Source organism: Marinobacter maroccanus, assembly GCF_002933275.1.
GTDB classification, from domain to species: domain Bacteria; phylum Pseudomonadota; class Gammaproteobacteria; order Pseudomonadales; family Oleiphilaceae; genus Marinobacter; species Marinobacter maroccanus.
Map to the genome: position 1 here is coordinate 453,953 of NZ_PSSX01000001.1, position 95,042 is coordinate 548,994.

Sequence of the window (95,042 nt, forward strand, 5' to 3'; positions counted from 1 at the left end):
GAGTTCCACGGCCAGTGTCTCATCGGCGAAATGATCGACAACGTCAGATGCAGAACGGAAGCCGTGGCCGGGCGAGTGCAGATTTGCCCACTCCACCACAAGTTCCGGTGTCACTGCTGTGCCGTCCCTCGCGGCCTTGATCAGACGGTCGAACGCGGCATCTTCATCCCGGCTGTCAGTCTGTGCCGGAGTGGCTTTCCGGCCTTTGCCTGACCACCACCATGCCACTAACGTCCCGGCCCAGAGAATTCCCAGTGCCAGGGCGAGCCACTGCCAGGGTCCGGTTTCGTCCGATGCCGGGTTAACCGGGGGTTCAGTGGTAGCGGCATCCGGTTCCGGGCCTGACTTGCCCTGGTCGCTTTGCGAAGACGTATTAGCGGCAACGGCATTCGGGTCTTTCACCGTCAGTGTTTGCTCCGGGATCACCGCAACCCGTTCCCGGTCCGCTTCCGTATCCCACCAGGCGATGCGAATGGCGGGCAGGGTCATCTGGCCAGCCTTAACAGGCACCAGAGCCACGGACTGGTTCAGTGAGGATGTGAGGCCAGCGGGCGTGGTTTCGGTCTGGCGCTCAGGCTCTTCCGGATAACTTCTTAATCCGTCCGGTACGGTATCAGGCAACGGTGGCAGGGCCTCTGCGGGCAGGCCCGCCGCCGTCAGCTTGATTTCCCGGGTAATGTTTTCACCGGTGGCGACCTCCAGAGACGGTGGAAGCCCGGACTCGTCAAGCGCTACGCCAGTTGCCGGCAGCCAGGTTTCACCAGAGAATTGTGCAGGTACATCCTTGACCGGAACTTCAAACAACTCCTTGCTGTCCCGCAGAAAGCGGAGGCTGCCGGAAGCGTCTCTGGCCTGGCCCTCGAACCGGATCGGAGGCAGTTTCAGGGTCCCCGGACGCTGGGGGAATAGCGCGTACCGGCGTTCCACAACGCGATAGCGAACACCGTCGCGATAGCGTGAAAATTCCTGCTGCCTGCCCAAAGACTCGATAATGACATGGGGATGGGTAGGCTCGGATAGCTCTCCACGAATAAGGTTGCCCCGGAAAAAAAGCCGAACGGTCAGTATCAACTGTTCCTGCACATACACTTCATCTTTGTCGGCAGACAGCTCGATAAAGCTGTCCCGGCCAGGAGCGGTCTGATCCGGTGGTGAGCCATCCACCACCTCTACGGTAACCGGCTCTGAGACTGCCCCTTTAAAGGTGAGTGCCGGGATGGTCAGCTCGCCGGTGGTTTTCGGTGCAAGCTGGTAGGTCCAGGTAATCTCGCCCATCATCTGGCTGTTAACGGTGCGGATACTGTATTGCTGGTTCTGGGCCAGAATTTCAAAATCCGGTTCCACTTTCTCGATATCCGGCTTGGGCAGGCTGGACATGTCGAAGTCAAACAGGTTGCCCAGGTTGATATCGATCTCCATGCTGCCCTTCACGGTCAGTGTGAGGACCTCACCCTCGTAGAGGCGGGTCCGGTCCGGCTCGACCGTCAGTTGCTGTGACTGTGCCTGGGCCGGCAGCCAGATTACTGTTAAGAGTACCGTCAACAGAAACAGAGAGACGGCGGGTGTAATCAGCCGTTTTACCATGGTGTATCGCCCTCATCGGATGGAGTCTGGCGTTGTTGATACTGCTGCAGGAACTTGCGCTGAAGTAAGCCGCCCGGGTTATCCGGGACTCGTCTGAGCCATTGTTCCTGGCTCTGGGTCAGCGGCGTTTCAGAAATAGGGGCGGGTGCCTGCGCCTGGCCTGACGGTGAGTCCCTCTCGCCGGATGCCTGCTCGGGATTGCCTTCCTCGCCGGGCTCCTGCTGGTTCTGCTCATCGCCTTGATTGTTCTGCTGATCTTGTTTGCCGGTCGAGGACTGGCTGTTTTCAGGGTTTTGCTGTTGATTATTCCCTGAGTTGCCGGAATTCTCGCTCTCACTGTTTCCATCCTGATTCTGACGGTTTTGTTGCTGATCGCCTTCGCCTCCCTCGTTGCTGGAGGAGTCCGACGAATCCTGCTGGCTGCCTTCCTGGCTCTGGTTCTGCTGATTCAGAAGTTCCTCGACAATCTTCCGGTTGTGTCGGGCATCCGCCATGTCAGGCGCTTTTTCCAGGGCCGCATCGTAGGCGGCCAGAGCCTCTTCCAGTTTGCCGGCACGGGCCAGTGCGTTGCCCCGGTTATAACTGGCACGCGGGCCCTGTGACCGGGCAAACGCCTGGGCCGCGCTATCGAACTGGCCGGAACGATACAGTGCGGAACCCCGCCATTCCGGGTCGTCCAGCTGCCGGGCGGCTGTTTCCGGGCTCTTCTCAATCAGCTCAGGGGCTCTCTGATCCTGCCGTTGCCAGAGTTCATCCCAGCTTATGGCGGCAGCCGGCTGTGGCCAGATCGGCAACAGGATCAGGGCGAAGGCACTGAAGGCACCGCGGCGCCAGCCAAGCAAAACCAGGGGAAGGGCGAGCCAGAGCAGCCAGTAGCCGTCATCCTGCCAGCGACTGACCGTTAGGCCGTCTTCTGATGCCTGCCAGTCGTCACCGTCCTTCGGGCTCAGGTTCAGGGATTGAACATCGGTATCATCCAGGGTCAGCTCATGGCTCTGGCCGCCGGTGCTGCGAGCGAGGTCCGCCAGCGCCTCCGGGTTGGCCCGACTGATAACAATATCGCCGTTCTCGCGGATAAATCCGCGCCGGGCCAGTGGGATGGGGCCACCTCCCTCGGTCCCGACAACGAGAGTATTAAGCGCGTAACCGGTGCCAGAAAGGGTGTCCCGGATGGTCCCGGCGTAACGATCGTTGATGTCGTCAGTGATCAGCAGAATGCGGCCTTCCCCCGGGGCCCCCTGCTGAAGTAACTCCTTTGCCCGGGCAATTGCGAGATCCGCCCGGTTCCCTGTGGCTGGCATGATGACCGGATCCAGTACATTGAGCATACCTTCAATGGTGCGGCCATCATCCGTTAATGGTGTCACCACGTGGGCGTCGCCGGAAAAGACAAGCAGGCCGGTCAGGCTGCCTTCCCGAAGCTCAAGAATGTCCCGGATTTTCCGTTTGGCCCGGGTCAGGCGATCCGGCTCTACGTCTGTGGCCAACATGGACAGGGAGAGATCCAGTGCAATCACAAGACTGTCGCCCGGTTGTTTCAGGGGGGTGGGTGCTTCCCGCCAGGCAGGGCCGGCCAGCGCCAGGGACAGAATGATCAGGGCAGCGGAGGCCGTGGCCAGAGGCGAGTTTGTCGCTTTTCCCGAGCGGCCGTCATGACGAATCAGCGGCGCCAGCAAACGGGCCGGAATAAGCCGGGACCAGCCGCTGTCGCCCAGACGCATTTGCCGGAATGCCAGATACAGGATCGGTAACAGCAGGAGCAGCAAGAGCCAGAACGGCCGCAAAAAATGAAAGTCAGCCCACATTTGGTTCCTCCTCCTTCCTGCCCCGCCGGGAGTCAGCAACAAGCTCCCGGCCGTGGCGAACCAGGAACAAAGTCAGCCACAGGAGCACTGCCAGGCCGGCGGGCCAGACATAGAGTTCGGTCACTGGCCGATAGAACTTGCCCTCCAGCTCGATAGGTTCGAGTTGATCAATGCTCTCATAGATGAGCTCCAGCTCTGGCAGGCTGCGTGCGCGGAAATACTCTCCGCCGGTTTGCTGGGCCATCCGGGTCAGCAGGCTCTCGTCCAGATCTCTGGAGGGGTTAACCCGGCGCGAGCCCAGCAGACCGCGCTGAACCATGGATTCGGCGCCAATGCCGATGGTGTACAGTCGAATGCTGGCGGCGGCGGCGATTTCGGTGGCCTTGTCGGGGGTAATTTCGCCGGCGGTATTGGCGCCATCGGTCAGCAGGACCACAACGCGCTGGTCCTGGGGCCGGTTTCTCAGCCGCTTGGTTGCCAGACCCACCGCGTCGCCAATGGCGGTGGCGCGCCCGGCCATTCCCAGACCTGCCTCCCGCATCAGGGTTCTGACGGTTTCAAGATCAAAGGTGAGGGGAGCCTGAACGTAGGGCTCGGTACCGAACAGGATCAGACCGAGCCGGTCACCCTGGCGGCGAGAGATGAAGTCATCAAGCACCCGTTTGACCGCCTGCAGGCGATTAATGCTCCGGCCCTGAAGGACCATGTCCTGCTCATCCATGCTGGGAGAAATGTCGACAACCAGCATCAGATCGCGGCCGGAAACCGGCATCTGTACCTGCTCGCCGACATGCTGTGGCCGTGCCAATGCAATCACCAGAAGCGTCCACATGACAAACAGCAACAGTTGTTGCCAGAGTGGAACAGCATTGCCCCGACGACTCACGCCGGGCAGGTCCGACAGCCAGTGGCCAACCGGCAGCACCGGCGCGTCGACCGGTTGCCCTCCGGGCTTGCGCCATTTCAGGATCAGCGGTAACAGCACCAGAACCAGTACCCAGGGCCAGGCAAGATTCAGCATTTCTGCCCTCCCAGCCACAACCGGGCGAACGCCAGTGCCTCGGTGGGCTCAGCGGAAACTTTGGGACGCCAGGCACTGGAGACCAGTGCCTCGGCAACCGGTCGGGAGGCAATCCGGTCCCTGGGGGCGGTGGCCAGCAGAAATTCCACCCAGGCATCGCCAGACAGTGCTTCCGGGTGTTGGTCCGGGTAGCGCTCACGGGCGGCCTGCTTGAGCAGCATGTTCAGTTGTACGAACCACCAGGGCTCGGACGCCGCAATTCGCTCCAGCCTGGCAAGTTCGGTCCGTGCGGTCCGGAACCAGCGATTCCTTCTCCGTCGCCTGATCAGCAGGCAGATGAGCGCCGCGAGGCCGGTGACGATCAGGATCGCCAGAACCCACCAACCCGGCGCCGGCGGCCAGAAACCACCGGTTTCGGGCAGGTGAATATCCCTGAGCTGGCTGAGCGGATCCTGCGGGTTCATCCGATCCGCCCTCCCGGCCCCAGCAGTGACTTCAGCGTCACCGCGGGATCTTCCGCAGTGGATACCTCTGCCATGGTAACCCCGGAGGTACGAAAACATTCCTCCAATCGATGTTCATGGTTGGCGACTTTCTCATGCCAGGCCCTCTGGAAACGGGGGTTTCCGGCGTCAAACCACACAGGGCCGTCCGGACCGGCCACCGCGAAGCGTCCGCTTTTCGGCAGCTGTTTTTCTAATGGGTCCACGATTCTCAAGGCGCTGACGGCATTATGGCGGGCCAGGGCACCGAGCAGGGTGCCCGTCTCCGGCGAGATATCCAGAAAATCGCTGATTACGAAAATTCGGCTGCCGGTATGGGCGACCCGGCGGGCCTCGGTGAGGGCCGTGTCCAGCCGGCACTGGCGGGGCTGTTCGTCCTGTGCCAGCGTGGGGTTATCCCTACGTTGCTGCACGCCCAGAGTGTCCAGGAACCGCAGCACCGACTTCTTGCGACGGGCAGGGCGGAGGACGCTCAGGGCCTCGCCATTGAAAACAATGCCGCCCACCTGGTCCCCGGACCATAACGCCAGCCAGGCCAGAATGGCGGCGATCTGGGCACAGCGAACCTGTTTGAAGGCACCGGTGCTGGCAAAGAACAGGCTGGGGCCAAGATCGCACAGGAGCAGCACGGGCCGCTCGCGCTCTTCCTCGTAGAGCTTGGTGTGTGGCGCCTGGCGCCTGGCCGTTACCCGCCAGTCGATGCTGCGAATGTCATCTCCGGGCTGGTACAGCCGGACTTCGGCAAACGCCATACCTCGGCCGCGCTGGGGCGAGCGCTGCAAGCCCGCCTGCCGCGAACGCACCGGGCGGGCAGAGGGCAGTTTTAGTGCCCGGGCGTCTGCCTGCAGGCGGATCAGATCCGGTAGGCCGATGTGGGTTAATGCTTCGGTGTTGCCCATGCCTGACGGCTCCCGTGTCTTGCTTCCGTCGATGGCTTCAGGCGCTCACCGGCACACGTTCGATCAGCCGCTCGATGACGGTATCGGCGGTCATGCCTTCGGCTTCTGCTTCAAACGTGAGCAGGATACGGTGGCGGAGCACGTCGAAGGCCATGGCGCGTACATCGTCCGGCGTTACGTAGTCACGGCCGTCGAGCCAGGCCAGTGCCCGTGCACAGCGGTCCAGGGCGATGGTGCCACGGGGGCTGGCGCCGAAGGCGGTCCAGCGGGCGAGTTCCGGATCCAGTGCCGCCGGATCCCGGGTTGCCAGTACCAGGGCCAGCAGGTATTGCTCAACCGGTTCTGCCATATAGATGTTCGCGACTTCCGCCCGGGCGTCGAACACCTGGTCTGCGGTCAGGCGAAGGTCTGTTTTCGGCAGGCCATGGCGATAATCGTTCCTGGCCAGTTGCAAGATGGCCTTCTCCGCCTCCGCCGATGGGTAGTGGATGACCACGTGCATCAGAAAGCGGTCCAGCTGGGCTTCAGGTAATGGGTAGGTGCCTTCCTGCTCGATCGGGTTCTGGGTCGCCATAACCAGGAACAGCCGGTCCAGGGGGAAGGTGCGCATACCTACGCTGATCTGTCGTTCGCCCATGGCTTCCAGAAGGGCGGACTGTACCTTGGCGGGTGCGCGGTTGATCTCATCCGCAAGCACAAGATTATGGAAGATCGGGCCGCGCTGGAACTCGAACTGCCCCGTTTCCGGCCGGTAGATTTCACTGCCGGTAACGTCGGAAGGCAGCAGGTCCGGGGTGAACTGGATTCTGTGAAAATCACCTTCGAGATGGTCGGCAAGCGCTTTTATGGCGGTGGTTTTTGCCAGTCCCGGCGCACCTTCCACCAGAAGGTGGCCGTCGGCAAGTAGCGCGATCAGCAGACGATCCACCAGCTTTTCCTGCCCGATTATCCGTTTGGCTAACTGTTCCCGTAACTCACCGAACGTATGCTGTAGCGACATTGGAAATGACTGCTCTCTGTATCTGAGGATTTTCCGGAGAAACCCGTATCGTGCGTAGGTAGTTGCCGAAGTTTTGGCGTCTGGCCGGCAAAAATCAAGGGTTTGACTATGCTTATGTGACGATACGCCGATTACGTTTATTTCACACTAACTGAGGTCGACCATGAATGCGCTGACAGTGGCCAGCAAGGATCAATTCTTTGAACAGTTGGCTGACGCTTTCGCAAAGAAGATTTCTAAAACCGAAGCCAAGAAAATCAGCGAATTTGCCAAGCAGCATTATGCCCATATTCCTCTTGAGGAGCTGGTCAGTCGACGATTTGCAGATACCTACGGTGCCGTCCTTGCGGCGTGGCAGTTTCTGCAGAAGCGGTCTGCCGAAGAAACGCCCGTTGCCGTATTCAATCCTGACCTGGAGAGCGACGGCTGGCAGTCGACCCACACCGTGGTGTTTATCCTGCACCCGAATATTCCGTTTCTGATCGATTCCCTGCGCATTGCCATTAACCAGCGCGAGATCGGGACCCATTCCATCCAGCACTCGATCCTGCAGGTGGAGCGGGCCGAGGACGGCAAGCTCAAGAAACTGCACACCACGAAAAAGAAAGCCTCTGGCTCGGCCTACGAGGCCTTCATTGTCCTCGAGATTGATCGACACAGTAATCCCGAGGATCTCCGGGATCTGGAAGATGCGCTCCAGAATGTGCTGCATGAGGTGCGGATCGCAGTCAGCGATTTCCCGATCGTCACCGAGAAGGTGAATGAGATTCTGGGCGAGCTCGACAGCACCACCGCGGGCATCAGTGAGGAGCAGAAAGAAGAGGCGCGGGAATTTCTTGAATGGCTGGCCCGGGATCATTTCACCTTTCTTGGCTATGACGAGTACGACTTTGCCAAGGATAAAAGCGGCATGGTGGTCCGACGGGTTGAGAACTCGGAACTGGGTATCCTCCGGGTCAATAACGAACGCCCGGACCGGGTTCGCCTGAATGAACTGCCGCAACGTACCCGCCATGAAATGACCCGGAGCGATGATATTTTTATCTTCGCCAAGTCGGCCCAGCGTTCGCGGGTACACCGCCCTGCATACCCGGACTACATTGCCGTCAAGAAATTCAACAGCAAGGGTGAGGTGGTCGGTGAACGCCGTTTTCTCGGCCTTTACACTGCCCGGGTCTACAACGAGCGGCCCGACGAGATTCCCCTGCTGCGTCGCAAGTTCCAGAGCGTAATGAAGCGGTCCGGGTTTCTCCGTGATGATTACGCCGGCAAGGAACTGGAGCAGATCCTGACGGTGTATCCGAGGGACGAGCTGTTCCAGATTGAGCCGGACGAATTGCTCAAGGTGGCGAAAAGCATCCTGTATATCCAGGAGCGCCGCCGCATCGAGTTGTTCATGCGGGAAGATGTCTACGGCCAGTTCGTTACCTGCCTGGCGTTCTTCCCGAGGGACATCTACAACACCGAATTGCGGCTGAAGGTAGAGCAGGTGTTGGTAGACCGGCTGGAAGCCGAGGACGTTGAGTTCGTAACGCACTTTTCCGAGTCGGTGCTGGCGCGGGTTCAGTTCACCATCCGGGTACCCCAGGTTGAAAACCGCCAACTGCCCACGGCGGAGATCCGTGAAAAAGTCATTGAGCTTGCCCAGTCCTGGCGTGACGGTCTTTCCGAAGCCCTGAGCGAGGCTTATGGTGAAGAGCAGGGCAATGAACTTTACCGGCTGTGGGCGGGCGGTTTTCCGGCCAGTTATACCGACATGTTCTCGCCCAGGCGGGCGGCCATTGATCTGGAGCACATCGCGGCATCGGCTAACAACCATGATCTCGCCATGAGCTTCTACCGGGCTCTGGAAGAGGACGAGAGCACGCTGCATTTCAAACTCTTCTATCCGGACGAGCCGTTGCCCCTGTCGGATGTTATGCCAATCTTCGATAATCTTGGCTTCCGGGTTATTGGTGAGCACCCCTTCGAGGTGACCGACCGCCACAACAAGACGGTCTGGATCCACGATTTTACCCTCCAGGCCCACACCGGTAATGTCGTGGACATTCACCGCATCCGGCCAATCTTCGAGGAGCTGTTCCGCCGGGTATGGTACGGTGAGGCGGAAAACGATGCCTTCAACCGGATGCTCCTGTCGTCTTACATGAGCTGGCGGGAAATCGCGCTGCTTCGGACCTATGCCCGTTACATGCGTCAGATCCGGTTCTCCAACAGTCAGACTTTTATTTCCAACACTCTGGTCAATCATGTTGAGCTGACACGGCTGCTGCTGGAGTTTTTCGAGATTCGCTTTAACCCGGAGCGCTATCAGAGCCCGGGTAAAAGCCAGGCGGCCCAGCAGAAACTGGAAATCGAATTCAATGCCGGTCTTGAGGATGTTGAGAATCTCAGTGAGGACCGGGTACTTCGGCTGTATCTTGAGCTGATCCAGGCAACCTTGCGCACCAACTACTACCAGCTCGACGAGGCTGGTGGTCCCAAGCCCTATATCAGTGTCAAGTTCGATCCATCCCGGATTCCGGACGTCCCTCTGCCTCTTCCGATGTTCGAGATTTTCGTGTATTCACCCCGCGTTGAGGGCGTGCATCTCCGGGGTGGCAAGGTCGCCCGCGGTGGCTTGCGCTGGTCTGACCGGTTCGAAGATTACCGCACGGAGATTCTGGGTCTGGTCAAGGCCCAACAGGTCAAGAACGCGGTCATCGTGCCGGTGGGCGCGAAAGGTGGTTTTGTGGCCAAGCGCCTCCCGGATCCGTCAGACCGGGAGGCTTTTCAGGCCGAAGGCATAGCAGCCTACAAGACGTTCATCCGGGGGTTGCTGGATATTACCGACAACCTGGTGGATTCGGGAATTGCGCCGCCTGAACGGGTTATTCGCCACGACGAAGATGACCATTACCTGGTGGTCGCAGCTGACAAAGGTACGGCAACCTTCTCGGATATTGCCAACGGACTGGCCGCGGAATACGGCTTCTGGATGGGAGATGCCTTCGCCTCTGGTGGCAGTAATGGTTATGACCACAAGAAAATGGGCATTACTGCGCGGGGCGCCTGGGTATCGGTAGAGCGTCACTTTCGGGAGATGGGCATCAACCCGGCACTGGATGAATTCACCGCCATCGGCATTGGTGACATGGGAGGCGACGTCTTCGGCAACGGCATGCTGTGCTCGGAGAAGACCAAACTGGTTGCGGCCTTCAACCACGTGCATATCTTTATTGACCCCTCGCCGGATCCGGAGAAAAGCTACAAGGAGCGCAAGCGCCTGTTTGGTCTTGCCCGCTCCGCCTGGACCGATTACGACAGCAAACTCATTTCTAAAGGGGGCGGCGTATTCAGCCGGAATGCCAAGTCTATCCCGGTCAGCCCGGAAATGAAGAAGCTGTTGGGTATCAAATCGGACCGGGTACCGCCAAACATGCTGATTTCCCATATCCTCAAGGCCCAGGTAGATCTGCTCTGGGTCGGCGGTATTGGCACCTATGTGAAAGGTGCCAGCGAATCCCATAGCGACGTGGGTGACAAGGCCAATGACGGTTTGCGGATCAATGGTTCGGAACTGCGCTGCAAGGTGGTCGGTGAGGGCGGCAACCTTGGCCTGACGCAGCTCGGTCGGATTGAATTCGCCCTCCGTGGCGGCCGTCTGAATACCGATTTCATCGATAATTCCGGTGGCGTGGACTGTTCCGACCATGAGGTCAACATGAAGATCCTGCTCAACCGGGCTGTGGCCATGGGCGACCTCACCAACAAGCAGCGGAACATCATGCTTGAGGAGATGACTGACGACGTTGCCGATCTGGTGCTCAAAAACAACTACCGCCAGACCCAGGCTATCAGCATCGCCAGCGAGGATGCGGCCACCCGGCTGGAGGAATACCGCCGGCTGATGAATACCTTTGAGAGCGAGGGCAAGTTGAACCGGGCCCTGGAGTTCCTGCCGGATGATGAAACCCTGTCCGAGCGCAAGCTCGACAAGAAGGGGCTGACCCGGCCGGAATTGTCGGTTCTGATTTCCTACGTGAAGGGCGATCTGAAGCAGACGCTGAACAACAGCACTCTGCCTGACGATCCCATGCTGGCCGGTGAGATGTACAAGGTCTTTCCAAGGGACCTGACCCAGAAATTCTCGAAGGAGTTGGGCGAACACCAGCTGCGTCGTGAAATCATCGCGACTCAGATTGCCAATGACATGGTCAACCACATGGGGATTACCTTTGTGGAGCGCCTGAATCAGTCTACCGGCGCCGATGCGGCCTCTATTGCACTGGCCTGGATCATTGCCCGGGATGTGTTCCGCATTGATAACTGGTGGGACAGGATTGAGGCCCTTGATTTCCATGTGCCAGCCCAACTACAGATGGAACTGATGCAGGACCTCATGCGCCTCATGCGCCGGTCGGTGCGCTGGTTGTTGCGTAACCGCCGTGCAGAGCTCAGCATTCAACACCATATGGAGCGCTTTGCCGACAGCGTCTGGGCGATTACTGCCGGCTTGCCCGAGTATCTTGGTGACCAGGCCAAAACTACCTGGGAAAAACGACATCAGGCCCTGGTGGATGCAGGCCTGCCTTCAGAGTTGGCATCCGTGGTGTCGGGCACAGGCCACCTGTATTCGTCGCTCGGCATAATAGAAGCCCATGAAGCCTCAGGCATGCCACTGAAAACGGTTGCCAATCTGTATTATGAGCTGGGTGATCGTCTGGATCTGAACTGGTTTGCCAGCGCCATTGCCGCTCTCACACCCGCGTCCCATTGGCAGGCACTGGCCAGGGAGAGTTTCCGTGAGGACCTGGACTGGCAGCAGCGGGCGCTGACCACCGGCGTTCTGAAGCTGGCGGAAAAACCGGAAGACGTTCCTGCCTGCGTGGAGAGCTGGCTGTCGCGCCATCAGCAGATGATTGATCGCTGGAAATCCATGCTGTCGGAGCTCAAGGGTGTACGGGAGCCGGAATACGCCATGTTCTCGGTGGCCCTGCGCGAACTGCTGGATCTGGCCCAGAGCACAATGCATCAGCCGCATGCTGAGGCAGAGGTTGAGACCAACTGAGTATTGCTTTGAAGTCCGCATTCCCGTTCAATCGATGATCGGGAATCATCAAACGGAGTGGGATAATGGGTCAGCTTGACCATCTTCTGGAAAAAAACCGGGCCTGGGCGGATGGCATCAAGGCCCAGGATCCGCAGTTTTTTCACCGCCTGTCGAATCAGCAGGCACCGGAATACCTGTGGATCGGCTGTGCGGACAGTCGTGTACCGGCTAACCAGATTGTTGATCTTCTGCCAGGGGAACTGTTTGTTCACCGGAACGTGGCCAACGTGGTCGTCCACACGGATTTCAACTGTCTGTCGGTACTGCAGTTCGCCATTGAAGTGCTGAAGGTGAAGCACGTCCTGGTGGTTGGTCACTATGGCTGTGGTGGTGTGAGAGCAGCATTGCTCAATGAGGGATTTGGACTGATCAGTAACTGGCTCCGCCATGTTCAGGATGTCCGTGATCGGCACCAGCGGGTGCTGGATGACCTGCCAAACGTCCAGGACCGGGTCGATCGTCTGTGTGAGCTCAATGTCGTTGAGCAGGTAGGGCATGTCTGCCAGAACAACATTGTTCAGGAAGCCTGGAAGCGGGGCCAGCCACTCACGGTGCATGGTTTTGTCTACGATGTGGCTGACGGGGTTCTCCGGGATATGGGGCTGTCGGTCGCCAGCGAAGAAGATCGTGAGCAGGTCAGGCAGAACAGTATCGACGAGTTGGTACAAAGGCCGGTACGCTCGGGGCGTCAGAAAAGCGTCCAGTGAAGAATGTAAAATTGCGTCAAAAAATCGTGATGGGCGTCACTTCCTGACCCTCGGCGTCATCACAGTTGGTCACCTCCTGCTTTGCTAGAGTAGATCCTGCAGTAAGCGAGGAGGTAGACCATGAAAGAACTGATGCAAAAAGCCCTGACAGCCCTGAACCAGCGTAAAGACGTTACTGCCGGCCCGGAGCATCGTAGTCGGGGGCGGAAACCCTCTGACGCCAGTCAGCCGGAAGATTGGGGTATGTCCCCCGAGGATGCCTTGCGGGTTGGTACGGTTGCCCGCTACAAGTGACTGAGTTTGTCATGGTATTTACCCTCTGAAAGCCCTCCGGTCTCCGCCTGGCAGGGGAGACGCGAGGGCTCATTCCGGTTAGAGTATCCCGTTTCCAGACCATCCACGCGGGATCAGCCAATCAATGTCATTGCCCAACTCCCATGAAGTCCTGTTGCGAAACCGCCACCTTTTGCAGGGCCGGGTGGCTTTGTTGGGCGTAGCCGCCAGCGGGCTGCTTGCTGATCTGCCTGCCGGCGGTATGGCCATGAGTGAGCATGTCGGTGTCTGTGCCGCGCTTGCCGGGAACGAGGGTTGGCAGATCTGTTTCGGCTACGACGATCCGGCACTGGCAGCCGGCACCTTTGACACCCTGGTTGTGTTTCTGCCCAAGGCCCGGGCGGAGCTGGATCTGCGCCTCGCCCTGGCGCGCTGGCTGGCAATGCGGGGCGCCCGGCTGGTGCTTGTCGGAGAGAAAAAAGAAGGCATTGCCGGAGCCGTCAAACAGCTAAAGGCCGTGGCGCCGCAAGCGACCAAGATCGACAGTGCCAGGCATTGCCAGGTCTGGTGTGCCGAGCCTATCGAGCCGCTGCCCGAATTTTCGCTTCAGCAATGGATGACCTGGACAGGCATTGACTGCAAGACAGTGCATCTGGAGGTCGCCGGGTTGCCGGGCATTTTCAGCCTCGGCGAGCTGGATGAGGGCACTCGCATGCTGCTGGAGACGCTGGACGAGAATCCATTGCGTTCCGGCTCTGTTCTGGATTTCGCCTGTGGCGCCGGTGTCCTTGGTACCTGGCTGCATCATTGGCATGAGCAGCATAATCAACCTCGGGTAACGGTTGACGGAATCGACGTTCAGTCCCAGGCGGTTGTTTGTGCCCGGTCCAGCTATGAGCGTAACGGCGTTTCCGGGCGCATCCTGGCCTCGGACGGCCTTTCCGGGGTTGAGGGCACCTGGCCCGTTATTCTCAGCAATCCCCCCTTCCACAGTGGCGTTAGAACCGACCTGTCAATGACCGAGCGCTTTCTGCGGGAAGTGGTGCGTCATCTTGAGCCGGGTGGAGAAGTGCGCCTGGTCGCAAACAGCTTTTTGCCATACGAGCCCATAATGAAGCGCTGTATCGGCCCGGTTGAGCGTCTGCGGGAAGATCGGCGGTTTACGGTCTATCGCGCTTTTCGCCGTCCCTGAACGAAAAAAGCCCCTGGGGTGAGGGGCAAGAGGTTCGCGTCCAGAACAACGGAGCCAACCGGAAAAGGGATGTTCAGCGTGAACACTCTCCACGTTAGGGTTAATTTCTAGAATAAACAGCCTAGAATGGCGCTTCTGTGACAAAAAGCCTCCAGGATGCCCGAAATGACAACTGCCGAACTGGTTTTCTCTCAGGGCAGGCTGACCCTCAGCCGCCCGGGTACCGCTGATCCGACTCTGAGGGCGTGGGATGCAGCGGACGAGCTTCTGCTGGAGGCTGCTCTTGATGCCGCGGCCGGCTTTGATGAACCCCGGGTCCTGATCGTGGATGACCAGTTCGGGGCACTTGCGTTGGGGCTTTCGCGGTTTTCTCCCACCATCGTTGCCGACAGCGCTGTGTTGCCCGTCGCGTTGGCAAAAAATGTTTCATTCAATCCCGCTTTTCCTGTCGCAGAGCCGGTTTATAGCTGGATCAATCCGCCAGCGGGCCTATTCGATCTGGTGGTGTTGAGAATACCGCGCCAGGCTGACTATCTGGCCTGGTTGCTACGTTGGCTCAACGGCGTAATATCTGATTCCGGTGTGTTGCTGGCAGGGGGAATGATCAAGCATCTGCCGGCGAAAAGTGTCGAGGTTTTTGCCGAGGCGGTGCAGACGGAGCAGGTTTTGCCCGCGAGAAAAAAGGCGCGGGCAATTCGTTGCCGGAAAGGTGCTGCGAGTCTGGCGGGCTGGCCAGGTGCCTGGAAGGGGTATGCAGTAACCGGACGGAACGGCGACGTGGAAGTGGAGGCATTGCCCGCGGTATTCGCCAGGGAAAAGCTGGATATCGGCAGCCGCTTGCTTGTGCCTCATGTGGCGAAAGTGGCGTCGACTTTAAAGGCCGGCGACTCGGTGCTGGATCTGGCCTGTGGCAACGGTGTGCTGGGTCTGACGGCGCTGGCGGAAAGAGACGACTTACAGTTGGGTTTCAGCGACGTTTCAAGCCAGGCTGTGCTCAGCGCCCGCCATAATGTTGAACAGGCTTTCCCGGGGGCAAACGCTATTTTCTCGCACTGCGACGGCATTGATGCCGGCACGAACGCTTGCGACCTGATCCTTCTGAACCCACCTTTTCACGAGGGCGGTGTGGTCGGTGACCATATTGCCCTGCGGTTGTTTGAGCAGGCTTCGCAACACCTCAGGCCAGGTGGTCGTTTGCTCATGGTGGGAAATCGCCACCTGGGCTATCACCGAAGCCTGCGGCGCTATTTTTCTTCAGTGGAACAGCTGGATGCCAGCCCCAAGTTCGTGGTGTTCCGGGCTGGCAACCGCTGAAAGGTCCCATAAGTTAAAGCGTCGGTGCCGGGCGGTCGTAACCCATACGGGCCAGCGTGTCCACGATGGTCTGGGTCTGGCTGTCTATTTCGATGTTCACCCTTTGACCTTCTTCACAGGTGCCAAAGGTTGTCGCCCTCAGGGTCTCCGGAATCAGATGGATATTGAACCGATTGCCTCGAACTTCGCCGATGGTCAGGCTGGCGCCGTTGATGGCGATGTAGCCTTTGGGAAAAATGTAGCGTGTCCATTCGTCGGGCACTTCAAACCACAGGGTGACGTTGTTCTCTGGTCTTAGGATTTCGACAATCCGGGCAGTCGTATGAATATGCCCTGACAGCAGATGGCCGCCAATTTCATCTCCGATCCGGGCGGCCCGTTCGAAATTGACCTGGTCTCCGGTTTTCAGATCCCCCAGCGTGGTCAGTCTCAGGGTTTCCTGCATGGCATCGAAATAAAGCACGCTGTCTTCCTGGCGGGTAACGGTCAGGCAGGTGCCGTTAATTGCCACCGATGCGCCAATGGACACGCCGCCTGCTTTATCTGATGGCAGCCGGATAGCAAAAGTGCTCAGTCCGGGCTCGGCAGTGATGTCTTCGATGGCTGCAATGCCCTGGACAATGCCTGTGAACATAATCCTGACCTCGTTTGATGTGGTATGCGGTTGCCTTTCCGGCAGGACCGCCAAGGATAGCGAGCGGACTCATCAATGCCAAGGTGGAGGAGGGGAGAATTCAAGTATCCGATGAGACGGTCGATACCTGTTTAAACCCCTGATTCCGGACAATCTGCCATGGCTGAAAATCAGAGTAAGGCTGCTACCCAGGAGAATGCGCCGACGCAGGCCCCGGTACTGAGGCCGGGCCGGGCGGCCGATCCTGTGCCAGCGCCCGTTATGACGGATGCCCAGGCTCCTGCACCGGTATCAACCAGCCAGGCTACAGAAACTGCACCATCCGGTCAGGCGCCAGGCACCGGTCAAGAGCCTGATAAATCGTCGGACGGTGATGAGTCCCGAAATGCAGGTAGTCGCGGTACCGAGAGGGTGTTGGCCGAGTCCCGGCAACGCAAACTCCGGTTGATGCTGCGACAGTGCGACCGGGTGCTGTTGATGGACTTCGACCTGTTGGCCATGAACGGTTGGCCGGACAACTTTACAATGGCCGAGGCGCGTCGGGGGCGGGACCTCTGGTTGTTCAGTGCCTTGATTGCCGCAGTCATCTTTCTGAGCGGTCTGACCGGATTTGTGCCGGCATGGATTGCAGGCGGCGGCTTTGGTGCCTTCGTGATCATTCTGTTACTCGGGGTACCGGCGGTACGCAGAATCTACACCAGCAAGCCCTCGTATCTTGATCTGATCATGACCCGCCAGCGGATGCTCCGGGAGGCAAGGCAGCACGTTGCCCATCTGGAGGGCTCGGATGGCCTGATCTGGCAATGTGTCAGGATGGCCGATTTCAACCCTGCGCTGAAAAATACCCGGTTCAGTCACCTTCTGAGGTTGTCAGAGAACCGCAGCCTGTCCCGGCAGTTGACGCGTCGGGAGCATGTGCGTCTTTACCTGATCTATCTGCTGGAAGCAGAGAAAGCGTACAGCCGAGTTCAGAAAGCCTTTTTCGAGGGCAATCAGGAAGCGATTGATCAGGGATGGGAAGAGGTGGCTGCAGAGCCTGAGCCCAGAACTTGACACGGATGCGCTTCAAACGTATGTTTCAAACAGACGTTTGCTAGAGGCATTGATAACAAAATGGCGCAGTCTGATACCGTTGACAGGATTCTCGATGCAGCCGAAGAGCTGTTCGCCGACCGGGGTTTTTCGGAAACCTCGCTCCGAATGATTACCAGTAAGGCTAAAGTAAATCTGGCCGCTGTCAATTACCACTTTGGTTCAAAGAACGCCCTGATTCACGCCGTTTTCGCGCGCTTTCTGACGCCGTTTTCAGCAACGCTGGAGAACGCCTTTGATGAGCTTGAAGAGCGGTGTGATGGTAAACCGCCGACACTGAACCAGACACTCTGGGCGCTGACGGAAAGTGCGGTACGAATGCCCCAACGCAACGAGAAGGGGATCTCCATCTTCATGCGCCTGCTCGGGCTTGCCTACACCCAGTCCCAGGGGCATTTGCGCAAGTTTCTGGAACAGGAATACAGCGAGCCCTTCAGCCGTTTCATGCGGCTACTCAAGGAAGCGACCCCTCAACTGTCCTCTGTGGATCGATACTGGCGCATTCAGTTCATGTTGGGGGCAACGGCGTTTACCATGTCGAGCAGTGATGCGTTAAGGGATATCCTTCAGAACAAGTTGGGTGTGGAAACCACCGTCCAGGAAATTGCTGCCCGACTGGTCCCCTTCCTGGCCGCCGGCATGCAGGCAGAAGACGCCATGCTGATTCCGCCGGCCGGCAGCAAGGTCTCGGTTGCCTGAGTTCCTCTCTCTCGGTTAGGCTTTCTCTTTAACTCCAAGGGAGCCTGGCCGGTTTTGACGCATCCTGCATCACTCCGCATTGACATCGATCTGGACCTCCAGCGCCTGAGGCTTGAAGCCGAAGGCGGAGAGCTTGTTGCCTCCTATCCGGTTTCCACCGGGCTCAACGGGCCGGGTGAGAATGATGGCAGTGGCTGCACCCCTCGAGGCGAGCACTATATTCGCGCGAGTATTGGCGCCGGACTTCCAGTGGGAACGGTATTTCGTGCCCGGCGCCCGACAGGCGAAACCTATAGCTCCGAACTTGCCCGGCAACATCCTGAGCGTGACTGGATCCTGAGCCGGATTCTCTGGTTATGCGGCCGCGAGTGGGGCAAAAACAGGGGCCCGGGTGTCGATACTTTCCGCCGCTTCATATACATTCACGGCACACCGGACAGCGAGCCTATGGGAATGCCTCTGTCCCACGGCTGTGTGCGAATGCGTAATGAAGACATTATTGATCTGTTTGATCGCGTTGGTCCGGGAACCGCCGTTTCCATTCGATAAACCTACAAATACCAGAGGGATCCGATGATCGGGGATGTTATGGCCGTGGTGAATGGCTGGATCGAGAATTTCGGGCTTCTGTCTGAAGCCTGGCGCGTCGGAATTGTCGTTTTTGCGCTGGTTTTCGGAACGGCCACGGTGGCGTATATCGCCAGCCACATCATCGGCGCTCTGGAGCGTAAGTTCAGTCAGACCAAAAACCTCTGGGACGATGCACTATTGCATGCCGCCCGCAAGCCGGTGGTGGCGTTTGTCTGGCTGCAAGGGGTGTACTGGGCTGCAGAGGTGGCTCATCGCTACTCGGACGCAGAGGTCTTCAAGGTCAACGATTCGCTCCTGCAGCTCGGATTTGTGTTTGTGCTGGTGTGGGTTGTCCTGAGACTGATCAAGGAAGCAGAGGGGATTCTTGTTTCTCCTCTGAAAATGAAGCAGCCGATGGACTACACCACCGTTAACGCGGTGAGCAAGTTGTCGCGGGCAGTAGTCATCATTACTGCAGTGCTGATTGCTATGCAGTCCCTGGGCTACAGTATATCCGGGGTCCTGGCGTTCGGTGGCGTGGGTGGTATTGCCGTCGGCTTTGCCGCCAAGGACCTTCTGGCCAACTTTTTCGGTGGCTTTATCATCCACCTGGATCGGCCGTTCAAGGTCGGGGACTGGGTTCGGTCACCGGACCGGAACATTGAGGGCACGGTTGAGCATATCGGCTGGCGCCTGACCACCATCCGCACCTTCGACAAGCGTCCGCTTTATGTGCCGAATGCAGCGTTCACCACCATCGCAGTGGAGAACCCCTCCCGCATGACCAATCGCCGGATCTATGAAACGATTGGCATCCGGTATGCCGATGTCGGGCAGATGGCATGCATTGTTGACGACATCAAGACCATGCTGAAGCAGCATGAGGAGATCGACAGCGACCAGACCCTGATCGTGAACTTCCTGGCGTTCAACGCGTCTTCTCTGGATATCATGGTGTACACCTTCACCAAGACCACCCAATGGGTGCCGTTCCATGAGGTTAAGCAGGACGTGCTGCTGAAAATCAGCGACATTATTGAGGGTTATGGTGCCGAAGTGGCCTTCCCGACCCGCACCCTGCACCTTCCGGGCGGCGTGCGCCTGTCCGGATCGCAGTCCGATGAATCCTCGGATAAGCACGCGGAAGCTTCTTCCGGCAAGAATGCCGAGAAGTCGCAGAATCGTCAGACAACCGGAGATGTGGAAGACTCAGGAGATTCAGAATGACGTCACCGGAGAAAATGCACCCGGTTGGCATTATCGGCGGCACCGGCTTGACCACGCTGTCCGGCCTGGAAATCACCGGTGAAAAACAGGTTGGAACGCCGTGGGGAAATCCATCTGCGCCACTGATAGAGGGGCTGCTTGGCGATCAGCCGGTTACCTTCCTGTCGCGCCATGGTAATCCGCACCGTATTCCACCCCATCAGGTGAACTACCGGGCGAATCTCAAGGCTCTCTACGATGCCGGTGTCAGAACGGTGGTCGGTGTCAACGCCGTGGGTGGTATCCACCCGGATATGGGGCCTGCCCATGTCGTTGTTCCCGATCAGATTATTGATTACACCTGGGGTCGTGCCAGCACCTTCTTTGAAGGTGACCTGGACTCGGTGACCCACATTGATTTCACCTGGCCTTACGATGAGAGTGCGCGCCAGATTCTTATTGATGCTGCCGGCGCTGAAGGCGTGCCGTTTTCTGGTTTCGGAGTGTATGGCGCAACTCAGGGACCGAGGCTGGAAACCGCGGCGGAGATCATCCGGATGGAGCGTGACGGCTGTGATCTTGTGGGCATGACCGGCATGCCGGAAGCGGCTCTCGCAGCGGAACTGGGAATTCGCTATGTCTGTCTCGGGCTGGTAGTAAACTGGGCGGCCGGCAAATCCGACCACATTATTACCATGGAGGAGATTGAGGCGGCCATCGAGCAGGGAATGTCCGGTGTCAAACGGATTCTTGAGGTCTCAATGGCCGGCCTTGGGGTGCTTACTCCGTTGCCTCAATCTTCTTGAAGAACACCAGCACGCCGACAGTGGGGGAGTCCAGGAAATGGATTTCCTCGCTGCGCATCCGGCGGGTTTCCCGAATCCACGTCAATAGCTCCAGCGGGGCGGGCTCAGCCAGAACCGTAAGTTGCTGAGCTGCAGATTCACCGTCGGTGGCTGCGGCGGTTGTGTCCTGAGTGCCAGATGCCTCTGCGGGTGAGGGCGTTTCCTGGGACATGTCAGCCGCAGCGTCTTCAGGCAGCGCTGGAGCTTCTTCCGACAACTGCCAGTGGTTGAGATGAACATTGACGTGCAGGTAGCGTTGCCGGTCGATGGTAATGTGGCCTTCCACCTCCCGGGTGCGAGCTCCTTCGATCCAGTTTCCCGCTTCGACCCGTAAAGGCGTGCCCTCGTAATCCGGCGGAAATGCCTCGTACCAGCCCGCAGCCACGAGCACCCGGTACCGGCCGCTGCGCTCAAGTCGCGCCGCGGCGCTGGCAAGGCGGAGATCCTGCCGGGGCGCCAGTTCCAGGGTGGTTTGCGTGGTGCCATTCTCAAGTGCTGACCAGAGAACCTCTTCCGTATCCGTCGGCTCCTCTACCGTACGGCCAGACATCCGCTCATTCACGGCCTCGGGCTCTATGATCCGCTCAAGAATCACGATCTCGGCCCGGTAGTAGTCGCCGGGAATGGGGGTGCCGGGCTCAAGGGGTAAGGTTGCCCGGTCAGGCTGCTGGGCAACGCCCTGGACGGCATAGCTCAGCAGGAGGGCTGCCAGGATGGCCCGGGTCGGGTATCGGCACCAGCGAATTCCATCAATTTGCAAGGGTCGTACTCCACATGTTGGTCGGCCGTTCAAGAGCCGGATGCGTGACTCTTGGCAGGCTCCAACTCGCCAAGCATCCGGGAAATGCCGTCGAGTTTACCACCGGTTGTGGCATCCTTCAGCCGAAAACGGAAGCTGTTGGCACCTTCGAGCCGGTACTGGTCCGGTGCGGATTGCACTTTTTTAACCAGAACCAGCGGATCCACCGGAGTCGAGCTGCCAAACTCGAGCCTCGCCCATTCCTTGCCAGCATCCACTTTCACGATGCCCAGGGCGTCCGCCCGGAGCCGAAGTTCGGTCTGGCGGATCAGATTTTTGGCCGGATCCGGTAACAATCCGAACCGATCAATCATTTCAACCTGAAGTTCTTTTAATGCTTCCGGGCTGTCCACGCTGGCGATGCGCTTGTAAAGCATCAGGCGGTTATGGACATCCGGCAGGTAATCCTCAGGAATCAGTGCAGGAATTCTCAGGTTCATTTCCGTGCCGTGGCTCAGAGGCAGGTCGGCATTGGGTGTTCGGCCTTCCCGGATAGCCTTGACGGCTTCGTCCAGCAGCTGCATGTAGAGGGTGAAGCCGATGCTCTCGATCTGGCCGCTCTGTTCTTCACCCAGCAACTCGCCTGCGCCCCGGATTTCCAGATCGTGGGTAGCCAGCATGAAGCCGGCACCAAGGTCCTGCGCCTCCGAGATGGCGTCCAGCCGCTTTTTGGCGTCCGCCGTAATCGATTTAGGCGGCGGCGTCAGCAGATACGCATAGGCCTGGTGGTGAGACCGGCCCACCCGGCCGCGGAGTTGATGCAGCTGCGCCAGGCCGAATTTGTCCGCCCGCTCGATAATGATGGTATTGGCGCTGGGAACGTCGATACCGGTTTCGATGATGGTTGAGCACACCAGCACGTTGAAACGCTTGTGGTAGAAGTCCGACATGATCTTTTCCAGATCCCGCTCCCGCATCTGGCCGTGGGCTACGCCCACCCGGGCTTCGGGAATCAGCGTCCGGAGATCCTCGGCGGCTTTTTCAATGGTCGCCACATCGTTATGGAGGAAGTAGACCTGACCGCCACGGAGAATTTCCCGCAAAATGGCTTCCTTGACCATGGCGTTGTCTTTCTGGCGCACGAAAGTTTTCACGGAGAGTCGGCGTGCCGGGGGCGTTGCGATAATCGAGAGATCCCTCAGGTGCCCCATGGCCATGTTCAGGGTGCGCGGAATCGGAGTTGCGGTCAGATTGAGCATGTCCACTTCTGCCCGAAGCGCTTTCAGCCTTTCCTTCTGCTGAACGCCAAAGCGGTGCTCTTCATCGATGATGACCAGGCCAAGATTCTTGAACTTGATGTCGCCCTGCAGCAGTTTGTGGGTGCCGATGACGATGTCCGCCTTGCCATTCTCCACCGCCTCCAGAGCTTTGCTGGTCTGGCCAGCGGTGCGGAACCGGCTGAGTAGCTCGACCTGAACCGCGGTGTCCGAGAAACGGTCCCGGAAGGATTCGTAATGCTGTTGGGCAAGCAGGGTAGTAGGAACCAGAACCGCCACCTGTTTGCCAGACCATGTCGCCAGGAACGCCGCACGCATGGCGACCTCGGTTTTTCCGAAACCGACATCACCACACACCAGGCGGTCCATCGGTCGCTCACTGGTCATGTCCTCGAACACTGACTGGATGGCGACCTGCTGGTCCGGCGTTTCTTCGAACGGGAAGCCGGCGGCAAAAGCACGGTAGGCCTCCTTCGGATCCTCGAAGCTGAACCCCTTGCGCGCTTCCCGGCGGGCGTAGACGTCCAGCAGTTCGGCAGCGGTATCGCGGATTTTCTCAAGGGCCTTCTGCTTGGCTGTGCTCCAGCGATCCGTTCCCAGTTTGTGCAGCGGCGCATGCTCGGTGTCATTGCCTGCATAGCGGGAAATCAAATGCAGGCTGGATACCGGCACGTAGAGCTTGGAGCCGCCGGCGTACTCAAGCATCAGAAATTCGCTGGCTTCACCTTCAACAGTAATGGTCTCCAGGCCCCGATAGCGGCCCACGCCGTGGTCGATGTGAACCACCGGCGCACCAATCCGCAATTCCGACAGATCCCGGAAACCGGCATCGTCGGTTTCAGTGGGTTTTTCACGGCGGCGGCGCTGCAGTACCCGCTCTCCGAACAGGGCCGTTTCGGTAATCAGGGCGACGGAATGCTCGGGTAGCACCAGGCCTTGCTCCATTGGAGCAATGGTGATGGCCAGCGGGCTCTCTTTATCTTCAAGGAAGGCCTGCCAGCCAGAGAGGGTTTTCATCTCAACGCCCTGCTCGCTGAGGTTCTCCATCAGGGCTTCTCGCCGACCGGATGACTCGGCGCAGATCAGTACGTGGCCGTCGAACTCGCCGAGAAACCGCTTGAGACGGCCGGCAGGGTCTGCGGCTCGACCATCCATTGCGATATCCGGCAGGTTTCTGGTCGGGCAATTCACCGACCCGGCCGATTCGTGGATCTCTGAGGAGACCGTCACTCTCGGGAAGGCTTTCAGGTGTCTGAACAGCTCTTCCTGCTGCAGAAACAGGCGGGTGGGCGGAAGAATAGGCCGCAGGCGATCGTGGCGCCGGTCTTCGTACCGATTGCGGGTTTCGCTGTCAAAATGGCTGACCGCATCGTTCAGTCCGTCGGCGGTGAACACATGGGTCGCCCCGGGCAGGTAGTCAAACAGGGTTGCCGTCTCGTCGAAAAACAGTGGCAGGTAGTACTCGATGCCAGGCGGCGTGATGCCATGTGTGACGTCCTGGTAAATGGGGGTGTCCTTGTCGGCATCCGGGAACTGTTCGAACCAGCGGCTGCGGAAGCCGGAACGCGCCTCTTTATGCCAGGGGAATTCGAAAGCGGGCAGCAGCTCGATACGGTCAATGCGGTCGATCGAACGCTGGGTTTCGGGATCAAAGGTCCGGAGCGTTTCGATCTCATCATCGAACAGGTCAATCCGGTAGGGCTGGCTTGCGCCCATGGGAAAGATGTCCAGAATGGCGCCGCGGACCGCATATTCGCCGTGCTCGTAGACATTCTCGGCGTGCCGGTAACCCGCGGCCTCCAGCTGCATGCGCCAGTTCTCTATATCCAGGGACTGTCCCACTTCCAGGAGCAGAGTGTTGCCCTGCAGATAGTTAACCGGCGGCAGCCTGTGCATCAGCGTCCTTGCCGGAACCACCAATACGCCGTGGCTGGTTGACGGCAACCGGTGGAGTGTCCGGATTCGACGGGAAATAATGTCCTGATGGGGCGAAAACAGATCGTAGGGCAGGGTTTCCCAGTCGGGCAGTGAGAGCAGCTCCAATCCGTCATCGCTGACGGCCGGGCCATCCTCTTCCGGCGGCAGCCCGAGGAAGAAGCGCATGGCCTGTTCAAGGCGGATGGCATCGGCAGTGCTGCGGGTAATCACCAGAGTAAGGCCCTTGTGGGCGCGCGCACTTTCACAGATTGCCAGCGCGTCACTGCTGCCGTGCAATTGGCCCCATGTCCTGTGATCGGCCGGCCGTGACGGGAATTCCGGGGCAATCATAGATCGGGATGACGGGCGTGTGCTGGCACCTTGGCTCATGGGCGGTCGGGTTCTCCTGCTGTGGGTGTCCGGGCGGCGGTGTGGCGCGTATTCTAACGCTCGCGCTTGACACTGTCATGGCGCCGATGTTCGGGGCGACGTTTGCGTTACATTCAGAGGCGGGAGCTATACGAAGGTCATGGGCTGGCGTATTTGCGGTCGGCCGGATTAAATTGGATAATGTGCGCCCCAATTTCCAAGTGCCAACTGCAGAGGTCAAAGCGTGAGTCACGAACAGATCAATCAGCACCTGTCCAACTGGACAGAAAGAGAATCCACCGCGGAAGCCATGATTCCGCTGATCGGCCGCCTCTACCGCAAGAACAATGTGGTTACTTCTGTATACGGCCGCGCCATCATCAACCAGTCGGTTATCGATATTATCCGTGCCCACCGTTTTGTGCGCCAGGTTGAAGACAGCGAGCTCTCTGTTCACGACACCCTGCCGATTCTCCAGGCCATGGACAAGCTTGACCTGGGCCGCGCCCATGTGGATATCGGCAAGCTGGCGGTCAAGTTCAAAGAGGAAGGCGGCGATCTGACCGAATTCCTGAAGCGTGAAATTGGCCCGGTTGTGGGGCAGTACGCTGCCCAGTCCGAGGAGGATGCTAACAACGACACCAAAGACGTGGTTCTGTACGGCTTTGGCCGTATTGGTCGTCTGCTGGCGCGTATTCTGATCGAGAAGGCCGGTGGTGGTAACAACCTTCGCCTGCGCGCGATTGTGGTTCGCCAGGGCGGCGCGGAAAACGACCTTGAGAAGCGTGCCAGCCTGCTGCGCCGTGACTCCGTGCACGGACCGTTCGATGGCACCATCACCGTTGATGAGAAAGAATCCGCCCTGATTGCCAACGGCAACTACATCAAGGTGATCTATTCCGATGGTCCGGACAAGGTGGATTACACCGACTACGGCATCAATAATGCCATCGTTATCGACAACACCGGTAAGTGGCGCGATGAGGCAGGTCTTGGTCTGCACCTGAAATCCAAGGGTGTCAGCCGCGTTATCCTGACCGCGCCGGGCAAGGGCGATATCAAGAATATCGTTTATGGCATCAACAACGACTGGATCACCGACGAAGACAAGATCCTGTCAGCAGCCTCCTGTACCACCAATGCCATCACGCCGGTACTGAAGGCGATCGAAGACGAGTATGGCATCGAAGATGGTCATGTTGAGACTGTCCACTCCTACACCAACGACCAGAACCTTATCGACAATTACCACAAGGGAAGTCGTCGCGGACGCAGTGCCGCCCTGAACATGGTAATTACCGAGACAGGTGCCGCCAAGGCCGTTGCCAAGGCGCTGCCGGTTCTGAAAGGCAAGCTGACAGGCAATGCGATTCGGGTGCCGACGCCGAACGTCTCCATGGCGATTCTGAACCTCAACCTCAAGAAAGACGTTGATGTGGAAGGCGTGAACGACTATCTGCGGGATATGGCGCTGCATTCCGAGCTGCAGAAGCAGATCGACTTCGTGAATTCCCCGGAAGTGGTTTCCACCGACTTTGTCGGTTCCCGCCATGCCGGCATCGTTGATGCCCAGGCCACCATCGCCAGCGGCAAGCGCCTGATCCTGTACGTATGGTATGACAATGAGTTTGGCTACAGCGCTCAAGTAATCCGCGTGGTCAATCAGATGGCCGGCGTAAGTTACCCGATCTTCCCCAAACGTGCGAGAGACTGAGCAGATCGTACCGATCCGGTGAAGTAACGGTTCTCAAAACCCCGACAGCGATTGCTGTCGGGGTTTTTGTTTTTACGGCCAGCAAGCCGGGTCGTTTGGTTGTCGACGCGTAACCGGTTCTGGTTTCTGGTGGAAATAGGATTCCTTAATCTCTATAATTGGCGCGATTTTGGGTACGTCTGGCACTCCGTTTCTCATGGTTTTTCTGGGCCGCAGGTGTCGGACGTTACGAATCCATTGAAAAGTTTCTGATGATTGGATGAGGCTAATGATCAAGATCAAAAAAGGCCTGGATCTTCCCATCAGCGGCGCTCCCGAACAGACCATTACAGACGGCAAACCCGTTCGCCACGTGGCGTTGATCGGTTTTGACTACATCGGCATGAAGCCGACGATGGCTGTGAAAGAGGGGGACCGTGTCAAGCGCGGTACGCTGCTGTTCACGGACAAGAAGACCGAAGGCGTTCGTTATACGTCACCCGCCGCGGGCGTGGTGAAAGAGATTAACCGTGGTGAGCGTCGGGTATTCCAGTCGATCGTTATCGAAATCGATGGCGATGAGGCTGAGACCTTTGCGCGCTACAGCGAAGCGGATCTTGCCGGCCTGGAACGCCAGCAGGTAGTCGACAATCTGGTGGAGTCCGGGCTTTGGACGGCGTTCAAGACGCGGCCTTACAGCAAGGTTCCCGAGATTGATTCCGCTCCCCATTCCATTTTTGTGTCGGTCATGGACACCAATCCGCTGGCAGCGGATCCGACGGTCATCATTGGCGAGAACAGCCAGGCGTTCGAGAAAGGTCTTGAGATCCTTACCAAACTGACCACCGGCAAGGTGTTTGTCACTGGCAAGCCAGGATCCAACGTCGCGGTTCCCAAGACGGACGCGGTTGAGGTGCACCAGTTTGATGGCAAGCATCCGGCGGGTAATGTTGGTACCCACATCCATCATCTGGATCCGGTATCTGGCAGCAAGACGGTCTGGAGTATCAATTATCAGGACGTCATCGATATCGCCAAACTGTTTGAATCCGGGGAAGTGCCGGTCGAGCGTATTGTCGCGATTGGTGGCCCCAAGGCTCTGAAGCCTCGTCTGGTGCGCACCCGTCTGGGTGCCAGTCTTGAGGAACTTCTAGACGGAGAGGTTGCCACAGACTGCGAGATCCGGGCGATTTCGGGCTCTGTTTTCGGTGGTCGTCGCGGCGATGGCCCCTGTGCCTACCTTGGCCGGTTTGCCAATCAGGTATCGGTCCTTGAAGAGGGCAACAAGCGCGAGTTCATGGGTTGGCTGTCTCCGGGCCCCAACCGATTCTCGGTGCTGAATATCTATCTGTCGAAGTTGACCAGTGGCAAGCTTTTCAACTTCACCACCACTACCAACGGTAGTGAGCGGGCAATGGTTCCGGTGGGAGCCTACGAACAGATCATGCCTCTGGATATTCTCCCGACCCAGCTGCTGCGTTCGCTGATCGTTGGCGACACAGAGATGGCGCAGAAGCTTGGCGCCTTGGAGTTGGATGAAGAAGATCTGGCGCTGTGCACGTTTGTGTGCCCCGGCAAATATGAATACGGTCCGATTCTCCGCGAGAACCTGACCCGAATCGAGATCGAGGGCTAAAACGATGGCTATCAGACAGTTTCTCGATGGAATCGAGCATCACTTTGAAAAGGGTGGCAAGTACGAGCGCTGGTATGCGCTGTATGAGGCCGTGGATACCATTTTCTACACTCCCGGCAAGGTAACCTCAACCACTGCCCATGTGCGTGACGGCGTTGACCTCAAGCGCATCATGATCACGGTGTGGCTATGTACTTTCCCGGCGATGTTCTTCGGTATGTGGAACATCGGCTACCAGGCCAACAGTTTCCTGGCTTCCAATCCGGATGCCATGGTCGCTGACGGCGGCCTGCGGACTGCCTTTATTCAGGCACTTGCCATCACTGGTGCCGGTGCTGGTGTATGGGATAATTTCGTTTACGGTATGGCCTACTTCGTGCCCATTTACTTCGTGACCTTCGTGGTCGGTGGTTTCTGGGAAGTGCTGTTTGCCACCGTGCGTCGTCACGAAGTGAACGAAGGCTTCTTCGTTACCTCGGTGCTCTTTGCGCTGATCTGCCCGCCCACCATCCCGCTCTGGCAGGTGGCCCTGGGTATCACCTTCGGTGTCGTAATCGGCAAGGAAGTGTTTGGAGGTACCGGCAAGAACTTCCTGAACCCGGCCCTGACCGGTCGTGCGTTCCTCTACTTTGCCTATCCGGCGCAGATTTCCGGTGACACAGTGTGGACCGCGGTTGATGGTTTCAGTGGCGCCACGGCGCTGAGCTGGGCTGCAAGCGGTGGTCTGGAGGCCCTGGAAGCCCAGATTGGCTGGATGAGCGCTTTTATGGGCACCATTCAGGGTTCCATGGGTGAAACCTCAACCCTGGCGGTGCTGATCGGCGGTCTGATCCTGCTGGTCATGAAGATTGCCAGCTACCGGATTGTCGGTGGTGTACTGATCGGCATGATCGGCATGTCCCTGCTGCTGAACATTATCGGGTCAGAAACCAATCCGATGTTTGCCATTCCGGCGCACTGGCACCTGGTCATGGGCGGGTTCGCCTTCGGTATGATGTTCATGGCAACCGATCCTGTCTCCGCGGCGATGACCAATACCGGTCGCTGGTGCTTCGGCATACTGGTGGGCGTGATGACAATCCTGATCCGCGTGATCAACCCGGCCTTCCCGGAAGGCATCATGCTGGCCATCCTGTTCGCTAACCTGTTCGCGCCGCTGATGGACCATTACGTGGTTCAGGCCAACATCAAACGGAGGCTTGCACGTGGCTAAAGCTAAAGAAACTGTCTCCCGCACGCTGGTCGTTGCGCTGGTGCTGAGTATCGTGTTCTCTGTCGTGGTATCCACGGCAGCAGTTCTGCTTCGCCCGGCCCAGATCCAGAACCAGAACCTGGACATCAAGACCAATATTCTGTCTGCGGCCGGCATGCTGGAGTCTGGCTCCAGCGCCGAGCAGATCGAAGAGGCGTTCGCGCGCTTTGATGTCCGGCTGGTCGATCTGGACACCGGTGAATTCGTCGAGCCTTCCGCTGTGGGTGTCCAGGACCCCATGAAGTACGACATGTACAGGGCTGCTTCGGACCCCCAGATGTCCACCAACATTCCGTCTTCTGAAGACAAGGCCGGTATCAAGCGCCGACCGAATGTTGCCAAGGTCTACACCATGAGTGAGGGCGACCAGCTTACCCGCGTGGTTCTTCCGATCCACGGTTATGGACTCTGGTCCACGCTTTATGGCTTCATTTCCCTCGAGGGGGATCTGAACACCATTGAAGGTCTCGGCTTCTATGCGCATGCAGAAACTCCGGGTCTTGGTGGTGAAGTGGATAACCCGCGCTGGAAGCGCCAGTGGGTTGGCAAGGAGGTCTACAATGAAGACCGTTCCGAGCCTCAGGTGCGACTGGTCAAGGGCGGCGTCAGTGCCGATGCGCAGGGCAAGGAGCATAAGGTTGATGCTCTCTCCGGCGCGACACTGACAAGCCGCGGCGTTGAGCAACTGGTCAACTACTGGATGGGCGACCGCGGGTACGCGCCGTTCCTGCAAAAACTTCGTGAAGGGGAGGTCTGATCATGGCAGATGCATCAGCCAAACAGGTTCTCTTCGAACCGATCTTCAGCAATAACCCGATTGCCCTGCAGATCCTGGGCATTTGTTCAGCGCTGGCGGTTACCACCAGCATGAACGTAACACTTGTTATGTGTGCGGCGGTTATTGCCGTTACCGCATTTTCCAACCTGGCGGTATCCCTGGTGCGCACCCAGATTCCGGGCAGCATCCGGATCATCGTGCAGATGACCATTATCGCCTCTCTGGTAATCGTGGTTGACCAGGTGCTCAAGGCTTATGCTTACGAGATTTCCAAGCAGCTCTCGGTGTTCGTTGGTCTGATTATCACCAACTGCATCGTTATGGGTCGCGCGGAAGGCTTCGCCATGAAGAACGGCCCCTGGCTGAGCTTCCTGGACGGCGTTGGTAACGGTCTGGGCTACTCCGTACTCCTGATCTTCGTTGCCTTCTTCCGCGAGCTTCTGGGTGCCGGCTCCCTGTTCGGTGTTTCCCTGATGCCGGTGGTCAACGAAGGTGGCTGGTACATTCCGAACGGTCTGTTGCTGCTGCCGCCGAGTGCGTTCTTCATTATCGGCCTGGCAATCTGGGGTCTGCGGACCTGGAAGCCGGAGCAGGTTGAAGAGCCGGACTATAAAATGTCCCGCCATGTTGCCAAGGAGGCCTTCTGATGGAACATTATATCAGCCTGATTCTGAAGGCTATTTTCGTTGAAAACATGGCGCTGGCCTTCTTCCTGGGGATGTGTACTTTCCTGGCAATCTCCAAGAAGATCGAAGCCGCAACCGGTCTTGGCATCGCCGTCGTGGTCGTGCTGACTGTCACCGTTCCGGTGAACAACCTTCTGTATAACAGCATTCTGCGGGAGGGTGCCCTGGACTGGGCTGGCCTGCCGAATGTAGACCTGAGCTTTCTTGGATTGCTGACGTATATCGGTGTAATCGCGGCGATTGTCCAGATTATGGAAATGGTACTGGACAAGTATATCCCAGCGCTCTACGCCGCTCTGGGTGTGTTCCTGCCACTGATCACGGTGAACTGCGCCATTCTGGGTGCCTCGCTGTTCATGGTGGAGCGTGACTACACCTTTGGCGAGAGTGTGGTGTATGGCTTCGGCGCCGGCCTCGGCTGGGCCCTGGCAATCATTGCCCTGGCGGGTATCCGTGAGAAGCTGAAGTACAGTGACGTTCCGGAAGGCCTCCGCGGCCTGGGTATCACCTTCATTACTGTTGGTCTGATGTCCCTGGGCTTCATGTCCTTCTCCGGCATCTCACTGTAATTCACCCGGTGATTCGGTTTAACGAAAAGGCGAGACCATGAATACAGAAATTATTCTCGGCGTGGTCATGTTCACCGTTATCGTACTGGCCCTGGTCGCAGTGATTCTTGCGGCCCGATCCAGGCTGGTAAGCACCGGTGATGTGACCATTGAGATCAACGATGATCCCGAACATACGCTGAAGACCGAAGCCGGCGGAAAGCTGCTCGGTACTCTGGCGAACAGTGGTATTTTCCTGTCCTCTGCCTGTGGCGGCGGCGGTACCTGTGCGCAGTGCAAGTGCAAGGTTCTGGAAGGCGGCGGTGCCATGCTGCCAACGGAAAAGACCCACTTCACCAACCGTGAAGAGAAAGAAGGCTGGCGCCTGTCCTGTCAGGTTCCTGTAAAACAGGACATGAAGGTGGAAGTGCCGGAAGAGTTCTTCGGCGTCAAGAAGTGGGAGTGCGAGGTTGTCTCCAACCACAACGTGGCCACCTTCATCAAAGAGCTGGTGCTCAAGCTGCCGGAAGGCGAGGAAGTTGACTTCCGGGCCGGCGGTTACGTTCAGCTCGAGTGTCCTCCCTACGAGATCGACTTCAAGGATTTCGATATTGAGGAAGAGTTCCACGAAGACTGGGACAAGCACAACATCTGGCGCTACAAGGCGGTAAACAAGGAGGAGACCATCCGGGCCTATTCCATGGCGAACTACCCGGAAGAGAAAGGTGTTCTCAAGTTCAACATCCGTATCGCCACGCCGCCTCCAGGCACTGACCACAATCCGGGCATCATGTCGAGCTATGTGTTCAACCTGAAGCCGGGCGATAAGGTCACCGTTATGGGGCCGTTCGGTGAGTTCTTCGCTAAGAAGACCGACGCCGAAATGGTCTTCATCGGTGGTGGTGCCGGTATGGCGCCCATGCGTTCCCACATCTTCGATCAGCTCAAGCGTTTGAACTCCAAGCGCAAGATCAGCTTCTGGTATGGCGCGCGAAGTGTTCGCGAGATGTTTTACGTGGAAGATTTCGACGGGCTGCAGGAAGAGAACGACAACTTCGAGTGGCACGTTGCGCTTTCCGACGCGCTGCCCGAGGATAACTGGGAAGGACCTACCGGCTTTATCCACAATGTGTTGTACGAAAACTATCTGAAGGACCACCCGGCTCCGGAAGACTGTGAATACTATATGTGTGGGCCCCCCATCATGAACGCGTCCTGCATCAAGATGCTCAAGGATCTGGGTGTTGAGGACGAAAACATCATGCTGGATGACTTTGGAGGCTAAGCAGTCCTGATGACATTCCGCATGGTACGACCCGCCAGGGTGGCCCTGGCCAGCGCTTTTATAGCGCTGGCCTTTGCCGTTCTGGCGGGTTGTTCGTTTCAGCCAGAAGAAAAAATCTGGGAAATCTCCGGCCCTGTTTTCGGAACCAGTTACCACATTAATGTCGTATTGACCGGGGATCAGGAGAAGCTTGAAACTCTGGCCAGTGGCATTGACGAGGTGTTAGAAAGCGTTGACGCGTCTATGTCGACCTGGCGTGAGGATTCAGAGCTGTCCGTTTTCAATCAGCGAACCGACCAATCCGAATGGATTTCGGTCTCAGCCGGCTTGTTTGAGGTTCTCAAAAAAGCCAATGAGATTTCCAGGCTGACCGATGGCGCCTTCGATGTAACGATCGGGCCGGTTGTGAATCTATGGGGGTTCGGGCCCCAGGCGCGGCCGGAGCAGATTCCGTCGGAAGAATCGCTCGCCAGGGCGCTTGCCGCCACTGGCTTCGAAAAGCTCGAACTGCGGGCAGATCCGCCCGCCGTGCGTGCGACACCACCGCAATATGTGGATCTGTCGGCCATTGCCAAAGGCTATGGTGTGGACGCGGTGGCCCGCTTCCTGGAAAGTGAAGGCGTAGAGGCTTACCTGGTGGAGATCGGTGGAGAGGTTCGGGTCAATGGCCGTAAACCGGACGGCAGCACCTGGCGCCTGGCAATTGAACAGCCGGTGTCCGAGAGGCGCGAGGTAAACCGGGTGGTGGCACTGGATTCACGCGCTATGGCGACATCCGGCGATTATCGTAACTATTACGAATCGGAAGGGCGTCGCTATTCCCATACAATAGACCCTGCCACTGGTGAGCCAATTGCACACAAGCTGGCATCGGTCACCGTTATCGCCGACGACTGCATGACAGCAGACGCCCTGGCGACCGGCTTTAATGTGATGGGCTACGAGCGAGCCAATGAGGTCGCGGTGAGGGAAAATATCCCGGCCTATTTTATTGTCAGGACGGAAGAAGGCTTCGAGACGCACCAGACGCCGGCTTTTTCGTCCTACGTGACTCAATGAGGGGAGGGCAACATGGGTACCTTTCTTTTGGTTTTGTTTATTGTAGTGCTGCTGGTTGCAGCCATGTCCATCGGCGTAATTCTGGGGCGCAAGCCCATTAGTGGAACCTGCGGCGGGATTGGCGCGCTCGGTATCAGCCAGTCCTGTGATATCTGCGGTGGTAATACCCAGAAGTGCGAAGAGGAAAATGAGCGGTTGGCCAGCGAAGGTAAAGAGCCCGACGCTCTGGCTTACGACGCGAGCAAGACCAGCAAGCACTGATCTGTTTCTGACAATTACAATCATCTTTTCACGACGTAGATAAGGAGTCACTGCGCGCATGGCAGAACATCATTACGACGTCGTCGTTATCGGCGCCGGTCCGTCTGGCGAAGGCGCGGCGATGAATGCGACGAAACACGGCAAGCGTGTCGCGATCATCGAGGATAAGCCTACCGTTGGCGGGAACTGCACTCACTGGGGCACCATCCCGTCCAAGGCACTGCGTCATTCTGTCAAACAGATCATTACCTTCAACACCAACCAGATGTTCCGGGATATCGGCGAGCCTCGCTGGTTTTCGTTCCCCCGTGTGCTTCAGAACGCCCAGAAGGTCATTGGCAAACAGGTCAAGCTCCGGACCCAGTTCTATTCGCGAAACCGGGTTGATCTGATCAACGGTCGGGCCTTTTTTATCGATCAGAACCGCATAGAGGTCCGTGGTAGCAAGTCCTCGGAGACCCTGCATTTCAAACAGGCGATCATTGCCACCGGTTCCAGGCCCTATCTGCCGCCGGACGTGGATTTCCGTCACCACCGAATTTACAACTCAGACACCATTCTGAACCTGTCCCATACCCCCAGAACCCTGATTATCTATGGCGCTGGCGTTATCGGTTCAGAATATGCCTCGATTTTTGCCGGGTTGGGCGTGAAGGTAGATTTGATCAACCCGGGTAGCCGTCTGTTGTCCTTCCTGGATGACGAGATCTCCGATGCCCTGAGTTATCACTTGCGCAATAACGGTGTTCTCGTGCGTCACAATGAGCAGTATGAGACGGTTGTGGGCGATGACCATGGTGTGGTGCTGTCGCTGCAGTCCGGCAAGAAAATCCGCGCAGATGCATTCCTGTGGTGCAACGGGCGCAGTGGCAACACCGAGAAACTGGGTCTGGAGAACATTGGCCTGGTGCCCAACGGCCGCGGCCAACTGGCCGTCGACGAGCATTACCGCACTGAGGTGGAAAACATCTACGCCGCGGGCGATGTGATCGGCTGGCCGAGTCTGGCAAGCGCTGCCTACGACCAGGGCCGCTCGGCGTCGTCGGATATTGTTGACGATGAGTACTTCCGCTTCGTTTCAGATGTGCCTACCGGGATCTACACCATTCCGGAAATCAGTTCCGTTGGCAAAACCGAGCGTGAATTGACTGAAGCCAAAGTGCCCTATGAGGTTGGACAGGCGTTCTTCAAGGATCTCGCCCGGGCCCAGATCACCGGAGAAGCCGTGGGCATGCTGAAAATCCTGTTCCACCGGGAGACCCGCGAGATTCTGGGTATCCACTGTTTTGGTGACCAGGCAGCAGAAATCGTCCACATCGGTCAGGCGATCATGAATCAGGAAGGGGAGGCCAACTCTCTGAACTACTTCATCAATACCACGTTCAACTACCCGACCATGGCCGAAGCCTACCGGGTTGCGGCATTGAATGGCCTGAACAGAATTTTCTGATAGATACTGAAGACGGGGTCAGATGAAAGCTCTCATCTGACCCCAAATTCAAAAACGCTCATCTGACTTCGGCTTCTTCTTTTCTAATCTCTCGATTTCAACCCGCTGACACGGCCTCTTGATTGGCCGATACACCTTCGTGACTGTGCGGTAACGACAGCGCCGATCTGGCCCGATTATCAAAAAACATGCGGGTGCTTGTGGGGTAATCGGTGATGATGCTGTCCACCCCCATCTCTTCCAGTTGCAGCATGTCGTGAATCCGGTTCACCGTCCAGGTAGACACATGCATTCCCCGGTGATGGGCCTGTTCAACCAGCGTTTTCGTGCACAGCTTCCAGTTGATGCAGAGGTACTCGCAGCCGAGTCGGTTTGCCATGCTCAGCGGTCGGGGAAACTTCCGCTCGGTGACCAGGCCAATGCGGATGTTCTTGTTCCGCCTGCGGATCTGTTTCAGAAACCAGGTGTCGGAAGAGGTTATGGCCACCGTCTGATACAGGTTGCGGCGCTGTATGACCTCCGTCAGGCGATTGCTGAGAATATTCAGCCGCTGGCGCGTGTCCTTTTTGACTTCCAGTTGCAGGTGTTCGATATCGTCGAACTGGTCCAACAGGTCCTCCAGCGAGGGAATTCCGGTGGGTGTCGGCCAGGAACTGGTGTTTCTGCGCGCATCCATGGCTGCCAGCTCGGCAGCGGTGTACTGGCTGATGCTGCCTTTCTGGCTGGTGGTACGGTCTACTGAAAGGTCATGCACCAGAACGGGCTTGCCGTCCTTCGAAAGCACCAGATCCAGCTCGAAATTCCGGATGCCATGCCGATAAGCATGAATAAAACCGGGAAGAGTGTTTTCCGGTGCCTCTCCCTTTGCGCCTCTGTGTCCGTAGACAATCATTCCGCTGTGTCATCCTTCAGCCGTTGGTAAATGGCCTGGCGCTTCTTCCAGGTGTCGTGGCAAAGGCGAATGTCTTCCAGATACGCCGGCAGTTCGTGCATGAGCAGGGCCTGGGGCCCATCCACAAGCGCTTTTTCCGGTTTGGGGTGGAAATCCACCAGCACCATGTTGGCACCGGCTATCACGCCCTGTGCCGTTGCGTGCATCACATCCAGAATGCCATCGGGAGACTGTTCGCGGCTGCCAACGGAGTGGGAAGGGTCTACACACACGGGCATACGGGTGAGGCGTTTGACTGCCGGCACATGGGCGAAATCCACCATGTTCCGGTGGGGTTGGCCGGCCTCGGTTTTCATGCCCCTCAGGCAGAAGATCACGTTGGCGTTGCCTTCGCTGGCCAGATACTCGGCAGCGTTGAGGGATTCATTCAGGGTAATCCCGAACCCACGCTTGAGCAGTACCGGGTAGGTGCTCTGGCGGCCTATGGCCTTCAGCAGTTCAAAGTTCTGGGTGTTACGGGTGCCGACCTGCAGCATCACACCGGTAGGCCGGCCGAGCTTTTCGAGGCAGGTGTCGATTTCCTCGATATGGCTCTCGTGGGTGATTTCCATGGCGATCACCTTGATGCCATGCTTGCCCGCCTTCTCGAACACCCAAGGCAGGCAGCCCTTGCCGTGGCCCTGGAATGAGTAGGGATTGGTGCGGGGCTTGTAAGCGCCCATTCGGGTGCAGACTTCGCCGTTGTCCTCAAGAGCCTGCATCATCATGTCAACATGCTCGGGCACGTCGACGGCGCACAGGCCGGCAAATATGTTCAGATTGGACTGATTGAACTCCACACCGTTGTAGTTGAAGCCACTTTGCCGGCGATCATCCCGGTGGCGACCGAGAATGCGGTAGTCGTCCGAGATGCGAATGGCCCGTTCAACCGCAGGCAAGGCCTCGATTTCTTCCTTGTTCAGGGGCTTGGTGTCCCCGAGAAGATAAATTTCGGTGAGCCTCTGGGTAGCACCCTGAACCTCATGAACCCGAACCGAGACGTTCGGAAGATTCTCGAGGTAGTGCATGGTCTGTCGGTATTCTTCGCTGTCCAGAGCGGTATTCGGATGAAGAATGGCTAACATACGGTCTCCTTTTAAGAACCGGCGTCCTCTGCCCGGTGCCGCGCCTGCATGAACTCCCGGTGATTAAGGTGCAGCAGGTCTGCCATGCGGCGAATAAGGTGTTCTTCGTACTTGTCGATCCGACCGTCTGCAAAGGCCACCCGCCAAATACTCTCAAGCAGTGCCTGTTTGCCTTCCTGATCCAGATGGTCGTTGATCTGGCCGGTAAATTCGTAGAGCGATGTGGCGTCGTCTGCGTGGCTCAGGGCATCCTGAAGAATCTCTTCTGCTTCGGCACGGGTAACCTGGTGCGCTTTCACCGCGCCATCGACAATGGCCTGCAGCTCGCGCTCATCTTCATGCTGGTCGATCCGTGAAACCTGAACCATCAAGGCAGTTGCAGCCACGGCCAATTGATGAGAATCCGGTTTCTCGCTCTCAGCTTCCGGTGCCGCAAACAGTTTTTTCAGGCTTTCGATCATGATCGGACAGTCCTACTTCTGTATTTGGTTTGAAGCGTGGTGTCAGGCGGCCTTGGCCAGCTGCCGGACCCGGTTTTCCAGTTCTATCTGGTCGGCTGTGAACCGGCGAATGCCATCGGCCAGCTTTTCTGTGGCCATGGCGTCTTCATTGGATTCCCAGCGGAACAGCTTCTCGTCGATGGTGCCAAACTGATCCGTTGAGCTAGCATTATGTGCGTCCAGTCGACGGGGCAGCTCGCCCTGGTCGTCCTGCAACTCCTGCAGCAGGGCAGGGCTGATGGTCAGGCGGTCGCAGCCTGCCAGCATTTCGATTTCGCCGGTATTCCTGAAGCTGGCTCCCATTACCACCGTGTTAAAGCCGTTGGCCTTGTAGTAATTGTAGATGCGGGAGACCGAAATCACCCCGGGATCTTCTGCCGCCGGGTAGCTGTCGCGGCCAGTGCTGGCCAGATGCCAGTCCAGAATCCGCCCCACAAAGGGCGAAATCAGGAAGGCGCCGGCCTGGGCGCAGGCGGCAGCCTGGATGAAAGAAAACAGCAGCGTAAGGTTGCAGCGAATCCCTTCCTTCTCCAGTTGCTCGGCGGCACGGATGCCCTCCCAGGTGGAAGCAATCTTGATCAGCACCCGGCTTGTGTCGACACCTTGCTTGTCATACAGCTCAACCAGACGGCGGGCGCGCTCAAGCGTACCTGCGGTATCAAAGGACAACCGGGCATCCACCTCGGTGGAAACCACCCCGGGAATCAGGTTCAGGATTTCACGGCCGGCAAGCACGGCCAGCATATCGGTGGCCATGGTCAGCTGCTCGGCGTCTGAGCCGCCATGCCTGTGTGCCTCGGCCACAGCCTTGTCCAGCATGGGTCGATACGCGTCAGAGGCGGCAGCCTTGAGCAGCAGGGATGGATTGGTGGTGGCATCTTCCGGCCGCCACTTCCCAATGGCTTCGATATCGCCGGTATCGGCCACTACTGTGGTCATGGTCTTCAGTTGGTCGAGCTTGCTGGTCATTCGTCCTGTCGTCCCGGTTGATCTGTTATTGGTGCGCCCGAATCCCGGGCGCTGGCTATATGCCTACAATAACGGGCCGCTCTGACAGGAACAAGACAACAAAAGGTATGGTAGCCATTGCCTGCGATTAAGCTTCGGCAATCTCCGGCGCCGCCGGTTCACGCACCTTTTCCAGAGCCGTCTCGATAACTTCCAGACCAGCGCCGGATTTATGGGCGTTTTCGCTGATATAGCGGCGGAACTGGCGACCGCCAGGCTGGCCATGGAACAGGCCCAGAAGGTGTCTGGACATGTGGGTCAGGAATACGCCCCGCTCAAGTTCGCTCTGGATAAACGGAAGCATGGCCCGAAGCGCCTGATGCCGGCTCTGCACCGGCGCAGCCTGCCCGAAAAACTCCGGGTCAACGCCCGCCAGCAGCCAGGGGTTGTGGTACGCCTCCCGGCCCAGCATCACGCCGTCGGTGTGCCTGAGGTGCTCGTGACACTCCTCGAAGGTCTTGATTCCGCCGTTGATGATGATCTCCAGGTGCGGGTATTTCGCTTTCAGCCGGTAAACCCAGTCGTATTTCAACGGTGGGACCTCCCGGTTTTCCTTGGGGCTCAGGCCCTCAAGAATCGCGATCCGGGCGTGCACGATAAATGTCCGGCAGCCAGCTTCCGACACTTTTTCAACGAATTCGCAGAGATCGTCCCAGGACTCACGCCCATCAATGCCGATCCGGTGCTTCACCGTGACCGGTAGATCGGTTGCCTCAATCATGGCGTGTACGCCCTCCGCCACCTTGTCCGGGTGGCCCATCAGGCAAGCGCCAATCATGTTGTTCTGAACCCGATCGCTCGGGCAACCGACATTCAGGTTGACCTCGTCGAAACCGAACTTCTCAGCCAGCTTCGCACAGTGGGCAAGTTCGGCGGGGTCGCTGCCGCCAAGCTGAAGGGACAGGGGATACTCGGCCTCGTCATGGCGCAGAAAACGTGCGGTATCGCCATGAATCAACGCGCCAGTGGTAACCATCTCGGTGTAGAGCAGGGTATGCCTGCTGAGCTGGCGCGCCAGATAACGGTAATGACTGGTGGTCCAATCCATCATTGGTGCAACGCAAAACCTCCGAGACGGCCCACCGCTAGTGTTACCGCTGCTTGCCACTGAATTGCCTGCCTTTTCTGCGTCACTAATATAGACCATTTATTGCCCGTTTTTCACCATTTTTGTAGTATCGGTGCTCCAGAAGTGCTCCAGAAATCTGTTTGGAGCACCGCAACAAGGAGCGTGGAGCACCGTGCCTACCATTACTGTCAGAACTCGTGCCGATGGTACCAAATCATACCGGGCGGCAATCCGCTTGAAGCGAAAAGGAAAGGTAGTATATCGCGAAAGCCGCACCTTTGACCGTAAGGCTTTGGCGAAAGATTGGGCAACCCGCCGTGAGTTGGAGCTTCAGGAGCCAGGTGCCATTGATAAGGTTCGTCATCGTGGTGTCACCATCGGCGATCTGATCGTGCGGTACCAGAAAGAGTTTGGCGCGGGTTTTGGGCGTAGCAAGGCCATGGATATGGAACGACTCCAGACCTATGACCTGGCAAAGCTGGATGCCCTGGAGATCCGAAGTCAGGATTTTGTTGCGCATGTTGCGGAACGGGTGAAGACAGTGAAGCCGCAGACGGCTGCGAATGATCTGATCTGGCTGCGGGGAGTATTCAAGACTGCCCGGAGTGCATGGGGTATACCTGTTGCACTGGACGCGCTGAATGACGCGGCTGAAACCTGCCGGCGTGAGCGGCTGGTGGCAAAGCCCGCAAAACGGGATCGAAGGCCTACGCTCGGCGAGCTGGAAAAAATACTCGAGTACGGAAAGAGCACGGAGTCCCGGCGTACCGTTCGCACCGGTGATGTCATTCTATTCGCTCTATTCTCAGCTCGCCGCCAGGAGGAGATCACTCGGATCCGATGGGTTGATCTGGATAAGCGGACTCAGAGCGTTATTGTCCCCGACATGAAACACCCCAATCAGAAGAGCGGCAATCATCGCAGGGTCTACCTCACCGACGAGGCCTGGTCCATCATTCACCAGCAACCAGAAATCGATGAACGGATCTTCCCCTTCAACTCAAAATCCATCAGCGCCCGTTTCACCGAGTGGTGCAAGCTCCTTGGCATTTCTGACCTGCACTTCCATGACCTTCGGCACGAGTGCATCAGCTGGCTGTTTGAGCGTGGGTGGGATATTCCGCGCGTGGCTGGCGTTAGCGGTCACACTACTTGGTCGTCTTTGCAGAGGTACACGCACCTGAGCCAACACGAGCCTCACGACAAATATCTCAATTGGCATTGGAGGCCGCTAGTTGGTACTTTCTCGTGACAGTTCTCGAATTTGTTCGGTAGCTATCGGGTTTTACTCATGTCTGCGACTAAAATTTAGTTGCATATTTGCTGTCAGGAACTAGAATTGTGAGCGCAAAGGATAAGCTGAAATCAAAGTTGCGTAGCAAGCCGACTCCCAAGGATGTGAAATGGTCGGAGCTAAGAAACTTGCTGGTTTCTCTGGGTTTCGAAGAAAAGCAATGCTCAGGATCTAGGGTGCGCTTTTATAAGCCTGAGACTGACGGCGCTCCTCGGAGAATTATACGTCTCCATCGACCCCACCCTGAGCCGATCTGTGGGCCTAAATTGGTCCAAAGCGTTGCAAACTCTCTTATTGAATGGGATCTGATATGACTATGAGCCTTTTAAAGCATCGAGGGCAACTAGGGTCAGTTGATTTTGATTTAGATACCAAGCGCCTGTTCGGTAAGTTGATGTTTATTGACGACCTGGTCACGTATGAGGCTTCAGATCTTGAAGGCTTGGAACGCGAGTTTAGAATTTCTGTCGATGAGTATCTTGCTGATTGTGAGGAGCTCGGGGTCGCCCCGAATAAGCCCTTCAAGGGCAGCTTTAACGTCAGAGTCGGAAGTGAGCTGCATAAAAAAGTGGCTCATCGGGCAGCTGAAACCGGCGTAGGCCTAAACGATTACGTTATCAAAGCTCTTGAGGATTCGCTTAATGGCGGATCTGTCGTTCATCATGAGCACAAGCATACTCATGTGATTAAAGGAAGCGCTATTGTAGATTACGACTCTCCTCAACCATCTACTGGAGAATGGAAGATCTCGTCTGGAAGTGATTGGTCTTCGCGGAAAAGAGAGATTGGCTCATGTCATTGAAACTCTTTGAGAAAGCTTATCTTTACCACATAACTTACTCAAAGTTGTATGCCGAGATTCACGATCCGAATGAGGCTGACCGTGGAGGTAGAGTTTTAGTTGAGGGAGACGCTACGCCTTCTATTGAAGATAATAAACTAGTATTTGATGTCGTCCTGTCGGCAGCTTTCTATCCCAAAGATGCCGATGTTGAGGATGAGGATTCAGTGGTAGCTGAGGCAGAGATCTGCGCCAAAGCAATTTTTCATGCTGACCGCGAATTTGGAGACGAGGAATCAGCTGCAATAGATGGCTTTAGCGCTCAGCAACGGCATAAGTTTTCGGATCGTCACTTTGCGGTCGTAGAAACAGTTCTGATGAGCAAGCTAAAGGCGCTTATGTCGGATCTGCAAATGCCTCTCGGAATACCTTTTCAGCTTACAAGATCGTGACCTCACGTTGACACTGCTGAGCAGGCACTTTGAAGTGTAAAAAAGGCGGCTTTTGCCGTCTTTTTTTGTGCCATTACCATCCCAGAGTGTAAAAGATTGCAAAATATAAAGTTGTCAAATTGACAATATTGATTTATTTAAATGCTTATTATGTTGTTAATGTCATTTTAACTATTTTTACAGATCTTTGTATTTTCTGACTTTTGTTCTGACAGCCCATTCTTGACTGTTTAATAAAGTAATTGTCTTTTCGTGCTCACACATAATATGTCAAAAAAATAACTGTCAAAACAGCGTGTTGCGTTTGCATTTGGTTCGTGTAGATTTCTCTCCAGTGGCCACGCAAACGAATATCAACACAAGGAGTAAGTCATGAGTAAAGAGGATTACCTGGCAGTTATCGGAGACATTGCTGATGGGGGAGCAATGCTTCAAAAGCCTGCAAGCTCCGGCATTGTTTCCGAGCGGATGGTCAACATTGCTGATTTGCTGTTTCAAGAGATTGGCGAGCTCGCCGATGCTGCCGTCCGACCCAAGCCTGATAATGACGAGTGATATATCGAAACATGGTGGCGGCCTCCGGGTTGTGATCTAGCTCCGCCCTGGACTCGATAGCGCACGCTGCTAATACAAAATCCCTGGCGTCATCCTCCGTGTGGGTGCCGTCAGGGACTTCCAGGCTAAACTTCGCTGACCTACGCCTATCCAGATAAAGCCGGAACTGGGCATCTTGGCAGAGCATTGCAGCCTTCCTGGCCAGATATCCGCCTTTGGGTTTCTCGTCGCTCATATCCGTTTCTGCTTCTGGTGATACTGAATGACCAGGGACAGCTCCCGCAGGCTGATGGTGTCAATGGACTTTCCGCGCTCATCGAGTAATTCCAGAACCTCGCCCTGTTCCTCAAGGTCCATATGTTTCAGTTCCAGTGCCGGTTCCAGCATGTCCATCGCTTGGAGCGTTTGTCGGATTTGAGAAGCTTTCACGGTGTGGCCTCCTTGGTCAGGTGTTCTCGGCGGGGTGTTTGCCTCTTTGAGCAATGCCCGGATGCGGGCTGTAAAAGCCGGTAGGGCCGAATCACCGCCTCAACCACCAGCATCTCCGCCTTGATCGCCTGCCGGATCCGGTGGCACCAGCGCAGTGCTACTCCGGTTATTGCCTGGCCACGGTTGGCATCGCCTACCAGTTTCTTTGCCTGGCGGTATGCCGCCCGAAGCCTGTTTAACCTCGCGGTGATCATGCTGCTAACTCACTAGACTGAGTTACTGGTTGCCCGGCTCTGATTATCCTGTTCAGAGTTCGTGTATACCGGCCGATCTCGACCATCCGACTATCGAAAGCCTTTCGCGCATCGAGCTGGTTCATGTGCTCGAAAAAGTCGAGCCTCACCTCAAGCCGTGCGACGGGAATCGTCGGATCATGGGCGCCGGTGTAAGTAGCGTCTATAGGGTTGATAACGCAATCGATAGTCTTCACGTGGCCTGACAAACGACAGAACGCATGGGCTAGATCCAGCGTGCAGATCTTGCTAGATAGGCTGAAAATCTTTCTAGCGCGTTCCTGGAGCTTTTTTTCCATGTCCTCTTTGGTTAGCTCTTTCTTGTTCATGCTCTTCCTCGCTGTAAGTTTGATCGGATTCATGCTCGACGGCCCGTTCAAGGTATCGAGCTGCTTTTTCAGCCGTAGCGGCGGCAACTGGATGAGTTTCCTCGACAAAAGCCGCGCGAATGTAAGTTGCAGCCTGGTGCCAGGGATGGTTTCGTTTCACTTTCACTTGGTTCTCCGCTTCTCGTTTGTGATATCGGGCTTACGGCAGCCAGAAATTTAGGAGCAAGTGACCTTGCTCTTACCCAATACACAGAACGATATGAGAAAAAACGGAGCACTTGGGGCGGAAAAACGGTCTTTTTCTGCATGTTTCTCGCCCCCTTTTTGATCTCAAATATGTTAGGGACTGAAATTGCCAACGAAGGTCTGCACCAGGTTGCCGTCGAGCGCGTGGATCAGGTGCTCTCGGAACTCCTTGGCCATTTCTTCCTGATGGTGCTCCAGGCGGACAATGCGCATGATCAGCTTTGGCGTCTCGCCGGTGATCAGGCTTACTCGCAGGCGGAAAGTGCGCTCGTCGAGGCCGTGATAAGGCTCGCAGGTGAATTCGATGAACGCGGGCAGGGTGTCTTTGTTCTGGGCTTCCACTTCGCTCATGGCGCTTCGGCGGCCTCCGAAGGTGCGTTCTTCGCTGGTGCTTTCGGACTTGGCGCCAATGGTGATTCGGCGCACAGCAGCAACAGCGGCGGGCAGGTTCAGGGGTTCGCCGTTCTCGGCGGTGACTTTCAGCTGTGGTGCCCAGTCTTCCAGCCACTCGGCGAGTTCCTTCTGGTCCATCGGGCGACCGTTCTTGCCCAGCAGTTCCTCGAAAGCAGCAGTTTTTGGCAGGTCCAGCCGGGCGGTAAAGTCTGCGTGCCCTGGGTGTTCCAGGGTGCCCAGATCAAAGAGCACCTTGGCGGTCATGTTCTCCGGGTTTACGAAGCAGGGAACGGTTGTACCCGGCTCGGCACCATTCTCTTGAACCTCGCCTGCAGTGAGGTTGGTGTACTCCGCAAACTCGTCAATCTGGGTGGTGGTCATTTTGCCGCGGTACCGGCGGCGGGTGGGCATGAAACGTTCCAGATCTTCCACCTTCACGCTCTCGGGCAGAGAGACCGCAGAGCCGTCTGTCTGTTCGTTGACGTGCTTGGCCGCCATGCCGGAAATAATCATGCTGATGGCGTGTTCCAGGGCTTGCTTGTCCATGTAATCAATCCTCGCTTTTTGGGCTGGTTTCAGGCTCACCTCTGCGGGTGAACAGCTGGTTCTGGTTCTCCGAAAAGATGCTCAGCCGGCCGCCTGTGTTCACATGCATCGGGGTTTCGGTGGTGTCTTCCTCGGAGATCTTTCCGCGCAGGGTTGGCACGGTGTATTTCAGGGTATGGCCAATGTTCACCTGGTAGCTCTGGCCGATCCGCTTCAGGTTCAGCTTGATATCGATGCTGCCCTTGTCGTTGTTGTCGACAACGCCGCCGGCTACCTCGCTGAGCGCGCGGGCCAGCTTCTGGATGAACACGCCGCCATCCAAATCCTCAAAAAACTGGGTAACGTCGGTGTCTCTGTGCGTGGGTGCGGGTGCACTCATGGTGATACTCCTGTTGCGTCTGTTATTGGTGAGTTCAGGGCAGCGTTTGCGCTGCGGGTCTGACGATGGTTTCAGATGAGCCGTTGCCGTAATCCCAGCCGGTGTAGCTCTGGCAATTCAGCCTGCTGAGGTTGTCCGCCACCTGGTCGATCGCATCGGCACTCATGAACTTCTTCAGGCTGGTGCCGGTAGTCATCAGGAACGTGAACAGCTGCAGTGCCTGGCGCATGTGGTTAGGGTCCAGGTACTGGAATTCGCTCACGTTCAGCGGGTTGAGTTCGCCATCCCACAGCGCCAGCAGGAAGTTTCCGGCGTGGCGGGCGTCGCTTCCGGTACCGGAGCTGGCAAGCTCGTGGAGCTCATGCAGTGCGCGCTCGATGTCGTTGGCGCTGGCTTTCAGCGTGATCATGATGTGGTCCTCACTTTTTCTGGCTATCCACCACACGCAGGCGAGGGCGGAGACGAGTAACAACAGGTGGCTGGTCATTGGCGGCTTCCTCCAGGTGAGCTCGGTACCGGAATCCTTCCTGCTTCCACACCAGGCGTTTGCCCTGGGCATTGGCGAAGCGGATCAGATCGATAACGCGGGTGTTCTCCGGCAGATCAAGATGCATGGGATTCCTCCTGGCGGGTGGCGTTGAAGTTGCCGTTCTGAAGCGTTCGGATGGTGCGTGACACTCGTTGAATTCGGCTCTTAACCTCGTGGGGCTGGCGCTGGATGTCGCGCACGATGTGAATGGTGCGCAGCCGTACCAGATCCTGCTCTGAAGTCGGGAAGCGTTCGACGTGTTCGTCGATGGCTCTCTGTACCTGGCGGTGCTTGCCGTTTTGCACGGCTAGCCAGATGGCTTTCCAGCTCAGCAGCTCGATTTCCTCAATGGTTTTCATCGTGACTCCTTGTGTCAGGCCGCGTTGACCTGGTCCCACTCCCGGCGGGCTTTGGTGCGTTGTTCGTCGATGTAGTTGGCCAGATCCTGCGCGCTGACAAGCCAGGGGCTTTTCTGCGTACCGCCCCGGTAGGCCGTAACCGGCAGCTGCTGGCGAGCCGCTCGCTTCTTTGCCATGTCAGGCTTCAGCCCGAAAAACTTCTCGCACACCTCCTCAAGCGGAATCTCGGCGGTACCGAACTCAGCCATCAGTGCGAAAAACGTGGAAATCTGCTTCACGAGGCCTCCTGAATGTCGATCTGCTCTGCGAACTCTTTGCGCAGGAATTCCAGGCCGGCAGGACTCACGAGCGTTTTGGCGCTGTGTTGCAGGCCGCGAACCGGGTGATGAAAGGATTTGGTTTCCACCTTGAACAGGCCGCGTTTGGTGTAGCGCCAGCTCGGCAGGCGCTGGTTGTCCAGGATGCCGCGGCTTTTGAGCGTGCGGATCATCTTGCGTGGGCCAAGGTTCAGCGTTTTCGCGGCTTCGGCGAGGGTGATGTACTCGGGGATCATGCGGCCTCCCTGTCTCCGGCGTGGAGATCGTCAAGGTTGGTTGGCATAACGATGAGGTAATCGTCGGCATCCCGACGGTTGCTGATTCGCACCCGGGCAATGCGTGAGGTGCGAACCGTGGCAGGCTGGTCGCTAACGCCTGGCAAAGCGTTACCGAGAATCAAAACGCCGATGGCCAGCTGCCTGGCTTTGACTAGTCCAGCTTTCCAGGCACGGCTGATCAGCAGCTGCCGGTTGGGTGCTTCGAAGTGGCGCAGGAGGCTGATTATGTGGAACTTCACCGTGCCCAGCGTGATGCCGAGGATCATGCTGATAGATTCGTTCTCTTTGCCTTCCGTTACCCAGACCAGCACTTCCCGCTGACGCGGTGTGAGGGTGCCCTGAGGGTCTTGGATTTCGAATTCTGAGCCGATAGAAGTAGTCATACGCATATCGCCAATAAGCATCAGTGATGTTGCGAAAGGTAGCGTTATACTAATCGGCAGTCAAGAAAAGTGGTGTTATTTTTTACCTTTTAGGGAGGATTTATTTTTAGAAGTGCAGAGATGGCGCGAATTTTAGGCATGAAAAAAGCCCCGGAGGCTTTGGCCTGCGGGGCTTTCGTATCATTCAGTGTTTAAAGTTGTTCGATCAGCTTTCTTGCTTCTTCTGCTTTCTTCTTGAGCTTTTTCGCCTGCTTGCTGGGCAGCGACAGATGTAATTTGTAGTCGCACAGGTTGCGTTGTTTGCACAAGTCATCGAGATCGGTTGCCAACTTCTTTTGGCCGCGCTCTGCTAAAGAGTTGATCACAGCCTGATGTGTCCCTCCGCCACGATTAACTCCCGCCATTCCAAGTGCTTTAGCGGCCATCAGGTGGCATCCATAATAATACCGACTGATAGCTGAGCGTCTATGGGGCTCATCGGGGTCGCCCTGGAAAAGCGTGTTCCCTACATCAAAAAGGTTTTCGGGCTCAATCATCGCTGTCCGTGTCGAATGAGAGAAGAATTCGGAAATTTACTTTATTGAAATGAGGTTCCAGAACTTCACTGAATACCTGATTTTCCAAAGCATAAGCCTCTTCATAAGACTCCACAGCGAAATCAGCGTTGATATACACGCAATAATCACTATCGGCGGGCTCTGAAAAAACGGAAATCTCACCACCCGCATAGTGGGGAAGGGCGGCGGTGCGACGTGCAGCCTGTTCGAGCAATTCCGCAATATCGCCATTACGAGCTATGAATCTCGCGAGCGCGCTTGGATTTTCCACTGATATGTAATTTCCGATTCTGGTAAGTACTTCTCGCGGCGCAGCTGTGTTCTCCCGCTCTGGAAAAGCAAACGTGGGCGTTTCTCTCAAAAAGCCACCCACGAGCTCAAACATGCCTGAGTGTTGGAGTAGCGTGGAGGACCGCTCAGTCAGGATCCTGACCGTGTTAAAGTTCCTTTGAATCGCATCCTCGACTGGGAACTCCAAATACTTTCCTGTGTTTTCAGAAAGTGATTCTTCCTTGTCCTCAGCGAATGCAAAGACGTCCCGCCCTGTAAATGCGGATGCAGATAAGGCTTGTTCAAACGTTGCACTGTGGGTCATTTTTTATTTCCTCAGATCAATACGTTCGATAGCTTGTTCTGACAGGATGTCTTCTAAAAGTTGCTTATTCAGGCGGTGAGCGTGATTGCTCAGGTTTCTGACTACTTCTGGATCAAATCGGTCACCTTCCCCCTCAAGCCCTTTAATGCATCGGACAATATGCACTATTTCCGTTCGGTGGTTGGTTTCCGGAGGATGGTTAGTGGAGAGGTTAACATTCTCAATGAATTCTCTGCCTTCAACTTGCTCCTTCCAACCCTGGAAGATGTGCCACAACGGCCCGTTTCGCTTACGGATGCTTTCCGAGAACACATCGCTTTCCGGCTTGAAGAACTTGCTCAGACTGTAATCTTCATCTGAGAGGTTCCAGTAAAAGCGATCAACGAACTGGACTCCGAGTTCGTCGAACGCCACGTTCTGGATATCCGCGCGCTCAAAAAGAGCGGACAGGTATTGAAGCGCTTTTTCAATGAAATCACTCCAGCCCGTGTATGCCAGAGTTCGAATGCCGCATTTGCCTGGCTCGATGTCAAGTTGCCAGTCAATCAAGCTGGGCTCATCCGGTGAGGGAAGATCCAGCGTCCAGCCTGCAAACTTAGGCGAGGCGGTCGGCGGGCTGCTCTCATTGATACTGAAGTTAAAGGATTCTTTTTTGTGGGCTTTGGGAAAAAGATCCTTCATGACTTCGTTGAGGTTCTGAAGCCGTTTCAGCTCTTCCTTGCCCAATTCCTCCCTGAAAACCAGTGCAACGGCCACAACTGAAAGCGAATGGCTTGCGTTGCGATCGAAATGAACGTTTTCCATGGAGCTTCCTTCGTTCAGATAGGTTCGAGGCGGCAGTGTAATCGGTGACTCGGACCCTGTCAGTCAGTGTAGAGTATTTTTTATTATTTATACGTAATTATTGCTCATTCTGATTTTTTGAGCGCTGCGACAGCATTCAAGCTTATAGTGATTCCTTCCGCAAGGGCCGGTGTAAGTACTCTTGCTGCTGTCAGATGAGAGATGCATTCAACAAGTCTGGCGTGCTCAGTCGAAAACTTCGCTATTTCCATTAGCGGGTTCTCTAGTTCCGCTTCGGGCTCATCATATTTTTTGGGCCCCTCCCCAAAGGCTAGCCACCAGAATCGATAGCCAGTGAGCTGGGCAAACCCCTTGAGGTTGTCGAGGTTGATGTTGCCTTTACGCTTCCAGTTCAAGACTGATGTTCTGGCAACGCCCATCGTGTCTGCAATTTCACTCATAGCGAGAGGGCCACTCTCAATGGCTTCTCTGATGCGGGCGGCTCTGGCGTTGAAATCTCTCTCGTTCATGTTGCGCATATTAGCCTTTAACTACTTATCAAGTAAGAAATTAAACTTGATCGGGAATTAGTGTGACGCTACTCTTCTAAAGCTAATTGGGAGGTTGTGTATGACTGATTCTGTTCTTGAGCAGTTGGTGGAATGTCTTGGCACGAAGGTAGAGGTGGCACGGATTTGCAGTGTGCGCCCGCCGACGCTTCACAACTGGACGCGGATCCCTGCTCATCATGTTTTGACGCTTGAGGCTGCGGTAAAGGCACAGGGCGGTGACATTGATCGTTACTCCATGCGTCCGGACATTTTCGGCGAGTCTCCTGAGGCTACCAAGCAACAGTCTGTTGCGTAACTGACCAGGTGGATGGGAGGCGACCAATGAGCAAAGAAAAACCGATCTTGTTCAAAGACGACATGGTCAGGGCGATTCTGGAGGGCCGGAAGACGCAGACTCGAAGGGTAATGAAGCCGCAGCCAAGAATTGAAAGCAATGGCTGGTTTCATTGGGATGGCCACCGGCCAAACTCCGAATATGGAGCCTTCGCGACCAGTAGCCCAGAAAAGGAAACGATTAATCTTTTTGTTGGATCTGCATGCCCATACGGCCAGCCCGGTGACCGGCTGTGGGTGCGGGAGACTCATCATGTGCCAGGTGGCTATCTGGAAGCCGAGCTAATTGAAGAGATTCGCAATGGTGTCAGCTCTCCCGAAAGCCTGGGTGTCACATATCGCGCCGATGCGCCTAGCTTGAAGCCATGCGATGGCGGGTGGACGCCATCGATCCACATGCCCCGTTGGGCCAGCCGGATCACTCTGGAGATTATCGATGTGCGGGTTGAGCGGTTGCAGGATATCAGCGGAGAGGACAGCGCTTCAGAGGGCGCAACCGGTCCGATCGGTTCGCCGAGAGCCTACGGCGTGGTTACGAAGCAATTCGCCCGGGACCAGTTCATGAGGCTTTGGGAGTCGATCAACGGGCCAGACTCATGGCAGGTCAATCCCTGGGTCTGGGTGATCGAGTTTGAGCGCATTGATCGAGAGGGCGAGCATGCGATCGCAGTGGAATGATGCGGAAGACGAGGCCCTGCAGGGTCTGACGCCTGAGGCTCAGGTTGTCTACCTGCGGGGCTTTCGGCGCTACATGGACTACCGAACGGGTGTGGCTGGTGGTCCTGCCCGCAAGCTCTCTTATCGTGCCCTGGCGGAGCTGATCGCCGTGGACCCGGATTGGGGCAGCCAGCGAAAGCGGGCAGAGACGCCAACCCTTGGCCGTGTGCGCGCCCGGGTGGCGGAGCTGGAGCGGGCCGGCCTGGTGGTGAACCATGAATCCAGTCGCAGCCGGGGCCTTGTTTTTAAACTGCCGTTAGCTGACGTGGGGTCAGTCCGTCCAGAAAAGGAACAACACAAGGAACAACACAGGGAGCAACACAAGGAACCGCACAGCGGGAAAGTGGTTAACCTCCCGAAAACAAGAAAAATAGTGCCAGCAGAGCAGGGGAGGAACAACACAGGGAGCAGCACAGGGAACGACACAAGGAACAACACACATCTGTATAACTCTACTGTACTTAACTCTACTAACGCGGGTGCGCGCGAAAATGAGGCGTGGCCTGACACCTTCCAGCCCCAACAGCCAGACGAATGGGGCTCCTTCCTTGGCCGTGAAAGGCAGTGGGCCTACCACCGGGTAGCTCGCCCGAAGCTGATTGCGCTTTACCAACACTGGACGCGGCTGGGGCTCACCATTGGTGACATGCGCCAGATCATGGCCGTTGCAGAGGCCAACCTCGGTCGCATTCCGGATGGCCCGGAGTACTACAAACCTTTCTCGGAAAGCTATGCCCGTGAGCGGGACAGGCTCAATCAGGATCTTCAAAACAACCAGCAGCGAGGTGCCAATGACACAGGTGCGCCAGATCCACAGCATCGTTCAAGACGTGACGAACGATCTGCAGTCCAGCGACAACTCTCCGATCCAGACTACGCACTCGAGCACTGGTGACGGGTTTACTCAGGAGCAAAAGCGCAAAACGGTTCTGTTCTTCAACCGGCTGCAGTTGATCTACGGGCACAGGTTCACCGTGCAGTGGCCGGATGAGAAAACCATCAGGCTGGCCCGCAGGGAGTGGGCTGGCGAAGTGGATGCATTAAGCTGGGAGCAGCTTGAAACGGCTTTGCAGCGGGCCAAGGGGAAGCTGATCGAGGGAGATGGTGATTTCTACTGGCCGGATGTGGGCCGGATTCTGGGGCTGGCTCGGGACCGGAAAAGCGCTGCTCACCAGGCCTTCCAGCCAGCATTGCCTGAAGGCGACACTGTGAAACAGTCCAGGCGCAAGGCTGCACGCAAGGGCATGGCGCGGGTGTGGTCGATCCTCGGAGGTGGTCATGCTGAGTGATACCCAGCAACGGTTGACCGAGTGGGCTCGCTGGGTGCGTACCAGCGACAGTGGTTTGCGGATGGGCTACAACCGGGTGAGCCTGGTACCGGCTGGGTCTGTTGCGATGCCGGTGTGTACCGATGAGGAGGCTTTGGCCGTGGACCGGGCCATTGCCCGCCTGAGGCGGCGCGACAAGGACATGGCCGATATTCTGGTGATGGTGTACTCCTACGGGTTCAGCATGGCGCGTGTTGCCAGGGAGTCTGGTGTTGGAAGCCGGGAACGGGTGCGCTATCTGCTGGGTGCTGCTGAAGCGTGGGTAGATGCCGTGCTTCATGCAGCCTAACGCATATTGCTGATTAGTATTGTTGACATCCTGCATGCAGAAAACTACTCTCTTTCCGTAAGGTGCAGGAAGTGCATCTGAGGACTCGCAGCAAACACTCTTGATACTCCTTCAACCCGGCCTGGTGCCGGGTTTTTTTTATGGGTGCGGTATGAGTATTCCGAGCATTAAACGAATCGATGAGGCTTACAGTCGGGTCGACCTTCGGAAGGTGTTTCTCAAGATCGATGGGAGAGGATGTCCTCGAATTCCTCAAGAATCTCGCGGTCCTGAACGTCAGGTGGGATCTGCTCAAGTATCAGTGTCAGGTATTGGCCATAAGTGCGGTGCAGAGCCTGCTTCTGATCGTCGGGCAGGTGGTTCAGTAGGGAATGCATCATCCCCCTCAGAACCACTTCACGGTTCACCAGCTGCAGGTTCAAGTGGCTCAGAGAGGCCAATTCTTTTTCCAGTTTCAGTACGCGGGCTTCGAGATCGCCTGTGTTCATGGTTTCGGTCCCTTGTTGGGTGATTGTCCTGGCAGATGCGAGCTTAGCAAGTGGGCCGGTTTTATTCGAGGTAGCGGGATGATCAAGCAAGTACTTCTGGAACAGCTCCAGCGTCATGAGGGTCTCAGGCTAAAGCCATACCGTGACACGGTTGGAAAACTCACCGTTGGCTATGGCCGCAACCTGGACGATCGCGGGATCAGTGAGGACGAAGCCGGCTTCATGCTGGATAACGACATCGACCAGGTGGAACAGGAGCTGGAGCGCATGCCCCTGTACCTGAGCCTGGATCCGATCCGGCAGGTGGTTCTGGCCAATATGGCGTTCAACATGGGCGTGCCGACGTTGCTGGAGTTCCGGCGCATGTTGGGTGCCCTGGCTGAGAAGGACTGGGACAGGGCAGCTGCCGAGATGATGGACAGCAAGTGGGCCCGGCAGGTAGGTAGTCGCGCGGTGGAGCTTTCTGAACTGATGAGGCGGGGTGAGGCCCCGCAATGAGTGAGGAGATGAGCGATCGTAGAGGCTGGCACGTCGATAAGGGCATCCCCATCGCCGTGATCATTACAGTCGTCATGTTGGCTGTTTCCATTTCCCGGGATCAGTCCAAACAGGATGAACGCATTTCCCTGGTTGAAACCTCTGTTCACATGCTGCAGCAGGCCAGGCTGAACGACCAGGAGCGTGCCGAGAAGAACTTTGACGAGCTCAAGGCTGATCTCAGGGCCATGAATGCCAAGCTGGACCGGCTGATTGAGAATGAGTATGGCCGATAACCAGCATCCGAACCCGAACCAGTGGTGGTTCCATCGCAGGCTGATGGCTTACATGAGCATCATGGGCCTGTACCTGGTTGCAGGTTCCATGCTGCTGGGATCTATTCAGGCGCCCATGGTGCCGCTGGCACAGACGCTGTGTTACGTGTTCAGTGCCAATCTTCTGTACTACTACGGTGGCAACGCCGTTGAATACCTGAAGGGCAAGTCATGACGTTCAAGGTGAAGCTGCTGGTCATTGCTGTTGTGCTGGCTGGTGTTGGCCTTGGTGGCTGGACTGCACGTGGCTGGTTCGAGGATGCCAAGCGCCTGGCCATAGTTGAGGACAGGCAGGAGCTGGCCGAGCAGATCCGGGGCGATATCTCTGGCATAGCCCAGACCGTAGAGGCTCGGCTGGGTGAGCTTCGGGCCAATGAGCGCATTATCGATCGGGGAATCATTCGTGAGATCCAGAAGCCTATCTACCAGCGTGTTTGTGCTGAGCCTGATGTTGTCCGCCTGCTCAACGCAGCCCTCCGGGGTGAGTCTGTCCCCGGACCAGCAGAACCTTCTGTTGAAGTGCCCGGCGGTACCAGCCCAGCTGGGGAACGGTAAGGGGCAGGAGATGGTGCTGGTGATCAAGGAGGTTGCATCCATCTATCACAGTTGCGCTACCAGGCATAACGGCTTGGTGGATGCACTCGAGGAGTAGTTCAGTGCCACAAGCGATACCAAGGCCATGCCGTACCGGTACCTGTTCCAACGTGACTACCAACCGGAATGGTTACTGTGAAGAGCACCAGGCCAAGGCTAGTGGCTGGCTGAATCAGGATCGTGGCAGCAGTTCCCAGCGTGGCTATGGTGGCAGGTGGAAGCGTATACGTGTGCGCATCATGCGCAGGGATAAGGCCCTGTGCCAGCCCTGCAAGGCAGAGGGTAAGGTGATGCCTGCCGTGGCAGTTGACCACATCGTACCGAAGGCTGAGGGCGGTACCGATGCTGATGAAAACCTTCAGGCAATTTGCAAGCTTTGTCACAAACTGAAAACCGAGGAAGAGTCCCGGCGGGCCCGGGGGCGGGGTCAAAACTTTCAGGCGTGAGTACCGTCGACCGCTCACCGTCCGTGATTTTTTTCGATGGCAAAATTGAGGTAGGGGGGGTATCCGAAAGGGTGCCCCTTTTTTTATGACTGCAGGACGTAGACCAAAGCCAGCACAGCTCAAAGTCCTGGAAGGGAACTTCAGAAAAGACAGGGACAATCACGGCTCGAACGAGCAACGGCCGATCGGTCTGCCGGATTGCCCGACTTGGTTGCCGCGTTCTGCGAAGAAGTACTGGAACCAGGTGGGGCCACAGCTGGAGAAGGCTGGCCTGATCTCCCTGCTGGACCAGGCGGCGTTCGCCGCTCACTGCGATTCCTACGGCAAGTTCGAAGAGATCACCAAGAAGCTGAAGCGCCTGGAAGACATGATCGACTACACGCCGCAGAACTATGCGGTGCAGTCGGTGTACTTCCAGATCCGGAACAAGCTTTGGGATCAGGTGATGAAGAGCGCGAACGAGTTCGGGCTCACGCCGGCGGGTGCTGGCAAGGTCAAGGCGCCGCCACAGGGGCAGCTGGATCTCGGCGGCTTTGAGGATATCTGATGGCGAGGGATTACGTCGCCATTGCTCTGGAGTATGCCAACGCGGTGGTGAGTGGTGAGCTCCCGGCCTGTAAGTGGGTGCAGCTTGCGTGCCATCGCCAGCTGCGAGATCTGGACCGGGAAGGGACGGCGGATTTTCCTTACTGGTGGGAGCCGGCGCTGGCGAACCGGGTTTGCCAGTTCATCGAGCTGCTGCCACACGTCAAAGGGGAGTGGGCCCGAGAGCGTAAACGGCTGGAGCTTCAGCCCTGGCAGATCTTCCGCCTGACCACCGTGTTTGGCTGGATCAACGAGGACGGGTACCGGCGATTCAAGACGGCCTACAACGAGATGCCTCGAAAGCAGGGCAAGTCATCCGAGACTTCAGGCGTTGGCCTGTATCTGCTTACCGCTGACGGTGAGCCGGGCGCCGAGGTCTACAGCGCTGCCACCACGCGGGACCAGGCACAGATCACCTGGAAAGACGCCAAGCAGATGGTCGATCGCACGCCGGGACTGCAGGCTCGGTTCGGTGTGGCGACCAGCTCGCACACGGTTTTCGTTGAACACACCAACAGCGTGTTCCGGTCACTTAGTCGGGACCAGGGCGGCAACCACGACGGTTTGAACGTCCACGGCGGCCTGATCGATGAGCTCCACGCTCACAAGACGCGGGAGATCTTCGACGTTATCGAGACCGGTACCGGCGCCCGGAAGCAGCCGCTGCTGTGGTTGATCACCACGGCTGGCTTCAACCGGGCCGGGATCTGCTATGAGCAACGCGCATATGTGACCAAGATCCTGGAGGGCGTCGTCCAGGATGAGAGTTACTTCGGGATCATCTACACGATCGACGATGACGACGACTGGACAGATCCGTCGAGCTGGGCCAAGGCGAACCCGAACTGGAATGTTTCGGTGAACCCTGAGGACATCGAGCGGAAGGCGCGCAAGGCCATGACCATGGCGGCGGCCACTAACAACTTTCTGACCAAGCATCTGAACGTTTGGGTGAACGCTGACACGGCCTGGATGGATCTGCAGGCGTGGGACAAGTGCGGCAACCCGGAGAGGACGCTCGACCAGTATCAGGGCCGCAAGTGCTGGATCGGGCTGGACCTGGCCAGCAAGATCGATGTCGCAGCGCTGGTTCTGCTGTTTGAGGACGATGATGGCTGGTCTGTTTTCGGGCGCTATTACATCCCGGAGGACGCGGCGGACGAAGGCCGCAATCAGCACTATGCCGGCTGGGCCCGACAAGGTCTGGTTACGCTGACGCCGGGGTGTGTCACTGATTTCGCGTTCATTGAAGAGGATCTACGGGAGTTCGCCAGCCGCTTCGACATTCAGGATGTTGCCTTCGATCCCTGGCAGGCGACCTACCTGGCAACGCGAATGCAGGAGGAAGGGTTGCCCATGGTGGAGTACCGGCAAACGGTGGCCAACATGAGCGAACCGATGAAGACCTTGGAGGCGCTGACGCTAGACGGCAAGCTCCGCCACAACGGCGATCCGGTGCTGACCTGGATGATGTCCAACGTGGTGGCACACCTGGATGCCAAGGACAACATCTATCCACGCAAAGAGTTTCCTGAAAACAAGATTGATGCGGTTGTGGCTCTGATCATGGCTCTCGGGCGGGCGATCCGCGCGGAGGGCGATCAGATGCAGCCGTCCATTTACGACACTTCGGACGTGACATGCTGATATCTATCCTGACGTTTCTCGTTGGCCTGGCGGGTGCTCTGCTGTTGGCCTTTGGTTCCTGGCTGGTGTTCCCGCCGGCCGGCTACATCGTTGGCGGGTTGCTTTGCCTGGTCTGGTCGTTCATGAGCGCGCGGGCCCTGGCTGTTCGCGATTTCCAGGCTAATCGCCAGCAGCGAGGTGACAGCTGATGTTTCTCTCCAGCTTCTTTCAATCCAGCTCGACCAGTAGCCGGAGTCCGGGCGGTGACTGGAGCAATTGGGTCAGCTCCATGTCTGGCCGCAACAGCGCTGCCGGCGCGATGGTCAACAAGGATACGGCGCTGGCTCTGACGGCTTTGCGTGGCTGCGTGACCCTGCTGGCAGAGTCTGTCGCACAACTTCCGTGCGAGCTGTACCGACGCACTGGCGACGGTAATCGGGAGCGGGCGACAGATCATCCGCTCTACGATGTCATCCACTCACAGCCGAATCGAAAGGACACCGCTTTCGAGTATTACGAACAGGCACAGGGTGCACTGGGTCTGGATGGCAACCACATCGCCCTGATTGATCGTGATGGTGCGGGCTATGTGCGGGAGCTGATCCCGATCAGTAATACCAAAGTGCGAGTGCTCAAAGGCAACGATGGCATGCCGTACTACCACCTGATCGACCAGAACGAAATCCTGCCATCCCGGATGGTGCACCACGTAAAGGGGTTCTCCCTGGATGGTTTCGTTGGTGTGTCTCCGATCGAGACCAATGCAGACGCCATCGGACTGGCGATCGCCACGGAAGAGCATGCCTCTGCCGTTTTCTCTCGCGGTACCACGATGTCAGGGGTGATTGAGCGGCCACGGGAAGCGGCGCCGATTACGGACCAGGCGAAGCTGGACCGGCTGCTGGGCAAGTTCGCGGAGCGCCACAGCGGCATTCGCAATATGTTCAGCGTGGCGATGCTTCAGGAGGGGATGACTTATAAACAGCTGGCCATGGACAACGAGAAGGCCCAGCTGCTGGAGAGCCGGAAGCATTCCTCTGTGACCATCTGCCAGATGTATAAAGTTCCGCCGCACATGATCCAGATGATGGACCGGGCGACGTTCAACAACATCGAGCACATGGGGCTGCAGTTCGTGATCTATACGTTGCTGCCCTGGATCAAGCGGCACGAGGCCGCGATGATGCGGGATCTGCTTCTGCCCTCTGAGCGCGCCAACCTCTACATCGAGTTCAACGTGAGCGGGCTGCTGCGTGGGGATCAGAAGTCTCGCTATGAAGCCTACGCGATCGGCCGGAACTGGGGCTGGCTCTCTGCCAACGACGTGCGCCGGCTTGAGAACATGCCGCCGATTCAGGGCGGTGATCGCTATCTCTCTCCGCTGAATATGGCTGAGCCTGGCAATTCTGCCAGCGCGCTGAACGCCACTCCCGACCAAATGAAAGAGATTGAGGACATTCTATGCCGCGCCTGATCAATTATCCGCATGTAGCGTCCATGGTATTTGGCGTGCCGCTGTTCGCCACGCCGGCACTGGTAACCGCTGTGAAATCCGTTCTTGAGCCTCGTCTCCTTGGTAAGGACACCGGCTCCGTTGAGTCCATGGCACCGCTGGCGCTGATGGATGAGGAGCAGCGGGCAGCTCAGCCGGAGCGATCCGCGAACCAGTTGGCTGTGATTCCGGTTCACGGAATTCTGGTACCGCGCCGGGGTGAGATCACCGAAAGCTGTGAAGAGCTGGTTTCCTATGAGCTTTTGCGATCGCAGATTGAATCGGTGCGGCATAACGACCAGGTGGCGGAAATTATCCTGGATTTCCACACCGGCGGTGGCTCCGCGCTCGGATGCAAGGAAGCGGCTGATTACATCCGCATGGTGTCTGCTGAAAAGCCAATCACAGCGCTGATCAACTTCGCGGCCTGCTCGGCAGGGTATTTCCTGGCCTCTGCTTGCTCACGGATCGTCGCCAGCCCTACGTCAATGGTTGGGTCCATCGGCGTAATTATCGAAACCTACGATGTGAGCCGTGCCGAAGAAGCTGCCGGCATCAAGTTCAACACCTTCTTTCGGGGAGGGCACAAGAACGATGCCTCACCCCATGAGCCCATTACAGACCAGGCCACCCTGGAGATCGGGCGTCGGCTGGACGCGGCCTACGAAATGTTTACCACGTCGGTTGCGGAGTATCGCGGCCTGGACGTGGAAGCGGTGGTGGCTACCGAGGCAAAGGTCTTTTCCGCGAAAGAGGCGCTCAGCCTGAAATTGATCGACGAGATCGCGCCCGCTCAGGACGCGGTGAATGCCATTGCAGCAAGCTACCGGCAAACCGAACAGGGCGGGAGCCGGCGAATCTCCGCGCAAGCTCATGCCCTGAATACCCAATGCCAGCTCTAGCCACGCGGCGGAGCAGCTAACCGGGCGGCCAATTGGCCGCCTTTTTTATACCTGAAAGAAAGAGGAAAGCGACATGGATCCGATCGAAGAACTCCGCCGCAAGAGAGCGGAAGTAAACCAGAAAGTCCAGGCTCTGGCAGCTGCTGAACAGGAAAGCGGGGAGCTGACTGCTGAGCAGCTGGCAGAATTCGACTCACTGAAGGCAGAGTTTGATCAGCTGTCCCAGCGGATGGAGCGCGCTGAACAGGTCGAGCGCATGCAGGCCGCTGCAGCCCAGCCGGTTCGTCCTTCTGCCAACAACGCCCCTGCAGTTCACATCAAGCCTGAGCTCAAGCAGTACCCGGGCGCCAGCGCTGCACGGATGGTGATGTCGATCGCAGCCGGTGGCGGCAACCTCACGGATGCGGTGAAGTTCGCCCGTAACGAGATCGGTGATATGGACGTTGCCATGGCCATGGAAACCGGTGGTGGATCCGGTGGCGCCCTGGTGCCCGACAACATGCACGATGAGGTTATCGAACTGTTGCGTCCACGTACTGTGGTTCGCCAGCTGGGTGCCCGGAATGTACCGCTGCCGAATGGCAACCTGTCCATGCCGCGCATGAGCTCTGGCGCTACCGCCGGCTATGTGGGTGAGGGCAATGATGTTCTGGCAAGCGAGGGCAGCACCGATGACGTGAACCTGTCTGCAAAGACCATGATCACGCTGGTGCCGATGTCCAACCAGCTGATCGGTCGAGCGGGCTTCCGGATCGAGCAGATCGTCCTGAACGACATGATCAACGCCATGGCGGTTCGTGAAGACAAGGCCTTCCTCCGGGATGACGGCACCAGCAACACGCCTAAAGGCTTTAAAGCTACTGCCACTGATGCCAGCCGAACCGTTCCCTGGTCTGGTACCGCTGATCTGGCCACGATCGATGCCTACCTCGACAGCCTGATCCTGCAGCTGATGAACAGTGACAGCCTGCTTATTCAGCCCGGCTGGGCTCTGTCTCCGCGCAGCTATATGAAGCTGTTTGGCCTGCGGGATGGCAATGGCAACAAGGTCTATCCGGAGCTTGCCCAGGGCATGCTGAAGGGCTACCCGATTCAGCACACCACCACCATCCCGACCAACCTTGGCGCCGGTACCAATGAGTCCGAGATTTATTTCGCGGACTGGAACGACGTGGTGATCGGTGAGCAGGAGAACATGAAGGTCGATTTCTCCCGCGAGGCTACCTACAAGGACTCCGGCGGCAACCTGGTGTCTGCGTTTTCCCGTAACCAGTCCGTGGTTCGTGTGGTGGCTGAGCACGATATCGGCTTCCGCCACCTGGAAGGTCTGGTTCTGGGTACCGCAGTTACCTGGTAATCCCATGGCGGCGTACTGCCGCCATTCATTTTTTCTCATCAGGAGTATGAGTCATGGCTGAACCAACGAAGAAAGACGAGGCCGCAAAGGATCAGGCTGCACCAAAAGCCGACAAGGTTGTTATTACCTTCACCAAGCCGTGGAGCCGCTACAGCCGGGGCGATGTGGCCGGCTTCAGTGCGGATGAGGCGGAGCGCCTGGTCAAGGGCAAGGTGGCTGTGAAGGGCACCAAGCTGCCGGCAAGCAAAGCCGATCAGGAACCTGAACCGAAAGCCTAACGGAATGCCGGCTACGGCCGGCTGAGGAACTGTCCGCATGATCACTGTTGAAGAGGCCAAGGCGCACTGCCGGATCGAGCACGATGCCGAGGACGGTCTGGTTTCGTCCCTGATCGCTGCTGCCTTCCGGCAGATCGAAAACCGGACTGGCCAAGCCTTCGAAAAGGTTGACGGTGCAGAGATGGTTCTCGATGCGCTGCCCTCAGGCACTGGCGGAATTGAGTTGAAGTGGACTCCCGTTCGCGCTGTGAACCAGGTGGTGTATCTGGATCCGCTGGGTGGGGAGCAGACCCTGTCGGCTGGCGATCTTTCTCTGGATGGGCGCGGGGTGTACCCCGTGCTCTATCCAGCGGCTGAATGGCCCGCGAGTAAATCGCAACGGGCCTCCGTGAAGGTAACCGCCGATATCGGGCACGCAGAGCTGCCTGCTGATGTGCGGGCAGCTGCTTTGCTGATCGTTGGGCACCTGTATGAGAACCGGGAAGCCGTTGTGATCGGCACGATCGCTACGGATCTGCCCATGGGAGTTGAGCTTCTGCTCGCTCCCTACGTCATCCACAGGATGGGTTGATATGCAGGCTGGGAAACTGAAAGACCGCGTAACGCTTTACGGGGCCCGGACAGGAGAAAATGAGCCTTCCTGGCCTGTTGTCGGCACTGCATGGGCAGGGTTCCAGGAGCCTCGCAGTGTTGGCCGTGCCGAACCGAGTGGCATTCGCGCGGTAGACAGCACCTTCGTTCGCATGCGCTACCGCCCGGATGTAGAGCAGGGACAGCTGATTCAGCGTGGTGCCGACTGGTACATCATCGAATCTGTTGAGCCTGGCCAGAGCCGCAGTGAGCTTGCGATTTCTGCCAGGAGGATCATTGGCCACGCCGCACAGTATCGCCAGAAGAGTGAGGTTGTGGATGTTCCGGTGCTGGCGTTTCTCACGCGCGAAAACATATACGTTGGGCCGATGAATGAGCCCCGGTACCAGATCGAGCTTTTCCAGCCTCAGTTGCCCTACCCATGGGGCCGGCGTGGCGATCAGATCACAACCAGAGGCGTGACCTACGTTGTTGACGGTGTTGTCGAGGGAAGCGACGACGGTGTGACTTTGCGGGTTATGGGAACAGTCTGATGGCTCGTCGGCAGCCCGCCATCCAGTTGGACGGTCTGGAGTCGGTACTGGAGAGCCTGGAGGATCAGCCCCAGGCAATCCGGAGGGCGTCACGCGCTGCAATCAACGATCAGGGGCGGGAGAGCAAGCGCGAACTTGCGGAGATCATCTCGCGGGACGGCATCTCCAGAGCAAAGGCAGGTGGCCAGATTGGTCTCCGTCGGGCGACGAATAAACAGCCTATCGCAGTATTGGCTCCAACCAGTCGTCGAATCCCTTTCAGATATTGGAAAACGACCACGCGAACGACTGACAGCACCGGCACCCGGGCCAGTGTCTGGATTCGCAAGGGCGGTCAGCTCATGCGGGTATGGGGCTTTGTAAACCCGAAGGCAAAGAAGCGCACCATCCTGACTCGCCATCGGAAGGCTGGAGAGGATCGGATCCAGCCAGCAGCTGGCCACAGCATCAAGTTGCACTTCCAGGCTGCAGCCGATGACCGGTTCCGGAAATCTGTGGGCGAGAGCCTGAGCGACAAATTCATCCGACGTTACAACGAGCAGCTGAAAAAATGAGCGCGAAAGCAACGCAAGTGGTGGACGTGCTGATCGCACGCCTCAACGAAATCAGCACCGAGAAAGGCTTTTTCACGGACGTTCCGGGGGACGTTATGGATGATGACCCGGCCTTGTATTTCGATGAGCACACGGCTTTGCCCTGCATCGGTATCCGGAATCTCACCGACCGCCTGGCAACCCAGTCCCGTGGCGCGACCAACCAGACCCGCACGGTAGAAATTGTGGCTTATTTGGAGCGGAGCCCTGGTGTCAGGGGCCGTCAGGATGAGTTGCTGCAAGACATCTACCGAACCCTGTTCAGGCCAGAGAGCATCAAGTTCAACGGCCTGGCTGTCGAGATCGAAGCCGGCGAGGCTCAGCTCGACGATGTTGAACTCGGCACAAAGATCATCCCGATCTACCTGCCGATCACCCTGACGTACAACACCCTGAACTGGAGATAACCCATGGACTACAAAGACACAGGCCTGATATTCGCCGGCAATATCTATATGGCTCCCATTGTGGATGGATTGGCCACTGACTTTGCCGGGCCGATCAACGTATCCCGGCTGGAGATGACGCCGCCTCAGCCGGAATCTGTTGACCGGACCAGCTTCCAGCGTGACACCTATGGTCAGGTGCTCGACTCTGTGAACCTTCCGGGCGAAGCGCCGCGCATGGCGATGGACTTTGACTCGTTGCCATCCGGGCTTTTGGCTGACGCCCTGGCTGGTACCAGTGAGGCCTACACCTCTTCAGTCCAAAGCGTGACTGGTGAGGCGGTTACCCTGGCTGAGGGGGTATGGCAAAAGCTGCCTTACCCGAACGTGGACGTTTCAACCATTACCGTCACGCTGGAATCAGACGGCACTACTGTTCTGACTCGTGGCACAGACTATGAGGTTGAGTCTGCCAGTGGTCTGATCCGTGCACTGAGTGCCAATGGTGCGGCCGCAGTCACGATCGATTTCGACACCGTGGAAACCTCTGGCCAGAAGATCCGTGGTGCGACCGAGATCTCCAAAAAGCGTCAGATCATCATGGACGGCAAGAATCTGGTGACTGGCAAGAACGCCGTGGTGACCATCTTCAGCGCTTCCTTCAGTGCCACACAGGCGCTTGATCTGATGGCTCGGGAATTCATCACCGGCACCCTGGAAGGAACCATGACCACGCCGGAAGGCAAGGGAAGCCCCTACGAAATCCTGATGCAGGAATAACCTGCACTGGCCAACCGGGCGGTACCTCCGCCCGCTCACCAATCAATGACATCTGGAGAACGCCATGACTAAGGCAGCTGAGAAGACGCCGGAGGCGGTGAAAGCCGTCCTCAAGAAACCACATCGTCACAAGGGTATTGAGTATCCAGCTGGCGCCGAGGTGACGCTCAATAAAGGCCAGGCAGAGCGCCTGTCCCGGCGCGAAGTAATCTGATCGATCAGGTGTGATGGTGCCCCGCTTCGGCGGGGTTTTTTGTGTCTGGAGCATTCATGGCCACCAATCAAAAGCAAGAAGTCGAACTTCTGATCAAAGCCGGTACCGAGGGGCTTAAATCCATCGGGCAGCTGGTCAAGGAGTTGGAGGCGCTGGGGCAGGATACCGGTGAAGCCAGCGAGAAGCTGGAAGGGTTGGCCGGTGCTTTGTCTGAACTGAGGGATCAGCAGAAGCTGGTGCGCCAGTTTGCCGACCTGAAAAGCCAGACCAAAGGCCTGGCCGATCAGCAGGCGCAAGCGAAGGACCGTGCTACAGAGCTGGGTAAGGCTTTGGCTCAGACTGAGAAGCCGACCCGAGCTCAGCGGAACGAATTTGAGAAAGCCAAAAAGGCTTCCCGGGATGCCGACCAGGCGTGGCAGGACAACCAGCGCCAGCTGAATGGACTTCGGGATAGCCTGAGTGATGCCGGCATCAGTACCCGGGATCTGTCTTCAGAGCAGCAACGGATCAAGCGCGAAATCGCTGGCGTTGATGCCGAGATCGGCAGCGTTACTTCGGAGCTAACCCAGATGCGTGACAGCGCCAAAGCGGCTGCTGGTGGTTCCAGGGAGCTCGGCGATGATGTTCAGAAATCCGGCACGCGGGTTAGCAAGTTCCGGGAGCGTTTGCAGGGCCTGAATCCCATTCTGGGAAAGGTGGGGGCAGGGCTGAAGACCGCCGGGCTCGCTGTGGCTGGCTTTGTTGCGGCCGCCGGTGCCTCAGTTGCCACACTCACGGTTTTCAGCAAAGGCCAGGCAAAGCTGGCCGATGAGCTGACTAATACCTCCAACGCGATCGGCGTGAACCGGGAGCAGCTCCAGCTGTGGCGGATTGCTGGCGATCGGGTAGGGCTGTCCGGAGAGAAGGTCTCCGACATTCTGCGCAACGTTGCCGAGCGGCTGGGTGAGTTCTCGCGCACTGGCGGTGGTGAAGCCGCTGATGTAATGGACACACTGAACCTCAAGATTGAGGAATTCAGGAATCTAAGCCCGGATGAGCAGCTGCTGAAACTTGGCGCTGCCATCGGGGATTTGGGGTCGAAGTCCGAACAGGTGGCGCTTCTGGAGAAGCTGGCCAGTGACGCCAGCCAGCTGCAGCCACTACTCGAGGATAACGCCGCCGGCCTTCGGGAGATCTTCGACCAGGCACAGCAGGAAGGCGCTATTTATTCCGAGGAAGAGCTCAACAAGCTCAACCGCGCGAATGACATTTACAACAAGATTGACCTGAAGCTGAAGGGGCTGACGGCGAGGATTGGTGCGCAGCTGGCACCGGCGGTTGGCGAGGCAACCGACAAGGTAGTGGAGTTGTTCGGCCAGTCTGGGGCAGGGGAAGCTCTGGTCAGTCTGTTCACGCGCCTGAGCGAGTCTGCGATCGGGTTCCTTCAGGATCTTTCCAGTAATTCAAAATCGATCGGTGAGAGCTTCAGCGCTATCACCAACACACTCTCATTTTTTGGCAATACCGCCGTTGCCGTTTTTCGCGGTGCCCAGGCTGCGGCTGCTTATTTCCTGACGTTTGTTGCCACGGGTATCGCGGGCGTAATGAGTGCGGCGCAAGGGCTGGCGTTCGCGCTAAATAAAGTGGGTGTGGTCTCCGACTCGGCTTACAACACCATTGCCGCCAAAGCTGAGGCCGCCCGTGCTTCGGTGATTGATCTTCAGAACAAGACGATCGAGTACGGCACGAAGGCCGCTGAGGCTGGAAAGGCAGCAATCAAAGCCTTTGAGGAGACGGGTGAAGCTGCAAAGAAATCCGGCAAGGATGCTGAAGGTTCCGTTGGCACGCTCACGGCTCTCGCGGAAGACATTGAGACTGCTGGCGAAGCTGCTGAAAAGGCCATGCGCAAGCAGGAGCGCGCCACGCAGGATGCGCGTAAGGGCCTTTCTGAATATGGCGTTGACGTTAAGGAGGTGATGACCGGAATCACCTCTGAAGCTCAGGAAGCTATTGATGGAGTAGGGGCGCTCGCTAGCAAGATTGAGGCGGCTGGGCTTACCAGCAAGCAATCAGCTGAAGCCTTCAAGGTGGGGTTTGGTGAGGCGATCGAGTCAGTCAACACTAAGGAAGGGCTGACTGCGCTGCAGGATAAAATCAAGGGATTAAAAGAAGCCGGTGATATCGGTGCTGCCGGAGCCAATGAGGCACTGGAAACGATTCGTCTGAAATTGGCTGAGCTGACTGGTCTGGATCTAGATCTGGGGCTTGAGGATGTTCCGGAAGACAGCGATAAAGCTGGCGAGGGCATCGACAAGGTAAAGGAGAAAACCAAGCAGGCAGCAGAGGAGGCTGAAAAGGCCCGGGACCGTTTCCGCGATGCGTGGGGTGCCGCCTTTGCCAAAGCCATAAGCAACGCTCGGCAGTCAGTCACTGAACTCAGCACCGCCGCACGTAACCTGTTCGAAGAGAAAATTGGTGGTAACGCCTTTGTTGACGAAAGTATCAGTGCAAGCGAGGCGCTCGAACAGAGCAGGCAGCGTGTTGATGAGTTGGCCAGTGCCCGCCGCCGGTTGATGAGTAACAGCTTTGCGGCCTGGTTTGCCGATACCGCCCTGGCAGCGGCTGAGGTAAAGCAGGAGTTCTATGAGCAGGCTGTTGCCATGGAAAGCCTGACCGACAGAATCAATGCCGGAAGCCTCTCTCTTGATCAGCTCGACAGTGTTGCCGCCAGGGCCACCAATCAGTTCAACCTTCTCGATAACGAACGTCTGCAGGGGCTCCAATCCGCGATCGACGCCGCTCGCACGAAAATTGAAAGCCTGAACAGTTCCGCAGAATCCACCCTGAACAGTCTTCGTCAGCGCCTTGCCGATATTTCCGGCGATACCGAGGAAGCTCAGCGACTCCAGTATGAAGCTGAGAGAAAACGGCTTCAGGAACAGCTGGAGCAGGCGCGCCAGGCAGGTGCGGATTCAGCGGCTGAGGATTATGCCCGCGCCCTGGAGCAGCTGGAGAAAATCAACAAGATTGAGCAGCAGAATCGTCGCGAAGCTGAAAACGAACGTGAACGCCAGGCGGCTGAAAGGCAGCGCCAGCAGGAGCAGGCTGAGCGGGAGCGCCAACAGTTCGAGCAGCAGAGAAGTACTACAACCAACCAGCAGCAGAGCGTCCAGTCCCGGGGCTCTCAGACAATCATTCTCCAGACACCCAGTGGCGAACGCACGGAAGTTCAGACAGACGATCCGGATTCTCTGCTGCGCACCCTGGAAGAAGTCGGCCTGCGGAGTACTTCATGACCTTGGAAATCACCCTCAGTGACGGTACCGAAACCCTGGATCTCCCTCCTGATCTTGAATGGCGGGATGAGTTCGCCTGGACGCCCGTTGAGCACAGCACAGAGTACAGCCTGGTCGGCAACCTGGTTGTCCAGGAGGGAAGCCGACAGGACGGTCGCCCCATAACCCTGTTCGGTGGAAAGGAGGCGTCCTGGATTTCCCGCGCGGACCTGGAGCAGCTCTACGCCATGGCTTCTGTTCCCGAAAAGGAATTCACCCTGGTTCTTTGGGGGCGCTCTTTCAATGTCATGTTTCGCCGGCCACCCATTAATGTTGAGCCCATTCGCCGCTTGGCCAACCCCGGACCCGATCACAAGTACGCCGTCACTATCAATTTAATGGAGATTAACCCGTGACCATCACCAGCGATCAGATCGTTCTATCCGAGTCCGAAGTCATGGCGGACACCGACGACGGCGGCGGACGCATGAGTGGCCGGCTAGTCGTCTCCGGCGAGATCAACAACACCTTTCCGGACATTTCCCGAGTGGATCGGGTTTATGGCCGCGTGAACCTCCGCAAGCTGTACCTGTTCGTGAACGCCGCGAACACCGATACCCTGCTGGGCGCTCACACCATCGTCAGCCAGCGCGCGAAAGACCCGAACGTGTTTGTGCTGCTGTTCAACACTAACAGCCACACCGACCGCCGGATCGATGCCCAGGACCGCATCGAGAGCTACGTGGTCGCCAGCACCGAGGCCCCGTTCTGGCTCTGGGGCCGACAACTGGCGGGACAGCGCGCGATTCAGGCGCTGGCCCAGACCCGCAACCAGCAAGACCCCGAGCCCGGGCAGATTTTTGTGCTGGAGGATCTGGACACAGGCAACAGCCAGTACGTGCGCGTGACCGGCGTGGATATCGAGCAGCAGACGTTCACCAAAGACCGGGGCAGCTACGGGTATTACAACTATCAGCTCAAGACCTACACCATCGAGCTGGCGCAGCCGCTGGCGTTCGACTTTCAGGGCAGCGATCCAGACCCGACCGGCAACCTGAACAGCGACATGAAGATCCTGAAAACGCAGGTAGCCGACGCGGCCAAGTATTTCGGCGCCTCACCGCTGGCTGCGCCCGCCGCCGTGGGCGATCGCACCATCACCGTCGAAAACGTGTTCGCGCCCCTGGTACCGAGCGCGCAGTCGGAGAACGCCATCACCGACCAGGCAGCCGGCGCGCAGGCCGCGATCATCCGACCGGCCAGCAATAACCCCATCACGATCAGCAACATCAGCGGCGTGACCACCGGCCCCAACGGCGAGGGGATATATCACGCGGGCCGCGCGATCACCCCGGGCACGCTTCAGATCACCGGCTCTAACGGCGAATACGAAGATCAGGGCGGCAAGCTGGTTCACACCGGAGGCAGCAACCGGCTGGATGAGGAAAACAGCATCGTGGACTACGTGAACGGTGAGATCCGCGCTTTCTACTCGGGCGGCAGCGCCAGCTACGGCACCACCCTAACCTTTGTGCCCGGGGCGGTTGTAAACCAGCAGACCAAGCAGGCCAGCCTGGAAGTGAACCAGCAGACGCGATCGCTGACGTGGGTATTCCAGACCGAGCCCAAGGCCGCCGAGGCCACCCTGACCGTGGAATATCGCGCGCAGGGGAGCTGGTACCTGATCCGCGACAACGGCGGCGGAGAGCTCTCCGGAGACGGCACCGGCACCCTCGACTACGCCACCGGCACCGTCAACTTTACGCTGGCGGCACTGCCAGACGCCGGCACCGAGATCATCGTCGCGTGGGGCGAAAAGCAGGGCACCGTGATCGAGGCCGGCGCCACCATCCCAGACACCCCGACCATCCGCTTTGAAGTCGGCGAAACCGTAACCGGATAAGGACAGAACCAATGGGCAACATCGCACCGACCTACAATTACGCCAGCGCCCAGATCAAGCGGAACCTTTCCCCGGGCAGCGTCGTCGTCACCTGGAACACCGGAGGCCAGCAGTACACCCTGACCGACGACGGGGCGGGCAACCTGACCGGCGCCGGCACCGGAACCGTCAGCTACTCGACCGGCCTGATCTTTATCAACCCGAACCCGGCACCGGCCCCGAGCGATGGCGACTACACCATCGACTATGAGGACTGGCAAGGCACCACCAAAACCAGCGACTCGTTCAGTCTGAACGTCTCCGCCGGCGCCGACACCAGCTACAACCCCGGCGCCGCCATGCGGGAAGGCTCAATCAGTATCGAGCTGAACGTCCAGCGCATCGCCAAAAAGTGGGTATATCTAGCGGCCTCCGGCAAGGCCGACCGCATCGAGTATGCCAGCGAGGCCGTGACCGTCACCGACGACGGCAGCGGGAACCTGCGCCGCGAGAAGGACGGCCCGATCCTCGGAACCGTGAACTACGCGACCGGCGCGATCACCCTCAACGCGCGCCAGAGCTACACCTACAAGGTCTACAACGAAAAGGCCCGCCTCGGCAGCGGCAACTATTGGGACAACAGCACCGCGACCGCGACCGAAACCTACGGCGGCGGCAGCGCGTCCATCCAGTGGACCGACCCGGCCGATCCGGTACAGGTGCGGAGCACCACCCGCCCGATCCCCGGCCTGACCATCGACCTGACGCCCACCAGCAGCCGGAACATCATCCCGAACAGCGTTCTGTTCGAGATCGCCGGCACGCAGTACCGCGACCAGGACGGCGCGATCATCAAGAATTGGTCGCCGATCACCGACACCGGTACCGCCGTCGGCAGCATCGACTATTCCACCGGCCTCGTCACCCTAGAGGACTATCCGGCCAACACCCCGACCAGCACGCCCGTCACCCTGCTGGCCTGCCTGACCTCGCTAGACCAGGCACCGGCGAACCGCTCCATTTTTCGGACGGCAGGGGCACCGCTGCGCGAGGGCAGCCTGATCGTGAACGCCACCGATATCGAGGGCAGCCAGATCACCCTGAACGCCGACACCGCCGGCAACCTGACCGGCGGCAACATCGTCAGCGGATTTGTGGACACCCAGACCGGCCTCGTAACCATCGAGTGGGCCAACGATCAGCAGGCTAACAGTGTGCCCGTCGTGCCCTCCACGGTCCGTTACAGCGCGGTCAGCTATACGTTCCTGCCACTGGACGCCGAACTGGTCGGCCTCGATGCCACCCGCCTGCCAAGCGACGGGCGCGTCCCTCAATTCAATCTGGGCGACGTGGTTGTCGTAAGCAACACCCAGCAGCAGGAAGTGACCACCGCCACCGCTGGGCAGGTCGTAAACTTCGCGCGCCAGAATCAGGCCGAGGTCTATGTCGAGGGCGCGAACGGCAACCGGCTGGACCCTGCTCAGTACACCCTCGACACCGAGGCCGGCACGCTGACCTTTGCCGACCCCCTGAGCCTTGTCGACACCGAGGCCAACGCAGTGACCGAGCCTCTGCAGGTATTCGAACGCGTAGAGGATATGGGACTGGCGACCGACGTGCAGATCGGCGGGCAGATCGGGCTGAATATCCCGCTGTCCCAGGACTACACCGCCGGCGACACCATCGTCAGCGCCGCCGTGCTCTACGGCGACCTGCGCGCGCGGGCGTACAACGCCTTTCACCAAAAAGCCTTCGACGGCTCCACCTGGTCAGACGAGCTGATCGGCGACAGCACCACCGCCAAGTACAACCTGGTATCGAACCCCATCGAAGTGACCAACCAGGGTGCCATTAAGGAACGCTGGGCCATCCGGTTCACCAGCAGCACCAGCTTTGAAGTGATCGGGGAAACCGTGGGCGTGGTCGCCACTGGCAACATCAGTGCCGACCTGGCACCGACGAACGCCGCGACCGGCGCGCCCTACTTCACTATCCGCGCGGACGGCTGGGGCACTGGATGGGTGAGCGGCAATACCTTGCGTTTCAATACCGACGGCGGACAGGCACCTTTCTGGGTGGCTCGTACCATCGTGGCGGGGCGGGCCGTTGAAGAAACCGATCAATTCGCCACGCAGAACCGTGGAGACGCTGACTAATGTCACTGATGCAAGCGACCGTAACCACAGTGGCCGATTATCCCGGCCTGTTGTGCGCCTTCGACTTTTCGCAGACCGACACCCAAACTCTGGAAGCCGTCAGCACCAACGGGGCAATATCTGGCACTGTTACGTTTCCTCAAGGGGTTACGATCGGGGGCGACGGCGTGAATCTGGATGGTACCCAGAGCGCGCAATTTGCCGGAGACTCAGGCGATACGCCGCTGACAGTGCTGTTTATCGTTACGCCGACGACAGCGGACACTTTCGAGCTCTATCATAACTCTTACGCCTCAAGGGACACGATTCTGTCCGTCGAGGCGGGGAACCCGAGGTTCTATTACAAGTCGGCCTACAACAACTCGGAAAACACGATAAACCACACCGCCGCGATCAGCCTCGACAAGGTGAACCTGATCGGTTTTCACACCAAAAACCGAGAGTCCAATGGTCAATACTCTCTTGAGCTTGGCCTTGCAGGCGAGACGGTAAACCGTGAGAGCGCGGTTTTTGGTAGAGGCCCGTATCACTCTTATTCATCCGCGACCCTTTTCAGATCAGCGTTCGCAGGCATAGCCAACGGCATGCTGGTTTTCGACCGCCAACTAACAGAAGCCGAGCTAGACGAAATACTCTACAGCCTGAATATATACGGGCAGATTTCACTACCAACAAACCTCAACCCCGACCGGTTTCAGAGTGGTGCAGTGCTGACAGCAGGCCGTACTATCGAAGGCAACTTTGAACTGCCGGCTGGCGGGTCAACGCTCTCGCACTTTTCTACCTCTCAGAAAGGCACGCCGCTGGAATTTGTAGCCTTCGACACTGACGAGGACGGAAGCGTCTACAAAACCTCCCCCTTAGACCCTAGTACGGCAAGCGAGTTGGACTTTCAGGCCATCCTTGGAGGCAGCGGCGGAGGCGACAGCGGGCAAAGCTCGAAGGTTTCCGGTGTCGTCCAGATCGACGGCACACCCGCCAAGCGCACGGTGCGAGCTTTCGGGTACGACCCAACTGCCCACGGCCTTGACGGGGCAACGGTAAACCTAAGCAAGTCCCTGGGCCACTCGACCAGCGACCCCGAAACCGGCGAGTACACCATCGACCTGCTGTCGGGCTATGACAAGCGGATTTTTGTGGTGGCCTTCGACGACTACGGCGACGACTTCACCCCGGATATGACCGTGGCCGTGGGCGACCGCATCCACCCTACCACCCCGAACGGGCACGTCTGGGAGTGCACCGGTGCCGGAACCCTGCCGAGCGAGGAACCGACGTGGGTGGTGGACACCGAAACCACCCAGCTCTACGGCACCGCCTCGATGATCGCCAAGCCGTTCTATCGGCCAATGGTCCACGGCCCGGTATTGCCAGAGATTTACACCCCCGAAGTGCCCGGCGCAGGGCCGCAGCCTCTGTACATCGTAGGCGCCGGCTTTGACCACAGCGCCGTACTCAAGCCTGACGGCACCGTGGCGGTTTGGGGTGGCAACTATTGGGGCCAGGTAAGCGATTACCCAGCAGGGCTTTCCAACGTGGTTGCCATCGCTTGCGGCGGTTACTTCACCGCAGCTTTGAAAGACGACGGCAGCATTGTCGTATGGGGTGGAACCAGCAGCGCGGAAGCCAGCCCGCCCGCCAACGGGCCTTATGTTCAGATCGCTGGCAACGCCTACAACGGCGCAGCAATTAGGGAGGACGGCACCGTCGACGTCTGGGGCAGAGATGGCCTGACAGTTCCGGCCACCGTAAATAGCGTCGGCGCCAAATTCATCGAAGGCTGGGGCGACTTCTTCCTGGCCGTGCTAAACGACGGCTCAGTGGTTCGGATTGGCCCAGGTCCAACCATACCCGCAGACCTGCCACCGGTCGCCTTTGCAGGCGCTGGCCGCAACCACGGCTATGTCATTTTCGAGGATGGAACCGTTCAAGGCTTCGGCGACAACGGCAGCGGCCAGATAAACACACCCGCCGGGTTTGGCGACTGCCGACAAATAGCTGGTGGCCGTTATCACACTATCGCCCTGACCCAAGGAGGTGCACTTGAACACTGGGGTTCTGTTAGCTCTGGCGTAGGCCAATTGCCGGCAGGTAGCGACTTCATCGCTATGTCCTCCGGAAAGGATATCTGCCTCGCGGTTCGTCAGGACGGCACGGTAGAAACATGGGGCACCGGTGATCCCGTTCCCTCTGGCGTCACCGCCAAGGTGAGCTAATGGCCTACGCACCCGAAACCGACCCGCTCGCCGTCGTCCTAGACCTCAGCAGCCAGTACAGCCCGGTACTGGACCCGCTCGCGCTGGATTTCGATCTGGCCGAGTCGGGCGGTTTCATCTATCGCAAGCCCCCGCTGGCCGTGACCCACGGCTACCTGAGCGCACAGGCCAGCCAGCAGGCCGCCGACCGGCGCGAACAGGGGCATGCCCTCGCCAACCCAGAGGACGGCAGCGGCAGGCACCACCGGAGCGAGCAGGCCCGCGTGCTGAGTCTCGACGGCTACGCCAGCGGCTGGGATCGCGTGCCACCCAAGGACAAGGGGCAAAACCCCTACAGCGGCGACGAGGCCACCCCGCTCGATCTCAAGGCCGAGCGCGCCCGCTGGGCCAAAGTACCCGAGCGAGACGACCCCGCCGGCTATGGCCGACAGGCGTGGGACGTTCAGACGCCGAAGGACCGGCGCGCCGATCAGAGCTTCAACGACCCGCGCGATCACAACGTCACCAGCACCGCCAGAGCCTCCGATTCAATCCTGAACTGGCAGGCCCCGCCGCCGGAAGTGGTCAACCTGGAACAGGACGAAACCCTCAACCTGGTGCGCTCACCTTACACCCCGCCCGGGGCGCTGGTGGTGGATTTCGAGCTGGTGCCGGAGGCCCTGCTGGTCGAGGTGAAGCCCCCGACCCGATCCGTGGACAGTCAGCCCGACCGCCCCGGCTGGTCGCTCAAGGAGGCGCTGGACGGGCGCACGATCCACCCGTGGGACAGAAAGCCCCGGATCGGTACTGAGATCGAGTTCCCCAGCGCCATCGAACCCGACGCGCCCCTCGGCGATCCACCCGAGGAACCGGAAAACAAGAGGACGTATCTGATTATGAACGCCAGCAGCCTGATCGAAGTCACCAGCAACACCCCGCTGGAGTTCAAGGATCTAACCATCGGCCTCGATGCCGACAGCTTCGCCTGGACAATGAGCTGCACCATCCTGAACCGCGCCAGCATGAACCTGATCCGGCCAACGTCAGAAGGCCCCGCCGAGGTGATCGCCACCATCAACGGGCACGCCTGGCGGTTTGTGGTGGAGCGGTACAGCCTCGACCGCCGATTCGCGCGCGAAGCCTATCAGGTGAAAGGGGTTTCCCGATCGCAACTGCTGGCGGCCCCCTACGCGCCGAAGCGCACCGGCAGGATCACCACCCAGACCAGCGCCACCCAGGCCATGACCGAGCAGCTTCAATTCACCGGCTTTTCAGTCACCCGGCAGCAGGGCCTGACCGATTACGTGATCCCGGCCGATGCGTGGGGATGGGATCAGAAAACCGCGATGGAAGTGGTCGCCGAGCTGGCAGCCGCGCAGGGGGCGATTGTGGTGCCGGATCGCGACACCGACGAGCTCCACATCAAACACCGGTACAAGCTGGTCGGGCCGTGGGCCTATGACGACCAGCCCATCGAGTTCGTCGACGCGATCGTTCAGGACACCATGACCATCAGCTACGCCAGCCAGTGGGAGCCGCAGCCCGAATACAACGCCGTGTTCGTCTCCGGCGTGACCGACGGCGTGGCGGTTGACGTGATCCGGCAGGGCACTGCGGGCGACAAGCCAGCGCCGGACATTTTCGACGACCTCAACGTCGAGGCGTACCAGTGCAGGGAGCGGGGCATGGCCGCGATCGCCGCCGGCGGGAATCAGGAGATCGTCACCCTTGAAACCATCCTGCCGACCTCCGGCAGCCCCGGGCTGATCGAGCCGGCGATGATCGTCGAGTTCCGCGATACGCAGGAGCCGGCCAACACCTGGCGCGGTAACGTGCTGAGCAACAGCATCAACGTCGGCAAGCCCGGTACCGGCCGAGTCACCCAGACCATCAAGATCGAGAGACACCACTATGGCAACAGTTAATCCGTGGAAGCGCTTTCAGCGGCTGCTGCCGCGCGCGGGCCGGTACACCGTCACGATCAACACCGTGAACAGCGACGGCACCAGCACCGCCACCCGGCGGGACGGGCAGACGGTCAGGCTCAAGGGCGGGCTAGTCGCCGCGGGGAAAAAGGCGTGGGTAGAAGGGGAGCAGATCATCGGCGAAGCGCCAGATCTGCCCACTGCGACGCAGTTCGTTTAATGTTTGTGTATTAGATGTTCAGTAGTGCCGAAGGGCCCAGTTTCTTTTTTACAGCTCGTTTGTTTCTTCTGTCCTTAAGGCTCATTTTTGAGATTGGTATTTCAACTCTGAAAGAGCCGTCACCGAGTGGAGAGTAGGTCTCAAAAATATCGAAGAAATTTTGTCCAGATATCTCATCTCTTAAATTTTTAATTATTGTTTTTAAGCCATCTCCATCTCTTAGATTTATATTGGATCTATCTAGGTCGTGGTAATATGCCATGACACTTTGCTTTTTCGAATCTAAATTTGTTCTGATATCTGTTTTTATTAGGTACATTCTTGTGCCATATAAAAATATATCGGCGGATCCGTCTTCGGTCTCTTTTACTTGCAGTGAAGGGGGAATGTATGCATCGAAGTCCAATGATTTTCGCACAGCCGCCGCCGTGTTTCTGGTGTACTTGAATAGCAAGATGTAGTAGATGGTCTCCGCATGAATGCTGTCCAAGATTTCATATATCGAGGTGACTGCATGACTTCGATTAGAGAGAAATACACCAAAGCTACCAGCCGCCAACTCTTGCTTTCCCGGCATTCCATACCACCAAGATAACAATTTATTTTTTACACTAATTCTTTTCTTTCTTGGTATCTCAATGTTGTGATCGAGATAGAAGATCATGTTTGAGACACAGTTGTAAAAGAAAGATTCGAGTCGGCCAGCGGATAAATTGTAACCGCCGTTGTTTGACCTGTAGTGAGGCTCTAATTCGTCAAGAATAGCTCTGATCAAATAGCAAAAAGTTTGTGGTACTGATCCTGATCCGTGGGACTTTAACTCGAGATCATATGATAGCTTTCGTAACTCTTTAAGCTTATCTGCAGTGAGTGGCTTTCCTGAGTCTATTTCGACTTTGTCAATTTCTTGGAGAATTTCTAGGGCATAAGCTGTTAGTTCAAAGTTCCGTTCCCGAACGATTTTAAATCTTGCCTTGATATCCTCCTCCTGGAGCAAGCTGCGAATACCCTTGGCCCCAAAGTATGCGGCTCCTAACGCTGCTATCCCTAATGCCAAGCTTTCGAAGGTATTGGCATAGTCTACTAGCGTAAGAGTTGTCTCGGATACTGAGGCTGCGCTTGCAATCTGATGGCTTACTTCTGAAGCGGGTACGGGCGGCATGAGCTAATCCCTTGCAGGCTTAATAGTTTCGATAGTAGCCGTTCCAATCACTGACACATCCGTTCTCAAAGTAAACATAGTTCGATGAATAGCCAGGATAGTGATAAGACCACTGTGTCAGCATCCCAGTTCTTACACTGTTTGGTGAGCCCCATGATCGCCTAACGTCAGCAGGCTTCATTCCCCTAACGATTTTGTTCTGGATAATTAACCGCCTTAGGTCTGATGAGTTGATGTAAGGGCAATCGTCATCAGAAGAGGAACTAGTTTGCTTTTTGGGCTTGTAGGTCTGTACATCAGTGCCTGTATCCAGGCGCCCCCCAACCGTTACCGGATCAACAGTGATTTCCGCAGCATTGTCACCGCATGGACTGTCTGAGAAGACGGTTTGGCCGTCCTGCTCGCATTGATATATCGCTGATGAAGCGAGGGTGGGGGCGACCAGGATGGCCGCAAGTAGAGTCCTTCTGAGCATGCTAATCTCCTTTTGCCACAGCGTAGTCGAGTTGAGCTGTCGAATGTGTAAAACACTGTTAAACAATGCGGAAGGCCAAAAGGAAATCCGAGCGCGGTGCTCCTATAGTGCTCCAAAAACTATTTTTTTAGTTGCATCCGTCTGAATTAAATAAGAAAAAACGAGTTATTGCTCCAATCCATCATCGGGGCCACGCAGAAGCGGCGGGACGGGCCGGAGTTGTGGCGAGCGGCATCCAATGTGGGGGCTGCGGACATTTCGGTAACCTATCTACGGAAAACAGTTGTCAGTACGAAAATATTAGCGCGTTAGTTTAACAGGGTTGGGAGGGTGTTTGCCGTAAGGCTTTGGCGAAGTCTCATTGCCCGCTGCGCAACCCTGGATGCCGTTGTTTTCAGATCCTCAGGGAACCAGCTGTTTCACAATCTCCGCCGCTGAATGCTCCCGGCATCCCGACGCGTTCTGCCCACACCACAAGGGTGAAAAGTCTCCTGAACCGGTAGCCTCGGCGGCAGCCCGAAGTAGCGCAATGGCGCTGGTGGCGAGGGGGAACTCAGGTGCCTCCGGGGATACCGGGCCCAGCTCTCGCATCACTCGGTTCACAATGCCCCGGGCCGGTCCGCCTGAGAAAAGGTTGGTGATAGCGGTATGCCGGGCCTGGGGGCTTTTCAGTGCTTCCCGGTGCACGGGCTTGGTGGTCGCCTCCGGGCAGAGCAAAAACGCGGTTCCCATCTGGGCTGCGACTGCGCCGAGATCCAGAGCGGCTTTTACGCCCCGGGCCTCGGCAATGCCGCCGGCAGCAATCACCGGTACCTTCACCGCGGCGACGATCTGGGGCAACAGGGCAAAGATGCCTATCTGCGTAGTCATGTCTTTCGTCAGGAAAATACCTCGGTGGCCACCGGCCTCAAGGCCCTGGGCAATAATGGCGTCGGCACCGTGCTGCTCCAGCCAGAGGGCCTCCTCCACCGTGGTCGCGGTCGACAGGATCTTTGCGCCGGCCTTGCGCACCCGTTCAATCAGGGCAGGCTCCGGCAACCCGAAATGAAAACTCACCACCGCCGGGCGGAATTCCTCCACCACAGCAGCGGCGTCTTCATTAAACGGCATACGCCCCGGTCCCGACGCTATGGAATCAGGATCGATACCGAATTCCTGATAATAGGGCGCGAGCGCCTCGCGCCACCTTTGCTCCCTGTCCGCATCCGGTGTTGGCGGCGTATGGGCAAAGAAGTTGAGATTGAACGGTCGGTCGGTGGCAGCTTTGAGAGCCTGAAGCTCTGACCGGAGGGCCTCCGGGCTCAGCATGGCACAGGGCAGGGAGCCCAGGCCTCCGGCATTCGAGACGGCGGCAGCCAGTCTGTGATCCTGAACGCCGGCCATGGGCGCCTGGATAATGGGAAGTTGTAGGCCGAGAAAGTCTTTCATGTTCGATCCTTGTCAGTGTCTCTGTACCACCTTCGGTCAGCTGGGCCCGGAAATAATCCGGTATGGTCACCTTGGACATGGTGGTTGACCGGATCATAACATCGGCGATGAACTGGCTACCTCCGTACCGGGCTCGGAAGCGGAATTTGAAGGGCGATTGGGGAGTCATTAATTGTGTACCGTTCGGAAAGCGACGGTTCAGGCGCGGTCTGTTATCCTCACTAGCTTCCTATTTACTTTGGTCCGGCTTTGCCGGGTTTTATCTGTGGCAACGGGAGTGTGGTTATGCCGGTAATGGTCCAGGCGCTGGTTCCGATCTTTGTCCTGATCATGCTTGGGCATGTATTCCGACGTATTGGCTTTCCGGGTAGCGATTTCTGGCCCCAGGCTGAGCGGTTTACCTACTATGTGCTGTTCCCGGCCATGCTGGTTTTCAAGTTGGGGCAGGCCCGGTTACCGGCCTCCGCCTATGGCGACATTGCCTTGTTGATCGGTGCCATGCTGATTGCGATGACGCTGGTCCTGGTGTTCGCCCAATGGTTCTGGCGCTGGTCCGGTCCGGTTTTCTCTTCGGTTTACCAGGGGGCCATCCGGTTCAATTCCTATGTCGGTCTGGCTGCTGGCGGCATGCTACTGGGGGATCAGGGCCTGTCCCTCACGGCGATTGCAGTGGCCATCATGGTGCCGTTGCTGAACCTGCTCTGCATACTGATGTTTTCGCTGGTGGCCACGGAAGGACCGGTGAGATTGGTGCCGGTTTTCAAGGCGATCGTGACCAATCCTCTGATTGTGGGCTCGGTGATTGGCGTGGTCTGGAGTTTTTTCGAGATCGGGTTTCATCCGCTGATCGGCGGAATTCTCGAACCTCTCAGCAATCTGGCGTTGCCGATGGGGCTGATGACAGTCGGTGCCGGGCTTCAACTGAAAGCCCTGCGAGGCGCTTCCCTGCCTTTTATCGTCTCGTCCGCGCTGAAGCTGATTGGGTTTCCGGTGATGACTGCCGGGCTGGCAATGTTGCTGGGCCTTGAGGGACTGATGGTGCAGGTGGCCGTTCTGTTGGCGGCGCTTCCCACGGCCACCTCCGCCTATATTCTGGCTCGACAGCTTGGTGGTGATGCCCCCTTGATGGCGGGCATCATCAGTGGCCAGACCCTGCTGGCCATCGTCACCATTCCGTTAATGCTCAGTATCCTCTGGTAGACATTTGAGCACTGCGTCGACAATGCTTTGCTGGAAATCGTTGTAGCCCTCCGGCGTTGCTTTGATGTCTGTGGCCAGCGGGTCCCAGGTGCTGAAGGTAACGTCCAGGTTCTCGGTGATCGAGCGCCACCACTGCCGGTTGAACTGCGGTTCGGTCAGCAGGCAGGGGTGGGTGGCGTTGCGCAGTTTTTCCTGAACTTCTGAGATATGGCGTGCCCCCGGCGACAGCTCCGGGTTTAGCGTGAGAACGCCGTCCAGTTTCATTCCGTAGTGTTCGGCAAACCGGGTAAAGGCATCGTGATAGGCAAACAGGCTGATTTCGTGTGCCGGGGCAAGACGGTCGCGAATGTTGGCATCTGTTTGTCGAACGCTGACTTTGAACTGCTCGAGGTTCTTGTTCAATGCAGCAGCGTCAACGCCGTCCAGTGCCGAAAGGGCATCGCGGATAGTCTCGGCCATCTCGATGGCCAACTCGGGATCCAGCCAGATGTGCGGGTCCTCGCCGTCACCATGATCATGGCCGTGCCCGTGTCCTTCGTTGTGGTGCTCCTCTCCGGATACGTGCTCGGCATCCGTGAGAGCGACCGTTCGGTTGCTGAATTCCTGCCCGGCCAGCAGGCGATTGAGGAAGGTTTCCATGTCGGGCCCCACCCAGAAAATGACGTCGGCGTTTTCCAGAGCCCGACGCTGTGATGGCTTCATGGTGTAGTTGTGGGGGCTGGAGCCAGGCGGTACGAGGCTCGTTGTCTGCATGTCTTCCGTGGCGATCGCGCTGACAATCAGCTCAACCGGTTTGATGGAAGTAACAATGCGGGGCTCGGCCTGCAGAGCGCCGCTGATCAAAAGGGTGCCGGCACCGAGTGCCAGAGAAAGTGCTTTTCCGGGAACGCGCATGATAAATCAGATCCTGCGATGCGAATTGTAATGTTATAATGTAACAAACGAGACGAGCCGCGGCAAAAGAAACTTTCCGCGGGCGCTTTGCGGTACGCTCGTTAACGTCCTGATCATGCGAAACCTGCCGATGGCCGGTATAATGCCCGCTTTATCAAACGGCCACCGATTTTTCAGGAAGGTTTCATGACTGTACGTACCCGAATTGCTCCGTCACCCACTGGTGACCCTCACGTTGGTACCGCCTACGTGGCCCTGTTCAACCTTTGTTTTGCCCGTCAGCACGGCGGCCAGTTCATCCTGCGTATTGAGGATACCGACCAGGCTCGCAGTACCGCGGAATCGGAGCAGGACATTCTAAAGGCGTTGCGCTGGCTCGGTCTGAACTGGGATGAAGGCCCCGATGTAGGTGGCCCTCACGGTCCCTATCGCCAGTCCGAGCGAAAGCACTCCTACCGTCAGTACGCCGAGGACCTAGTGACCGCCGGGCACGCGTTTTATTGCTTTCGTACACCGGAAGAGCTGGAAGCCATTCGGGAAGAACGCAAGGCCCAGGGGCTGAACCCGGGCATCAAGGGCGACCTGGAATTGTCCGATGACGAAGTGAAGCGTCGCCTCGACGCAGGCGAGCCATACGTGATTCGCATGAAAGTGCCCGATGAGGGCATCTGCGAGATCGACGATATGCTCCGGGGCACCATCGAGATTGACTGGGGCCAGGTGGATTGCCAGATCCTGCTCAAATCCGACGGCATGCCCACCTATCACCTGGCCAACGTGGTTGATGATCACCTGATGGAAATCACCCATGTTTTGCGGGGCGAGGAGTGGATCAACTCGGCACCGAAGCACAAACTGCTGTACCAGTATTTTGGCTGGGATATGCCGGTGCTCTGTCACCTTCCGCTGCTGCGTAACCCGGACAAGAGCAAACTGTCCAAGCGCAAGAACCCCACCAGCATCAACTTCTATGAGCGCATGGGCTTTTTGCCGGAGGCTGTCACCAACTATCTCGGGCGCATGGGCTGGTCCATGCCCGACGAGCGGGAAAAGTTCACCCTGGATGAGATGATCGAGAACTTCGACATCCAGCGTGTCTCTCTCGGTGGCCCGGTATTCGATGTGGAGAAGCTTCGCTGGCTGAACGGCCAGTGGTTGCGCGAAGAGCTGACTGAAGAGCAGTTCATGGAGCGCATGCGCCAGTGGTGGTTTAACGAAGACGCACTGCGTGCTCTGGTGCCTCACATCAAGGGTAGGGCAGAGGTGTTTTCGGATGTGGCGCCCATGGCCCAGTTCATGTTCTCCGGCATGCTCAACCTGAAGCCGGAGGACTTTGCCCATAACAAGCTAGAAGAGGCCCAGATCAAGCGGGTTCTGCAGTTTACGCTCTGGAAGCTTGAAGCCCAGCGCCACTGGAGCAAGGAGACCATCTTCGCGGACATCAAGGCCCTGGCCAAAGCCATGGACCTGAAGATGGGAGATTTCATGTTCTCCATTTTTGTGGCGGTTGCCGGTACGCCGAATTCCTGGTCTGTGATGGACTCCATGGCGCTGCTGGGCCCGGACATGACCCGTTCAAGGCTTCGGCATGCGCTGGAAGTGATGGGTGGTTTCTCCAAGAAGGAAACCAAGAAGGTGGAAAAAGAATACGCGGCTCTGGGTATTCATTAACCGCTTTGGTGAATTAATAAACGGCTTGAACAAGGATGTTCAGAAAACTGAAAAAAAGTGCGATTCAGAGGTTGACGCCCATAGGGCGGATCCTTAATATACGCAGCCGTTGAGGGGCCATAGCTCAGCTGGGAGAGCGCAACACTGGCAGTGTTGAGGTCGGCGGTTCGATCCCGCCTGGCTCCACCAATTTCTAGTCCCCTTCGTCTAGTGGCCTAGGACTCCGCCCTTTCACGGCGGCAACAGGGGTTCGAACCCCCTAGGGGACGCCAATACGGCTTGACGGTTTAGTCCACCGGAAAGCCATCAAAAAAACCGCCTTCGGGCGGTTTTTTTGTGCCTGTAAACAAGGGGTCAGATGAAAATGGGGCCAGAAGAACTTTTCTTTTGGCCCCATTTTCATCTGACTCCGAATTCAACCCAGGGATTACCTAACGCTCGGCAATGGCCCCTTTGCCAACACCTTCATAAGCCTTCACCCGGATGGTGTCCGTCGCAAACTCCACCTTTAGCTTGTCGGCCATGTGGGCGGCAATCAGTTCCACCGTGGTGTCTGTATCCAGCATGTATACGCGTTCCTCCGGCAGGGTCAGCGCAAACTCCCCCTGGTTGGCCTCGTATTCGAAGGTCACGTAGCGAACTCCGTCGTCGCCCACATGGCGCCGCACCACATCCTCCTCGGAACCCACGTAAATATCCCGCCAGAGCTTCGCCCAGCGGCATTCCAGGTCGTAGTCGCGGTGGCCGTTACGATCGATACGAATCGGTGAGCGATGGCCGTGGGCAATGCGCTGGCAGTTGCCCAAGTGTTTCTTCAGGCCGTGCACGTAGTGATAGTAGGCCCCGTCGATTTCCTCTTCCCGCAGATTGATCTCCACGGAAATCACGTTGGCCGGAAGTACCGCCTTGATTTCCTGTTCCAGCAGCGAGGCAACGGCCGAAGGCACCACCCGGTCGGCGGACAACCAGACGATGGCTTCGTCCGGCGAGCGGTGAATGATCTGGCTGCCATCGGTGAGTGCCCAGGTAAAGGTGTCTGGCTGTGCCTCGTTCCAGGACAGTCCCTGGTAGCCACGGGGAATCACCAGGCGATGGTCAACACGCTCATCGATCACCCGTTTGATGGTGCGTTTTACGTTGCTGAAGTCGAACACCATGCCCTGTTCGTCCAGCTCCCCACCAAGCACCACATCCGCAATCCAGCTTTCACCTACCAACCCCCGGGTCGGGTCCAGGTAGGCAAAATCGATAACGGTCAGGTTGTCTACAAACAGATGGTTCATCAAATTTCCAGGCGGGTATGGTTGATTGATGGCCGAATTCTAGCAAAAATCACCGAATACAGCAGTCTGGCGGCTGGCCAGCGCTCCATTTCTTTTTGGATCGAGCTCATCATCTTAAACTTCGACAAGCGCAACGATCAGCAATTCCCGGTACTGATACTGGCTGCCGGTGCTTCCAGTCGCCTTGGTCGGCCCAAAGCCCTGTTGCCCTTGATGCCTGGCAACCGGGCAGAGACGGATTCCCGCAACCATACGCTTCTGGACGCCGCCATTGGCCAGGGCCGGGTCTTGAGCCCGGATGTCCGGGTAGTGTGTGGGGCCTGGTATCCCCTGATCCGGTTTCGTTGTCGACGCCAGCCTTCCTCCTGGCTGCGGGCGCCGGATTGGCACGAGGGAATGTCGGCATCGCTGTCTGCGGGGCTTCGAAGCCTGGGGCCAGCGGTAAAGGGCGTTTTTGTTCTGGTGGCGGACCAGCCGCTGCTGGATCTGGACGCTCTGGCAGCTTTTGGCAAGGCGGCCCGCTGCGTACCGGAGCAGCCTATTGCCGCAGATTATGGTGGCCGGCCGGGCGTACCGGCCTACTTGCCGCGTTGGCTCTGGCCACTGGTGCTGGATCTGGAGGGGGATAGGGGCGCCGGGCGCCTGCTGGCAGAGGTGCGGGCAACCCGGGTAGACATTCCGGGGGTCCATGACGATGTGGACACCCCGGCAGACTGGCACAGAATCCGGGCGCAGCTCAGCCGAACAGGCCCGAGAGCCAGGCAATCCCGACGCTGAAGATGCCAAGGCTTACGGCAAGACCAATGGTGTAGATTCGCGATGCCGCCGAACGCTGCTGGGCAACAAACAGGTCGATTGTGCGCTGGGCAATGTCTTCAGCTGTTTCCCGGGAAATCTCGTGGGCCTGCTGAATGGCCTCCGATTGCAGGGTTTGCCAGAACTCCGTATCAATCGTCTGAACACTGGTGATGTGGTCTTTCAGCTCGGCCATGTGTTCACCGGTAAAGCCAGAGTTCTTTTTCAGCTCCTTCTTGAGCGCTGCCAGCTCGCTCCCGAGGTTGAGGTTGACCTCGGCGGCGACTTCGTCGCGCAGGCTCTTTGTGCGCTCGTCGACCATGTCGGTAAGGGCGTTCAGGCGTTCCTCGATGGCCGCGTCCTGTTTGCTGCGGGATTCGTCCAGGGCCCGTTTCAAATGATCGAACTGTTCGTCAAAGAGTGAGCTGAGCAGTTCGTGAAGGCGGTTGTTGATGTGGGTTTTGACCGCGGAGCGGGCAATCTGCTCAATGAGCTCGCTGGTCAGAGGAACCACATTCGCTTGCGGGTTACCGCGACCGGCTGAATCGCCCGTCTTGGGCGACAGTTCCACCGAGGCATCTGCTGGCACGTTCAGCAGTTCGTCCTCGTCCCCGGGGGAGGCGGCCGTTTCAGCGGGCGGTTCCGGCAGGGTTCCGCCTGTGACATCGCTGGCCAGCTGATCCAGAACTTCTTTGAGTCCCTCGGTTTGCGGTGGCTTGGTCAGGATGTTGTAAACACCAAAGTTCCTCGCCTCTTCCATAAACGAGGACGATTTCTTGGATGTGCACATGATGATGGGGATGCCGGCGGTCTCGGGGTTGCCCTTGATGGCCTTGGTGGCTTCCACGCCATTCATTCCGGGCATCAGATGGTCCATGAAGATGACATCCGGGCGGCCATGGCTGTTGAGGAAGTCCAGAGCCTCTTCGGCCGAACCAGCCATGTTGACTTCCATATCGCGACTCTCCAGGAGTTTGCTCAGGGCAAATCGTGCCACCTTGGAGTCATCTACCAGCAGAGCGTTTTTGATCGCCATGTCACTACCTCAATCGTTTACTGCAAACGCGTTTGTTATCGGGCCGTTGTGATTACCAGCCTTCCAGTTTCGGGCACTCGGTGGCCCGGTAGCTCTTGTCCCGATAACAGACACCGGGTTCAGTGGTGCGGGCAGTGAAAATTTCCCCTGCCGCCGTGGTCAGGCGTACCTGTCCGTAAGGCTCGCCATGACGGAATGTGGCTTCGATCGAACTGCCATTGGGGTTCTTTAGCAGCCCCTTGCCATGAAACTGTCCTTCGATGTATTGCCCTTCGTATTTCTTGCCGCTGGCAAAGACCTCCGTTCCCGTGCCGTGGAAGGCGCCGTTGGAGAATTCGCCTTCGTAATGACGCCCGTCGGGGTAGGTCAGTGTGCCGCTGCCGTGGAATTCGTCATTCCGGAAGCCGCCCACATAGAGCATGCCGTCCGCCGTTGTCAGCGAGCCGTGGCCGTTTAACTGTCCGTCCTGCCAGTGCCCGGTCAGTATGTCGCCGTTTGCCAGTGTCAGGGTGCCTTTGCCATTGAACTGATCGGCCCGGAATTCGCCGGAGTAGCGGGAGCCGTCGGAACTGCGCCACTCACCTTCGCCTTCGCGCTTGCCGGCCGACCAGCCTCCCTCGTAACGGCTGCCATCGGGATACCACGCGGTGCCCTGGCCGTGGAATTGGCCGTCGACAAAATGGCCCTCGTAGCGCAGACCATTGGCATCCTGATAGGTGCCGTCACCGGTTTTCACGCCGCCAATCCAGGTGCCGTCCCGATAATTCACGGTGGTAAAGGCTTCCAGCTTGCCCACCAGGGTCATCTCGTTGCCGGCTTCCAGGGCAACGGTGCGGTTCCAGGGCTTGAAGCCTGGCTTGCTGATGGTGACCTCGTAACGGCCCGGATCCAGCTTCAGATCCAGTCGGGTCGCGCCATATTCCTTGCCATTAATGGTGACCTGATCGCCGACTACATTGGAACGGAGCACCAGCAGAGCCTGCGTCGGTGGTTGTGGTTGCTGCTGTTTTGCGGGTTTTTTCTGGGTTATCGGGGCTGCGTCTGTGCGCGTTGCCATCGCTGCTGGCGGTTCAGCCACTGCCAGTACTTCCGGGGTCTCCGGCATGGGTGGAATGGTAAACGGAGTGGTGTCGACCACGGGTGAACGGTCTTCCGGGGCAGGTGGCTCGGCTTTGGCGGATACTGTGGGAGCAGGTTCGGGCTGCGCGCTGGTTTCGGGTTCATCGGGGCTGGAACTAACCACCTGTTCAACGGCGGGTGGTTCGAAGGTCTCCGTCATCCGCAGATCATCCCGGACCGATGCGAACCCGGCGGTAACCAGCAGCATAAGCGCCAGGGCATTAACGAAAAGAAGCGGTCTGAAATCGACCATGACGGAACCTCTTGATCCTGCATTCTTGGAATTCTTTCTACCGCTTCATCTTACCCAGTGACTGCAACGGTATGTAACAGAAAGTGTCCGGCAGTTACCGAGAATGCAGGCCAAATCACACTTTATCCGGAAGCTGGTCATGGTTGAGTTGCTCCCATGATCTCATGTACACATCGGCTTCGTATTCATAGGGTGATTTGAACGGGGTGAGCACGAAATCAAACACCAGGAAGAAAAACCCGATGGAAGCCCAGGCAATGACCAGCGTGCTGATGGTGGTGGCTTGCACTTCCGGGTTGGAATCGACGAAGTTCTGCAGCAGTGGAATCAGGTCTGAAGCGAGGACAACCGGATTGAAGTTGGCCATTACGAACGGTACCCAGAAGGCGATAAAAACCGGGAAGAATCCGAACGACCAGAGCAAGCGGCGAAGCAGGTAAATGGCAACTTCCCGCCAGAAACGCTGTCTGATTTCCGGTACTTTTCGGATCCGGTCAAGATAACGGCGGCGTTCTGCCCAATAGGCGGCTACTTCCGGGGCGTCAACAGCCTTTGATTGAGGTGCAGGTGTTGTCATGGACGGGTGGGGTACCTTATGGCTTCGGGAGTGATGCATGATAATCGATACTACGTGTTACCCTACAATTCTCCAATTGTTTAAAGACAGGATAGATTGAATGGCTGCAGTGATCGACAACGCAACCCATCCGGCCTTTGAGAAGCTTCGCAGTCACCGGATCGACACGCTCAACCTTGAGGTTGAGGAGTATCGCCACAAGAAGACCGGCGCCCGGCACCTGCATCTGGCAGCGGATAACGATGAGAACGTATTTTTCGTGGCGCTTCGGACTTTCCCGATGGATTCCACCGGCGTAGCCCACATTCTCGAACATACCGCACTGTGTGGCAGTGAGCGTTATCCGGTCCGTGACCCGTTCTTCATGATGATCCGGCGGTCACTGAACACCTTCATGAATGCCTTTACCAGCAGCGACTGGACCGCCTATCCGTTCGCCAGCATGAATCGGAAAGATTTCGATAATTTGCTGTCGGTATACCTGGACTGCGTGTTCTTCTCCAAGCTGGATCCGCTGGATTTCGCCCAGGAAGGCCATCGCCTGGAGTTCGACAAGCCGGAGGATCCTTCCACTGATCTGGTGTATCGGGGCGTTGTCTACAACGAAATGAAAGGCGCCATGAGTTCGCCCACCTCCCAGCTATGGCAGAACCTGAGCAGCCATCTTTTCCCGACCACGACCTATCACTACAACAGTGGCGGTGAGCCTGATCATATTGTCGACCTCAGTTACGACGACCTGCAGCAGTTCTACCGCCACCACTACCATCCCAGCAATGCGATCTTTGCTACCTATGGTGATATTCCTGCGCATGAGCACCATGAAAAGTTTGAACAGCTGGCGCTGAAACGGTTCGACCGGCTGGACATCGATCTTCCGGTTCGCGACGAGAAGCGCATGTTTGCGCCTGTGCGTGTGGAGCAGGGCTACGCTGTCAATGAGGGCGAGGGCACCGACAACAAGACTCACATCGTTGTGGGCTGGCTTCTGGGCCACAGCTTTGATTTGCAGGAAAACCTGGAGGGGCAGCTGCTGTCTGCCGTTCTGCTGGAAAACAGCGCCTCGCCGCTAATGCGGGCGCTGGAAACCACGGACCTGGGGCATGCGCCGTCGCCCATGTGCGGGCTGGAAGATTCCAACCGTGAAATGACTTTTGTCTGCGGCATCGAAGGCAGTGAGCCAGAGAAGCACAAGGATCTGGAAGGTCTGCTTGAGTCCACGCTTCTGAAGGTGGTGGAAGAAGGCGTCAGCGAGGAACGGCTGGAAGCCATCCTGCATCAGCTCGAATTGCATCAGCGGGAAATCGCAGGCGATCAGTTCCCTTATGGTTTGCAACTGATCATGAGCGCCATCGCGCCCATGGTGCACGGTGGTGACCCCGTCGAACTGCTGGATCTGGAGCCGGTGCTGGCAACGCTCCGGGAAAAGATCCGGGATCCGCAGTACGTGCCCGATCTGATCCGCCGTAAGCTTCTGGAGAACCCGCACCGGGTCACTCTGACCCTGCGTCCGGACGAAAAACTCGAGTCTCGTCGCCAGGAGGCGATCCGTGAAGCGCTGGCCCGTCGCAAGGCCGAGCTGACCGACGATGAAGTGCGGATGATTGTGGACCGGGCCAAGGCACTGGAAGAGCGCCAGATGCACAAGGATGACGATTCCATCCTGCCCAAAGTGGATCTGTCTGATGTGCCGCTGCAGATGCCTGAGCCTGAAGGGCGTTATGACGGCGATATTTCGGCGACCGTTTATGCCCGTGGTACCAATGGCCTGGTTTACGAACAGATTGTTGTCCCGGTGCCGGCCCTGACCGAAGAGGAACTGCTGCTGGTGCCGTATTACACCACCCTGATCTCCGAAGTGGGGTGTGGGGATCTGGACTACCTGCAGATGCAGGACCGTATCTCCGCGGAGTCCGGTGGTATCGGCGCAGCGTTCAGCGCCAAAGGCCGTATTGATGATGTTCAGGCATTGTCCGGATACATCATCTTCAACGGCAAGGCGCTGGCCCGTAATCGCAGTGAATTAACCCGTCTACTGCGGGATGTCTACACGAGTGCCCGCTTCGATGAGAAAGAGCGAATCCGGGAGATCATTGCCCAGATCCGTGCCCGTCGCGAGCAGGCCGTAACCGGCAGTGGTCATGCGCTGGCCATGGGCGCGGCGTCCCAAGGTATGAGCCCCGGAGCCTGGCTGTCTTTCCGGCTTGGTGGTCTTGCCGGTATTCGCGGCACGAAGCAGCTGGATCTGGCCCTGAAAGATCCGGAGGAATTGACGGCGCTGTGCGACAAGCTTTCCGCATTGCACGAGAAGATTGGCAAACAGGGCCGCGAGTTCCTGGTGATTGGTGAAGAAGACCAGCTCCCGGCGATGGTTGACGATCTGAAGTCCTGCTGGCGTGAAGCCTCCGAAGCTGGTGTCTCCGGCTGGAAAATGGAGCCGGTCAGTTACACAACTCGCGAGGCCTGGCTGACCTCCACCCAGGTCAACTTTTGTTCCAGGGCTTACAGCACCGTAGCCGTGGATCATCCGGATGCGGCGGCACTGACCGTGCTGGGTGGCTTCCTGCGCAACGGTTACCTGCACCGTGCCATCCGTGAAAAGGGCGGTGCCTACGGCGGTGGCGCTGGCCAGGACAGCGTGAACGGCACGTTCAGGTTCTTCTCCTACCGTGATCCGCGCCTGGAGGAAACGCTGGACGATTTCGACGCGGCCCTGGCCTGGCTGCAGGACAACGACCACGATTATCAGGAGCTGGAAGAGTCGATTCTTGGTGTTATTGGCCAACTCGACAGGCCACGATCCCCTGCGGGTGCGGCTCGTCACGCCTTCCACAACAAACTGTTTGGCCGCACCCCGGAGCAGCGGGCGAGGTTCCGGGAGCGGGTGTTGTCGGTAACCCTGGATGATCTTAAGCGCGTGGCCAGAACCTGGCTGGTGCCGGAGAAAGCCAGCACCGCCGTAGTAACCAGCCCGGAAAACCGGGACAGAGCTGAGAAGCTGGGTCTGGCGATTCAGGAACTCTAGAAATCAATCTGAGTTTGGGGTCAGATGAACTTTTCATCTGACCGCACCTTTACTTAACGGTGTCTCTTTAACCCGGTTGTCACCATGATTCTGGTGGAGATTTCCTCCACGGAATAGGCTGTGGTATTCAGGTACGGAATCCTTTCACGGCGGTACATCAACTCGATTTCCTCAATCTCATGCATGCACTGCTTTATGGATGAGTAGCGGGAGTTCGGCCGGCGCTCGTTGCGTATGGTCGCCAGGCGCTCCGGATCGATGGTCAACCCGAAAATCTTCTCTTTGTGCGGTTTGAGCGCCTTGGGGATCTGTTGGTCCGCCAGATCTTCTTCCGTAATCGGGTAGTTCGCTGCCTTCACACCATATTGCAGCGCCAGATAGAGGCAGGTGGGCGTTTTCCCGCTTCTGGAAGCACCCACCAGGATCAGATCGGCTTCGTCGTAATGTCGCGTGCGCGCGCCATCGTCGTTATCCAGCGCAAAGTTCACCGCATTGATCCGGCGCTCATAGCTCCCTTCGTTATTGATGGCATGGGACTTACCCACCGTGTACGACGAGGAGGACTGCAGCTCCTGCTCCAGGGGTTTGAGAAAGGTCCCGAAAATATCCACCATGAAGCCTTCGGCGGTAGCGATGATTTCCCGGATATCGCTGTTTACAATGGTGTCGAACACCAGCGGGCGGGCGCCGTCTGTCTCGGCCGCCTTGTTGATCCGTTTGACCATTTCCCGGGCTTTTTCTTCGTCCGCAATATAGGGAACGGTGACCCGTTCAAATTCGATCTTTTCGAACTGGGCCAGAAGACTGTGCCCCAGTGCTTCGGCTGTCAGGCCGGTGCCATCAGAAATGAAAAAAGCAGTGCGTTTCATGCTGTATCGTCCGGTTCCTTGGTTCCTTGATTCCTGGCCTGGTGGCCTAGGTAATTTCCGCAGGTTACAGTATCATACACGCCAAGTTCGAGACTCCGCAGTGGATATTGTCTGGTTTTACTGCTTGATACCGCTGGCCCGATTTTGCTCTTAGCTTTACAGACTCAAGGGAGACATGCTTTGGAAGATTACATTATCTGGTTTGATCACCTGGGAATGTCCGATGTCGATCGGGTAGGCGGCAAGAACGCCTCACTCGGCGAAATGATCAGTAATCTCGCCAACGCAGGTGTTACCGTTCCGGGTGGCTTCGCCACTACAGCGCACGCCTATCGCGAATTTCTCGCCACGGATGGATTGAAGGAGCGCATCGACACCGCCCTGGATGCCCTGGATATCAACGACGTTAACGAACTGGCCAGGGTTGGCGCGAAAATCCGCCAGTGGATCATCGAGACACCCTTTCCGGACGTGCTGGAAAATGCCCTGAAAGAATCGTTTGCCGCCCTGCAGGATGGTAACGAGCACATGGCGGTTGCGGTTCGTTCGTCTGCCACCGCGGAAGATCTGCCAGATGCCTCGTTCGCCGGCCAGCAGGAAACCTTCCTGAACGTGGTGGGCCTTGAGCAGGTTCGCACCTCTGTGAAGGAGGTGTTTGCATCGCTGTTTAATGACCGCGCTATTTCCTACCGCGTGCACCACGGCTTCGACCACAAGATGGTCGCGCTCTCAGCCGGCATCCAGAAGATGGTACGCAGTGAAACGGCGGCCAGTGGCGTTATGTTCACCCTGGATACCGAATCCGGCTTCCGTGACGTGGTGTTTGTTACCGCCTCCTACGGCCTGGGTGAGACCGTTGTGCAGGGTGCAGTGAACCCCGATGAATTCTACGTTCACAAACCCACACTGGAAGCCAACCGGCCGGCGGTTCTGCGCCGCAATCTGGGCAGCAAGGCCATCAAGATGGTTTACCACACCAGGCCCGGTGAAGGTGAGTTCGTTGAAACGGTTAAGGTTGAACAGGAAGACCGCAACCGCTTCTGTATTACCGATGCCGAGGTGGAAGATCTGGCCCGCCAGGCCATGATTATCGAGAAACACTACCAGCGCCCGATGGACATCGAGTGGGCCAAAGATGGTGACGACGGCAAGATCTATATCGTTCAGGCCCGCCCTGAGACGGTAAAAAGCCGTGCTTCCGCCAATGTGATGGAGCGTTACCTCCTTAAAGAAACCGGCAAGATTCTGGTGGAGGGCCGGAGTATCGGCCACAAGATTGGTAGTGGTCCGGTGAAGATCATCACCAGTATCAAGGAAATGGACCGTGTCCAGGCTGGCGATGTGCTGGTGACCGACATGACCGACCCGGACTGGGAGCCGGTCATGAAACGGGCCTCCGCCATTGTTACCGATCGCGGTGGCCGTACCTGCCACGCGGCGATCATTGCCCGCGAGCTGGGCATTCCGGCCGTGGTTGGTTGCGGCGATGCCACCGAGTTGCTGACCGATGGCCAGGAAGTGACTGTCTCCTGCGCCGAGGGTGATACCGGCATGATCTATGAGGGGTCCCTGGATTTCGAGCTGCGGGAAAACACCGTGGACTCGATGCCCAACATTCCGTTCAAGATCATGATGAACGTGGGCAACCCGGACCGGGCCTTTGATTTCCAGGCTCTGCCCAACGAGGGCGTTGGTCTGGCACGCCTTGAGTTCATCATTAACCGGATGATCGGCGTTCACCCCAAGGCACTGCTGAACTTTGACGGACTGCCCCGGGATATCAAACAGACCGTCGAAAAACGCATTTCCGGCTACAGCTCTCCGGTGGATTTCTACGTCGACAAGCTGGTGGAGGGTATCTCTACACTGGCTGCTGCATTCGCCCCCAAGAAGGTGATTGTGCGGTTGTCGGACTTCAAATCCAACGAATACGCCAACCTGATCGGCGGCACTCTGTATGAGCCGGATGAAGAGAACCCGATGCTCGGTTTCCGGGGTGCCTCCCGTTATATTTCTGACACCTTCCGGGACTGCTTCGAGCTGGAATGCCGCGCCCTGAAGAAAGTGCGTAACGAGATGGGTCTGACCAATGTGGAAGTCATGGTTCCTTTTGTGCGCACTGTCGGTGAAGCGGAACAGGTAGTGAATCTGCTGGCGGAGAACGGGCTCAAGCGTGGTGACAACGGCCTGCGGGTGATCATGATGTGCGAGCTGCCAGCCAACGCGCTGCTGGCGGATCAGTTCCTTGAGCACTTTGACGGCTTCTCTATCGGCTCCAACGATCTGACCCAGCTGACACTGGGGCTGGACCGGGATTCCGGCATCATTGCTCACCTGTTCGACGAGCGTAACGATGCGGTCAAGGCGTTGCTGTCCAATGCTATCCAGGCCTGCAAGAAAGCTGGCAAGTACATCGGTATTTGCGGGCAGGGTCCTTCCGACCACCCGGATCTTGCCAAGTGGCTGATGGATGAGGGCATCGATACGGTGTCACTGAACCCGGATTCGGTGCTGGACACCTGGTTCTTCCTGGCCGACGAAAAAATCGACTGAGTTCATTTCCAGGATAAGGAGAGCGACAACGTGACGACGATAATTACCCCGGACCTGTGCGACGAATTTCCGGAAGTGTTGGTTGTTGAACCCGGGTTCAATAACTACGGCGGCAACAAGGCCTTTGGCGGCGAGATCGTAACCGTGAAATGCTTTGAGGATAACTCCGTGGTGAAAGAGCAGGTTGGTCAACCTGGAAACGGTCGTGTGATGGTCGTGGACGGTGGTGCCTCGAAGCGCCATGCGCTGCTGGGCGACATGCTGGCTGAGAAAGCGGCGAACAACGGCTGGGCCGGTCTTATCATCTATGGCTGCGTGCGCGACGTGGATGAGATCGGCAATACCGCCCTCGGTGTCCAGGCCCTTGGAACCCACCCCAGAAAGAGCGAGAAGCGTGGCCTTGGTGACCTGAATGTTCCGGTCACCTTTCACGGCGTAACCTTCCACCCCGGACACTACGTCTACGCCGATAACAACGGCATCATCGTCTCGGAGAAGCCTCTGGTCTGAGGCTTTTGCCAGCACAGACGAAAACGGCGGCCAATGGCCGTCGTTTCAGACTGCTGACAAACCCTCGCCATTAAGGCGGGGGTTTGTTGTAATTGGGGCATCGACTTTTCAGAGGCTGCCCCATGCTCAAAGAGCCGTCCCCGCAACAACACGAACTCGAGATGGTC

Annotated in this window: 100 protein-coding genes and 2 tRNA genes (1 of these 102 cut by a window edge); 63 read left to right on the forward strand and 39 right to left on the reverse strand. The window is 57.6% G+C overall.

Annotated elements, in window-relative coordinates; all coding sequences use genetic code 11:
• The 6 genes in view from KEHDKFFH_RS02110 to KEHDKFFH_RS02135 are tightly spaced (at most 37 nt apart) and all read right to left on the reverse strand, a layout consistent with a single transcriptional unit that may run on beyond the window.
• Positions 1-1,584, reverse strand: the 5' portion of a protein-coding gene (locus KEHDKFFH_RS02110) for a BatD family protein (RefSeq protein WP_104320376.1). The gene continues 153 nt to the left of window position 1, outside the view; only the first 1,584 of its 1,737 coding nucleotides appear in the window; it begins with the start codon at positions 1,582-1,584; the stop codon falls past the left edge of the window.
• On the reverse strand, positions 1,578-3,389 hold the full coding sequence (locus KEHDKFFH_RS02115; RefSeq protein WP_104320377.1) for a VWA domain-containing protein: 1,812 nt from the start codon (positions 3,387-3,389) through the stop codon (positions 1,578-1,580). The genes KEHDKFFH_RS02110 and KEHDKFFH_RS02115 overlap by 7 nt, the downstream gene beginning before the upstream one ends.
• The gene (locus tag KEHDKFFH_RS02120) at positions 3,379-4,410 is read right to left on the reverse strand and encodes a vWA domain-containing protein (RefSeq protein WP_104320378.1); all 1,032 of its coding nucleotides are present in this window, start codon (positions 4,408-4,410) and stop codon (positions 3,379-3,381) included. Before KEHDKFFH_RS02120 ends, KEHDKFFH_RS02115 begins: the two co-directional genes overlap by 11 nt.
• The gene (locus KEHDKFFH_RS02125; RefSeq protein ID WP_104320379.1) at positions 4,404-4,874 is read right to left on the reverse strand and encodes a DUF4381 domain-containing protein; all 471 of its coding nucleotides are present in this window, start codon (positions 4,872-4,874) and stop codon (positions 4,404-4,406) included. Before KEHDKFFH_RS02125 ends, KEHDKFFH_RS02120 begins: the two co-directional genes overlap by 7 nt.
• Positions 4,871-5,812, reverse strand: coding sequence for a DUF58 domain-containing protein (locus KEHDKFFH_RS02130; RefSeq protein ID WP_104320380.1), 942 nt, complete (start codon positions 5,810-5,812; stop codon positions 4,871-4,873). The genes KEHDKFFH_RS02125 and KEHDKFFH_RS02130 overlap by 4 nt, the downstream gene beginning before the upstream one ends.
• A gap of 37 nt (positions 5,813-5,849) precedes the next feature.
• Positions 5,850-6,812: an AAA family ATPase gene (locus tag KEHDKFFH_RS02135; RefSeq protein ID WP_064228837.1), complete on the reverse strand. Its 963-nt coding sequence runs from the start codon at positions 6,810-6,812 to the stop codon at positions 5,850-5,852.
• A 163-nt stretch (positions 6,813-6,975) separates the two neighbouring features.
• Here KEHDKFFH_RS02135 and KEHDKFFH_RS02140 point away from each other — a divergent pair, with 163 nt between their 5' ends.
• From KEHDKFFH_RS02140 to KEHDKFFH_RS02155, 5 genes are all read left to right on the forward strand, one after another.
• Positions 6,976-11,862 (forward strand): NAD-glutamate dehydrogenase, encoded by a 4,887-nt coding sequence (locus KEHDKFFH_RS02140; RefSeq protein WP_104320381.1) that lies wholly within the window; start codon positions 6,976-6,978, stop codon positions 11,860-11,862.
• 65 nt (positions 11,863-11,927) lie between these two features.
• The gene (can, locus tag KEHDKFFH_RS02145; RefSeq protein WP_104320382.1) at positions 11,928-12,611 is read left to right on the forward strand and encodes a carbonate dehydratase; all 684 of its coding nucleotides are present in this window, start codon (positions 11,928-11,930) and stop codon (positions 12,609-12,611) included.
• Between the two features lie 120 nt (positions 12,612-12,731).
• Positions 12,732-12,905, forward strand: coding sequence for a hypothetical protein (locus KEHDKFFH_RS20200; protein WP_192875729.1), 174 nt, complete (start codon positions 12,732-12,734; stop codon positions 12,903-12,905).
• A 124-nt stretch (positions 12,906-13,029) separates the two neighbouring features.
• Positions 13,030-14,076, forward strand: coding sequence for a class I SAM-dependent methyltransferase (locus KEHDKFFH_RS02150; RefSeq protein ID WP_104320383.1), 1,047 nt, complete (start codon positions 13,030-13,032; stop codon positions 14,074-14,076).
• 165 nt (positions 14,077-14,241) lie between these two features.
• A complete protein-coding gene (locus tag KEHDKFFH_RS02155) occupies positions 14,242-15,390 on the forward strand; it encodes a class I SAM-dependent methyltransferase (protein ID WP_104320384.1) in 1,149 nt (382 codons plus the stop codon).
• Positions 15,391-15,403: 13 nt separating this feature from the next.
• Here the strand turns inward: KEHDKFFH_RS02155 and KEHDKFFH_RS02160 are convergent, their stop codons facing one another.
• Positions 15,404-16,024: a riboflavin synthase subunit alpha gene (locus tag KEHDKFFH_RS02160; RefSeq protein ID WP_104320385.1), complete on the reverse strand. Its 621-nt coding sequence runs from the start codon at positions 16,022-16,024 to the stop codon at positions 15,404-15,406.
• A gap of 159 nt (positions 16,025-16,183) precedes the next feature.
• On the opposite strand from KEHDKFFH_RS02160, the gene KEHDKFFH_RS02165 reads away from it, so the two are divergent.
• The 5 genes from KEHDKFFH_RS02165 (at position 16,184) to KEHDKFFH_RS02185 (ending at position 20,397) form a co-directional block, all read left to right on the forward strand.
• Positions 16,184-17,077: a hypothetical protein gene (locus KEHDKFFH_RS02165; RefSeq protein ID WP_104320386.1), complete on the forward strand. Its 894-nt coding sequence runs from the start codon at positions 16,184-16,186 to the stop codon at positions 17,075-17,077.
• 60 nt (positions 17,078-17,137) lie between these two features.
• Positions 17,138-17,815, forward strand: a complete 678-nt coding sequence (locus KEHDKFFH_RS02170) for a TetR/AcrR family transcriptional regulator (RefSeq protein WP_104320387.1) — start codon at positions 17,138-17,140, stop codon at positions 17,813-17,815.
• Between the two features lie 84 nt (positions 17,816-17,899).
• A complete protein-coding gene (locus KEHDKFFH_RS02175; RefSeq protein ID WP_422385676.1) occupies positions 17,900-18,364 on the forward strand; it encodes a L,D-transpeptidase family protein in 465 nt (154 codons plus the stop codon).
• Between the two features lie 24 nt (positions 18,365-18,388).
• The gene (locus tag KEHDKFFH_RS02180; RefSeq protein WP_104320389.1) at positions 18,389-19,612 is read left to right on the forward strand and encodes a mechanosensitive ion channel family protein; all 1,224 of its coding nucleotides are present in this window, start codon (positions 18,389-18,391) and stop codon (positions 19,610-19,612) included.
• Entirely contained in the window at positions 19,609-20,397 is a 789-nt protein-coding gene (locus tag KEHDKFFH_RS02185) for an S-methyl-5'-thioinosine phosphorylase (RefSeq protein ID WP_104320390.1), read from the forward strand. Before KEHDKFFH_RS02180 ends, KEHDKFFH_RS02185 begins: the two co-directional genes overlap by 4 nt.
• On the opposite strand, the gene KEHDKFFH_RS02190 is transcribed toward KEHDKFFH_RS02185, so the two are convergent.
• Both KEHDKFFH_RS02190 and mfd read right to left on the reverse strand, forming a co-directional pair.
• Complete coding sequence (locus KEHDKFFH_RS02190) at positions 20,372-21,196, reverse strand: CsiV family protein (RefSeq protein WP_104320391.1); 825 nt, start codon at positions 21,194-21,196, stop codon at positions 20,372-20,374. The two genes, KEHDKFFH_RS02185 and KEHDKFFH_RS02190, sit on opposite strands and share 26 nt — an antisense overlap.
• 29 nt (positions 21,197-21,225) lie before the next feature.
• Entirely contained in the window at positions 21,226-24,759 is a 3,534-nt protein-coding gene (gene mfd, locus KEHDKFFH_RS02195; protein ID WP_104320392.1) for a transcription-repair coupling factor, read from the reverse strand.
• Between the two features lie 238 nt (positions 24,760-24,997).
• Between mfd and KEHDKFFH_RS02200 the strand changes: the two genes are divergently transcribed.
• The 10 genes from KEHDKFFH_RS02200 to sthA all read left to right on the forward strand — a co-directional run bounded on the left by KEHDKFFH_RS02200 (position 24,998) and on the right by sthA (position 35,386).
• Positions 24,998-26,452 carry a glyceraldehyde-3-phosphate dehydrogenase gene (locus KEHDKFFH_RS02200; protein WP_422385677.1) on the forward strand — a complete coding sequence of 485 codons (1,455 nt, stop codon included), beginning with the start codon at positions 24,998-25,000 and terminating at the stop codon, positions 26,450-26,452.
• A gap of 268 nt (positions 26,453-26,720) precedes the next feature.
• Positions 26,721-28,067, forward strand: coding sequence for a Na(+)-translocating NADH-quinone reductase subunit A (locus KEHDKFFH_RS02205; protein ID WP_104320394.1), 1,347 nt, complete (start codon positions 26,721-26,723; stop codon positions 28,065-28,067).
• 4 nt (positions 28,068-28,071) lie between these two features.
• The gene (locus KEHDKFFH_RS02210; protein WP_104320395.1) at positions 28,072-29,280 is read left to right on the forward strand and encodes an NADH:ubiquinone reductase (Na(+)-transporting) subunit B; all 1,209 of its coding nucleotides are present in this window, start codon (positions 28,072-28,074) and stop codon (positions 29,278-29,280) included.
• Entirely contained in the window at positions 29,273-30,076 is an 804-nt protein-coding gene (locus KEHDKFFH_RS02215; RefSeq protein WP_104320396.1) for a Na(+)-translocating NADH-quinone reductase subunit C, read from the forward strand. The genes KEHDKFFH_RS02210 and KEHDKFFH_RS02215 overlap by 8 nt, the downstream gene beginning before the upstream one ends.
• Before the next feature lie 2 nt (positions 30,077-30,078).
• The gene (locus KEHDKFFH_RS02220) at positions 30,079-30,744 is read left to right on the forward strand and encodes an NADH:ubiquinone reductase (Na(+)-transporting) subunit D (RefSeq protein WP_008175066.1); all 666 of its coding nucleotides are present in this window, start codon (positions 30,079-30,081) and stop codon (positions 30,742-30,744) included.
• A complete protein-coding gene (gene nqrE, locus KEHDKFFH_RS02225; RefSeq protein ID WP_104320397.1) occupies positions 30,744-31,352 on the forward strand; it encodes an NADH:ubiquinone reductase (Na(+)-transporting) subunit E in 609 nt (202 codons plus the stop codon). Before KEHDKFFH_RS02220 ends, nqrE begins: the two co-directional genes overlap by 1 nt.
• A 37-nt stretch (positions 31,353-31,389) precedes the next feature.
• A complete protein-coding gene (gene nqrF / locus KEHDKFFH_RS02230; protein ID WP_014577567.1) occupies positions 31,390-32,616 on the forward strand; it encodes an NADH:ubiquinone reductase (Na(+)-transporting) subunit F in 1,227 nt (408 codons plus the stop codon).
• 9 nt (positions 32,617-32,625) lie between these two features.
• Positions 32,626-33,675: an FAD:protein FMN transferase gene (locus KEHDKFFH_RS02235; RefSeq protein ID WP_104320398.1), complete on the forward strand. Its 1,050-nt coding sequence runs from the start codon at positions 32,626-32,628 to the stop codon at positions 33,673-33,675.
• 12 nt (positions 33,676-33,687) lie between these two features.
• The gene (nqrM, locus tag KEHDKFFH_RS02240; RefSeq protein ID WP_104320399.1) at positions 33,688-33,936 is read left to right on the forward strand and encodes a (Na+)-NQR maturation NqrM; all 249 of its coding nucleotides are present in this window, start codon (positions 33,688-33,690) and stop codon (positions 33,934-33,936) included.
• A 58-nt stretch (positions 33,937-33,994) separates the two neighbouring features.
• Positions 33,995-35,386 (forward strand): Si-specific NAD(P)(+) transhydrogenase, encoded by a 1,392-nt coding sequence (gene sthA, locus KEHDKFFH_RS02245; protein WP_104320400.1) that lies wholly within the window; start codon positions 33,995-33,997, stop codon positions 35,384-35,386.
• A gap of 97 nt (positions 35,387-35,483) precedes the next feature.
• Here the strand turns inward: sthA and KEHDKFFH_RS02250 are convergent, their stop codons facing one another.
• From KEHDKFFH_RS02250 to dusA, 5 genes are all read right to left on the reverse strand, one after another.
• A complete protein-coding gene (locus KEHDKFFH_RS02250; RefSeq protein WP_104320401.1) occupies positions 35,484-36,278 on the reverse strand; it encodes a glycerophosphodiester phosphodiesterase in 795 nt (264 codons plus the stop codon).
• Positions 36,275-37,402, reverse strand: a complete 1,128-nt coding sequence (locus KEHDKFFH_RS02255) for a 3-deoxy-7-phosphoheptulonate synthase (protein WP_104320402.1) — start codon at positions 37,400-37,402, stop codon at positions 36,275-36,277. The genes KEHDKFFH_RS02250 and KEHDKFFH_RS02255 overlap by 4 nt, the downstream gene beginning before the upstream one ends.
• Before the next feature lie 11 nt (positions 37,403-37,413).
• Positions 37,414-37,863, reverse strand: coding sequence for a tellurite resistance TerB family protein (locus KEHDKFFH_RS02260; protein ID WP_104320403.1), 450 nt, complete (start codon positions 37,861-37,863; stop codon positions 37,414-37,416).
• A gap of 42 nt (positions 37,864-37,905) precedes the next feature.
• Positions 37,906-38,871 carry a transaldolase gene (gene tal / locus KEHDKFFH_RS02265; RefSeq protein WP_104320404.1) on the reverse strand — a complete coding sequence of 322 codons (966 nt, stop codon included), beginning with the start codon at positions 38,869-38,871 and terminating at the stop codon, positions 37,906-37,908.
• A gap of 127 nt (positions 38,872-38,998) precedes the next feature.
• Entirely contained in the window at positions 38,999-40,057 is a 1,059-nt protein-coding gene (gene dusA, locus KEHDKFFH_RS02270; protein WP_277872172.1) for a tRNA dihydrouridine(20/20a) synthase DusA, read from the reverse strand.
• Positions 40,058-40,214: 157 nt separating this feature from the next.
• Here dusA and KEHDKFFH_RS02275 point away from each other — a divergent pair, with 157 nt between their 5' ends.
• The 5 genes from KEHDKFFH_RS02275 to KEHDKFFH_RS02295 all read left to right on the forward strand — a co-directional run bounded on the left by KEHDKFFH_RS02275 (position 40,215) and on the right by KEHDKFFH_RS02295 (position 43,061).
• Positions 40,215-41,231 (forward strand): site-specific integrase, encoded by a 1,017-nt coding sequence (locus KEHDKFFH_RS02275; protein ID WP_146084185.1) that lies wholly within the window; start codon positions 40,215-40,217, stop codon positions 41,229-41,231.
• A gap of 146 nt (positions 41,232-41,377) precedes the next feature.
• The gene (locus tag KEHDKFFH_RS20550) at positions 41,378-41,587 is read left to right on the forward strand and encodes a type II toxin-antitoxin system HicA family toxin (protein ID WP_422385678.1); all 210 of its coding nucleotides are present in this window, start codon (positions 41,378-41,380) and stop codon (positions 41,585-41,587) included.
• Positions 41,584-42,075 (forward strand): type II toxin-antitoxin system HicB family antitoxin, encoded by a 492-nt coding sequence (locus KEHDKFFH_RS02285; RefSeq protein WP_241956408.1) that lies wholly within the window; start codon positions 41,584-41,586, stop codon positions 42,073-42,075. The genes KEHDKFFH_RS20550 and KEHDKFFH_RS02285 overlap by 4 nt, the downstream gene beginning before the upstream one ends.
• Positions 42,066-42,506, forward strand: a complete 441-nt coding sequence (locus KEHDKFFH_RS02290; RefSeq protein WP_104320407.1) for a hypothetical protein — start codon at positions 42,066-42,068, stop codon at positions 42,504-42,506. Before KEHDKFFH_RS02285 ends, KEHDKFFH_RS02290 begins: the two co-directional genes overlap by 10 nt.
• A gap of 372 nt (positions 42,507-42,878) precedes the next feature.
• Entirely contained in the window at positions 42,879-43,061 is a 183-nt protein-coding gene (locus tag KEHDKFFH_RS02295; protein WP_104320408.1) for a hypothetical protein, read from the forward strand.
• A gap of 231 nt (positions 43,062-43,292) precedes the next feature.
• Here KEHDKFFH_RS02295 and KEHDKFFH_RS02300 read toward each other — a convergent pair whose 3' ends face one another.
• From KEHDKFFH_RS02300 to KEHDKFFH_RS02370, 15 genes are all read right to left on the reverse strand, one after another.
• Positions 43,293-43,490, reverse strand: a complete 198-nt coding sequence (locus tag KEHDKFFH_RS02300) for a hypothetical protein (protein WP_104320409.1) — start codon at positions 43,488-43,490, stop codon at positions 43,293-43,295.
• A complete protein-coding gene (locus KEHDKFFH_RS02305) occupies positions 43,487-43,744 on the reverse strand; it encodes a hypothetical protein (protein WP_104320410.1) in 258 nt (85 codons plus the stop codon). The genes KEHDKFFH_RS02300 and KEHDKFFH_RS02305 overlap by 4 nt, the downstream gene beginning before the upstream one ends.
• The gene (locus tag KEHDKFFH_RS02310) at positions 43,741-44,112 is read right to left on the reverse strand and encodes a hypothetical protein (protein ID WP_146084186.1); all 372 of its coding nucleotides are present in this window, start codon (positions 44,110-44,112) and stop codon (positions 43,741-43,743) included. Before KEHDKFFH_RS02310 ends, KEHDKFFH_RS02305 begins: the two co-directional genes overlap by 4 nt.
• A 339-nt stretch (positions 44,113-44,451) precedes the next feature.
• The gene (locus KEHDKFFH_RS02315; protein WP_104320412.1) at positions 44,452-45,297 is read right to left on the reverse strand and encodes a DUF2303 family protein; all 846 of its coding nucleotides are present in this window, start codon (positions 45,295-45,297) and stop codon (positions 44,452-44,454) included.
• A 4-nt stretch (positions 45,298-45,301) separates the two neighbouring features.
• Complete coding sequence (locus tag KEHDKFFH_RS02320; RefSeq protein WP_104320413.1) at positions 45,302-45,676, reverse strand: hypothetical protein; 375 nt, start codon at positions 45,674-45,676, stop codon at positions 45,302-45,304.
• A 34-nt stretch (positions 45,677-45,710) separates the two neighbouring features.
• Positions 45,711-46,085: a DUF7673 family protein gene (locus tag KEHDKFFH_RS02325; RefSeq protein ID WP_104320414.1), complete on the reverse strand. Its 375-nt coding sequence runs from the start codon at positions 46,083-46,085 to the stop codon at positions 45,711-45,713.
• A 10-nt stretch (positions 46,086-46,095) separates the two neighbouring features.
• Positions 46,096-46,290 (reverse strand): hypothetical protein, encoded by a 195-nt coding sequence (locus KEHDKFFH_RS02330; protein ID WP_104320415.1) that lies wholly within the window; start codon positions 46,288-46,290, stop codon positions 46,096-46,098.
• Entirely contained in the window at positions 46,280-46,564 is a 285-nt protein-coding gene (locus KEHDKFFH_RS02335) for a hypothetical protein (RefSeq protein WP_104320416.1), read from the reverse strand. Before KEHDKFFH_RS02335 ends, KEHDKFFH_RS02330 begins: the two co-directional genes overlap by 11 nt.
• A 14-nt stretch (positions 46,565-46,578) precedes the next feature.
• Complete coding sequence (locus KEHDKFFH_RS02340; protein ID WP_198412728.1) at positions 46,579-46,842, reverse strand: pyocin activator PrtN family protein; 264 nt, start codon at positions 46,840-46,842, stop codon at positions 46,579-46,581.
• Positions 46,839-47,117, reverse strand: coding sequence for a phage antirepressor KilAC domain-containing protein (locus tag KEHDKFFH_RS02345; protein WP_104320417.1), 279 nt, complete (start codon positions 47,115-47,117; stop codon positions 46,839-46,841). The genes KEHDKFFH_RS02340 and KEHDKFFH_RS02345 overlap by 4 nt, the downstream gene beginning before the upstream one ends.
• Positions 47,114-47,542, reverse strand: coding sequence for a helix-turn-helix domain-containing protein (locus KEHDKFFH_RS02350; RefSeq protein WP_158253175.1), 429 nt, complete (start codon positions 47,540-47,542; stop codon positions 47,114-47,116). Before KEHDKFFH_RS02350 ends, KEHDKFFH_RS02345 begins: the two co-directional genes overlap by 4 nt.
• Positions 47,543-47,733: 191 nt before the next feature.
• Positions 47,734-48,078 carry a hypothetical protein gene (locus tag KEHDKFFH_RS02355; RefSeq protein WP_104320419.1) on the reverse strand — a complete coding sequence of 115 codons (345 nt, stop codon included), beginning with the start codon at positions 48,076-48,078 and terminating at the stop codon, positions 47,734-47,736.
• The gene (locus KEHDKFFH_RS02360; RefSeq protein ID WP_104320420.1) at positions 48,071-48,694 is read right to left on the reverse strand and encodes a hypothetical protein; all 624 of its coding nucleotides are present in this window, start codon (positions 48,692-48,694) and stop codon (positions 48,071-48,073) included. Before KEHDKFFH_RS02360 ends, KEHDKFFH_RS02355 begins: the two co-directional genes overlap by 8 nt.
• Positions 48,695-48,697: 3 nt before the next feature.
• A complete protein-coding gene (locus tag KEHDKFFH_RS02365; protein WP_158253176.1) occupies positions 48,698-49,420 on the reverse strand; it encodes a TIGR04255 family protein in 723 nt (240 codons plus the stop codon).
• A 182-nt stretch (positions 49,421-49,602) separates the two neighbouring features.
• Complete coding sequence (locus KEHDKFFH_RS02370; RefSeq protein WP_158253177.1) at positions 49,603-50,007, reverse strand: helix-turn-helix domain-containing protein; 405 nt, start codon at positions 50,005-50,007, stop codon at positions 49,603-49,605.
• 100 nt (positions 50,008-50,107) lie between these two features.
• On the opposite strand from KEHDKFFH_RS02370, the gene KEHDKFFH_RS02375 reads away from it, so the two are divergent.
• From KEHDKFFH_RS02375 to KEHDKFFH_RS02395, 5 genes are read left to right on the forward strand one after another with little or no spacing between them, the layout of a single operon-like run.
• On the forward strand, positions 50,108-50,344 hold the full coding sequence (locus tag KEHDKFFH_RS02375; RefSeq protein ID WP_104320423.1) for a YdaS family helix-turn-helix protein: 237 nt from the start codon (positions 50,108-50,110) through the stop codon (positions 50,342-50,344).
• Between the two features lie 26 nt (positions 50,345-50,370).
• Entirely contained in the window at positions 50,371-51,060 is a 690-nt protein-coding gene (locus tag KEHDKFFH_RS02380) for a hypothetical protein (RefSeq protein ID WP_104320424.1), read from the forward strand.
• Positions 51,041-51,994: a hypothetical protein gene (locus tag KEHDKFFH_RS02385; RefSeq protein WP_104320425.1), complete on the forward strand. Its 954-nt coding sequence runs from the start codon at positions 51,041-51,043 to the stop codon at positions 51,992-51,994. Before KEHDKFFH_RS02380 ends, KEHDKFFH_RS02385 begins: the two co-directional genes overlap by 20 nt.
• On the forward strand, positions 51,930-52,388 hold the full coding sequence (locus KEHDKFFH_RS02390; RefSeq protein ID WP_104320426.1) for a hypothetical protein: 459 nt from the start codon (positions 51,930-51,932) through the stop codon (positions 52,386-52,388). The genes KEHDKFFH_RS02385 and KEHDKFFH_RS02390 overlap by 65 nt, the downstream gene beginning before the upstream one ends.
• Positions 52,378-52,716, forward strand: coding sequence for an antiterminator Q family protein (locus KEHDKFFH_RS02395; RefSeq protein WP_104320427.1), 339 nt, complete (start codon positions 52,378-52,380; stop codon positions 52,714-52,716). The genes KEHDKFFH_RS02390 and KEHDKFFH_RS02395 overlap by 11 nt, the downstream gene beginning before the upstream one ends.
• A 218-nt stretch (positions 52,717-52,934) precedes the next feature.
• On the opposite strand, the gene KEHDKFFH_RS02400 is transcribed toward KEHDKFFH_RS02395, so the two are convergent.
• Complete coding sequence (locus tag KEHDKFFH_RS02400; protein ID WP_104320428.1) at positions 52,935-53,204, reverse strand: hypothetical protein; 270 nt, start codon at positions 53,202-53,204, stop codon at positions 52,935-52,937.
• A 78-nt stretch (positions 53,205-53,282) separates the two neighbouring features.
• Between KEHDKFFH_RS02400 and KEHDKFFH_RS02405 the strand changes: the two genes are divergently transcribed.
• From KEHDKFFH_RS02405 to KEHDKFFH_RS02520, 25 genes are all read left to right on the forward strand, one after another.
• Positions 53,283-53,702, forward strand: coding sequence for a glycoside hydrolase family protein (locus tag KEHDKFFH_RS02405; protein WP_104320429.1), 420 nt, complete (start codon positions 53,283-53,285; stop codon positions 53,700-53,702).
• A gap of 8 nt (positions 53,703-53,710) precedes the next feature.
• Positions 53,711-53,977, forward strand: a complete 267-nt coding sequence (locus tag KEHDKFFH_RS02410) for a hypothetical protein (RefSeq protein ID WP_104320430.1) — start codon at positions 53,711-53,713, stop codon at positions 53,975-53,977.
• Positions 53,967-54,191 carry a hypothetical protein gene (locus tag KEHDKFFH_RS02415; RefSeq protein ID WP_104320431.1) on the forward strand — a complete coding sequence of 75 codons (225 nt, stop codon included), beginning with the start codon at positions 53,967-53,969 and terminating at the stop codon, positions 54,189-54,191. Before KEHDKFFH_RS02410 ends, KEHDKFFH_RS02415 begins: the two co-directional genes overlap by 11 nt.
• Positions 54,188-54,571: a hypothetical protein gene (locus KEHDKFFH_RS02420; RefSeq protein WP_104320432.1), complete on the forward strand. Its 384-nt coding sequence runs from the start codon at positions 54,188-54,190 to the stop codon at positions 54,569-54,571. Before KEHDKFFH_RS02415 ends, KEHDKFFH_RS02420 begins: the two co-directional genes overlap by 4 nt.
• A 101-nt stretch (positions 54,572-54,672) precedes the next feature.
• On the forward strand, positions 54,673-55,056 hold the full coding sequence (locus tag KEHDKFFH_RS02425) for an HNH endonuclease (RefSeq protein ID WP_104320433.1): 384 nt from the start codon (positions 54,673-54,675) through the stop codon (positions 55,054-55,056).
• 85 nt (positions 55,057-55,141) lie between these two features.
• Positions 55,142-55,603 carry a P27 family phage terminase small subunit gene (locus KEHDKFFH_RS02430; RefSeq protein WP_104320434.1) on the forward strand — a complete coding sequence of 154 codons (462 nt, stop codon included), beginning with the start codon at positions 55,142-55,144 and terminating at the stop codon, positions 55,601-55,603.
• The gene (locus KEHDKFFH_RS02435; RefSeq protein ID WP_104320435.1) at positions 55,603-57,288 is read left to right on the forward strand and encodes a terminase large subunit; all 1,686 of its coding nucleotides are present in this window, start codon (positions 55,603-55,605) and stop codon (positions 57,286-57,288) included. Before KEHDKFFH_RS02430 ends, KEHDKFFH_RS02435 begins: the two co-directional genes overlap by 1 nt.
• Complete coding sequence (locus KEHDKFFH_RS02440; RefSeq protein ID WP_104320436.1) at positions 57,282-57,476, forward strand: hypothetical protein; 195 nt, start codon at positions 57,282-57,284, stop codon at positions 57,474-57,476. The genes KEHDKFFH_RS02435 and KEHDKFFH_RS02440 overlap by 7 nt, the downstream gene beginning before the upstream one ends.
• 80 nt (positions 57,477-57,556) lie before the next feature.
• A complete protein-coding gene (locus tag KEHDKFFH_RS02445) occupies positions 57,557-58,741 on the forward strand; it encodes a phage portal protein (protein ID WP_241956409.1) in 1,185 nt (394 codons plus the stop codon).
• Positions 58,729-59,661 carry a S49 family peptidase gene (locus KEHDKFFH_RS02450; protein WP_104320438.1) on the forward strand — a complete coding sequence of 311 codons (933 nt, stop codon included), beginning with the start codon at positions 58,729-58,731 and terminating at the stop codon, positions 59,659-59,661. The genes KEHDKFFH_RS02445 and KEHDKFFH_RS02450 overlap by 13 nt, the downstream gene beginning before the upstream one ends.
• A gap of 73 nt (positions 59,662-59,734) precedes the next feature.
• Positions 59,735-61,018 (forward strand): phage major capsid protein, encoded by a 1,284-nt coding sequence (locus KEHDKFFH_RS02455; protein WP_104320439.1) that lies wholly within the window; start codon positions 59,735-59,737, stop codon positions 61,016-61,018.
• 53 nt (positions 61,019-61,071) lie between these two features.
• Complete coding sequence (locus KEHDKFFH_RS02460) at positions 61,072-61,296, forward strand: hypothetical protein (RefSeq protein WP_104320440.1); 225 nt, start codon at positions 61,072-61,074, stop codon at positions 61,294-61,296.
• A gap of 37 nt (positions 61,297-61,333) precedes the next feature.
• Positions 61,334-61,867, forward strand: a complete 534-nt coding sequence (locus tag KEHDKFFH_RS02465; RefSeq protein ID WP_104320441.1) for a head-tail connector protein — start codon at positions 61,334-61,336, stop codon at positions 61,865-61,867.
• Position 61,868: 1 nt separating this feature from the next.
• Complete coding sequence (locus KEHDKFFH_RS02470; protein WP_104320442.1) at positions 61,869-62,420, forward strand: phage head completion protein; 552 nt, start codon at positions 61,869-61,871, stop codon at positions 62,418-62,420.
• Complete coding sequence (locus tag KEHDKFFH_RS02475) at positions 62,420-62,974, forward strand: hypothetical protein (protein ID WP_104320443.1); 555 nt, start codon at positions 62,420-62,422, stop codon at positions 62,972-62,974. The genes KEHDKFFH_RS02470 and KEHDKFFH_RS02475 overlap by 1 nt, the downstream gene beginning before the upstream one ends.
• Complete coding sequence (locus tag KEHDKFFH_RS02480; RefSeq protein ID WP_104320444.1) at positions 62,971-63,420, forward strand: hypothetical protein; 450 nt, start codon at positions 62,971-62,973, stop codon at positions 63,418-63,420. Before KEHDKFFH_RS02475 ends, KEHDKFFH_RS02480 begins: the two co-directional genes overlap by 4 nt.
• A 3-nt stretch (positions 63,421-63,423) precedes the next feature.
• Positions 63,424-64,179, forward strand: a complete 756-nt coding sequence (locus tag KEHDKFFH_RS02485) for a phage tail tube protein (RefSeq protein ID WP_104320445.1) — start codon at positions 63,424-63,426, stop codon at positions 64,177-64,179.
• Positions 64,180-64,243: 64 nt separating this feature from the next.
• Positions 64,244-64,393 (forward strand): DUF7210 family protein, encoded by a 150-nt coding sequence (locus KEHDKFFH_RS20105; RefSeq protein WP_158253178.1) that lies wholly within the window; start codon positions 64,244-64,246, stop codon positions 64,391-64,393.
• Positions 64,394-64,449: 56 nt separating this feature from the next.
• A complete protein-coding gene (locus KEHDKFFH_RS02490; protein WP_104320446.1) occupies positions 64,450-67,668 on the forward strand; it encodes a coiled-coil domain-containing protein in 3,219 nt (1,072 codons plus the stop codon).
• A complete protein-coding gene (locus KEHDKFFH_RS02495; RefSeq protein ID WP_104320447.1) occupies positions 67,665-68,063 on the forward strand; it encodes a hypothetical protein in 399 nt (132 codons plus the stop codon). The genes KEHDKFFH_RS02490 and KEHDKFFH_RS02495 overlap by 4 nt, the downstream gene beginning before the upstream one ends.
• Positions 68,060-69,550, forward strand: a complete 1,491-nt coding sequence (locus KEHDKFFH_RS02500) for a hypothetical protein (RefSeq protein ID WP_104320448.1) — start codon at positions 68,060-68,062, stop codon at positions 69,548-69,550. The genes KEHDKFFH_RS02495 and KEHDKFFH_RS02500 overlap by 4 nt, the downstream gene beginning before the upstream one ends.
• An 11-nt stretch (positions 69,551-69,561) precedes the next feature.
• Complete coding sequence (locus KEHDKFFH_RS02505) at positions 69,562-71,685, forward strand: hypothetical protein (protein ID WP_104320449.1); 2,124 nt, start codon at positions 69,562-69,564, stop codon at positions 71,683-71,685.
• Entirely contained in the window at positions 71,685-73,901 is a 2,217-nt protein-coding gene (locus KEHDKFFH_RS02510) for an RCC1 domain-containing protein (RefSeq protein WP_104320450.1), read from the forward strand. Before KEHDKFFH_RS02505 ends, KEHDKFFH_RS02510 begins: the two co-directional genes overlap by 1 nt.
• Positions 73,901-75,805, forward strand: a complete 1,905-nt coding sequence (locus KEHDKFFH_RS02515) for a hypothetical protein (protein ID WP_104320451.1) — start codon at positions 73,901-73,903, stop codon at positions 75,803-75,805. The genes KEHDKFFH_RS02510 and KEHDKFFH_RS02515 overlap by 1 nt, the downstream gene beginning before the upstream one ends.
• Positions 75,792-76,025, forward strand: a complete 234-nt coding sequence (locus KEHDKFFH_RS02520) for a hypothetical protein (RefSeq protein WP_104320452.1) — start codon at positions 75,792-75,794, stop codon at positions 76,023-76,025. The genes KEHDKFFH_RS02515 and KEHDKFFH_RS02520 overlap by 14 nt, the downstream gene beginning before the upstream one ends.
• 10 nt (positions 76,026-76,035) lie before the next feature.
• Here KEHDKFFH_RS02520 and KEHDKFFH_RS02525 read toward each other — a convergent pair whose 3' ends face one another.
• The 3 genes from KEHDKFFH_RS02525 to KEHDKFFH_RS02535 form a co-directional block, all read right to left on the reverse strand.
• On the reverse strand, positions 76,036-77,187 hold the full coding sequence (locus tag KEHDKFFH_RS02525) for a hypothetical protein (protein WP_104320453.1): 1,152 nt from the start codon (positions 77,185-77,187) through the stop codon (positions 76,036-76,038).
• Positions 77,188-77,206: 19 nt separating this feature from the next.
• Entirely contained in the window at positions 77,207-77,662 is a 456-nt protein-coding gene (locus KEHDKFFH_RS20555; RefSeq protein WP_104320454.1) for a DUF4124 domain-containing protein, read from the reverse strand.
• Positions 77,663-78,064: 402 nt separating this feature from the next.
• A complete protein-coding gene (locus KEHDKFFH_RS02535; protein ID WP_104320455.1) occupies positions 78,065-79,090 on the reverse strand; it encodes an NAD(P)H-dependent flavin oxidoreductase in 1,026 nt (341 codons plus the stop codon).
• A gap of 285 nt (positions 79,091-79,375) precedes the next feature.
• On the opposite strand from KEHDKFFH_RS02535, the gene KEHDKFFH_RS02540 reads away from it, so the two are divergent.
• On the forward strand, positions 79,376-80,290 hold the full coding sequence (locus KEHDKFFH_RS02540; protein ID WP_104320456.1) for an AEC family transporter: 915 nt from the start codon (positions 79,376-79,378) through the stop codon (positions 80,288-80,290).
• Here KEHDKFFH_RS02540 and KEHDKFFH_RS02545 read toward each other — a convergent pair.
• Positions 80,267-81,184 (reverse strand): zinc ABC transporter substrate-binding protein, encoded by a 918-nt coding sequence (locus KEHDKFFH_RS02545; protein ID WP_104320457.1) that lies wholly within the window; start codon positions 81,182-81,184, stop codon positions 80,267-80,269. The two genes, KEHDKFFH_RS02540 and KEHDKFFH_RS02545, sit on opposite strands and share 24 nt — an antisense overlap.
• A 186-nt stretch (positions 81,185-81,370) precedes the next feature.
• Between KEHDKFFH_RS02545 and gltX the strand changes: the two genes are divergently transcribed.
• The 3 genes from gltX to KEHDKFFH_RS02560 all read left to right on the forward strand — a co-directional run bounded on the left by gltX (position 81,371) and on the right by KEHDKFFH_RS02560 (position 83,127).
• Positions 81,371-82,855 carry a glutamate--tRNA ligase gene (gene gltX, locus KEHDKFFH_RS02550; protein WP_104320458.1) on the forward strand — a complete coding sequence of 495 codons (1,485 nt, stop codon included), beginning with the start codon at positions 81,371-81,373 and terminating at the stop codon, positions 82,853-82,855.
• 113 nt (positions 82,856-82,968) lie between these two features.
• Positions 82,969-83,044, forward strand: a tRNA-Ala gene (locus KEHDKFFH_RS02555).
• 7 nt (positions 83,045-83,051) lie between these two features.
• Positions 83,052-83,127, forward strand: a tRNA-Glu gene (locus KEHDKFFH_RS02560).
• Between the two features lie 159 nt (positions 83,128-83,286).
• Here KEHDKFFH_RS02560 and KEHDKFFH_RS02565 read toward each other — a convergent pair.
• A complete protein-coding gene (locus KEHDKFFH_RS02565) occupies positions 83,287-84,138 on the reverse strand; it encodes a 6-carboxytetrahydropterin synthase (protein ID WP_104320459.1) in 852 nt (283 codons plus the stop codon).
• Between KEHDKFFH_RS02565 and KEHDKFFH_RS02570 the strand changes: the two genes are divergently transcribed.
• Positions 84,130-84,915: a nucleotidyltransferase family protein gene (locus KEHDKFFH_RS02570; protein ID WP_104320460.1), complete on the forward strand. Its 786-nt coding sequence runs from the start codon at positions 84,130-84,132 to the stop codon at positions 84,913-84,915. The two genes, KEHDKFFH_RS02565 and KEHDKFFH_RS02570, sit on opposite strands and share 9 nt — an antisense overlap.
• Here KEHDKFFH_RS02570 and KEHDKFFH_RS02575 read toward each other — a convergent pair.
• From KEHDKFFH_RS02575 to KEHDKFFH_RS02585, 3 genes are all read right to left on the reverse strand, one after another.
• Entirely contained in the window at positions 84,875-85,969 is a 1,095-nt protein-coding gene (locus KEHDKFFH_RS02575; RefSeq protein ID WP_104320461.1) for a response regulator, read from the reverse strand. The two genes, KEHDKFFH_RS02570 and KEHDKFFH_RS02575, sit on opposite strands and share 41 nt — an antisense overlap.
• 52 nt (positions 85,970-86,021) lie before the next feature.
• Positions 86,022-87,341: an MORN repeat-containing protein gene (locus KEHDKFFH_RS02580; protein ID WP_104320462.1), complete on the reverse strand. Its 1,320-nt coding sequence runs from the start codon at positions 87,339-87,341 to the stop codon at positions 86,022-86,024.
• Between the two features lie 115 nt (positions 87,342-87,456).
• Entirely contained in the window at positions 87,457-87,918 is a 462-nt protein-coding gene (locus KEHDKFFH_RS02585; RefSeq protein WP_104320463.1) for a hypothetical protein, read from the reverse strand.
• 100 nt (positions 87,919-88,018) lie between these two features.
• Between KEHDKFFH_RS02585 and KEHDKFFH_RS02590 the strand changes: the two genes are divergently transcribed.
• A complete protein-coding gene (locus tag KEHDKFFH_RS02590; RefSeq protein WP_104320464.1) occupies positions 88,019-90,943 on the forward strand; it encodes an insulinase family protein in 2,925 nt (974 codons plus the stop codon).
• 53 nt (positions 90,944-90,996) lie between these two features.
• Here the strand turns inward: KEHDKFFH_RS02590 and ppsR are convergent, their stop codons facing one another.
• A complete protein-coding gene (ppsR, locus tag KEHDKFFH_RS02595; RefSeq protein WP_064228872.1) occupies positions 90,997-91,812 on the reverse strand; it encodes a posphoenolpyruvate synthetase regulatory kinase/phosphorylase PpsR in 816 nt (271 codons plus the stop codon).
• A gap of 216 nt (positions 91,813-92,028) precedes the next feature.
• Here ppsR and ppsA point away from each other — a divergent pair, with 216 nt between their 5' ends.
• On the forward strand, positions 92,029-94,365 hold the full coding sequence (gene ppsA, locus KEHDKFFH_RS02600) for a phosphoenolpyruvate synthase (RefSeq protein ID WP_422385679.1): 2,337 nt from the start codon (positions 92,029-92,031) through the stop codon (positions 94,363-94,365).
• A 30-nt stretch (positions 94,366-94,395) separates the two neighbouring features.
• Entirely contained in the window at positions 94,396-94,875 is a 480-nt protein-coding gene (gene rraA / locus KEHDKFFH_RS02605; RefSeq protein ID WP_104320466.1) for a ribonuclease E activity regulator RraA, read from the forward strand.
• The last annotated feature ends 167 nt before the right edge of the window (positions 94,876-95,042 follow it).

Excerpts from the sequence above, each read along its gene's own strand:
- KEHDKFFH_RS02115 (WP_104320377.1), bottom strand. The coding sequence starts at position 3,389 with ATGTGGGCTGACTTTCATTTTTTGCGGCCGTTCTGGCTCTTGCTGCTC.
- KEHDKFFH_RS02120 (WP_104320378.1), bottom strand. The coding sequence starts at position 4,410 with ATGCTGAATCTTGCCTGGCCCTGGGTACTGGTTCTGGTGCTGTTACCG.
- KEHDKFFH_RS02125 (WP_104320379.1), bottom strand. The coding sequence starts at position 4,874 with ATGAACCCGCAGGATCCGCTCAGCCAGCTCAGGGATATTCACCTGCCC.
- KEHDKFFH_RS02130 (WP_104320380.1), bottom strand. The coding sequence starts at position 5,812 with ATGGGCAACACCGAAGCATTAACCCACATCGGCCTACCGGATCTGATC.
- KEHDKFFH_RS02135 (WP_064228837.1), bottom strand. The coding sequence starts at position 6,812 with ATGTCGCTACAGCATACGTTCGGTGAGTTACGGGAACAGTTAGCCAAA.
- KEHDKFFH_RS02140 (WP_104320381.1), top strand. The coding sequence starts at position 6,976 with ATGAATGCGCTGACAGTGGCCAGCAAGGATCAATTCTTTGAACAGTTG.
- can (WP_104320382.1), top strand. The coding sequence starts at position 11,928 with ATGGGTCAGCTTGACCATCTTCTGGAAAAAAACCGGGCCTGGGCGGAT.
- KEHDKFFH_RS20200 (WP_192875729.1), top strand. The coding sequence starts at position 12,732 with ATGAAAGAACTGATGCAAAAAGCCCTGACAGCCCTGAACCAGCGTAAA.
- KEHDKFFH_RS02150 (WP_104320383.1), top strand. The coding sequence starts at position 13,030 with ATGTCATTGCCCAACTCCCATGAAGTCCTGTTGCGAAACCGCCACCTT.
- KEHDKFFH_RS02155 (WP_104320384.1), top strand. The coding sequence starts at position 14,242 with ATGACAACTGCCGAACTGGTTTTCTCTCAGGGCAGGCTGACCCTCAGC.
- KEHDKFFH_RS02160 (WP_104320385.1), bottom strand. The coding sequence starts at position 16,024 with ATGTTCACAGGCATTGTCCAGGGCATTGCAGCCATCGAAGACATCACT.
- KEHDKFFH_RS02165 (WP_104320386.1), top strand. The coding sequence starts at position 16,184 with ATGGCTGAAAATCAGAGTAAGGCTGCTACCCAGGAGAATGCGCCGACG.
- KEHDKFFH_RS02170 (WP_104320387.1), top strand. The coding sequence starts at position 17,138 with ATGGCGCAGTCTGATACCGTTGACAGGATTCTCGATGCAGCCGAAGAG.
- KEHDKFFH_RS02180 (WP_104320389.1), top strand. The coding sequence starts at position 18,389 with ATGATCGGGGATGTTATGGCCGTGGTGAATGGCTGGATCGAGAATTTC.
- KEHDKFFH_RS02185 (WP_104320390.1), top strand. The coding sequence starts at position 19,609 with ATGACGTCACCGGAGAAAATGCACCCGGTTGGCATTATCGGCGGCACC.
- mfd (WP_104320392.1), bottom strand. The coding sequence starts at position 24,759 with ATGAGCCAAGGTGCCAGCACACGCCCGTCATCCCGATCTATGATTGCC.
- KEHDKFFH_RS02205 (WP_104320394.1), top strand. The coding sequence starts at position 26,721 with ATGATCAAGATCAAAAAAGGCCTGGATCTTCCCATCAGCGGCGCTCCC.
- KEHDKFFH_RS02210 (WP_104320395.1), top strand. The coding sequence starts at position 28,072 with ATGGCTATCAGACAGTTTCTCGATGGAATCGAGCATCACTTTGAAAAG.
- KEHDKFFH_RS02220 (WP_008175066.1), top strand. The coding sequence starts at position 30,079 with ATGGCAGATGCATCAGCCAAACAGGTTCTCTTCGAACCGATCTTCAGC.
- nqrE (WP_104320397.1), top strand. The coding sequence starts at position 30,744 with ATGGAACATTATATCAGCCTGATTCTGAAGGCTATTTTCGTTGAAAAC.
- nqrF (WP_014577567.1), top strand. The coding sequence starts at position 31,390 with ATGAATACAGAAATTATTCTCGGCGTGGTCATGTTCACCGTTATCGTA.
- KEHDKFFH_RS02235 (WP_104320398.1), top strand. The coding sequence starts at position 32,626 with ATGACATTCCGCATGGTACGACCCGCCAGGGTGGCCCTGGCCAGCGCT.
- nqrM (WP_104320399.1), top strand. The coding sequence starts at position 33,688 with ATGGGTACCTTTCTTTTGGTTTTGTTTATTGTAGTGCTGCTGGTTGCA.
- sthA (WP_104320400.1), top strand. The coding sequence starts at position 33,995 with ATGGCAGAACATCATTACGACGTCGTCGTTATCGGCGCCGGTCCGTCT.
- KEHDKFFH_RS02250 (WP_104320401.1), bottom strand. The coding sequence starts at position 36,278 with ATGATTGTCTACGGACACAGAGGCGCAAAGGGAGAGGCACCGGAAAAC.
- KEHDKFFH_RS02255 (WP_104320402.1), bottom strand. The coding sequence starts at position 37,402 with ATGTTAGCCATTCTTCATCCGAATACCGCTCTGGACAGCGAAGAATAC.
- KEHDKFFH_RS02260 (WP_104320403.1), bottom strand. The coding sequence starts at position 37,863 with ATGATCGAAAGCCTGAAAAAACTGTTTGCGGCACCGGAAGCTGAGAGC.
- tal (WP_104320404.1), bottom strand. The coding sequence starts at position 38,871 with ATGACCAGCAAGCTCGACCAACTGAAGACCATGACCACAGTAGTGGCC.
- dusA (WP_277872172.1), bottom strand. The coding sequence starts at position 40,057 with ATGGTCTATATTAGTGACGCAGAAAAGGCAGGCAATTCAGTGGCAAGC.
- KEHDKFFH_RS02285 (WP_241956408.1), top strand. The coding sequence starts at position 41,584 with ATGACTATGAGCCTTTTAAAGCATCGAGGGCAACTAGGGTCAGTTGAT.
- KEHDKFFH_RS02290 (WP_104320407.1), top strand. The coding sequence starts at position 42,066 with ATGTCATTGAAACTCTTTGAGAAAGCTTATCTTTACCACATAACTTAC.
- KEHDKFFH_RS02295 (WP_104320408.1), top strand. The coding sequence starts at position 42,879 with ATGAGTAAAGAGGATTACCTGGCAGTTATCGGAGACATTGCTGATGGG.
- KEHDKFFH_RS02305 (WP_104320410.1), bottom strand. The coding sequence starts at position 43,744 with ATGATCACCGCGAGGTTAAACAGGCTTCGGGCGGCATACCGCCAGGCA.
- KEHDKFFH_RS02310 (WP_146084186.1), bottom strand. The coding sequence starts at position 44,112 with ATGAACAAGAAAGAGCTAACCAAAGAGGACATGGAAAAAAAGCTCCAG.
- KEHDKFFH_RS02315 (WP_104320412.1), bottom strand. The coding sequence starts at position 45,297 with ATGGACAAGCAAGCCCTGGAACACGCCATCAGCATGATTATTTCCGGC.
- KEHDKFFH_RS02320 (WP_104320413.1), bottom strand. The coding sequence starts at position 45,676 with ATGAGTGCACCCGCACCCACGCACAGAGACACCGACGTTACCCAGTTT.
- KEHDKFFH_RS02325 (WP_104320414.1), bottom strand. The coding sequence starts at position 46,085 with ATGATCACGCTGAAAGCCAGCGCCAACGACATCGAGCGCGCACTGCAT.
- KEHDKFFH_RS02330 (WP_104320415.1), bottom strand. The coding sequence starts at position 46,290 with ATGCATCTTGATCTGCCGGAGAACACCCGCGTTATCGATCTGATCCGC.
- KEHDKFFH_RS02335 (WP_104320416.1), bottom strand. The coding sequence starts at position 46,564 with ATGAAAACCATTGAGGAAATCGAGCTGCTGAGCTGGAAAGCCATCTGG.
- KEHDKFFH_RS02345 (WP_104320417.1), bottom strand. The coding sequence starts at position 47,117 with ATGATCCCCGAGTACATCACCCTCGCCGAAGCCGCGAAAACGCTGAAC.
- KEHDKFFH_RS02350 (WP_158253175.1), bottom strand. The coding sequence starts at position 47,542 with ATGACTACTTCTATCGGCTCAGAATTCGAAATCCAAGACCCTCAGGGC.
- KEHDKFFH_RS02355 (WP_104320419.1), bottom strand. The coding sequence starts at position 48,078 with ATGATTGAGCCCGAAAACCTTTTTGATGTAGGGAACACGCTTTTCCAG.
- KEHDKFFH_RS02360 (WP_104320420.1), bottom strand. The coding sequence starts at position 48,694 with ATGACCCACAGTGCAACGTTTGAACAAGCCTTATCTGCATCCGCATTT.
- KEHDKFFH_RS02370 (WP_158253177.1), bottom strand. The coding sequence starts at position 50,007 with ATGAACGAGAGAGATTTCAACGCCAGAGCCGCCCGCATCAGAGAAGCC.
- KEHDKFFH_RS02375 (WP_104320423.1), top strand. The coding sequence starts at position 50,108 with ATGACTGATTCTGTTCTTGAGCAGTTGGTGGAATGTCTTGGCACGAAG.
- KEHDKFFH_RS02380 (WP_104320424.1), top strand. The coding sequence starts at position 50,371 with ATGAGCAAAGAAAAACCGATCTTGTTCAAAGACGACATGGTCAGGGCG.
- KEHDKFFH_RS02385 (WP_104320425.1), top strand. The coding sequence starts at position 51,041 with ATGCGATCGCAGTGGAATGATGCGGAAGACGAGGCCCTGCAGGGTCTG.
- KEHDKFFH_RS02395 (WP_104320427.1), top strand. The coding sequence starts at position 52,378 with ATGCTGAGTGATACCCAGCAACGGTTGACCGAGTGGGCTCGCTGGGTG.
- KEHDKFFH_RS02400 (WP_104320428.1), bottom strand. The coding sequence starts at position 53,204 with ATGAACACAGGCGATCTCGAAGCCCGCGTACTGAAACTGGAAAAAGAA.
- KEHDKFFH_RS02405 (WP_104320429.1), top strand. The coding sequence starts at position 53,283 with ATGATCAAGCAAGTACTTCTGGAACAGCTCCAGCGTCATGAGGGTCTC.
- KEHDKFFH_RS02410 (WP_104320430.1), top strand. The coding sequence starts at position 53,711 with ATGAGCGATCGTAGAGGCTGGCACGTCGATAAGGGCATCCCCATCGCC.
- KEHDKFFH_RS02415 (WP_104320431.1), top strand. The coding sequence starts at position 53,967 with ATGGCCGATAACCAGCATCCGAACCCGAACCAGTGGTGGTTCCATCGC.
- KEHDKFFH_RS02420 (WP_104320432.1), top strand. The coding sequence starts at position 54,188 with ATGACGTTCAAGGTGAAGCTGCTGGTCATTGCTGTTGTGCTGGCTGGT.
- KEHDKFFH_RS02430 (WP_104320434.1), top strand. The coding sequence starts at position 55,142 with ATGACTGCAGGACGTAGACCAAAGCCAGCACAGCTCAAAGTCCTGGAA.
- KEHDKFFH_RS02435 (WP_104320435.1), top strand. The coding sequence starts at position 55,603 with ATGGCGAGGGATTACGTCGCCATTGCTCTGGAGTATGCCAACGCGGTG.
- KEHDKFFH_RS02440 (WP_104320436.1), top strand. The coding sequence starts at position 57,282 with ATGCTGATATCTATCCTGACGTTTCTCGTTGGCCTGGCGGGTGCTCTG.
- KEHDKFFH_RS02445 (WP_241956409.1), top strand. The coding sequence starts at position 57,557 with ATGTCTGGCCGCAACAGCGCTGCCGGCGCGATGGTCAACAAGGATACG.
- KEHDKFFH_RS02450 (WP_104320438.1), top strand. The coding sequence starts at position 58,729 with ATGCCGCGCCTGATCAATTATCCGCATGTAGCGTCCATGGTATTTGGC.
- KEHDKFFH_RS02455 (WP_104320439.1), top strand. The coding sequence starts at position 59,735 with ATGGATCCGATCGAAGAACTCCGCCGCAAGAGAGCGGAAGTAAACCAG.
- KEHDKFFH_RS02460 (WP_104320440.1), top strand. The coding sequence starts at position 61,072 with ATGGCTGAACCAACGAAGAAAGACGAGGCCGCAAAGGATCAGGCTGCA.
- KEHDKFFH_RS02465 (WP_104320441.1), top strand. The coding sequence starts at position 61,334 with ATGATCACTGTTGAAGAGGCCAAGGCGCACTGCCGGATCGAGCACGAT.
- KEHDKFFH_RS02470 (WP_104320442.1), top strand. The coding sequence starts at position 61,869 with ATGCAGGCTGGGAAACTGAAAGACCGCGTAACGCTTTACGGGGCCCGG.
- KEHDKFFH_RS02475 (WP_104320443.1), top strand. The coding sequence starts at position 62,420 with ATGGCTCGTCGGCAGCCCGCCATCCAGTTGGACGGTCTGGAGTCGGTA.
- KEHDKFFH_RS02480 (WP_104320444.1), top strand. The coding sequence starts at position 62,971 with ATGAGCGCGAAAGCAACGCAAGTGGTGGACGTGCTGATCGCACGCCTC.
- KEHDKFFH_RS02485 (WP_104320445.1), top strand. The coding sequence starts at position 63,424 with ATGGACTACAAAGACACAGGCCTGATATTCGCCGGCAATATCTATATG.
- KEHDKFFH_RS20105 (WP_158253178.1), top strand. The coding sequence starts at position 64,244 with ATGACTAAGGCAGCTGAGAAGACGCCGGAGGCGGTGAAAGCCGTCCTC.
- KEHDKFFH_RS02490 (WP_104320446.1), top strand. The coding sequence starts at position 64,450 with ATGGCCACCAATCAAAAGCAAGAAGTCGAACTTCTGATCAAAGCCGGT.
- KEHDKFFH_RS02495 (WP_104320447.1), top strand. The coding sequence starts at position 67,665 with ATGACCTTGGAAATCACCCTCAGTGACGGTACCGAAACCCTGGATCTC.
- KEHDKFFH_RS02505 (WP_104320449.1), top strand. The coding sequence starts at position 69,562 with ATGGGCAACATCGCACCGACCTACAATTACGCCAGCGCCCAGATCAAG.
- KEHDKFFH_RS02510 (WP_104320450.1), top strand. The coding sequence starts at position 71,685 with ATGTCACTGATGCAAGCGACCGTAACCACAGTGGCCGATTATCCCGGC.
- KEHDKFFH_RS02515 (WP_104320451.1), top strand. The coding sequence starts at position 73,901 with ATGGCCTACGCACCCGAAACCGACCCGCTCGCCGTCGTCCTAGACCTC.
- KEHDKFFH_RS02520 (WP_104320452.1), top strand. The coding sequence starts at position 75,792 with ATGGCAACAGTTAATCCGTGGAAGCGCTTTCAGCGGCTGCTGCCGCGC.
- KEHDKFFH_RS02525 (WP_104320453.1), bottom strand. The coding sequence starts at position 77,187 with ATGCCGCCCGTACCCGCTTCAGAAGTAAGCCATCAGATTGCAAGCGCA.
- KEHDKFFH_RS20555 (WP_104320454.1), bottom strand. The coding sequence starts at position 77,662 with ATGCTCAGAAGGACTCTACTTGCGGCCATCCTGGTCGCCCCCACCCTC.
- KEHDKFFH_RS02535 (WP_104320455.1), bottom strand. The coding sequence starts at position 79,090 with ATGAAAGACTTTCTCGGCCTACAACTTCCCATTATCCAGGCGCCCATG.
- KEHDKFFH_RS02540 (WP_104320456.1), top strand. The coding sequence starts at position 79,376 with ATGCCGGTAATGGTCCAGGCGCTGGTTCCGATCTTTGTCCTGATCATG.
- KEHDKFFH_RS02545 (WP_104320457.1), bottom strand. The coding sequence starts at position 81,184 with ATGCGCGTTCCCGGAAAAGCACTTTCTCTGGCACTCGGTGCCGGCACC.
- gltX (WP_104320458.1), top strand. The coding sequence starts at position 81,371 with ATGACTGTACGTACCCGAATTGCTCCGTCACCCACTGGTGACCCTCAC.
- KEHDKFFH_RS02570 (WP_104320460.1), top strand. The coding sequence starts at position 84,130 with ATGGTTCATCAAATTTCCAGGCGGGTATGGTTGATTGATGGCCGAATT.
- KEHDKFFH_RS02565 (WP_104320459.1), bottom strand. The coding sequence starts at position 84,138 with ATGAACCATCTGTTTGTAGACAACCTGACCGTTATCGATTTTGCCTAC.
- KEHDKFFH_RS02575 (WP_104320461.1), bottom strand. The coding sequence starts at position 85,969 with ATGGCGATCAAAAACGCTCTGCTGGTAGATGACTCCAAGGTGGCACGA.
- KEHDKFFH_RS02580 (WP_104320462.1), bottom strand. The coding sequence starts at position 87,341 with ATGGTCGATTTCAGACCGCTTCTTTTCGTTAATGCCCTGGCGCTTATG.
- KEHDKFFH_RS02585 (WP_104320463.1), bottom strand. The coding sequence starts at position 87,918 with ATGACAACACCTGCACCTCAATCAAAGGCTGTTGACGCCCCGGAAGTA.
- KEHDKFFH_RS02590 (WP_104320464.1), top strand. The coding sequence starts at position 88,019 with ATGGCTGCAGTGATCGACAACGCAACCCATCCGGCCTTTGAGAAGCTT.
- ppsR (WP_064228872.1), bottom strand. The coding sequence starts at position 91,812 with ATGAAACGCACTGCTTTTTTCATTTCTGATGGCACCGGCCTGACAGCC.
- ppsA (WP_422385679.1), top strand. The coding sequence starts at position 92,029 with ATGTCCGATGTCGATCGGGTAGGCGGCAAGAACGCCTCACTCGGCGAA.